The organism is Halorutilus salinus (genome assembly GCF_026242195.1).
Classification (GTDB): domain Archaea; phylum Halobacteriota; class Halobacteria; order Halobacteriales; family Halorutilaceae; genus Halorutilus; species Halorutilus salinus.
The window spans coordinates 55,100-165,826 of the sequence record NZ_RKLV01000005.1; the positions used below are offsets into that span (position 1 = coordinate 55,100).

General features: G+C 60.6%; 122 protein-coding genes, 1 tRNA gene and 1 pseudogene (2 of these 124 only partly in view). 82 read left to right on the forward strand and 42 right to left on the reverse strand.

Features of this window, described 5'->3' with window-relative positions; all coding sequences use genetic code 11:
* The 6 genes and pseudogenes from EGH25_RS06050 to EGH25_RS06075 form a co-directional block, all read left to right on the forward strand.
* Positions 1 to 804: the 3' portion of an NAD(+)/NADH kinase gene (locus tag EGH25_RS06050; RefSeq protein ID WP_266086751.1), read on the forward strand. The gene continues 57 nt to the left of window position 1, outside the view; the window shows 804 of its 861 coding nt (coding positions 58-861); its start codon lies off the left edge, out of view; it ends in the stop codon at positions 802 to 804.
* 45 nt (positions 805 to 849) lie between these two features.
* Positions 850 to 1,245, forward strand: a pseudogene (locus EGH25_RS06055) (VOC family protein); the annotation flags it as partial.
* Positions 1,246 to 1,294: 49 nt separating this feature from the next.
* On the forward strand, positions 1,295 to 1,603 hold the full coding sequence (locus tag EGH25_RS06060) for a hypothetical protein (RefSeq protein WP_266086753.1): 309 nt from the start codon (positions 1,295 to 1,297) through the stop codon (positions 1,601 to 1,603).
* Positions 1,604 to 1,677: 74 nt separating this feature from the next.
* Positions 1,678 to 1,857: a DUF5786 family protein gene (locus tag EGH25_RS06065; protein WP_266086979.1), complete on the forward strand. Its 180-nt coding sequence runs from the start codon at positions 1,678 to 1,680 to the stop codon at positions 1,855 to 1,857.
* Positions 1,858 to 1,924: 67 nt separating this feature from the next.
* A complete protein-coding gene (locus EGH25_RS06070; RefSeq protein WP_266086754.1) occupies positions 1,925 to 2,896 on the forward strand; it encodes an ABC transporter ATP-binding protein in 972 nt (323 codons plus the stop codon).
* 41 nt (positions 2,897 to 2,937) lie between these two features.
* A complete protein-coding gene (locus tag EGH25_RS06075) occupies positions 2,938 to 3,678 on the forward strand; it encodes an ABC transporter permease (RefSeq protein WP_266086981.1) in 741 nt (246 codons plus the stop codon).
* 124 nt (positions 3,679 to 3,802) lie between these two features.
* On the opposite strand, the gene EGH25_RS06080 is transcribed toward EGH25_RS06075, so the two are convergent.
* Positions 3,803 to 4,303 (reverse strand): type IV pilin domain-containing protein, encoded by a 501-nt coding sequence (locus EGH25_RS06080; RefSeq protein WP_266086755.1) that lies wholly within the window; start codon positions 4,301 to 4,303, stop codon positions 3,803 to 3,805.
* 157 nt (positions 4,304 to 4,460) lie between these two features.
* Between EGH25_RS06080 and EGH25_RS06085 the strand changes: the two genes are divergently transcribed.
* From EGH25_RS06085 to EGH25_RS06110, 6 genes are all read left to right on the forward strand, one after another.
* Entirely contained in the window at positions 4,461 to 4,640 is a 180-nt protein-coding gene (locus EGH25_RS06085; protein WP_266086756.1) for a hypothetical protein, read from the forward strand.
* A gap of 50 nt (positions 4,641 to 4,690) precedes the next feature.
* Entirely contained in the window at positions 4,691 to 5,545 is an 855-nt protein-coding gene (locus tag EGH25_RS06090) for a DNA-methyltransferase (protein WP_266086757.1), read from the forward strand.
* Positions 5,545 to 6,669 carry a hypothetical protein gene (locus EGH25_RS06095; RefSeq protein ID WP_266086758.1) on the forward strand — a complete coding sequence of 375 codons (1,125 nt, stop codon included), beginning with the start codon at positions 5,545 to 5,547 and terminating at the stop codon, positions 6,667 to 6,669. Before EGH25_RS06090 ends, EGH25_RS06095 begins: the two co-directional genes overlap by 1 nt.
* A 43-nt stretch (positions 6,670 to 6,712) precedes the next feature.
* A complete protein-coding gene (locus EGH25_RS06100) occupies positions 6,713 to 7,318 on the forward strand; it encodes a zinc metalloprotease (RefSeq protein ID WP_266086759.1) in 606 nt (201 codons plus the stop codon).
* A 45-nt stretch (positions 7,319 to 7,363) separates the two neighbouring features.
* The gene (gene purM / locus EGH25_RS06105; protein ID WP_266086760.1) at positions 7,364 to 8,317 is read left to right on the forward strand and encodes a phosphoribosylformylglycinamidine cyclo-ligase; all 954 of its coding nucleotides are present in this window, start codon (positions 7,364 to 7,366) and stop codon (positions 8,315 to 8,317) included.
* Between the two features lie 87 nt (positions 8,318 to 8,404).
* Positions 8,405 to 9,766, forward strand: coding sequence for a wax ester/triacylglycerol synthase family O-acyltransferase (locus EGH25_RS06110; RefSeq protein ID WP_266086761.1), 1,362 nt, complete (start codon positions 8,405 to 8,407; stop codon positions 9,764 to 9,766).
* On the opposite strand, the gene EGH25_RS06115 is transcribed toward EGH25_RS06110, so the two are convergent.
* Positions 9,756 to 10,586 carry a serine protein kinase RIO gene (locus EGH25_RS06115; protein ID WP_266086762.1) on the reverse strand — a complete coding sequence of 277 codons (831 nt, stop codon included), beginning with the start codon at positions 10,584 to 10,586 and terminating at the stop codon, positions 9,756 to 9,758. The genes EGH25_RS06110 and EGH25_RS06115 overlap by 11 nt on opposite strands.
* Positions 10,587 to 10,667: 81 nt before the next feature.
* Between EGH25_RS06115 and EGH25_RS06120 the strand changes: the two genes are divergently transcribed.
* On the forward strand, positions 10,668 to 11,477 hold the full coding sequence (locus tag EGH25_RS06120; RefSeq protein ID WP_266086763.1) for a hypothetical protein: 810 nt from the start codon (positions 10,668 to 10,670) through the stop codon (positions 11,475 to 11,477).
* A gap of 261 nt (positions 11,478 to 11,738) precedes the next feature.
* Here EGH25_RS06120 and EGH25_RS06125 read toward each other — a convergent pair whose 3' ends face one another.
* Complete coding sequence (locus EGH25_RS06125) at positions 11,739 to 12,155, reverse strand: hypothetical protein (RefSeq protein ID WP_266086764.1); 417 nt, start codon at positions 12,153 to 12,155, stop codon at positions 11,739 to 11,741.
* Positions 12,156 to 12,409: 254 nt separating this feature from the next.
* On the opposite strand from EGH25_RS06125, the gene EGH25_RS06130 reads away from it, so the two are divergent.
* On the forward strand, positions 12,410 to 13,405 hold the full coding sequence (locus EGH25_RS06130; protein ID WP_276591935.1) for a DUF368 domain-containing protein: 996 nt from the start codon (positions 12,410 to 12,412) through the stop codon (positions 13,403 to 13,405).
* 62 nt (positions 13,406 to 13,467) lie between these two features.
* On the opposite strand, the gene EGH25_RS06135 is transcribed toward EGH25_RS06130, so the two are convergent.
* Complete coding sequence (locus EGH25_RS06135) at positions 13,468 to 14,217, reverse strand: helix-turn-helix transcriptional regulator (RefSeq protein ID WP_266086766.1); 750 nt, start codon at positions 14,215 to 14,217, stop codon at positions 13,468 to 13,470.
* A gap of 232 nt (positions 14,218 to 14,449) precedes the next feature.
* Here EGH25_RS06135 and EGH25_RS06140 point away from each other — a divergent pair, with 232 nt between their 5' ends.
* The 8 genes from EGH25_RS06140 (at position 14,450) to EGH25_RS06175 (ending at position 22,596) form a co-directional block, all read left to right on the forward strand.
* On the forward strand, positions 14,450 to 15,721 hold the full coding sequence (locus tag EGH25_RS06140) for a trypsin-like serine protease (protein WP_266086767.1): 1,272 nt from the start codon (positions 14,450 to 14,452) through the stop codon (positions 15,719 to 15,721).
* Positions 15,722 to 15,846: 125 nt separating this feature from the next.
* Complete coding sequence (locus EGH25_RS06145; RefSeq protein ID WP_266086768.1) at positions 15,847 to 17,244, forward strand: hypothetical protein; 1,398 nt, start codon at positions 15,847 to 15,849, stop codon at positions 17,242 to 17,244.
* Between the two features lie 46 nt (positions 17,245 to 17,290).
* Entirely contained in the window at positions 17,291 to 18,088 is a 798-nt protein-coding gene (locus EGH25_RS06150; RefSeq protein ID WP_266086769.1) for a hypothetical protein, read from the forward strand.
* Between the two features lie 3 nt (positions 18,089 to 18,091).
* Positions 18,092 to 18,889 carry a hypothetical protein gene (locus tag EGH25_RS06155; protein ID WP_266086770.1) on the forward strand — a complete coding sequence of 266 codons (798 nt, stop codon included), beginning with the start codon at positions 18,092 to 18,094 and terminating at the stop codon, positions 18,887 to 18,889.
* Entirely contained in the window at positions 18,890 to 19,969 is a 1,080-nt protein-coding gene (locus EGH25_RS06160; protein ID WP_266086771.1) for a hypothetical protein, read from the forward strand.
* Positions 19,959 to 20,747 (forward strand): hypothetical protein, encoded by a 789-nt coding sequence (locus EGH25_RS06165; RefSeq protein WP_266086772.1) that lies wholly within the window; start codon positions 19,959 to 19,961, stop codon positions 20,745 to 20,747. The genes EGH25_RS06160 and EGH25_RS06165 overlap by 11 nt, the downstream gene beginning before the upstream one ends.
* A gap of 265 nt (positions 20,748 to 21,012) precedes the next feature.
* On the forward strand, positions 21,013 to 22,215 hold the full coding sequence (locus tag EGH25_RS06170; protein ID WP_266086773.1) for a methionine adenosyltransferase: 1,203 nt from the start codon (positions 21,013 to 21,015) through the stop codon (positions 22,213 to 22,215).
* 105 nt (positions 22,216 to 22,320) lie between these two features.
* Positions 22,321 to 22,596, forward strand: coding sequence for a DUF7562 family protein (locus EGH25_RS06175; protein WP_266086774.1), 276 nt, complete (start codon positions 22,321 to 22,323; stop codon positions 22,594 to 22,596).
* A 3-nt stretch (positions 22,597 to 22,599) separates the two neighbouring features.
* Here EGH25_RS06175 and EGH25_RS06180 read toward each other — a convergent pair whose 3' ends face one another.
* Both EGH25_RS06180 and EGH25_RS06185 read right to left on the reverse strand, forming a co-directional pair.
* Positions 22,600 to 23,574 (reverse strand): alkaline phosphatase family protein, encoded by a 975-nt coding sequence (locus EGH25_RS06180; protein WP_266086775.1) that lies wholly within the window; start codon positions 23,572 to 23,574, stop codon positions 22,600 to 22,602.
* 39 nt (positions 23,575 to 23,613) lie between these two features.
* Complete coding sequence (locus EGH25_RS06185; protein WP_266086776.1) at positions 23,614 to 24,612, reverse strand: DUF5784 family protein; 999 nt, start codon at positions 24,610 to 24,612, stop codon at positions 23,614 to 23,616.
* A gap of 92 nt (positions 24,613 to 24,704) precedes the next feature.
* On the opposite strand from EGH25_RS06185, the gene aroC reads away from it, so the two are divergent.
* Genes aroC through EGH25_RS06200 form a run of 3 tightly spaced genes read left to right on the forward strand, consistent with a single transcriptional unit; the run spans position 24,705 to position 26,559 of the window.
* A complete protein-coding gene (gene aroC, locus EGH25_RS06190) occupies positions 24,705 to 25,883 on the forward strand; it encodes a chorismate synthase (RefSeq protein WP_266086777.1) in 1,179 nt (392 codons plus the stop codon).
* A 40-nt stretch (positions 25,884 to 25,923) separates the two neighbouring features.
* Positions 25,924 to 26,217: a DUF433 domain-containing protein gene (locus EGH25_RS06195; RefSeq protein WP_266086778.1), complete on the forward strand. Its 294-nt coding sequence runs from the start codon at positions 25,924 to 25,926 to the stop codon at positions 26,215 to 26,217.
* A gap of 9 nt (positions 26,218 to 26,226) precedes the next feature.
* Complete coding sequence (locus EGH25_RS06200; RefSeq protein WP_266086779.1) at positions 26,227 to 26,559, forward strand: DUF5615 family PIN-like protein; 333 nt, start codon at positions 26,227 to 26,229, stop codon at positions 26,557 to 26,559.
* Positions 26,560 to 26,581: 22 nt separating this feature from the next.
* Here EGH25_RS06200 and EGH25_RS06205 read toward each other — a convergent pair whose 3' ends face one another.
* A complete protein-coding gene (locus EGH25_RS06205; protein WP_266086780.1) occupies positions 26,582 to 26,974 on the reverse strand; it encodes a PIN domain-containing protein in 393 nt (130 codons plus the stop codon).
* Positions 26,971 to 27,201: an antitoxin VapB family protein gene (locus EGH25_RS06210; protein ID WP_266086781.1), complete on the reverse strand. Its 231-nt coding sequence runs from the start codon at positions 27,199 to 27,201 to the stop codon at positions 26,971 to 26,973. Before EGH25_RS06210 ends, EGH25_RS06205 begins: the two co-directional genes overlap by 4 nt.
* A gap of 110 nt (positions 27,202 to 27,311) precedes the next feature.
* Between EGH25_RS06210 and EGH25_RS06215 the strand changes: the two genes are divergently transcribed.
* Positions 27,312 to 28,490 (forward strand): alpha-hydroxy-acid oxidizing protein, encoded by a 1,179-nt coding sequence (locus EGH25_RS06215; protein ID WP_266086782.1) that lies wholly within the window; start codon positions 27,312 to 27,314, stop codon positions 28,488 to 28,490.
* Here the strand turns inward: EGH25_RS06215 and EGH25_RS06220 are convergent, their stop codons facing one another.
* Complete coding sequence (locus EGH25_RS06220; RefSeq protein ID WP_266086783.1) at positions 28,491 to 28,748, reverse strand: hypothetical protein; 258 nt, start codon at positions 28,746 to 28,748, stop codon at positions 28,491 to 28,493. It lies immediately after the preceding gene.
* Positions 28,749 to 28,790: 42 nt separating this feature from the next.
* On the reverse strand, positions 28,791 to 28,943 hold the full coding sequence (locus EGH25_RS06225) for a hypothetical protein (protein ID WP_266086784.1): 153 nt from the start codon (positions 28,941 to 28,943) through the stop codon (positions 28,791 to 28,793).
* Between the two features lie 58 nt (positions 28,944 to 29,001).
* Here EGH25_RS06225 and EGH25_RS06230 point away from each other — a divergent pair, with 58 nt between their 5' ends.
* Positions 29,002 to 30,966 carry an AMP-binding protein gene (locus EGH25_RS06230; protein ID WP_266086785.1) on the forward strand — a complete coding sequence of 655 codons (1,965 nt, stop codon included), beginning with the start codon at positions 29,002 to 29,004 and terminating at the stop codon, positions 30,964 to 30,966.
* Here the strand turns inward: EGH25_RS06230 and EGH25_RS06235 are convergent, their stop codons facing one another.
* The 5 genes from EGH25_RS06235 to EGH25_RS06255 all read right to left on the reverse strand — a co-directional run bounded on the left by EGH25_RS06235 (position 30,967) and on the right by EGH25_RS06255 (position 33,089).
* Positions 30,967 to 31,662: a hypothetical protein gene (locus EGH25_RS06235; protein ID WP_266086786.1), complete on the reverse strand. Its 696-nt coding sequence runs from the start codon at positions 31,660 to 31,662 to the stop codon at positions 30,967 to 30,969.
* A complete protein-coding gene (locus EGH25_RS06240; protein WP_266086787.1) occupies positions 31,649 to 31,927 on the reverse strand; it encodes a hypothetical protein in 279 nt (92 codons plus the stop codon). The genes EGH25_RS06235 and EGH25_RS06240 overlap by 14 nt, the downstream gene beginning before the upstream one ends.
* Before the next feature lie 10 nt (positions 31,928 to 31,937).
* Complete coding sequence (locus tag EGH25_RS06245; RefSeq protein WP_266086788.1) at positions 31,938 to 32,138, reverse strand: hypothetical protein; 201 nt, start codon at positions 32,136 to 32,138, stop codon at positions 31,938 to 31,940.
* Positions 32,135 to 32,389, reverse strand: coding sequence for a hypothetical protein (locus tag EGH25_RS06250; protein ID WP_266086789.1), 255 nt, complete (start codon positions 32,387 to 32,389; stop codon positions 32,135 to 32,137). Before EGH25_RS06250 ends, EGH25_RS06245 begins: the two co-directional genes overlap by 4 nt.
* 88 nt (positions 32,390 to 32,477) lie before the next feature.
* Entirely contained in the window at positions 32,478 to 33,089 is a 612-nt protein-coding gene (locus EGH25_RS06255; protein ID WP_266086790.1) for a hypothetical protein, read from the reverse strand.
* An 87-nt stretch (positions 33,090 to 33,176) separates the two neighbouring features.
* Between EGH25_RS06255 and EGH25_RS06260 the strand changes: the two genes are divergently transcribed.
* From EGH25_RS06260 to EGH25_RS06285, 6 genes are all read left to right on the forward strand, one after another.
* On the forward strand, positions 33,177 to 33,899 hold the full coding sequence (locus EGH25_RS06260; RefSeq protein WP_266086791.1) for a tRNA (adenine-N1)-methyltransferase: 723 nt from the start codon (positions 33,177 to 33,179) through the stop codon (positions 33,897 to 33,899).
* 94 nt (positions 33,900 to 33,993) lie between these two features.
* On the forward strand, positions 33,994 to 34,380 hold the full coding sequence (locus tag EGH25_RS06265) for an NADH-quinone oxidoreductase subunit A (protein ID WP_266086792.1): 387 nt from the start codon (positions 33,994 to 33,996) through the stop codon (positions 34,378 to 34,380).
* A gap of 7 nt (positions 34,381 to 34,387) precedes the next feature.
* On the forward strand, positions 34,388 to 35,122 hold the full coding sequence (locus EGH25_RS06270) for an NADH-quinone oxidoreductase subunit B (protein ID WP_266086793.1): 735 nt from the start codon (positions 34,388 to 34,390) through the stop codon (positions 35,120 to 35,122).
* Positions 35,119 to 36,777, forward strand: a complete 1,659-nt coding sequence (locus tag EGH25_RS06275; RefSeq protein WP_338071880.1) for an NADH-quinone oxidoreductase subunit D — start codon at positions 35,119 to 35,121, stop codon at positions 36,775 to 36,777. Before EGH25_RS06270 ends, EGH25_RS06275 begins: the two co-directional genes overlap by 4 nt.
* Positions 36,777 to 37,844: a complex I subunit 1/NuoH family protein gene (locus tag EGH25_RS06280; protein ID WP_266086794.1), complete on the forward strand. Its 1,068-nt coding sequence runs from the start codon at positions 36,777 to 36,779 to the stop codon at positions 37,842 to 37,844. Before EGH25_RS06275 ends, EGH25_RS06280 begins: the two co-directional genes overlap by 1 nt.
* Positions 37,841 to 38,326, forward strand: a complete 486-nt coding sequence (locus EGH25_RS06285; RefSeq protein WP_266086795.1) for a NuoI/complex I 23 kDa subunit family protein — start codon at positions 37,841 to 37,843, stop codon at positions 38,324 to 38,326. The genes EGH25_RS06280 and EGH25_RS06285 overlap by 4 nt, the downstream gene beginning before the upstream one ends.
* Here EGH25_RS06285 and EGH25_RS06290 read toward each other — a convergent pair.
* The gene (locus EGH25_RS06290; protein ID WP_266086796.1) at positions 38,314 to 39,336 is read right to left on the reverse strand and encodes an alcohol dehydrogenase catalytic domain-containing protein; all 1,023 of its coding nucleotides are present in this window, start codon (positions 39,334 to 39,336) and stop codon (positions 38,314 to 38,316) included. The genes EGH25_RS06285 and EGH25_RS06290 overlap by 13 nt on opposite strands.
* Before the next feature lie 109 nt (positions 39,337 to 39,445).
* Here EGH25_RS06290 and EGH25_RS06295 point away from each other — a divergent pair, with 109 nt between their 5' ends.
* The 22 genes from EGH25_RS06295 to EGH25_RS06400 all read left to right on the forward strand — a co-directional run bounded on the left by EGH25_RS06295 (position 39,446) and on the right by EGH25_RS06400 (position 59,687).
* The gene (locus EGH25_RS06295) at positions 39,446 to 40,798 is read left to right on the forward strand and encodes an MmgE/PrpD family protein (protein WP_266086797.1); all 1,353 of its coding nucleotides are present in this window, start codon (positions 39,446 to 39,448) and stop codon (positions 40,796 to 40,798) included.
* 72 nt (positions 40,799 to 40,870) lie between these two features.
* Positions 40,871 to 41,704 carry a phosphosulfolactate synthase gene (locus EGH25_RS06300; protein WP_266086798.1) on the forward strand — a complete coding sequence of 278 codons (834 nt, stop codon included), beginning with the start codon at positions 40,871 to 40,873 and terminating at the stop codon, positions 41,702 to 41,704.
* Positions 41,705 to 41,869: 165 nt separating this feature from the next.
* A complete protein-coding gene (locus EGH25_RS06305; protein WP_266086800.1) occupies positions 41,870 to 42,145 on the forward strand; it encodes an NADH-quinone oxidoreductase subunit J in 276 nt (91 codons plus the stop codon).
* Positions 42,142 to 42,465: an NADH dehydrogenase subunit 6 gene (locus EGH25_RS06310; RefSeq protein ID WP_266086802.1), complete on the forward strand. Its 324-nt coding sequence runs from the start codon at positions 42,142 to 42,144 to the stop codon at positions 42,463 to 42,465. The genes EGH25_RS06305 and EGH25_RS06310 overlap by 4 nt, the downstream gene beginning before the upstream one ends.
* Positions 42,452 to 42,763, forward strand: coding sequence for an NADH-quinone oxidoreductase subunit NuoK (gene nuoK, locus EGH25_RS06315; RefSeq protein ID WP_266086804.1), 312 nt, complete (start codon positions 42,452 to 42,454; stop codon positions 42,761 to 42,763). Before EGH25_RS06310 ends, nuoK begins: the two co-directional genes overlap by 14 nt.
* A 1-nt stretch (position 42,764) precedes the next feature.
* Positions 42,765 to 44,750 (forward strand): NADH-quinone oxidoreductase subunit L, encoded by a 1,986-nt coding sequence (nuoL, locus tag EGH25_RS06320; RefSeq protein WP_266086805.1) that lies wholly within the window; start codon positions 42,765 to 42,767, stop codon positions 44,748 to 44,750.
* A complete protein-coding gene (locus tag EGH25_RS06325; RefSeq protein WP_266086808.1) occupies positions 44,750 to 46,312 on the forward strand; it encodes a complex I subunit 4 family protein in 1,563 nt (520 codons plus the stop codon). Before nuoL ends, EGH25_RS06325 begins: the two co-directional genes overlap by 1 nt.
* Positions 46,312 to 47,790 (forward strand): NADH-quinone oxidoreductase subunit N, encoded by a 1,479-nt coding sequence (locus EGH25_RS06330; RefSeq protein WP_266086810.1) that lies wholly within the window; start codon positions 46,312 to 46,314, stop codon positions 47,788 to 47,790. Before EGH25_RS06325 ends, EGH25_RS06330 begins: the two co-directional genes overlap by 1 nt.
* A complete protein-coding gene (locus tag EGH25_RS06335) occupies positions 47,787 to 48,326 on the forward strand; it encodes an MBL fold metallo-hydrolase (protein ID WP_266086812.1) in 540 nt (179 codons plus the stop codon). Before EGH25_RS06330 ends, EGH25_RS06335 begins: the two co-directional genes overlap by 4 nt.
* Positions 48,323 to 48,754 (forward strand): GIY-YIG nuclease family protein, encoded by a 432-nt coding sequence (locus EGH25_RS06340; RefSeq protein WP_266086814.1) that lies wholly within the window; start codon positions 48,323 to 48,325, stop codon positions 48,752 to 48,754. The genes EGH25_RS06335 and EGH25_RS06340 overlap by 4 nt, the downstream gene beginning before the upstream one ends.
* A 32-nt stretch (positions 48,755 to 48,786) precedes the next feature.
* Positions 48,787 to 49,620, forward strand: coding sequence for a CBS domain-containing protein (locus tag EGH25_RS06345; RefSeq protein WP_266086816.1), 834 nt, complete (start codon positions 48,787 to 48,789; stop codon positions 49,618 to 49,620).
* A gap of 23 nt (positions 49,621 to 49,643) precedes the next feature.
* Positions 49,644 to 50,438: an SDR family oxidoreductase gene (locus EGH25_RS06350; RefSeq protein ID WP_266086818.1), complete on the forward strand. Its 795-nt coding sequence runs from the start codon at positions 49,644 to 49,646 to the stop codon at positions 50,436 to 50,438.
* Between the two features lie 168 nt (positions 50,439 to 50,606).
* Complete coding sequence (sufB, locus tag EGH25_RS06355) at positions 50,607 to 52,019, forward strand: Fe-S cluster assembly protein SufB (protein WP_266086820.1); 1,413 nt, start codon at positions 50,607 to 50,609, stop codon at positions 52,017 to 52,019.
* 37 nt (positions 52,020 to 52,056) lie between these two features.
* Positions 52,057 to 53,262: a Fe-S cluster assembly protein SufD gene (sufD, locus tag EGH25_RS06360; RefSeq protein ID WP_266086822.1), complete on the forward strand. Its 1,206-nt coding sequence runs from the start codon at positions 52,057 to 52,059 to the stop codon at positions 53,260 to 53,262.
* Entirely contained in the window at positions 53,259 to 54,506 is a 1,248-nt protein-coding gene (locus EGH25_RS06365) for an aminotransferase class V-fold PLP-dependent enzyme (protein ID WP_266086824.1), read from the forward strand. The genes sufD and EGH25_RS06365 overlap by 4 nt, the downstream gene beginning before the upstream one ends.
* Before the next feature lie 58 nt (positions 54,507 to 54,564).
* Positions 54,565 to 54,954 carry a Fe-S cluster assembly sulfur transfer protein SufU gene (gene sufU, locus EGH25_RS06370; RefSeq protein ID WP_266086826.1) on the forward strand — a complete coding sequence of 130 codons (390 nt, stop codon included), beginning with the start codon at positions 54,565 to 54,567 and terminating at the stop codon, positions 54,952 to 54,954.
* Positions 54,955 to 54,978: 24 nt separating this feature from the next.
* Positions 54,979 to 55,737, forward strand: coding sequence for a Fe-S cluster assembly ATPase SufC (gene sufC, locus EGH25_RS06375; RefSeq protein ID WP_266086828.1), 759 nt, complete (start codon positions 54,979 to 54,981; stop codon positions 55,735 to 55,737).
* Positions 55,738 to 55,752: 15 nt separating this feature from the next.
* Complete coding sequence (locus EGH25_RS06380) at positions 55,753 to 56,814, forward strand: glutamate--cysteine ligase (RefSeq protein WP_266086830.1); 1,062 nt, start codon at positions 55,753 to 55,755, stop codon at positions 56,812 to 56,814.
* A 44-nt stretch (positions 56,815 to 56,858) separates the two neighbouring features.
* On the forward strand, positions 56,859 to 57,515 hold the full coding sequence (locus tag EGH25_RS06385) for a helix-turn-helix domain-containing protein (RefSeq protein WP_266086832.1): 657 nt from the start codon (positions 56,859 to 56,861) through the stop codon (positions 57,513 to 57,515).
* Positions 57,512 to 57,997 (forward strand): phosphopantetheine adenylyltransferase, encoded by a 486-nt coding sequence (locus EGH25_RS06390; protein ID WP_266086834.1) that lies wholly within the window; start codon positions 57,512 to 57,514, stop codon positions 57,995 to 57,997. The genes EGH25_RS06385 and EGH25_RS06390 overlap by 4 nt, the downstream gene beginning before the upstream one ends.
* A gap of 32 nt (positions 57,998 to 58,029) precedes the next feature.
* Positions 58,030 to 58,524 carry an Lrp/AsnC family transcriptional regulator gene (locus EGH25_RS06395; protein ID WP_266086836.1) on the forward strand — a complete coding sequence of 165 codons (495 nt, stop codon included), beginning with the start codon at positions 58,030 to 58,032 and terminating at the stop codon, positions 58,522 to 58,524.
* Positions 58,521 to 59,687, forward strand: a complete 1,167-nt coding sequence (locus tag EGH25_RS06400; protein WP_266086838.1) for a pyridoxal phosphate-dependent aminotransferase — start codon at positions 58,521 to 58,523, stop codon at positions 59,685 to 59,687. The genes EGH25_RS06395 and EGH25_RS06400 overlap by 4 nt, the downstream gene beginning before the upstream one ends.
* A gap of 46 nt (positions 59,688 to 59,733) precedes the next feature.
* Here EGH25_RS06400 and EGH25_RS06405 read toward each other — a convergent pair whose 3' ends face one another.
* The 6 genes from EGH25_RS06405 to EGH25_RS06430 form a co-directional block, all read right to left on the reverse strand.
* A complete protein-coding gene (locus tag EGH25_RS06405; RefSeq protein ID WP_266086840.1) occupies positions 59,734 to 60,531 on the reverse strand; it encodes an ABC transporter permease in 798 nt (265 codons plus the stop codon).
* Positions 60,497 to 61,786 (reverse strand): ABC transporter substrate-binding protein, encoded by a 1,290-nt coding sequence (locus tag EGH25_RS06410; RefSeq protein ID WP_266086842.1) that lies wholly within the window; start codon positions 61,784 to 61,786, stop codon positions 60,497 to 60,499. Before EGH25_RS06410 ends, EGH25_RS06405 begins: the two co-directional genes overlap by 35 nt.
* Entirely contained in the window at positions 61,779 to 62,555 is a 777-nt protein-coding gene (locus EGH25_RS06415; protein ID WP_266086844.1) for an ABC transporter ATP-binding protein, read from the reverse strand. Before EGH25_RS06415 ends, EGH25_RS06410 begins: the two co-directional genes overlap by 8 nt.
* A gap of 8 nt (positions 62,556 to 62,563) precedes the next feature.
* On the reverse strand, positions 62,564 to 63,478 hold the full coding sequence (locus EGH25_RS06420; protein ID WP_266086846.1) for an ABC transporter substrate-binding protein: 915 nt from the start codon (positions 63,476 to 63,478) through the stop codon (positions 62,564 to 62,566).
* Between the two features lie 86 nt (positions 63,479 to 63,564).
* Positions 63,565 to 64,317 carry an Nmad3 family putative nucleotide modification protein gene (locus tag EGH25_RS06425; protein WP_266086848.1) on the reverse strand — a complete coding sequence of 251 codons (753 nt, stop codon included), beginning with the start codon at positions 64,315 to 64,317 and terminating at the stop codon, positions 63,565 to 63,567.
* Between the two features lie 24 nt (positions 64,318 to 64,341).
* A complete protein-coding gene (locus tag EGH25_RS06430) occupies positions 64,342 to 64,581 on the reverse strand; it encodes an ArsR family transcriptional regulator (RefSeq protein ID WP_266086850.1) in 240 nt (79 codons plus the stop codon).
* Between the two features lie 151 nt (positions 64,582 to 64,732).
* Between EGH25_RS06430 and EGH25_RS06435 the strand changes: the two genes are divergently transcribed.
* The 6 genes from EGH25_RS06435 to EGH25_RS06460 are packed head-to-tail and all read left to right on the forward strand — an operon-like array spanning position 64,733 to position 70,083.
* Entirely contained in the window at positions 64,733 to 66,379 is a 1,647-nt protein-coding gene (locus tag EGH25_RS06435; protein ID WP_266086852.1) for a nitrite/sulfite reductase, read from the forward strand.
* Complete coding sequence (locus EGH25_RS12125; protein WP_266086854.1) at positions 66,376 to 67,152, forward strand: CbiX/SirB N-terminal domain-containing protein; 777 nt, start codon at positions 66,376 to 66,378, stop codon at positions 67,150 to 67,152. Before EGH25_RS06435 ends, EGH25_RS12125 begins: the two co-directional genes overlap by 4 nt.
* Positions 67,149 to 67,943: a DR2241 family protein gene (locus EGH25_RS06445; protein WP_266086856.1), complete on the forward strand. Its 795-nt coding sequence runs from the start codon at positions 67,149 to 67,151 to the stop codon at positions 67,941 to 67,943. Before EGH25_RS12125 ends, EGH25_RS06445 begins: the two co-directional genes overlap by 4 nt.
* Positions 67,933 to 68,772: a uroporphyrinogen-III C-methyltransferase gene (cobA, locus tag EGH25_RS06450; RefSeq protein WP_266086858.1), complete on the forward strand. Its 840-nt coding sequence runs from the start codon at positions 67,933 to 67,935 to the stop codon at positions 68,770 to 68,772. The genes EGH25_RS06445 and cobA overlap by 11 nt, the downstream gene beginning before the upstream one ends.
* Before the next feature lie 28 nt (positions 68,773 to 68,800).
* On the forward strand, positions 68,801 to 69,820 hold the full coding sequence (locus tag EGH25_RS06455) for an anthranilate phosphoribosyltransferase (protein ID WP_266086984.1): 1,020 nt from the start codon (positions 68,801 to 68,803) through the stop codon (positions 69,818 to 69,820).
* Positions 69,817 to 70,083, forward strand: a complete 267-nt coding sequence (locus EGH25_RS06460; RefSeq protein ID WP_266086860.1) for a ferredoxin — start codon at positions 69,817 to 69,819, stop codon at positions 70,081 to 70,083. Before EGH25_RS06455 ends, EGH25_RS06460 begins: the two co-directional genes overlap by 4 nt.
* 56 nt (positions 70,084 to 70,139) lie before the next feature.
* Here EGH25_RS06460 and EGH25_RS06465 read toward each other — a convergent pair whose 3' ends face one another.
* On the reverse strand, positions 70,140 to 70,802 hold the full coding sequence (locus tag EGH25_RS06465; protein ID WP_266086862.1) for a pentapeptide repeat-containing protein: 663 nt from the start codon (positions 70,800 to 70,802) through the stop codon (positions 70,140 to 70,142).
* 180 nt (positions 70,803 to 70,982) lie between these two features.
* Between EGH25_RS06465 and EGH25_RS06470 the strand changes: the two genes are divergently transcribed.
* Positions 70,983 to 73,565 (forward strand): PriCT-2 domain-containing protein, encoded by a 2,583-nt coding sequence (locus tag EGH25_RS06470; RefSeq protein WP_266086864.1) that lies wholly within the window; start codon positions 70,983 to 70,985, stop codon positions 73,563 to 73,565.
* Between the two features lie 41 nt (positions 73,566 to 73,606).
* On the forward strand, positions 73,607 to 73,798 hold the full coding sequence (locus EGH25_RS06475) for a hypothetical protein (protein WP_266086866.1): 192 nt from the start codon (positions 73,607 to 73,609) through the stop codon (positions 73,796 to 73,798).
* A 3-nt stretch (positions 73,799 to 73,801) separates the two neighbouring features.
* On the opposite strand, the gene EGH25_RS06480 is transcribed toward EGH25_RS06475, so the two are convergent.
* Positions 73,802 to 74,911 carry a disk-shape morphogenesis protein volactin gene (locus EGH25_RS06480; protein WP_266086868.1) on the reverse strand — a complete coding sequence of 370 codons (1,110 nt, stop codon included), beginning with the start codon at positions 74,909 to 74,911 and terminating at the stop codon, positions 73,802 to 73,804.
* Positions 74,912 to 74,950: 39 nt separating this feature from the next.
* Positions 74,951 to 75,844, reverse strand: a complete 894-nt coding sequence (locus tag EGH25_RS06485) for a cell division protein CdpA domain-containing protein (RefSeq protein ID WP_266086870.1) — start codon at positions 75,842 to 75,844, stop codon at positions 74,951 to 74,953.
* Between the two features lie 374 nt (positions 75,845 to 76,218).
* Between EGH25_RS06485 and EGH25_RS06490 the strand changes: the two genes are divergently transcribed.
* Together EGH25_RS06490 and EGH25_RS06495 are read left to right on the forward strand one after the other, a co-directional pair.
* The gene (locus EGH25_RS06490) at positions 76,219 to 76,776 is read left to right on the forward strand and encodes a hypothetical protein (RefSeq protein ID WP_266086871.1); all 558 of its coding nucleotides are present in this window, start codon (positions 76,219 to 76,221) and stop codon (positions 76,774 to 76,776) included.
* A gap of 43 nt (positions 76,777 to 76,819) precedes the next feature.
* Positions 76,820 to 79,441: a valine--tRNA ligase gene (locus EGH25_RS06495; RefSeq protein WP_266086873.1), complete on the forward strand. Its 2,622-nt coding sequence runs from the start codon at positions 76,820 to 76,822 to the stop codon at positions 79,439 to 79,441.
* Here EGH25_RS06495 and EGH25_RS06500 read toward each other — a convergent pair.
* Positions 79,434 to 79,763 carry a hypothetical protein gene (locus EGH25_RS06500; RefSeq protein WP_266086875.1) on the reverse strand — a complete coding sequence of 110 codons (330 nt, stop codon included), beginning with the start codon at positions 79,761 to 79,763 and terminating at the stop codon, positions 79,434 to 79,436. The genes EGH25_RS06495 and EGH25_RS06500 overlap by 8 nt on opposite strands.
* Positions 79,764 to 79,844: 81 nt before the next feature.
* Here EGH25_RS06500 and EGH25_RS06505 point away from each other — a divergent pair.
* Positions 79,845 to 79,919: transfer RNA gene (locus EGH25_RS06505), tRNA-Pro, on the forward strand.
* A gap of 45 nt (positions 79,920 to 79,964) precedes the next feature.
* Positions 79,965 to 80,870, forward strand: a complete 906-nt coding sequence (locus tag EGH25_RS06510; RefSeq protein WP_266086877.1) for an ABC transporter substrate-binding protein — start codon at positions 79,965 to 79,967, stop codon at positions 80,868 to 80,870.
* Here EGH25_RS06510 and EGH25_RS06515 read toward each other — a convergent pair.
* Positions 80,867 to 81,238 carry a cupin domain-containing protein gene (locus tag EGH25_RS06515; protein ID WP_266086879.1) on the reverse strand — a complete coding sequence of 124 codons (372 nt, stop codon included), beginning with the start codon at positions 81,236 to 81,238 and terminating at the stop codon, positions 80,867 to 80,869. The two genes, EGH25_RS06510 and EGH25_RS06515, sit on opposite strands and share 4 nt — an antisense overlap.
* Before the next feature lie 81 nt (positions 81,239 to 81,319).
* Between EGH25_RS06515 and mqnE the strand changes: the two genes are divergently transcribed.
* The 4 genes from mqnE to EGH25_RS06535 all read left to right on the forward strand — a co-directional run bounded on the left by mqnE (position 81,320) and on the right by EGH25_RS06535 (position 86,350).
* Positions 81,320 to 82,450 carry an aminofutalosine synthase MqnE gene (mqnE, locus tag EGH25_RS06520; RefSeq protein ID WP_266086881.1) on the forward strand — a complete coding sequence of 377 codons (1,131 nt, stop codon included), beginning with the start codon at positions 81,320 to 81,322 and terminating at the stop codon, positions 82,448 to 82,450.
* A 2-nt stretch (positions 82,451 to 82,452) separates the two neighbouring features.
* A complete protein-coding gene (locus EGH25_RS06525; protein WP_266086883.1) occupies positions 82,453 to 83,793 on the forward strand; it encodes an NAD(P)/FAD-dependent oxidoreductase in 1,341 nt (446 codons plus the stop codon).
* 204 nt (positions 83,794 to 83,997) lie between these two features.
* Entirely contained in the window at positions 83,998 to 85,386 is a 1,389-nt protein-coding gene (gene purD / locus EGH25_RS06530; protein ID WP_266086885.1) for a phosphoribosylamine--glycine ligase, read from the forward strand.
* Position 85,387: 1 nt separating this feature from the next.
* On the forward strand, positions 85,388 to 86,350 hold the full coding sequence (locus tag EGH25_RS06535) for a nucleotidyltransferase family protein (RefSeq protein ID WP_266086888.1): 963 nt from the start codon (positions 85,388 to 85,390) through the stop codon (positions 86,348 to 86,350).
* On the opposite strand, the gene EGH25_RS06540 is transcribed toward EGH25_RS06535, so the two are convergent.
* Positions 86,337 to 86,993 carry a diphthine--ammonia ligase gene (locus EGH25_RS06540; RefSeq protein ID WP_266086890.1) on the reverse strand — a complete coding sequence of 219 codons (657 nt, stop codon included), beginning with the start codon at positions 86,991 to 86,993 and terminating at the stop codon, positions 86,337 to 86,339. The genes EGH25_RS06535 and EGH25_RS06540 overlap by 14 nt on opposite strands.
* On the reverse strand, positions 86,990 to 87,259 hold the full coding sequence (locus EGH25_RS06545) for a DUF357 domain-containing protein (RefSeq protein ID WP_266086892.1): 270 nt from the start codon (positions 87,257 to 87,259) through the stop codon (positions 86,990 to 86,992). Before EGH25_RS06545 ends, EGH25_RS06540 begins: the two co-directional genes overlap by 4 nt.
* Positions 87,260 to 87,356: 97 nt before the next feature.
* Here EGH25_RS06545 and EGH25_RS06550 point away from each other — a divergent pair, with 97 nt between their 5' ends.
* Positions 87,357 to 87,836 (forward strand): Hsp20/alpha crystallin family protein, encoded by a 480-nt coding sequence (locus tag EGH25_RS06550; RefSeq protein ID WP_266086894.1) that lies wholly within the window; start codon positions 87,357 to 87,359, stop codon positions 87,834 to 87,836.
* 121 nt (positions 87,837 to 87,957) lie between these two features.
* On the opposite strand, the gene hmgA is transcribed toward EGH25_RS06550, so the two are convergent.
* The gene (gene hmgA / locus EGH25_RS06555) at positions 87,958 to 89,163 is read right to left on the reverse strand and encodes a hydroxymethylglutaryl-CoA reductase (NADPH) (protein ID WP_266086896.1); all 1,206 of its coding nucleotides are present in this window, start codon (positions 89,161 to 89,163) and stop codon (positions 87,958 to 87,960) included.
* 24 nt (positions 89,164 to 89,187) lie between these two features.
* Complete coding sequence (gpmI, locus tag EGH25_RS06560) at positions 89,188 to 90,675, reverse strand: 2,3-bisphosphoglycerate-independent phosphoglycerate mutase (RefSeq protein ID WP_266086898.1); 1,488 nt, start codon at positions 90,673 to 90,675, stop codon at positions 89,188 to 89,190.
* 114 nt (positions 90,676 to 90,789) lie between these two features.
* On the opposite strand from gpmI, the gene EGH25_RS06565 reads away from it, so the two are divergent.
* From EGH25_RS06565 to EGH25_RS06580, 4 genes are read left to right on the forward strand one after another with little or no spacing between them, the layout of a single operon-like run.
* Positions 90,790 to 93,315, forward strand: coding sequence for a beta-propeller domain-containing protein (locus EGH25_RS06565; protein ID WP_266086900.1), 2,526 nt, complete (start codon positions 90,790 to 90,792; stop codon positions 93,313 to 93,315).
* Positions 93,316 to 93,351: 36 nt separating this feature from the next.
* Entirely contained in the window at positions 93,352 to 93,948 is a 597-nt protein-coding gene (locus EGH25_RS06570) for a hypothetical protein (protein ID WP_266086902.1), read from the forward strand.
* A 57-nt stretch (positions 93,949 to 94,005) separates the two neighbouring features.
* Complete coding sequence (locus EGH25_RS06575; RefSeq protein WP_266086904.1) at positions 94,006 to 94,968, forward strand: MBL fold metallo-hydrolase; 963 nt, start codon at positions 94,006 to 94,008, stop codon at positions 94,966 to 94,968.
* Positions 94,969 to 94,993: 25 nt separating this feature from the next.
* Positions 94,994 to 95,881: an MBL fold metallo-hydrolase gene (locus EGH25_RS06580; RefSeq protein WP_266086906.1), complete on the forward strand. Its 888-nt coding sequence runs from the start codon at positions 94,994 to 94,996 to the stop codon at positions 95,879 to 95,881.
* A gap of 16 nt (positions 95,882 to 95,897) precedes the next feature.
* Here EGH25_RS06580 and EGH25_RS06585 read toward each other — a convergent pair whose 3' ends face one another.
* Positions 95,898 to 96,359 (reverse strand): nucleoside deaminase, encoded by a 462-nt coding sequence (locus EGH25_RS06585; protein WP_266086907.1) that lies wholly within the window; start codon positions 96,357 to 96,359, stop codon positions 95,898 to 95,900.
* Positions 96,360 to 96,463: 104 nt separating this feature from the next.
* Here EGH25_RS06585 and EGH25_RS06590 point away from each other — a divergent pair, with 104 nt between their 5' ends.
* Together EGH25_RS06590 and EGH25_RS06595 are read left to right on the forward strand one after the other, a co-directional pair.
* Positions 96,464 to 96,793 carry a hypothetical protein gene (locus tag EGH25_RS06590; RefSeq protein WP_266086909.1) on the forward strand — a complete coding sequence of 110 codons (330 nt, stop codon included), beginning with the start codon at positions 96,464 to 96,466 and terminating at the stop codon, positions 96,791 to 96,793.
* 49 nt (positions 96,794 to 96,842) lie between these two features.
* On the forward strand, positions 96,843 to 97,469 hold the full coding sequence (locus tag EGH25_RS06595) for a hypothetical protein (RefSeq protein WP_266086911.1): 627 nt from the start codon (positions 96,843 to 96,845) through the stop codon (positions 97,467 to 97,469).
* Between the two features lies 1 nt (position 97,470).
* Here the strand turns inward: EGH25_RS06595 and EGH25_RS06600 are convergent, their stop codons facing one another.
* The 5 genes from EGH25_RS06600 to EGH25_RS06620 all read right to left on the reverse strand — a co-directional run bounded on the left by EGH25_RS06600 (position 97,471) and on the right by EGH25_RS06620 (position 100,052).
* Positions 97,471 to 97,659: a hypothetical protein gene (locus EGH25_RS06600; RefSeq protein WP_266086914.1), complete on the reverse strand. Its 189-nt coding sequence runs from the start codon at positions 97,657 to 97,659 to the stop codon at positions 97,471 to 97,473.
* A 61-nt stretch (positions 97,660 to 97,720) separates the two neighbouring features.
* Positions 97,721 to 98,032, reverse strand: coding sequence for a non-histone chromosomal MC1 family protein (locus EGH25_RS06605; RefSeq protein ID WP_266086916.1), 312 nt, complete (start codon positions 98,030 to 98,032; stop codon positions 97,721 to 97,723).
* Between the two features lie 119 nt (positions 98,033 to 98,151).
* Positions 98,152 to 99,180, reverse strand: a complete 1,029-nt coding sequence (gene asd, locus EGH25_RS06610) for an aspartate-semialdehyde dehydrogenase (protein ID WP_266086918.1) — start codon at positions 99,178 to 99,180, stop codon at positions 98,152 to 98,154.
* A 39-nt stretch (positions 99,181 to 99,219) separates the two neighbouring features.
* The gene (locus EGH25_RS06615) at positions 99,220 to 99,543 is read right to left on the reverse strand and encodes a hypothetical protein (protein ID WP_266086920.1); all 324 of its coding nucleotides are present in this window, start codon (positions 99,541 to 99,543) and stop codon (positions 99,220 to 99,222) included.
* Between the two features lie 11 nt (positions 99,544 to 99,554).
* Positions 99,555 to 100,052 (reverse strand): DUF555 domain-containing protein, encoded by a 498-nt coding sequence (locus EGH25_RS06620; protein WP_266086922.1) that lies wholly within the window; start codon positions 100,050 to 100,052, stop codon positions 99,555 to 99,557.
* Positions 100,053 to 100,137: 85 nt separating this feature from the next.
* Here EGH25_RS06620 and EGH25_RS06625 point away from each other — a divergent pair, with 85 nt between their 5' ends.
* From EGH25_RS06625 to EGH25_RS06635, 3 genes are read left to right on the forward strand one after another with little or no spacing between them, the layout of a single operon-like run.
* Positions 100,138 to 100,662 (forward strand): transcription factor, encoded by a 525-nt coding sequence (locus EGH25_RS06625; RefSeq protein WP_266086923.1) that lies wholly within the window; start codon positions 100,138 to 100,140, stop codon positions 100,660 to 100,662.
* Positions 100,659 to 101,333, forward strand: coding sequence for a DUF2110 family protein (locus tag EGH25_RS06630; RefSeq protein WP_266086924.1), 675 nt, complete (start codon positions 100,659 to 100,661; stop codon positions 101,331 to 101,333). Before EGH25_RS06625 ends, EGH25_RS06630 begins: the two co-directional genes overlap by 4 nt.
* Positions 101,318 to 101,998, forward strand: coding sequence for a DUF5803 family protein (locus tag EGH25_RS06635; protein ID WP_266086926.1), 681 nt, complete (start codon positions 101,318 to 101,320; stop codon positions 101,996 to 101,998). The genes EGH25_RS06630 and EGH25_RS06635 overlap by 16 nt, the downstream gene beginning before the upstream one ends.
* A 2-nt stretch (positions 101,999 to 102,000) precedes the next feature.
* Here EGH25_RS06635 and EGH25_RS06640 read toward each other — a convergent pair whose 3' ends face one another.
* Positions 102,001 to 102,456 (reverse strand): UPF0179 family protein, encoded by a 456-nt coding sequence (locus EGH25_RS06640; protein ID WP_266086928.1) that lies wholly within the window; start codon positions 102,454 to 102,456, stop codon positions 102,001 to 102,003.
* Between the two features lie 91 nt (positions 102,457 to 102,547).
* Here EGH25_RS06640 and EGH25_RS06645 point away from each other — a divergent pair, with 91 nt between their 5' ends.
* Positions 102,548 to 103,606, forward strand: a complete 1,059-nt coding sequence (locus EGH25_RS06645) for an NAD(P)-dependent glycerol-1-phosphate dehydrogenase (RefSeq protein ID WP_266086930.1) — start codon at positions 102,548 to 102,550, stop codon at positions 103,604 to 103,606.
* Positions 103,607 to 103,618: 12 nt separating this feature from the next.
* Here the strand turns inward: EGH25_RS06645 and EGH25_RS06650 are convergent, their stop codons facing one another.
* The 4 genes in view from EGH25_RS06650 to EGH25_RS06665 are tightly spaced (at most 42 nt apart) and all read right to left on the reverse strand, a layout consistent with a single transcriptional unit that may run on beyond the window.
* Entirely contained in the window at positions 103,619 to 108,811 is a 5,193-nt protein-coding gene (locus EGH25_RS06650; protein WP_266086932.1) for an LAGLIDADG family homing endonuclease, read from the reverse strand.
* 35 nt (positions 108,812 to 108,846) lie between these two features.
* Positions 108,847 to 110,043: an SPFH domain-containing protein gene (locus tag EGH25_RS06655; protein ID WP_266086934.1), complete on the reverse strand. Its 1,197-nt coding sequence runs from the start codon at positions 110,041 to 110,043 to the stop codon at positions 108,847 to 108,849.
* Between the two features lie 23 nt (positions 110,044 to 110,066).
* Entirely contained in the window at positions 110,067 to 110,585 is a 519-nt protein-coding gene (locus EGH25_RS06660; RefSeq protein ID WP_266086936.1) for an NfeD family protein, read from the reverse strand.
* A gap of 42 nt (positions 110,586 to 110,627) precedes the next feature.
* Positions 110,628 to 110,727 carry the final stretch of a 50S ribosomal protein L16 gene (locus EGH25_RS06665; protein ID WP_266086938.1) on the reverse strand. Its footprint extends 434 nt past the window's final position, so only the last 100 of its 534 coding nucleotides appear in the window; its start codon lies beyond the right edge, outside the window; its stop codon occupies positions 110,628 to 110,630.

Here is a 110,727-nt window from a genome sequence, read left to right on the forward strand (position 1 = left end):
GACGCACACGCGCGACGCCTCGACGAGTCGCGCGCCGTCGTCGAACGTCTCATAGACTTCCTCGACGACCGTGGCGTGGATGTCGTCGTAAACCTCGAAACCGCGGAGGTTCTCGGCGTAGACGGGGTTCCTGTCACAGAGATGGAGGACACCGCGGACGTCGTTCTCGCCGTCGGTGGCGACGGAACCGTCCTGCGCACCTTCACGCATATGGATGACCCCGTTCCCGTCCTGTGCATAAACACGGGTCGTGTCGGCTTTCTCGCAGGTGCAACGCCACAGAACGCCCTCGACAAGGTCGCCGAGGTGCTCGACGGCTACGACGTCGAACACCGCGCGCGTATCTCCGTCGAGGTCAACGGCGAACCCCTCCCGCCCGCGTTAAACGAGACGGTCGTCGTGACCTCACGTCCCGCCAAGATAATGGGGTTCGACGTCTACCACGACGACGAACTCGTCGAAAGCGTACGCGCCGACGGTCTGGTCGTCGCCACGCCGACGGGTTCGACGGCGTACTCTATGAGCGCGGGCGGACCTCTCGTAGACCCGAACGTCGAGTCACGTCTCGTCGTCCCCCTCGCACCTTTCCGTATGAGCGTCGCGCCCTGGGTACTCGGCTCCGACGCCGAGACGAGGCTCGTACCCACGCTCGTCGAAAAGTCTGCGACTGTGGTCGTCGACGGCGACGAACACGCCGAGGTCGGACGCGGCGACGAGATTAGCTTTAGGCGCGCCGAGAACGACGCGCTGTTCGTCGACACGGGCGACACGTTCTTCGAGAAGATACGTAACAAGCTCTCGTGACCGAACCGACGTGACGTTTTTGTCGCACGCTGACGAAGGACGACCATGGTCGGAAGCTACATAGACCACACGATGATACGTGTTGAGGATCGAGAGGAGTCGATCGACTGGTACCGCGAGAAGCTCGACTGGGTCGTCCACCGCGAGGTCAGTATGGAAACATTCGACCTCATCTTCATAGGTCCGGAGGATTCGGACGACGACGACCATCTCATAGAACTCACGTACAACCACCCCGACGACGAGACGGGCGAGAAACAGACGTACGACTTCGGCGACGCATGGGGTCATTTCGCCATCGCTGTCGACGATGTCTACGATACGTACGACGAACTCATGGAACGCGGCGTCGAAGACTACCGCGACCCCGACTCGTGCGGCGGTTCGTACGCGTTCGTCAAGGATCCCGACGGGCACGAGATCGAACTCGTCGAGCGCGACCTGTAGAGTCGTCGTAACTACTTAATGCATGGCTTTAGAAACAACGGATATGGTACAGCTCTTCGCCTTCCCGTTTGAGGGGTTCGACACCGACTCGCTCCTGATGGTCGGCTCTCTGCTTCTCGTCTCGGTTCTGCTCGTCCAGATCGCCCTTATTTACAGGAGACGTTCCTCGTCGGATCCGCCCCAACCCAACCCCGCCGAGGCAGGCGACGGCGAAGGTATGGTAGTCTGCCCCGAATGCTCACAGCCCACCGAAGCCGAGTACCGTTACTGCCGTTACTGCGCGAGCGACACGGGCAGGAGCTACATCGGCTCACGCGGCGACGATAGCTCGAACGGGAGCGGTATGCTCTGAGAAGCGGGGTTCGACGGTCGTCGTAGCCCTTGGTTTTTTGAGGGGGCGTTCATATATGGATACGGGTGGAAACCATGGGAATGGGTGCATATGACGAGAGCGAGCAGAACAGACGCGAAGAGACGAAGCAGGTAGACGACGAAGAGGCGGAGCAGATAACCACCGACCAGTACGACGGCGACGTTTCCTACGACACACCGGAGACGGCTGACGTTTTGATGGAGAACTTCAGACGCGGAGATGACGGAGCCTGACGGAAGGAGTCAACGACTCCGACGCGGTTTCCAACATGCTTAACGTCGTCCGTGTCCGTTTTTCGACGTGTCAGCCATAGAGACGGAAGACCTGCGTAAACGGTACGGTGACCTGCAGGCGCTCAAGGGCGTGTCGCTCGAAGTCGACGAAGGCGAGTTCTTCGGTCTTCTCGGTCCCAACGGCGCGGGGAAGACGACGTTCATAAATATACTCGTCGGTCTGGTCAAGAAGAGCGGTGGCGAGGCGCGTGTCTTCGGGTACGACGTAGAGGACGACTACCGCGAGGCGCGCGACGCCATCGGTCTTGCGCCTCAAGAGTTCAACGTCGACCGTTTCTTTCCTATACGCGAGGTTCTCGTCCACAAGGCGGGGTACCACGGGGTACCAAAGGATGTCGCGGAGGAGCGCGCCGACGAAGCACTCCGGACGGTCGGAATCTACGACAAACGCGACACGCGTTTCCACTGGCTCTCCGGCGGTATGAAACGGCGTTTCATGCTCGCTCGCGCCATGGTCACCGACCCCGATCTTCTCATACTCGACGAACCGACAGCGGGCGTCGACGTACAGCTACGCCACGACCTCTGGGAGATAATCACGCGTATGAACGAGGAGGGGACGACGGTTCTACTGACGACCCACTACATAGAGGAGGCTGAGAGACTCTGCGACCGAGTCGGTATACTCGACGAGGGCGAGGTCGTCGAGGTTTCGTCGCCCGACGAACTCATGTCGCGCGGCACGGACACCGTACGCGTGACTCTCGCGGGCGAGATCGACGCCGTACCCTCTGCGCTCAACGGGAAGGTGAACGGAGGCGCGGACGCCGATGGGTACGAGGCGCGCGTTGAGGACGGCGAACTCGTCGTTGAGACGCGTAACGCGGGCGCGACGCTCGCAGAGGTCATGCGCGCTCTCGACGACGCGGGGCACGATGTCGTCGACGTAGAGATGTCGCGCACCTCTCTCGAAGAGATCTTCGTCGAGGTGACACGTGACCACGGCGACGTAACCCGCGCGCCGGAGGGTGACGCGTGAGCACGCGGTCGTACGGTCTTCCGACGGGCTTTGTGACCCTGATGCGGCGCGAGGTTCTGCGTTACATACGTCGTCCGCGGAACACGTTCATGCCGCCCCTCATAACGAACGTACTTTACTTCTCCGTCTTCGGCGTCATACTCGGAAACCGCGTCGGCGAGATACAGGGCGTCTCTTACATACTTTTCCTTCTACCCGGTCTCGTCGTACTCGGCGCTATCTCCAACTCGTTCGAGAACTCGTCGTTCTCCATCTTCCACGGACGTTGGAACGAGTATATACAGGCGACGACGACCTCGCCGCTTTCGTACACGCATATGGTTCTCGCGTACGTCCTTTCGAGCGCCCTACGCGGCGTCCTCATCGGTATCCTCATAACGGGCGTCGGCGCTATCTTTACCTCTGTGACCGTACGGAACCCGTTCTACCTCGTCGCCTTCATACTCGTCATCACAGTTCTGTTCTCCGCCCTCGGCGTCGTCGGCGGTCTATGGGCGCGCGACTTTGACTACCTGACGGTAATGAACCAGTTCCTCCTCCGCCCTCTCGTCTTCTTCGGCGGTATCTTCTACTCGCTCGAAGTCCTGCCGACGCTCTGGTTCTACGTCTCGCTCCTCAACCCGATGGTCTACATGGTAAACGGCGTCCGTTACGGCTTCCTCGGCGCGGACGCCGTCGACGTGGGACCCAACGCCGCGCTCGTGGTTCTGACGACCGCGGCGGTTGCCGTCGTAGCCCTCGATATCGTGCTGTTCCGCCGCGGGTACGGGCTTACGGAGTAGGATCTTTCCGGAAGACGACATGACGTACCCCCTGGTTTAACACAGCGATGTACTGTCTCCGAGGAGGATCCCGACCTTGTCCGGTAATGAGTAGTACCGAACCCAACCTCCGTGTTCTACTGACTCACGGTTCGGAGAGCGATCCAAACTCGTACACAACGGATTCGGTATCCCCGTTATCGTAAATTACCACGACCTCTCTTCCTTCGACGCTCGGATTGCTGTTCGGGGGTTCAAACCATGCGGTATCACCCGCACTGAGGCGTTGACTTGGGGGTGGAGTTCCGTAGTTATTCAGCTCCCTCCAAGAAAGACGGTCGGCTGGACCCGGAGAGCCGTCTTCGTGTTGGATCCGGGTACCTTTGAATGCGAGGAACAGTTCGTCGTTCCTAACATTACCAGCGGTAATCACATTAACCTGTACTTCATTAGGTGACTTGTCCCTAACGTCTACAACATCCACGACAGCTCGCTCCGCAGGCTCGTTCTGATCAGAAAGTTCTACCACTGTCGTACCGATAACCGCGGCTAGTATTACCGTGATAGCTACCATGAGAATAACCCCTATTACAGGGGAGACTGCCTTAGCTTTCTTCTGAGTACCTCCAACTCTATGTGATTTCATGCGGTGTTATACTGAGTACATCTTGCTCGGAAATAAGTATATCCCTCAGTACCTTAGAAAGCCAACATATTGGGATGTCGCGGTCGATATCGTGCTGTTCAGGTGTGGATACGGGCTTACGGGGTAGGCTTTTACCCCATCGTGACGTGCGTTTGGTATGCCTCACCGATGCTTCGAACACGCCACAGTTGACGAGAGCGGTTTCGAACTGGTCGACGGATACATACGTGGTACAGCCCAAGCCGTCTGTTCGGTGTGCGGGGCAGATCTGACCTACGAGTACGTTCTCGATAGGACTGTTGACGACTCCGGCGAGGTGGATTACGTCAACTGCTGAACTACGGCGGAGTAGTTATATGTCCGTCCGTTCTTTTTCGCCGTAATCAGATGGAAGAGTACGACCTGACCAACGGCGTTGTCTACCACGGCGACTGTCTCGAAGGTATGCGGAAACTCGAAGACGGTTCGGTGACACTCGGCTTCACCTCGCCGCCGTACTTCAACGCGGTCAACTACGAGGAACACGTCGAGAAGCTTCAGGGCGACAAGGATCGCTGGGAACGCGAGGAGATGTCGTACGACGACTACCGCGACTTTCTCGTCGAACGTTTCGAGGAAGTTCTGCGCGTAACCCGTCCGGGAGGCTATACGGTCGTGAACATCTCCCCTGTCCACTGGGAAGGCGAACGTATCCCTCTACCGTTCCATTTTGTCGGCTGGATGGAGGAAGCAGGCTGGAAGTTCAAGGAGGACATAGTCTGGGAGAAACCCGTTGCGAAGGACAGGCGCTCCGGGGTGCTCCTCCAGAACCCGTATCCGGGATACTACTACCCGTCGGTAGTCTCCGAGTACATCTTCGTGTTCCAGAATGAAGCCGACGACGAGGAGAAGAACAGTATCTACTGGGACAGGAGCGAAGAGGAGAAGGAGGAAAACCGCATCAACCTCGACGACTATCAGGGGGAGAAGTCGAAGAACGTCTGGAAGATACGTCAGGTTGCGCCGGGTGAAAACGAACACCCAGCGCCTTTCCCGCGCGAACTCGCGGAGCGCATAACCGAGTTCTACTCATACAAGGGCGATACTGTCATGGACGTATTCGCGGGTAGCGGACAGACGCTTCTCGCGGCGCAGGAACTCGACCGCGAGTTCGTCGGCTTCGAGACACAGAAGGAGTACGTCGATTACGCCGTTGAGCGTATACAGAACGAGAACTCGCAAAAGACGCTGGGTGACATATAATGCCGCTTGATATCTCCGCGCGTATCGAGAACGTCGAGTACACGCCGCTACTCTGTAAGGAGCTCAACGAGTACGGTATGGAAGATCTCCTTTCGGGCAGTGCTTTCAACGACGGAGCCTTTCGTCTCCGCACCGATGGCGGCGACCTCGGCGTCAGCTGGTGGGTTACGCCGAAACGGACGCGTAGCTACCCGTACACACGCGTCTACGACACGATGGATACGCCCAAGAAGGTCACCGTAATCCCGATAGTCAAGGACGAGGGTGCGGACGGCGACCGTGACTACCTCAAATGGTCGAGCGTCTCGCTGATGAGCCTCCTCGGTGTCTACGTCATACCCGCTTACTACGCGACCGCGGTCAAGAATCCGGAGTACGAGAACAAGATAACCGGTCAGGAGTTCGACTACGAATACGTCGTTAACAAGATAGACGAACTCCTCGGATACCAGAGCGATGCGCTCCACTGGAACATGAAGGAGATGGAGCGTCTTGACGAACTCGCTGAGGTATGTGAGAAGAAGTATTATGAGGAGATATCCGCCGAAACCGGTGTCAGTATGCACAGCAGGAGCTACTTCAAAAAGAAAATGAAGGAGATGACCGAGGGTGTAGAGGAGTTCAAACGCACGTCGAAACAGCAGTCGAAGGAGGCACAGCGGCGTGAGTTCCTGACCGACCAGCCTAAGGAGAAGGCGGTATACGACAAGGGGCGCGTTACCGTCGAGAACTTCCTCGGTGGTCTCTACCACTTCACCGCGGACGAGGCGATGGTAGTAGACGACACCGTCGTGCTCATCGAGAAGAAGCACACGCGGAGGACAATGCCGAGTCTCGGAGACATCAAAGACGGCTTGCTGAAGTCGGTAGTCTTCTCCAACATAGAGGAAGCAGAGACAAAGGAAGGAACGTACGATGTCAGGGCAGGCGTGGGTATGACGGGCGATGACTTCCCCGGTATCTGTACCGAATCTTCGGAGATACCCGACGGTCTCAAGGACATGTACCGCGACCGTCTGTCGAACATCTTTGACGAGTGCGAGAGAAACGGTCTGGTGTGCTACGGTTCACCGAGCGACATCACCCGCGACGAAGAGCGCGCGCTCGTTGCTGACGCCCTCTGACCTGTATGACAAACCCCTTTACCTGCCGTCGCCTCGCGTCCGTATGCGCCTGTCGACGAGCCGTACCGAGACGCGTGACCTCGGACTCGCTTGGCTCGCACTCACGCTCGGTTTTACGCTCCTTCTTACCGACCTCGGTAGCATCGCGCGCGGCTTCAACGCCGACGCCTTCGTCGGTACATTCGTCGCGGCTTTCGGTACCGCGGGCGCGGGTTTTCTTCTCCACGAACTCGCCCACAAGCTCGTCGCTCAGAGGTACGGCTACCCCGCTGAGTTCCGCGCCGACTATGAGATGCTCGCCGTCACGATCGCGTCGGGCGCTCTCGGCTTCCTGTTCGCCGCGCCGGGTGCGGTACACGTCCGCGGGCGTGTCGACGACCGCACCAACGGCGTCGTGGCTCTCGCTGGACCCGCGACCAACCTCGCGCTCTTCGCGCTCTTCGTACCCGTCTCCCTCGTCGCGGGCGACGGCTTCATCGGCTACGCGGCGTCGCTCGGCGTTTTCGTAAACGCGCTCCTCGCCGCGTTCAACCTCGCCCCGTACGGACCCCTTGACGGACGTAAGGTTCTCGCGTGGAACCGCCGTGTCTACGCCGTCGTTCTCGTCGTCGCCGTCGCCGTCGCGGCGTACTCGTTCCTCTCTCTCTGAACCGCCGACCGCAACCGACTTGTCTCTCGCACCCACACCCCGACCATGGACTACGCAGACGCAGGCGTCGATATAGACGAGAGCGACGACGCCGTCGCGGCGCTCGCCGCGAGTATCGCAGGCGGAGGCGGTGAGTACGCGGGTACGTTCGAGTACGGTGACGACACGCTCGCGCTCACGACAGACGGCGTCGGCACCAAGATACTCGTCGCAGAGGCGGTCGGTGACTACTCGACGGTAGGCATCGACTGTGTGGCGATGAACACGAACGACCTCGTGGCTATGAACATCGAACCTCTCGCCTTCGTCGACTACCTCGTCGTTGAGGAACCTGACGACGATATCTCCGCCGAGATAGGCGAGGGACTCGCCGAGGGCGCAGAGCGCGCGGGCGTTTCGGTCGTCGGTGGTGAGACAGCCGTCATGCCTGAGGTCGTCGACGGCGTCGACCTCGCGGGTTCGTGTGTCGGCGCGGCGGACGACGGTATAACCGACGGCTCACGCACCGAACCGGGCGACGCAGTCGTCGGTATACCGTCGAACGGCGTCCACTCGAACGGTCTGACGCTCGCACGTAAGGCGCTCACGGGCGGCGACAAGGATGCGTACGCAGAAACCGTCCCGTACGCCGACGCGACGGTGGGCGACGAACTCCTCGAACCGACGCGTATCTACACATCGCCGCTCGAAGCGGCGCGCGAACACGACGTACGCGGTATGGCGCATATCACGGGCGGCGGCTTCACCAACCTCGAACGTCTCGCAGACGCGCGTTTCGTCGTCGACGACCCCCTGCCCGCACAGCCCGTGTTCGACCTGATCGCCGAACGCGGCGACGTAGACGAGGACGAGATGTACAGAACCTTCAACATGGGCACGGGGTTCGTCCTCGTAGTCCCCGATGACGAGGCGGAGGACGTCGCCGAGACGGTCGACGGACGTGTAATCGGACGTGTTGAGGAAGGCGAGGGCGTCGTCGTCGACGGTGTCGAACTCTGACCCCGATCGCCGGTGGATATATCTCCGTCCGGACAAAACACGGTCTATGTCACGAGAACTACCGCGGAGAACGACGGAGGCGGTTCTATGATGATAGACCCCTTCGACGGCGACGGCTACCTCCCGTCGAACGACAACGCATGGCTACGTATGGACGACCGTACAAACAGGATGATCGTCACGGGCGTCCTAATCTTCGACGACCGGGTTCCGTACGACGACCTCGTCGACCGTTTCGACGACAGGCTCACGAGGTTCGACAGGTTCAGACAGCGTCTCGTAGAGCCTTGGCACGGGATGCGCCCACGGTGGGAGGAGGATCCGCTCTTCGAGGTCGAGAACCATGTCACGCACGTCGCGCTCCCCGAACCTCAGGGGGACGAGGAGTTTCAGGGGTTCGTCGGCGACGTTATGGACGACGATCTTGACCACGGTAGACCGCTCTGGCAGACGTGGCTCGTCGAGGGCGCTGGCGACGGCGACGGTAACGCGCTCGTCGTCCGTATCCACCACGCGCTCGCCGACGGCTTCGCACTCCTATACGTCCTGTTCGGTCTCGCCGACAACCCCGACGAGATAGAGCTACCCATCGGTGAGCTACCTCCGCTTCCCGGAGAGGAGGGAGCCAACGGAACCGACGACACCGACAGCCGTCTACCCGATGCCTCCTCTCCGCTCGAAAGACTGTCCCGCGGAGCCAAAGCCGCGGGTTCGGTTCTCTCCTCCTTCCCTCTCTCGCGCGAACCCGAAACACCGTTGCGCGGACGCCTCACCGCCTCCAAACGCGTCTCGTGGACACGAACCTTCGGTCTTGACGACGTAAAGTCAGCGGCGCACTCACACGACGGCACACTCAACGACCTCCTTATGGCTGTGACGGCGGGTGCCTTCCGGAGGTATACGGAGGAACGGGACACCGAGGTACCCCAAGACCTCGAACTCACGACGGCGATGCCCGTCAACCTCAAGCCTCTCGCAGACCGCGACGAACAGCTTGGTAACTACTTCGGTCTCGGCTTCATCGACCTTCCCGTCGGCGTCCGCGACATACGGCGACGCGTCCGTGCGGTACAGGATCGGACGGGGGTTCTCAAGCAGGGAACCGAAGCGCGTATGACCTACTCCGCCCTCGACGCCGTCGGCGCGATGCCTGATTCCGTACAGGACGTTGCGTCGACGGCGTTTAGGGGGCGCGTAACCGCCGCCATCACCAACGTTCCGGGACCTCTCGAACCTCTTGAAATCGCCGGTACGGAGGTGGACGACATAATCTTCTGGGCACCGACGACGGAGGATATCGGTATAGGTCTGAGCATATTCAGCTACGGCGGGCGTGTACGTATAGGCGTCGCCGTCAATGAGAACGTCGTCCCCGAACCCGACGCGCTCGCAGACGCCTTCGAGGAGGAGATGGAGGAGGTGCTCGCGTCTACCGCGGCTAACCCGTGACGCGTTTCAGAACCTCATCGCGCGACGTACCGACGCCGAGCGACGAGAAGAAACGCGCCACGTTTTTGCAGTCGTTCTCCAGAAGGTCGTCGGCGCGCGGATGTTTGACATCGACCGACTGTCCCATGTCGATGACGACCACCTCGCCGTCGTGTACCAGAAGGTTGTACTCGCTCAGGTCGCCGTGCACAATCCCCGCGTCGTGGAGGCGCGAGGCGTACCCGACGACGACCTCGTAGCACGTTTCGGGGTTCTCGATTTCGACCTCACGTATCTGTGGCGCGCGGACGCCGTCTTCGCCGACGAACTCCGAGACGAGGATGTTGCGCTCGTGTGCGACGGGTTCGGGTACGTTCACACCCGCCTCGGACGCGCGGTGTAGGTTGGAGTACTCGCGCCGGACCCATTCGACGACGAGTTCCTTCTTGCTCCGCGCCCCCTCGAAACGCGGGTCGCCTTCGAGATACTTACGCATATCGTCGAACGACGACGCCGCGACGCGGTAGATCTTTAAAGCCACCTCACCGTCCGCACCGTCCGCCTCAACGACGTTCGCCTCCTTACCCGACGAGACGACACCGCCGACGGCGCGTACGTGACCGTCGCTAACGAGCTTGTACAGGGCGCGTAACGTCGGTTCGTCGAAGACTTCCGCCTCAACGTCGTACGCATCCGAGTCCTTGATACGCTCCTCGAACTCCCTTAGCTCGGCGTCGTCGACGGCGCGCTCACGTTCAACCGTCTCGTCCTCGTCTATCTCACCCGCAAGCTCCTCGTCGTGTGTGCGCTCGGCGTCGGTCGGTTCGTGTTCGTCTTCCACGTTCCGTCTCCGGGATGAGCGCGGAAAAGCGTGGGGTTCGCCGGGCAGAAAGCATTTGTCGCGTGCTTCGTTATCGCCGACATGCCGACGCGCCGTTCGTTTCTCGCCGGCTCCGCTGGTGTTCTCACGGGCTGTCTCGGCGACGACGGCGACAACGAGACGAACGAGAGCGACGACGAAGGCGAAGCCGACTTCGCCGTAACCACCTCCAAGAACACGGTCGAACCCCCGCGTGACACCGTTGAGGTCACTCTGACGAACGAAGGCGACGGTTACGGCGGCTACAACCCCTACTGGAGTATCTACAGACGTATCGGCGACGGGTGGCGTTTTGTAGCACCCGTCAAACGAACCCTCAGAGCACCCTTCCTATCCGCCGGTTCTGAGGAGACACGGACGTTCACGGTCGACAACACCGACCACGAAGCCCGCGGACAGAACGAAGAAGGCGGCTGGACGTTCTGGGGACTCAACCCCGGACGTTACGCCGTCGAACCCGCCAACGGGATGTACGCCGAGTTCGATGTCGAGGGCGAACCGCCTGATTTCTCAGATACCACCGTCTCGTACGGCATCAGGAACGAGGACGCCCAAACCGTAATCTACGCCGAGGAGGAGCTACGCGATCCGGAACCGTCGATCCGCGTTACGCGAACAGACGCCGACGGCGTGAACCTCGTAGAGGAACAGCTAAACCAGCTTGGTGCCGTCCGCGACGCCGTGCTACACGCCAACGGCGAGGCGGTCGTCTACACCGACGACGCGGCGACGGTATACGCCTACCTGCAACGGTACGCGTCCGAGCGCTCGTACGAGACCGAGGACGAAGAACCCGTCGTCTTCAGGTACGAAGGTGAAAGCTACCGTGTCGAGTGGCTTGACACGGATTAACCTACTTTCGGCGTCGCGGGTGACGGTTCGACCGTCTCTTCTCCGAAATCAAGCACACCCGCAGGGCTTATACACTATCATCGCGTACCTTTGATAAGATGAGCACCAGAAAAAAAAGAGCAAGACGAAACCTTCGTCGAAAAGATGCGGAGGGATCGTGAGGAGAACGCCGAGCTGTATCGGGCGCTCGCTACGGAGCCGGGAGACATGGAAGATGTCCCGGACTACGATCTCGGAAAGTAGTTACAGAACGAGTTTGAACTAGTCTCGCCAGACTGCGTACAGGCTGTCTTTCTCGTAGTAGTTTCCCATGTCTACGCTGACGTTTCTCGGTTCTTCTTTCGATCTCCTCAAACCGTCCATGGTTATGTCCTGAACCTCTCCGAACGGTTCGAACGGTTCAATCCTGTTATCGTCCATCATAGCCCTCAGCGTCTTCATGCCGGTTCGGTGATTCACGTCCGGGAAGAAATGTACGCCGACTATCGCATGCATCCACAGCGCGGACTGTTCAACGAGAGGTTCGTCGGTCGGGAAACCGTCGATTATACGCTGGAGGTCGTGTCTGTCGCCCCTGTCGAGCTTCATCTTGCTACGGGTTTCGAGGTGGGTGTATGAGTGCACGTCCTCGTACTCAGTATCGCTGTCTTCATTCCTTGACCTCTTGAACTCGTCCATGTTCGCGGTAATGACACTACCGACGTTAACCGTAACTTTCGTTATACGTGGCTCGCCGCCGTCCGTCTCAGACCCGTCGGGACTGTCGTGGATATACGTTCTTGGCGCTCACCTCTCTTCTTCGTTTCGGCGTGCTCGAACGACAGCGCGCCGCCAACAGAAGACCGCCGACCGTCATCGCGCGCCGTTCCCTGCGTCTACCCGAAACCGAATCCGTCACCTACTTTGCCGGGGCTGACGCGTATACCCTACCCATGACCGACGACACCTCTACACGCGGCTCCTTCCCCGGAATCCGCGACTTCCTCCGTACCTTCGTCATCGGTATCTGCATGGGGAGCGCCGACGCAGTGCCGGGCGTTTCGGGCGGTACCATAGCACTAATCGCCGGAATCTACGGACGCCTCATACGTATGGTCACGGCTATTACGCCCGGACGCCTCTTGGGTCTACTCGGCGCTCTCGTACCGTACAACGGACGCGTCTCTGTACAGGACGCCGTCGGAGTCTGGGACGAACTCGACGGCTGGTTCGGTCTCGCCCTCGCAACCGGCGTCGTGACCGCCGTCGTGGTCGTTACACGTGTTGTCCACGTCGCAAGCCGGAACAGCCCGACGCTCCTGTTCGGCTTCTTCTTCGGTCTCATAGCCGCCTCCGCGGTCATACTCGTGCGTGAACTCACCGTAGCCACGGCGTTTCAGGCGTCGATGGCTGTCACGGGGTTCGCCGTCGCCTTCCTCCTGTCCGGCTCCTCAACGTTCCTCTCCGCGGGCGGTCTCCTCGTCGTCTTCGCCTCCGGCGCTATCGCTGTCAGCGCTATGATACTCCCCGGCGTCTCAGGCTCACTTCTTCTCGTCGTACTCGGTCAGTATACACGGATGTCCACGACCCTAACGCGTTTCGTCGACGCCCTCGCAGGTGTTGTCACGGGGGGAACCGCCGACCGTCTCACCCAACACGCCGCTGTCGTTGGAACGTTCGTCGTCGGCGGTCTCGTCGGTCTTTTTACCGTCTCGCGCGTCGTCCGTTACGCCCTCGACCGTAACCGCCGCGCCACGATGGCGTTCCTCGTCGCACTCGTCGTCGGCGCTCTACGCGCACCCGTCGAACGCGTCGGTACGGAGGTGGGGTTCACGACCGACGTGGCGCTCGCCTTCGCCTCCGCCGCCGTCGTCGGTGCGGTCGCTTTGCTCCTACTCGACTGGTACGCTATCGATCTCGATCTCGAAACAGTGGATACGGAGAGGTGATCGGCTCGTCGGACAGGTCTGACGAACGCAGGAGAGGGCGCGAACGGGTAGGTCGGTGTAGTTCACACAGCCTTGCGCCGAACCTTCGTTGCGCCCCGGCGGTACTTACTGAAGACCTCGTCTCCCTTATCACGTACCGGAACGCGGTCGGATACGACACCGCCCAGTACCCCTCCTTCGCCATCGTAGGATATCACACAGACACCCGTGTCGGAGACGAGAAGACCGTACGGCACCGTACGTTCGGTGACGTAGACGGAAACGCCGTTCTCCAACTGATCCTCAAGCATCTTAGGGTACCGTCTCCGAACGTGCTCAAAGACATCCTTCTCCAAGACGAACTCCGCATCCATACCTTCGACAGCCTTCCGCCGAGCGAAACGGACGTACCTCTCGGTGACGACGGGCGCGAGTCCCCGAACCGTTTCCGACGCGTTAACCATATCCTCCATACGCGACACGGGCTTCTGGGGTGCGTGCGGTTCGGGTAGGACGGTATCGGCGTCCGAAACCATGTCGAGGTCGAAGTCGTCACCGAGTCCTTCGAGAACCGGACGCGCCTTGCACACACGTGACATCTCCTCGTGCTTTTGATACACTTCCTTTCCGTACGCCGTCAGGTCGTAGCCTCCGCCCCCGTTAGTTATCAGACCCACGTCCTCCAGTTCACGTAGTGACTTGTACACCGTCGAGTCAGCCATCTCGGTCTCACGCCGCAGGTCGGACGCGTCGTATTCTCGCTCGTGTATACGTTTGAGAACGTCGGCGCGTTTGGACAGGACATCGTGCAGTTCGGCGGTACCGTGGGACATACGCGCGTATACCGTTCCGTATCTTAAGTCCTTTTTGCCGGGTACCGGACGGCTGACCTGACGTTACATGCTCCGTGTAACTTTCACGGTTCGTGTAATTTCTACGGTTCGTATAAATTTCACAGTCCGTACAAATTCCATGTTTCATGCAAATTTTGCGCCGTGTAATATAAGTTGGCAGAGTGTTGTAGTAGCTGATATGGCACGAGACAAGACGCGCGACCTGCGTAAGATGGGGCGTAGAAACTTCTTGAAGACCCTTGCTGGAATCGGAGTCTCGGCTGGTTCGCTGAGATATCTTTCAAAAGAGGCACTTGCAGAAGTAACTGACAAACCGGAGGACGTGGTGCCAGTCCTACAGTTTATGAAGAAACCGGATAATGAGGAAGAACGAAGGAAAAACAAGGGCATTGAGGATTTCGCTGGTAGAATACCTGTATATGAAGCCGTTCCCCGCGACAGATGGATGAAAATAGAAGCTATACATAACGCCGCTCGTAAATTGAATAACAGACTTTCGTCAATCAGCGAACCATCTCCCGAAGTTGGTGTGACAATGAGGACGAACGGGCATAACAAAGAGAGGATTCTGGAAGTTAAACATGTAACCTACACATGTGACTGCGGCGAGGGGGTTATACAAACTCCTGGGGTTAGCTATGATAGCCTGACCGATAAAATACCGGCGAGCGTCTCAGGTACACACGGGAAAGGGAATTATGAACGAGTAGTAGAGGACATACCTGTAGTGGTGAAGGAAGTTACTGCTGAGTTGCAGAACTATTATACGAATAAATACAGACCTGTTCCCGGCGGTTGCAAAATGATAGGTTCTAAGATGGAAAGCAGTTACTGTGATGCCACCATCGGGTTCCCCGCGGAACAAGGTTATAACCAGCCAGTCTGGGTTACTGCCGCTCATAACGTCTCCGTTGATATGCCAGAGTATACAACCTGTAAAGACGAGCAATTTTATGGTGATGATGTATATCAACCAGATGAATCTAACAGTGGCATTATTGGAGGTGCTCAAGAGGATGATCTATGGTGGTTTGCAACAAACCACGGGCCAGATAAATGGGGAGACGTGGCAGTACTAAGAAATATCATGGGAAATGATGCGGAATTTGATATGGCGAGTGACTCTACCGGACAGGATTACATGGGATGGGAATTAAAAGGTACTTCATCTGTGGATCGTCTCAAAGATAAGATGAGTTCTCTTGATATAACGGTACAAGGAATTACAACCGGTAGACAGACCGGCTCCATTTACGGCCTTGACAATAACGATTATCAAATACAACTATCTGATGTAGATACGGAGGGTGGGGACTCTGGAGGACCGTACTTTGAACTGGAACCAGATGAGCTTGGCAACAACGAAGTACTTGCCGTAGGTATACACTCCGGTAGTAATAGATACTCTCCGGCTGACACTTTCGGCAGTATATTTAAGCGGGTTGAAAATAACTTTGGTATAGCAGTCGGTGCCTCATGGTAGAAAGGTGTAACAGACGGAAGTTTTCGGCACTGGTTCTTTTAGGCTTAACCGGATGTCTCGAAAATACAGGCGAGCACAATGACGGAGAGGGTTTTAACCAAACAGGTACTGATGGAGAAATCAGAGTGAGTTCGTCCGTCGACAGTCTAACCCTTCCACAGGCGGAGTTTGAGCTACGGATATCAAACCGGACGGACAACGAAATCTCGCTTGGCTTCCCGACAGCTTGGAAGGTGATTGACGGCGAATACTTCTATTTACAGCCCATAAGACCGGCACACCTGTTTCCTCATCTCGGTGTCCGCCTCGGACCGAACGGCACGGAGTCATTCAACCTCACCGTTGGTAATGAGTCGGAGACCATGGAACCGTATCTTCCGGGAGCGGGACCGGGAAAATACCTGTTTAGTGTCACCGAGGGTGTTTACGAACCCGATGAGGTAATCGATGAAATGAAGACGACTGAACTCAGGTTCGTGGGTGACGCGCCGGATCACACCCCCGTCTCCGTCGAAGAGACGAGTAACGAGGACGGCATACTACGTCTCAGGATGCAGACTAACCGCGGGTCGGAAGATGACACGGGTCGTGTTTCCATCTCTACCGGTGAAGACGTACGCCGTGAAGCACCCAACGACACACCGGAACTGATACGCGAGCAGGTCTTCCAGTTTGGTGTCGTCCGTAACGCTGTCTACTACCTTGGTGTTCAGGAAGAAACGCATGAACTGATAGCTGAAGGTAGCTTGGTTTCTCAAGAACGCCGCGTTCTCGACGAGGTACGCCGTGAAGACAGGTACCCGTACTTCTCGTCGAACGACGACAGTCTATACTTTGGCTACGACGGTGACATCTATCGTATTGAACTGTATTCGGAGGTTAACGCTACGGAAACCACAGTTTCACGGGGCGAGGTAAACGTCATAAACGAGGAGTTCCACGTTAGTTCGCCCCACGGACAAGGCTCCCCTGACCCCATCAGTATCGTGAACGACGGCGACGAAACGGTACGTTGCACGGTTGAGGTATTGGAGGACGGCGAACCGGTCTACACTCTCCGTATCGAACTGGGACCTTACGGTACCTACACAGACGGTCTGAGGATAGCGCGTGAAGGGGTATACGATGTCCGTGTAGAAACTGAGGGCGGCACGGTTGACGGTAGATGGCATGTAGGGGATGGATATACGGGGTTCGTGGTAGAGCCGGACGAGCCGAGGGTTTCGCAGGTGAAGAGGCGGGGAACCGTAGAGGTACGGACGCCCGACACGGTTCCCAAAGGTGATCCGGTTCCCGCAGAGGATATCTCGGAGTACGGAGCCGTCTACGAGGCTATCGAACAGCACCACGGTTGTGAGACGGGTGACTCGGACGATGGGTGCGAAACCGTCCGTACGGTAGCCGGTGAGGACTGGGTGGTTGCGACACGTGCCTCTGAGGAGTATACGAGCGAAGATGGGTCAGGGGTATACGTCGAATACCGTGGGAATGTTTACGTCTTCACAGTCGAAACAGAGGTGTGAATTTATCATGAACCGCCGAGGTTTTGTTGCTACGGTTGCGGTGGTTATGTCAGGATGTGTTAGTAACGGAAGCAACACCACGCCCGGTGACGACGAAACCGACATCAACCAAACCGATACAGGAAACCGAACCGACACCCCTCTCAACAAGTCGGAGTACGGTGGCGAGGTAGCGGAAGGAACACGTGTTCTTAATGAGGAAATAAACGTCGACACTCCTTACGGAAATGACTACCCCCCAGAGGCAGTTCGAATTATTAGCACGGCAGAAGAGGAGGTGACGGCGACGGTCAGGCTACTGGAGGGAGAAGACGTCATATACTCCGCAACCCTTGTTCAAGAACCCTCTACAGGAGGGTACAGGTATCCGGAGCTTATCGGCAAAACAGGAGGGTTAGTAGCCGAAGTAGAGAGGAACGGCGAGGTACAAGAACTCGAATGTAAGACGGGACCCGGATTTACCATCATCGCTATTGATGTCGACGATGTGGACGGATGCACGGCACCCAGACATGCGAACATAGCCATCTATCACGTCACGGAGAAACCCGACGATGTCGAACTCGTCTCCTCCGAGGAGCTGTCTGAGTATGACACCGTCGATTCATTCGTTGAGTCGTACAGGTACTGCGACGACAACCCCGATGAGAAGGAGGCATGCGTGACCGAGGACGGCGAAGTTGACTTCTTCCGCGGCGGCGTTTCGGGAAGACGGTACGCCGAGTTTGACCGTATAATCGAAAAGTTTCCTAGCTACAGGTCGGATGACGACGAGTACCCAACGGGGGCGTACATTGAACACGAAGGTGAGATTTACGTCTTCCACATGACCATGGAGTTTTGAGATATGCGGACGCGCCGTTCGTTCCTCGCCGTCTCCGCCGCCTCTCTCACGGGCTGTCTCGGCGGCGACGGCGGTAAGGAGACGAACGAGAGCGACGAAGACGAACCCGAGTACGCGGTGACCACATCCAAGAACACGCTTGAACCCCCGCGCGACAGCCTTGAAGTCGTGGTCGAAAACAGGGAGGAGTCGGAAATCACGATCCCTCCATCTATTGAGGTCTACAAAGACACAGACGAGGGGAAGTACCTGGTCACGCCTTACATAGGACGGATCGAAAAGTTCCAAGAAAGACTGGGCGGTCCCGTATTGGAGCCGAACGGCGAACATAGCTGGACATTCGTGGTCGACAACACCGACCCCGACTCGCGGGGTCGAGAGCGGTACAAGCACACCCTTTGGGGTCTAAACCCCGGAACGTACACGGCGAAGGTGGGGTACGGCGTCTCGGAGTTCAAAATCGAAGGCGACCCGGTTGACCGGGACAAGATATCCTACGAGATTAAGCAGGAAGATGGGGTTACGGAGGTCTACTACGAGGAACACAGCCTCGAAGACGAGGTACCGGCTGTACGTCTCACACCGACGGACGAAGAGGGTCGTACGGTGATAGAAGAACAGCTAAACCAGCTTGGTGGGCTACGCGACGCGGTTCTGTACGCCGACGGGGGTGAGGCTGTCGTATACACCGACGAAGAGTCCTTGGTCGGACAGCTCAGGGTTCTTACCGACATATACCCTACCGAGGGGGCTGTGATAGAGTACGAAAACGAAACGTACCGTGCCCGGTATGTCGAATAGATGGATACAAGCTATCCGTTCCTCGCGTCCGTCTCGCGTCTGACCGTAGCCGTTGTCTTCGTCTACCTCGCTACCTTAGGAGTCGTCGCACAGCCCGTGAACGTCTCCGACACGGGCGATCTGCGTAACGTCTCCGACGATCTTGACGGTAGCTACGTTCTCGTGGAAGACATCGACCTCTCAGACGTATCCTTCGAACCTATCGGGGACGCAGACAGGAGCTTCATAGGACGGTTCGACGGAAACGGACACGTCGTGACCAACCTTTCCGTCTCAGAGGAGGGATACGCGGGTCTGTTCGGTGCCGTCGGAGAGAACGGAACCGTCGAGAACGTGGGTGTTGAGAACGCGAACGTCTCCGGCACGGGGGCGGGCGGTCTCGTGGGATTCAACGCCGGGACGGTCGTTCGGTCGTACGTCACGGGGAACGTCACGGGTGACGAACCCGTCGGTGGGCTGGTCGGCGTCCACCGGGGCGTCGTCGCGCGGTCGTACTCGACCGCCGACGTGACCGGAAACCGCACCGTCGGCGGCTTGGTTGGTATGGCGCACGCCGAACCGACGGGTATAGTACCGGGGACGCGTCCCGATATCGAGTACGCCGTCGTTGAGTCGTACGCCGCCGGCTATGTGGATGGCGACAAACGCGTCGGAGGCGTCTTCGGACTCGTGAGCCTCGCGCCCACGGATCCGCGCTCCGTCAACGACTCGGTGTACTGGGATGTCGAAGCCACGGGACACGAAGACGCCGTCGGTGCCTTCGGTACTCGGTCGAACGCGACGCCTGCGACGGGTCTTACCACGTCGGAGATGACGGGCGTTGCCGCACGCGAGAGTATGTCAGGATTCGGTTTCGGCGATACGTGGGTGGTAAACGACGGATACCCCGAACTCGCCCGACGCGACCAACCGTCGTCCGTCACGATAGACCGACCCGAACGCGTACCCCAAGACGCCGAAGAAGACGGTAACGTCTCCGACGACGGAGACGACGAAGCCGAGGAGACGCCCGGCTTTACGTTCGTCGTGACTCTTGTAGCCTTCGCCGCGGTCGCGTGGGGGTGGTCGTATGAGACGTAGGGTATTCCTCGTCTCGTCCGCCGGCGCGCTCACGGGATGTCTCGGCGGTTCAGGCGAAAACGAGACGAACGGGACGAACACGACCGACGAAGACGAACCCCGGTACGCTGTAACCATATCCAAGGAGAGGCTCGAACTGCCGCGTGACAGCCTCGAGGTCACGACGGAGAACACGGGCGACGGTGGCGGCGGCTTCGGACCCCATCTACGTACGTACAAGATAGTCGACGGGGAGAGGTATATCATAGCACCTCGTACCAGTACCCTTGACGCCGTCCTTCTGGAACCCGGCGACGAGTTCTCGCTGAGCTTCACCGTCGACAACACAGACCGCGAACACGGCTACGCGGGACGCGGCGACCAGACCCTCTGGGGACTCAACCCCGGAACGTACGTCACTGAACTCGGTGATACCGCCGAGTTCGAAATCATCGGCGAACCGTTCGACGCAGGTACGGTATCGCACGAAGTGAGGAGAGAAGACGGTGTCCTCAACGTCTACGCGGATATGGAGAGCCTTGACGACAACCAACCCGCCGTCCGTCTAACGCCGACCGACGCCGACGGTCACAGACTCATCGAGGAACAAATAAACCAGTTCGACGCTCTGAGGGATGCTGTTATACACGCAGAAGGGAACGCGGCTAATATCTACACCGACCACCCACCGAGTAGCCGTCTGCGGTTCTACACGGGGAAGGATCTCGACGACGGTCCCGTCATTATCGAGTACGACGACGAAAGCTACCGCGTCGAGATAGCCGACGACACCCCGTAACCGACATACAAACCTCTCCCGTACCGGCGGAGTATGCTCGCCCCCGTTGCCACCCTCGTTTCGTTCGTTCTCTACACCATCGGTGTCGCCTCCCTTGGCTACTACGTCCACCGGGACGCGCGTAGCCGGGGTGCTGTCACACCCGCCGTCTAATCCGTTGCGGTCGCCACATTCCTGTTCCCCGGTTTCGTCTACGCACCCGTCCGGCGCATCTAACGTTGCCGTAACCGCAACCTATTAGAAATCTCCCCCCGCACGCCTACGCATGAACCGTAACATACGTGTCGAGGGATCGAAGGCGACACCCGTCGCCGAACGCCGTATCGAACTCGTCGAGCGCAAGGGGATCGGACATCCCGACACGCTCTGCGACGGTATCGCCGAGTCGGTGATGCGCGAACTATCTCAGGAGTACCTCGACCGTTTCGGCGGTATACTCCACCACAACACCGACGAGTCGCAGTTGGTCGCGGGACGTTCGGATCCTCAGTTCGGCGGCGGAAACGTCGTACAGCCTATCTATATACTCATCGTCGGGCGCGCCACGAAGGAGTTCGACGGCGAGTCGATCCCCGCCGACACGATCGCCGTCGAAACCGCACGCGAGTACGTACGCGAGGCGCTCGAAAACATCGACACCGAGTCGGAAGTCATCGTAGACTGCCGGATGGGCGAAGGCTCCACCGACCTGAAGGACGTATTCGAACCCGAATCGGGTAGCGCACCGAGCGCCAACGACACCTCGTTCGGCATCGGCTACGCGCCCTTCTCGCCCACCGAACGCGTCGTACACGACACCGAGCACGCCATCTACGCCAAACTCCGCGAGGATATACCTGCGGTCGGAGAGGACGTCAAGATCATGGGCAAACGCGACGGCGATACGCTCGACCTGACCGTCGCTGTCGCAACCGTCGCAAAACACGTCGACGACCTCGACGCCTACATCAGCGTAATGGACGACGTAGAGGAGTTCGTCCACGGTGTCGCCTCCGACCGTTTCGACGGCGAGGTCAACGTCGCAGTCAACACGGCGGACGACCGTGACGAAGGCTCCGTCTACCTCACAGAGACGGGAACGAGCGCCGAGATGGGTGACGACGGAAGCGTCGGACGAGGAAACCGCGCGAACGGTCTCATCACCCCGGCGCGCGAGATGAGCCTCGAAGCCGCGAGCGGAAAGAACCCGTTCAACCACATAGGCAAGCTATACAACCTACTCGCGAGCGAGCTATCGAACGACGTCTACGAGGAGGTCGACGGCGTCGAGGAGGCGAGCGTCAAGCTACTTTCGCAGATAGGATCACCCATCGACGAGCCACAGGTTGCGGCGGTCAACGTACACACCGAGGAAGGCGTCACCGCCGACGAAGTCGAGTACGAGGTCGGGTCGGTGATCGACGACGGTCTCGAAGACGTCACCTCCATAACGCAAAGGATTATTAACGGCGAACTCGGCACGTTTTAAGCCTTCGGGCGTTAGAATCGCAAGACGGAAACGGCAAAAGGACTTTATACTTAGGCGTGTTAGAGAGTAACAAGGTGCGTAGGAGAAACGCACATCTACACCAACATGAACCGACTTGAGGTCTGGAAACTAAAGGAACACGTCTGCACAGCCTGCGGCGAAGAACTCGAAGAGGACGCCTTCCGGCTGTACCACAGGAACGGCGACGAGGAGGATGACGACCCGGAGAACGTCGACCTCGTATGCCCCGACTGCTACGACGGTATCGACAAGACGGCGCGCGGAGAGACGGAGGACGTACTCGTGGAGATTGAGGAGGAGATGCCCGACGCGCCACGCGAGAGGAAGACGTTGGAGTACCTCCGCAGGTCGAGCGAATGAGGCTTAGTCCGCGGGCTTAACCTCTACCTCGTACGGCGTCTCTGTCGCGGGTTCGTCGCCGTCCTCCGTGACGCGTTCGATACCCTCGCGGTAGTCGAGTACCGATTCTACACCTTCGAGTGCGCTCTCGTCGGTCGCACCGAAGAAGGCGTCGAACGTATGCTCGCCGTCACGGTTTCCGTGGTCGGAAGCGACGATGACCGTATCCTCGTCGTCCGTCGCGGCGCGTATCTCCTGTGTGACTTCCACAGCGTGCTCGTAGGCGTCCCTCTGCCAGTCGGTGTCGTCGACCGCGGGCGTGGTATGTCCAACGGTGTCGATGTACGCGAACCAGACGAAGGCGATACCGTGGTCGGCGTCGGTGCGGGCGCGTACGATAGCCGTCTTCCTACCGACCTCGGAGACGAGCCAGTCCTCGACAGCTTCGAGGCTCTTCTTGGGGCGGTAGACGACACGTCCCGTGTCCTCGTCGGCGTGTATGTCGAGGTACCGCGACATCTTTCGTCCCCATCCCGCGAGAAGGTCGAGACCCTCGTCCGCCTCCGTACGGTAGTTCGGTAAGCTGATTACGCGTGAGTCGCGTCCGTCGAAGACCGTGCGGACACCCTTGCGGCGGTACCAGTCGGGCGACTTCTGGTTGAGGCTCAGACCCCGGTTGCGTAGAGCGATACCGATACGGAGACGTGTCCGTGTCGGGAGGTAACGGTGCATCGCGCCCGCGGCGACGTTGACCACGGGGTTCTCAGCGCCCGCGCCACCCTCGTCCTCGTCTATGAGACGCACACCGTGCTCGTCGGGCTTCTTCCCCGTGATTATCGAGGGCCAGAGTTCGTACGTACCCGGCTTTCCGAGAACACCGTTGGCGAACGTGTCAGCGCGGGTGTGGTAAGGGACGAACTCATCGGCGAGACCGTACTCGTTGCAAAGCTCGTAATCGAGACCGTCCCATCCGAGTACGTAGGTGGTGCCTTCTGTCATTACGTCGGTGTAGACGGCGCGCGGTTAACCTCTTTGTGCCTACACCCAGTCGACGGCGTCGGTGAGACGTAGACGCGTCTCGCCCTTCAGGAAAGCCTCGACGGTGTCGGGGCGCGTCCTGTAGAAGACGGCGGGTTCGTGTCCCGCGCCCGGCTTCTCGTCGACGATGCGCCGCCACGCTCCGTCGTCGAAGCTCGAACAGTCGACGAAAAGGACGGCGTCGTTCCCGCGTAACTGCGCACCCGCCTCCGTCTTCTTCCCAGCCGTCTCGCGGACGGCGCGTTCGGGCGTATCCGCGTTACGCCGTCCCGTCGGCGTCGGACGCGTTACCTCGACTATGAACGACCCGTCCTCGTCCGACGCGCGGAAGTCGAGGCTATGCCCCGTCTCGACCTCTATCTCAGGCTCGACAGAGTATCCGGCGTCGTGGAGCACCGCCGCGGCGTTGAACTCCGCCATCGTCGCCTCCATACGTACGCGGTCACCCCCCTCGCTCGTACCTAACTTCGACGCCATCGTGTATCTGTAGCCCTCGAAGACGCCTGACGCAACGATACGGTCGTAGAACGAGAGCGCCATGTCGGCGTCGACGCCCGGAAGACCCGCGCCCGTACGTAGAAACTCGCGCGCCGTCTCGCTCCCGTCCTTCGACATCAGAACGGGCAGGAAGAAACGCGCGAGGCTCTCGTACCTACCGAGCCAAGACGCCTCGCTCAGAAGAAGCTCCATGAGACGGCTCTGCGCCCAGTCGGCGAGTTCGCCACCGACCTCCTCGAATGCGCGTTTCTCCGTGCGCCACAAAGCCTTGGGCGTCTCTGTATTACCTGTCCAGTAGGCGTTGCTACCGTTGGGACGCCACGCGAAAAGCGCGACGTCGCCGTTCCGCATACGCAGGACGCGCCCCTCGTAGCCGTCAGGATCGTCTGTACTCTCCGCCGACGCCCCGAACTTGTCGTCAAGCGGACGCAGTATCTCGCGTTCGAAACGCCCCTGTCCCCAGCCCTCGTGCGACACACGGAAACGTAACGGACTCGCCATCCGTTCAGACCGTCGGCTTGCGCCGACCCGTTTTGCTCATGCGTCCGGTAGGGTTCGATGCCCTTTATAGCCCCCGACACGTTTACGCGGTAATGAACGGCAACAGTCTCGGGCGTCTGTTTCAGGTCACGACGTACGGCGAGTCGCACGGCGACGCTATGGGTGTCACAGTGTCGGGCTGTCCGGCGGGTCTCGAACTCGAAGAGGACGAGATACAGGAGGAGCTTGACAGGCGGAAGCCGGGACAGTCGATGATAACCACGTCGCGCGACGAACCCGACTCAGTGACGATAAACAGCGGCGTGCAGGACGGCTACACGACGGGGACGCCCATCGGCATGGTGATACAGAACAAGGACGCGAGGAGCGGCAAGTACGAGCCTTTCATAACCGCGCCGCGTCCGTCACACGGCGACTACACGTACTCGGCGAAGTTCGGTACCAGAAACTGGGGCGGAGGCGGGCGCTCGTCCGCACGTGAGACCGTGAACTGGGTCGCCGCGGGTGCGGTAGCGAAGAAGATTCTGGCGCGCGAGAGCGTCGAAATAAAGGCGCACGTGAGGCAGATAGGCGACATACGCTCGCCCGACGTGGATTTCGACGATATGGATCGCGCGGAGGAGAACGAGGTGCGGTGCGCGCATCCCGAGACTGCGGAGAGGATGAAGGAGCGCATCGACGAGTATCAGGACGAAGGCGACTCAATCGGCGGAACCGTCGAGTTCGAGATGCGCGGGGTTCCCCGTGGACTCGGCGCGCCGCGGTTCGACTCCTTCGCCGCCCGCCTCGGAAAGGCGATGTTCGCAATCCCCGCGACCACCTCGTTCGAGTTCGGCGCGGGGCGCGACGCGCGTACGATGACGGGTTCGGAACGCAACGAGGACTGGGAGTTCGACGACGGTTCGCGTGACGAGGTCAGGAGCGAAGAAGGTGACCCCGTGCCCGTCGGAAACGACCACGGCGGTCTACAGGGCGGTATCACGACGGGCGAACCGGTCTACGGCGAGGCGACGTGGCACGCGCCGACGAGCATCCCTAAGGAACAGACGACCGTCGACTGGGAGACGGACGAGGTGGTGGACGACGCGCAGGTAATCGGGAGGCACGATCCCGTTCTTCCGCCGCGTGCCGTACCCGTCGTCGAGGCGGTTCTGGCTCTCACGACCGTCGACTTTATGCTCTTAGGCGGACGGATAAACCCGGACAGGCTTGACGACGCGCCGGGCGAGTATGACACCGAGTACCATCCGAGCGGTTCGAGGGAGGAGTAGCAACCACAGACTCATTAACGAGGCGACCGTACGTTTACCCATGTCAGGGCAGGAAGAGAAACGGATAGTTCCCGGCGACGATTCCGAAATCCACGACGAGCCTCATATCGCCGGAACGCGCGTGACCGTCCGGAATATTCACGAACGCGTCGAGGAGGGCGGTCTGAGACCAGAGACGGTCGCAGACAGACTGGGTCTGAGCCGCGCTCAGGTCTACAACGCTCTCGCATACTACCACGAGAACCCCGAGGAGATGCGGGAGGTAGAAGAGAGGAGAGAGAAACGAATCGAGGAGAGTAGAGAAGATTCTATGACACCGGAAGACGTGAAGTAACCGGATAGAATGCGGGTACTCGCCGACGAGGAGATGGAGAGTCTGGTGGTTCACCGTCTGAAGAACTACAGTCACGACGTGGTTCACGTTGCACGCCATGACGACCTACGAGGTTCCTCCGACGCTCGTATCTACGAGATAGCGGCTGAGGGGGACAGAGTCGTTCTGACCCACGACGACGATTTTCTGAAAATGCCGGAGGCAGAACACGACGGCGTGCTCTTCGTTCCGAACAGCAACATGAGTTCGGATAGGATAGCCGACGCTGTGAACGAGATTTCGAAGCATGTCCCGCAGGAGGGGTTAAATACCGTCGTCCAAGTCACGGAAGACTGGCTGTAGTTCGTGCTACAGATAAAAGATATCAGTACCCTCTCACGTCCAGAACCTCGCACAGACCGTCTGTCTTCATATCCGAGTCGCGTGTCACGAGCGTCGCGCCGAGTTCGCTCGCCGTTCCTGCGACCATCGCGTCGACGGGCTTCATCTGCGCTCCGTGTTCGGCGAGTTCCTTCTGCAACCGTCCGGCTTCGACCGCTGTCGTGCGTCCGAATGGCGCGATCTTCGCCCAGCCGAGCCGAGCGACGAACTCGTGTATATCGGCGGAACCCGAACCCTTGACCGTGCCTTCGATACCTTCGTGTAGAACGACTGCGGGAACGTGGAACTCCTCGTCGGAGTGTTCTTCGAGATACTCAACCGTCGCTCTGTCGCCCGACAGATAGTCGATTACGAACGTCGTGTCGAAGCAGTTCATCGATATTTCTCGAACTTCTCGACCTCTTCCCTCATCTCTTCGTTCATCCTCTCGTGCGTCTCCTCCATCTCCTCGGCGGCGTCCTCCCACGCACCGAATCCCGCGTATATGTCGCGTTCCTGTTCGACGAGCCTGTCAAGGGGGTCGGTGAAGCTCTCGTCGTCGCGTTTGCGCGGCTTCAGCCTGTCGTAGACTTTCTCCGAGACACGTATAGTCTTCGTCGGCATGTGTGGACGTATACGTTTACGTCAGTCTTTCGTGCACCCCCGGTACCCCGTCGCTCACCGGTCGTACCTGACCCGCAGGGACTATGAGCACCCGACGCATCGATGTAGACATGAGATACGGTGACGAGGTTCTGAACAGCATCTACCGCGAGGGTACGCTCGAAGGCGAGACCCCCGACTACCCGGCGAGCTACGAGGAGCTACGCGAGGAGGCACACGAGGCGATGAGCGACGAGGCGCGCGCATACGTACACGGCGGCGCGGGAGCGGAGGTGACTTTCCGGCGCGAGCAGGACTTCTCCGAATGGCGCGTAGTACCACGTATGCTCCAAGGCGTCGAGAGCCGCGACCTTTCGGTTGGGTTTCTCGGCGACGAACTGTCGTTCCCGGTCATGCTCACCCCTCTTGGCGTCCAGGAACTCGTACACGACCAAGCCGAACTCGCCACCGCACGCGCCGCGAACGAACTCGACGTTCCGTTCATACTTTCGTCGCTATCGTCTACACCGATGGAGGAGGTCGCCGACGCTCTCGGTGACACGCCCAAGTACTTCCAGTTCTACTGGTCGTCGGACGAGGATATCGCGCGGTCGTTCCTCAACCGCGCGGAGGACGCGGGCTACGACGGTATCGTCCTCACCGTCGACGCGCCTATACTCGGATGGCGCGAACGTCTCGTCGACCGCGGATACTACCCGTTCCTCGAAGGGAAAGGCGTCGCCAACTACTTCTCCGACCCCGCTTTCCGCGACCGTCTCGACGCGCCGCCTGAGGACGATCCGGAGGCGGCGGTCGAGGAGTTCCTCGAAGTCTTCGGCGACCCTTCGTTGACATGGGACGACCTTTCGTTCGTCTTCGAGAACACCGACCTTCCGGTTCATTTCAAAGGCGTCCTGCACCCCGACGACGCGCGCCGCGCCGTCGAAGCGGGTGCCGACGGCGTCGGTGTCTCGACACACGGCGGTAGACAGGTCGACGGCTCCGTGACGGCGCTCGAAGCACTCCCCGGCGTCGTCGAAGCGGTCAACGAGACGGACGCCGACACTACAGTGACCTTCGACTCAGGGATACGTCGCGGCTCCGATGTCTTCCGCGCGCTCGCGCTCGGTGCCGACGCCTGCCTCCTCGGACGCCCGTTCGTCTACGGTCTCGCGCTCGGAGGACAGGACGGCGTCGAACACGTCGTCCGGTCGGTACTCGCAGACTTCGACCTCACGATGGGTCTTGCGGGGCACGACGAGGCGACGGCGATAGACCGTGACGCGGTCGTCCATGCCGACGACCTGTAATCATACGTCTCCGAGCTTCGAGGGGAGTCCGAGAGCGTAGTAGAGGCGCGCGAACGCGACGGAGACGGTGACGACGACCGACGCGAAGACGGCGACCGAAACCGCCAAGACGACGAAGACGGGCAGATCGAAAGGCAGTGAAGCCATACCGCTGAAGGCGAGATACGCCACGTATCCACCCAAGAAGCCGCCGACGAGAATCCCCGGTACGACGGCGGCTATACCCATGACATAGTCCCGTCTTCTTTGGCTGTTCATGCGCGCCTTTCGTCTTCTCGGAAGAAAAACCCGGCGCTCGGTTCAGAACCACGGCTCCCCCATACGGCGCCTCTTCCGCTCGACGGGTTCCCTGCTTTCGAGCATATCCAGCTTCCTGCTGACGTGCGACTTCGACAGGTCGGTTTCCTCGACGATCGTACTCCCTTCGACGGCGGGTAGGGCTTCGCCGTTCACACCGTCTCTTAGGGAAGGAACTATTATGGACGCGTAAGTTACTCGTTTTGGTGATAAGATGGAGAGTCTCGAAGAGGTGGATGAGATAGTACACGAACCCTCTCAGGAGTTCGTCGAGTCGACGAACGTCCGGGAGTTTATGGAGGAGTACGGTATCGAGGATCACGACGAGCTTATCGAACGCACCTGCGGCGACGTAGACTGGTTCTGGGACGAGATAGTCGACTACCTCGGCTTGGAGTTCTACGAGGGGTACGACGAGGTGCGCGACGACAGTGACGGTCCGCAGTTTACGGACTGGTACCCCGGCGGCGAGGTCAACATCGCTCACAACACCGTCGACAGGCACGCCGAGCGCGACAACGAGCGCAGAAACAAGGTCGCCCTCATCTGGGAGGGCGAACCCGGTGACGTGCGCGAGATTACGTACCATGAGCTACAGCGGGGGACCAACAAGGTGGCGAACGCCCTGGAGGAGCGCGGGATCGGCGAGGGCGACACCGTCGGTCTGTACATGCCGATGGTGCCGGAGGTCGTCTCCATACTGTACGGATGTTTCAAGGTCGGCGCTATCGCCGTACCCATCTTCTCCGGCTTCGGCGTAGAGGCGACGGCGAAACGTATCGAGGACTCCGAGTGCTCCGTCCTTTTCACGGGTGACGGATTCTACCGTCGCGGGAACGAGATTACGCTCAAGGGGACGGCGGACGAGGCGATCGAAGAGGCGGGTCACGTCGAACACACGATCGTCTACGAACGTCTCGGTGATGACATTCCATGGGACGATGAACGCGACGAACGGTGGGACGACGCCGTTGAGGCACAGGACGACGAGTACGAGACGAAGCAACTCGGCTCGTCGGCGGGTTCGATGCTCCTCTACTCGTCGGGTACGACGGGCAAGCCCAAAGGTATCGTCCACACCCATGCGGGCGGTCTTGTACAGCCCGCGAAGGAGATGCATTTCGGCTTCGATCAGAAGCCGTCGGATCGTTTCTTCTGGGTCTCCGACATAGGCTGGATGATGGGACCGTGGACGCTCATAGGCAACCACGCCTTCGGGGGCACCGTCTTCATGTACGAGGGCGCGCCCGACCATCCCGAACCCGACAGGTTCTGGGAGATGATAGACCGCCATTCGCTCACACAGTTCGGTATCTCCCCTACAGCGATACGTGCGCTCCGTAAGGAGGGCGACGGCTGGGTCGAAGGGCACGACCTGTCCTCGCTCCGTATACTCGGCTCGACGGGCGAGCCTTGGGATCCCGAGTCGTGGAAATGGTTCCACGAGAACGTCGGCGGCGGAGACGCACCTATCATCAACATATCGGGCGGTACAGAGGTCTTCGGCTGTTTCCTGATGCCTATGCCGACACAGTCGCTCAAGCCGACAACCCTTGGCGGTCCCGGACTCGGCATGGATATCGATATAGTCGACGAATCGGGTGAGAGCATAAAGGAGACACACGAACGCGGCTACCTCGTCGCGCGCGACTCGTGCCCCTCGATGACCAAGTCGCTCTGGTCGGGCGACGAACGTTATCTTGAGGAGTACTGGTCGACGTGGGACGACGTCTGGGATCACGGCGACTGGGCGCTGATGGACGACGACGGCTTCTGGTTCCTACTCGGACGCGCCGACGACGCGCTCAACGTCGCGGGACGTAAGGTCGGACCCGCCGAGATAGAGAGCGTGCTTATGGATCACGACGCCGTCAACCAGTCCGCCGCGGTCGGTGTCCCAGACGAGACGACGGGAACGGCGGTCGTATGTTACGTCATACCGGAGGACGACGCCAGCACGGGCGACAAGCTACGCGGTCAGCTACGTACTCTCGTCGGCGAGGAGCACGGCAAGCCGTTCCGTCCCAAGGAGGTACTTTTCGTCGACGACCTTCCCCGAACCCAGTCGGGCAAGATAATACGCCGCGCCGTCTCGTCAGCCCATCAAGGCGAGGATCCCGGCGACCTTTCGTCGATGGAGAACCCCGAGGTTCTCGACGAGATACGTGACGCCGAGTAGCTACAGACTTAGCCTGCACGCGCCGCTGTCATCGACGACGGGTTCGGAGACGACGACGCGGTAGACGAGTTCGACGTAGCCGTCCTCTTCGTCGCCGAAGTAGACGTCTACGTCCATTTCGTCGCTTATTTCGTCGTACGCTTCGACACGGCTGAAGTCCGGCGGGTCGGTGTCTCCGCCCTTCTTCTGTACAACGCCGACGCGTTCCGAAGCCACGACAAAAGCCGAACCGCCGTCATGTCTACGGAGCCAGTACCCTTCGTCGTCGCCGTCGAGGTACTCGTCTTCCCCTATGCTCCGAAGCCTGCCTTCGTCCTCCCACTCAGAAACCTTCGCGTCGCCTCCCTCGTCCCTCGGTAACAGAACCGTATCGCCTTCCTCGACGGCGTCGCGCCCTTCCTCTACGCCCTCAGCTTCGACGGTTGGAAACCCCCCGTCGTCGGCGACTGCGTCGAGACGGTCGGCGACAAACGTCTTCTCACCCTCACAGACTGCGTCGACGACGCCGTCCGAGACGTACCTGTAACGTCCTTCTTCGACGAGACCCGTCGGGACGGTAACGCGTCTACCTATCTGGAAGAAGTCGCGGTTCTCACCGTCGTAGTAGCCGTGGGAGCATAGACGTTTCAGCTCCGTCTTCGTCCCGTACGTACGGTTGAGGTCGGCTACGAAGCCGCGTGCGTCAGCCTTCTCCATCGAACGGCTCCCTCTTGGGAAGCTCAGCCTCCTCAGGCACCCTGTCCGGCTCCACCGCGAGGAGTCTTTTCTCTTTCTCCGCCTTCTCCGCGGTCCTCCTTTCGGCGCGACGCGACAGGTACAGCCCCGTGAGCAACATGACAGCACCGACCGACGCCACCGCCATGTCCGCCAGCCTCTGTGGCTCCGTGAGTACGAGCGAGACGAGGAGTAGCACCGCACCCACGATCATCAGTGTTCTGCGCACGGCTCTTTCGTTTAGCATCGACGAATCCTCACTCGCTCATCATGTCCTCGGCGGCTATAAGAAAGCCGGTCATAGCCGTTATAAGCGATATGCTACCGACGGCTACGACAGCGACCGGGAAGACACCGCCGTCCGTGCCGAACCTCTGTGCGGTCGTCAGGAGAAAGACCGCGCTTACGAACGCTATAAGACCCAGCGTGCGTCCGAACCTTCCCCTGTCTAAGCTCATATCTTCTCCAGTAGATGCTTGAGAATCCCTTTGTAGTCGTCGTCGGTGTACGAGTTCCCAAGCGAATGTACCGACTGAGATACCCACAAGCCGGCTGTGAAGTTCAGGAACGCAACGAACGATATATCGCCCACGGTTCCGGGGATGAAAAGCGCCGAAAGCACCCCAGCCGATCCGGTTACTACCATCATGGCGTGGGTTACGAACGATCTGGTACCGAAGTCTTCGAGTGCGCTAAAGGACAAAGCCATGGTAGTAAAAGACTCCCCTTGGTATTAATACTTTGTACGTGCAGACACCGCTCCCCTCCGCTCTTGTGCGCGCACGGAGGTGATGTACTCAGTCCGACACCGCAGGAGCACCAAAAACGACAGTCGCACGCGCGACGAGCGCCGTGATGATCTCGACACCGTCGTCTTCGAGGGAACCTACACGCACCTCGTCGCCGTTCCAGAGGTTGCGCTCCTCAACCACCTCCCGCGCCTCGTCGACGGCTTCGGACGATCTTTTCCCGTCGAGGACGACCGGATCGTCGCCCCCCAGATCGCGCGGAAAGACGGGGTTCTCGCCCCATATCTCACGGTCGAACCCCGTCGCATCGGCGGGGACACCGTCGCCGTGTGCGAGTGTACGGCACGAAGCGGGTACGTCGTAGCCGTCGAGGCTCGCGGTGTCGCAGACGAGAACGTCGGCGTTCAGACCGCCGGAGCCGACGAACCGCGTCTCCGCGCCTACGAGACACGCGCCGAGGAAGCCGAAGACGTTCTCGGCGACGGGCTTGGGCGAGACACCGACGACACCGTCCGGATGCGCGCCGAGATGGTTGAGAAGGTTGGCTGTCTTGTGGCACGTTGTGTAGAAGACCTCCTCGCTGTACTCCTTTCCGTCGGCGACGAGTGCGACGCCGTCTCCGGGCGTGCGCCGAAGCAGTTCTCCCACCGTCTCTTGCATACGGTTCGTATGCGGCGGCGACGGTAAAACGCGTCGAAGGCGGACGCGAACCACCAGCGGTTTGTGGTGGCGACGCGACGACAAACCATGGAACACGTCCTTCTCGTCGGCGACCAGAACACGTACCTGCGCCGCCGGGGCGACCGCGTCGAGCTACAGGAAGGCGTCCTTGACGCCGACGACCTCGAAGCCGACTACGGAGCGACGGTTGAGACGCATATAGGCGAGGAGTTCGTGGTTGCACAGCCCGACCTAAACGATATCTTCGACCGTCTGCTCGAACAGCGTACGCAGACGATCTCGCACAAGGACGCCGGGTATATCGTCTCACGTACGGGTATCGGAGCCGACTCGGCGGTTGCGGAGGCGGGAACAGGCTCCGGATTCCTGACGCTCACCCTCGCCCGTTCGGCGCGCGAGGTTCGTAGCTACGAGGTACGTGACGATCATATCGCCTCCGCGCGCAGGAACATCGAGAAGGTCGGTGCCGGCAACGTGACGGTCACACAGCGCGACGTCAAGGAGGAGGGCTTCGAAGCCGACGACAACCATCTCGTCGTCCTCGATATGAAACATCCCGAGGACGCCGTCCCCGAAGCCGCCGCGTCTACACGTAACGGCGGCTACGTCGTCTGCTACTGCCCCGTCTTCGAGCAGGTACGTGACTGCGCCGATGTCTTCGAGGACACGAGCCTGCGACACGCCGAAACCGTCGAGGTATCCCGGCGCGAGTGGCGCGTCTTCCCCGCGCGTCCGGAGCCACAGACTGTGCCGCATACGGCGTTTCTGACGTTCGCGCGCAAGCTTTAGATAAGCACCCGCCGTCCGTCTTCCGACGTATACCGTTCCTCCGATAAACAAGTTTAAGTCCCGTACGCCGCTATCATAACATGATTAGGTTCCTATGAGTGACTGGACCGCATTCGCGGCTATGCTTGTCGTAGCCGGCGGGATACCCGTCTCGTTGGTCGCCCTGAGTAGACTCCTCCGTCCGTCCGTTCCGGAGACTCAGAAAAGCAAGACGTACGAGAGCGGCGAACAGCCCACGGGCGACACCGATCTGCGTTTCAATATACAGTACTACCTTCTCGCTCTGATGTTCCTCGTCTTTGATGTTGAAACCGTTCTGATCATACCGTGGACGGTGACGCTTGCGGACAGACCTGAGACGTTCCTTCCCGCCTTCGTCTTCATACTCCTACTGCTCATCGGCGTCGGATGGGCGTGGAGAAACGGGGGTATCGAATGGATAAAGCCGCACCGCGTCACCGAAGCCAGAGCCACCGAGTGAGGAAACTATGTTAGACAAGAGCAAGACACCGATAAGCGAAAGACGTGAGGGCGATGTTGACCCGCGTATGAACTCGAAGCTGAGGGAGATGTTCGGCTCGATACCTATCGTCACCACGACGTTCGACAAGGTGATGAACTGGGCGCGTGCTTCGAGCATGTTCCCTTTCCAGTTCGGTATCGCGTGCTGTTCGATAGAGATGATGCACGCCGTCGCTATCAAGCACGACATGGATCGTTTCGGCGCGGGTGTCTACCGTAACTCGCCGCGTCAGGCGGATCTGATGATAGTTCCGGGTACGATAAACGCCAAGTTAGCGCCGCGCGTCAAGAGGCTGTACGATCAGATCCCGGAGCCGAAGTTCGTCGTATCCATGGGTTCGTGTACGATCTCAGGCGGTCCGTTTCAGGAGGGCTACAACGTAGTCAAGGGTCTTGAGACGTTCGCGCCTGTCGACATACACGTACCCGGATGCCCGCCGCGCCCCGAAGCGCTTCTGTACGGCGTCATGAAGATGCAGGAGAAGGTCAAACGCGGCGAGTCGTCGCCCGTTACGGTCAAGCCGTACGAGATACGTGAGCTACAGGACTGGAGCCGCGATGAGGTTGCGGAGTTCTTCGAGGACGAACTCGAACCCGACACACTCGTTATGAACTACACGCATTCGCCTGAGCTGAGCGGATCGGCGGATGTGGAGGACGGCGTCAACGAGACGACGCCTGCGACGGAGGGAGAGGGGTGAGCGTCGTTACGCGCCGGCACGAGGAACTCCACGAGACGATAGAGGACGAGCTTCCCGACGCTATCCTTGACTTCGACGAGCATCACAACGCCCCCGCTGTGGTGGCTAACCCGTCGCGTGTCGACGACGTCGTACGTATACTGAAGCAGAACGGCTACAACCATCTGTCGTCGGTTTCCGCCGTCGAGTACGACAACCGTTACGAGTCGGTCTACCACCTCCGGCGTATCACAGACGACCGTGAGGACTTCGACGAAATAAACGTCGTCGCGCCCGCCGACCCCGACGAACCCGCTGTCGAAACCGTGTCGGATGTATTCAAAGGCGCGAACTGGCACGAACGAGAGGCGTACGACCTGATGGGTATACGGTACGACAACCACCCCGACATGCGCCGTATACTCCTGCCTGAGACATGGAAGGGTCATCCGTTACGTGACGAGTACGACGTCGATCAGCCCCAGTACACGACGCTTGAGGCGCACGCCAACCCCATAGAGGAACGTTACGAGGTCGAGAACGACGCCGCGTTGGACACTATGTTCCTCAACATCGGTCCTCACCATCCCGCGACACACGGCGTCCTGCATCTCAAGACCGTTCTTGACGGCGAGGTGGTCGTCGACGTAGACCCCGACATAGGATACCTCCACAGATGCGAGGAGTACCTGTGCGAACGCCTCGACTACAAGTACCAGATAATGCCGTATCCCGACCGGTGGGACTACGTCAGCGCGGGTATGCTCAACGAGATGGCGTACGCGCGTTGTATCGAAGACCTCGCCGAGATCGACGTGCCTGAGTACGCTCAGGTGATACGCGTTCTGGCACAAGAGCTTTCACGTATCGCGGCGCATATGCTCGCCGTCGGTACATTCGCCCTCGACATTTACGGCGAGCTGAACGTCATCTTCATGTACGCGTTCAAGGACCGCGAGATCGTACAGGAGATGCTTGAGGATCTGAGCGGTCAGCGTCTCATGTTCAACTACCTCCGTCTCGGTGGCGTCGCCTACGACCTGCCCGAACCCCGTGACGAATGGTTCGGTAAGATACGCGGTTTCCTTGACGACCTGCCGGGGAAGATGGATGAGTACAGGTCGCTCCTCGAAGGAAACGAACTCCTGCGCAAACGCGCCGAAGGCACCGGTATACTCGAACCCGAGACGGCGAAGGAGTACGGCTGTACGGGTCCGGTTCTGCGCGGAAGCGGCGTCGGCTACGACGTACGCGAGGTCGATCCGTACGGCTACTACGACGAACTCGACTGGGACGTCGTAACGTACGACGGATGTGACAACCTGTCGCGCGTACTCGTCCGTCTCGGAGAGGTCGAGGAAAGCGCACGTCTCGTGGAGCAGTGCGTCGATATTCTGGAGAGCTGGGACGGCGATAGGGAGATACAGAGCCGTGTACCGCGTTCTATCACACCGCCCGCCGAGACCGAGAACTACACCGCCGTCGAGGGGGCTAAGGGCGAACTCGGTATACATATCGTGAGCGACGGCACGGAGAAGCCGCACCGGTTCAAGATACGTTCGCCGTGCTTCTCCAACCTCGCGGTCTTCTCCGAACTCGCCGAGGGCGAGTACCTCGCCGACATGATAGCCACGCTCGGTAGCCTCGACCTCGTCTTCGGGGAGGTGGATCGGTGATGGTGACGTTCAACGACGCGGTCGCCGACCTGCTCGGCGTCGACGGATTCTCACCGCTTGTCGAGTTTATCGTGGGCATCGTCGGTGCGTCTATCGTCGTCAGCGTCATGCTAACCATCATAGGTATCTCCGCCGTCTGGCTCAAACGCAAATGGAACGCGCGCCTCGGCGACCGTATAGCCGTCAACCGTATCGGTCCCGCGGGTCTGATGGTGATGCCCGCCGACGCGCTCAAGCTTTTCTCGAAGGAGGTCGTCGTCCCCGAGGACGTCGATCGTATAGGATACAAGCTCGCACCGATGCTCGCCGCCGCGACGGTTCTCGCCGCCTTCGCGTTCATACCTTTCGGGAGCGGTCTACAGATCGCAGACCCTGAGACTGGTCTTATCTTCGCTCTCGCGTTCGCCTCACTCAGCGCCGTACCCGTGGTTATGGCGGGGTATTCGAGCAAGAACAAGTACTCTTTCCTTGGATTCGAACGCGAGGTGGCGCAGGCGATAGCGTACGAGATACCGCTTGTCGTCTCCGCTCTCGCCGTCGTCCCCCTCGTCGCAGTCTTCGCCGACACGTCCGCGCCGCTCCGTATGTCGAACGTCGTCACGGCGCAACAGGGACCGCTTTTGGGCGTCACGGGTCTACCGATACCCAACTGGTTCATCTTCGCACAGCCCGTCGCGGCTGTTCTGTTCTTCGTCTCCATACTCGCCGAGTTCTCGCGCAACCCGTTCGACCTGCCCGAAGCGGGTAGCGAACTCGTCGCGGGCTACCTGACCGAGTACGGCGGGGTCAACTTCGTACTCCTGTTCCTCGCCGAGTTCGCCGCGATCTACTTCGGCGGCGCTCTGTTCACGGCGCTGTTCCTCGGCGGGGGTTCGGGACCCGTCCTACCCGCCGTCGTCTGGTTCCTCGGTAAGACGTTTGTCTTCTACCTCGTCGTCCAGTGGTTCCGCGCCACTATACCACGTGTACGTATCGATCAGCTTCTAGAGTTCGGATGGAAGTACCTTCTCGAACTCACGTTCCTGAACCTGCTCCTAACAGCAGGTATACTCTGGGTGGTACTATGATGGGTGTACTAAGATCCCTCGGCGTTACGGCAAAGCACGCGTTGAAAGGCGATACGTTCACGGTCGAGTACCCCGACGAGTCGCCGGGTATATCGCCGCGTTTCCGCGGGACACACAAGTTCAGCCTGTCGCGGTGTATCTGGTGCAGGATGTGTGAGGAGGTCTGCCCCAACGGCACCATCGATATAAAGACGAACGAGAAACGCGAGGGCGAGGAGTACAACCTCAACCTCGGTCAGTGCATCTACTGCCGTCTCTGTGAGGAGGTCTGTCCCGTCGACGCGATCATTCTGACACAGCACTTTGAGCTAAACGCGGGAACGAAGGCGGAACTCGAATACAACATGGACGACCTGATGGACGTTCCGTGGTACAAGGGTATGGATCCGCTGGAGGCGCGCGAACCCGACCGCGGCGCGTGGATAGGTACGGACGAGGAGGACGACGTCTGGGAGACTGCTGAGTCCACCTACGCCGACTGAGGCTCCACGACGAGCTTACCGAAGGCGTCTCTGTCGTCCATGTCGGCGAAAGCCTGACGCGTCTCTTCGAGCGTGTACGTCGCGCCGACGACGGGTTCGAGCTTCCCGTCGGCGACGAGACGGACGAGGTTTTCGAGTTCGGGCTGTGTACCCATCGTACTCCCGACTATCTCCTGCTGGTGTAGGAAGAACTTGGGTGCGAATATCTCGCTCGTCGCACCCGCGGTGCGCCCGCATATAGCCTGCGTACCGCCGCGTTTGGTGACCTCGAGACCGAGCTGTGTAAACTCACCCGCGAGATGGTTTACGGTGGCGTCGACGCGCCCGACCGACGAACGTACCTCTTTCTTTATCTCGTCCACGTCGCCCGACTCAACAGTGTGGTCGCATCCGACGTCGCGCAGACGCGAAAGCTTCTCCTCGGAGGTTGAGGTTCCGACCGTCCGTGCGCCGACGACGTCACATAGCTGGATCGTCGCAACGCCTACGCCGCCTGTCGCGCCGGGTACGAAGACGGTATCGCCCGCGGTCACGTCCGTCTTCCGTAACATATGCCACGCGGTCAGGTAGGCGGTCGGTAGCGTCGAAGCCTCGGTGAAGCCAACGTCGTCGGGTAACGCGATGAGACGCGACGCGTCGACCGCGGCGCTCTCCGCGAACCCGCCGTGGTAAAGCATGAACGACTGACACATGTTTTCGGGACCTTCGCGGCAGAACTCGCATTCGCCGCAGGTCTGGTTAGGGCAGAGAAGAACGCGGTCGCCCTTGTCGACCGACGCGCCGTCGCCCGTCTCTGCTACCACCCCTGCAACGTCGAGACCCGACACGAACGGTAACGTGCTCTCGTTTACGAGCGGTGACTCGCCTTCGAGTATCCACAGGTCGTGCCTGTTGACCGAACACGCGCGGACATCGACGATAGCCTCGTCATCGCCCGGTTCCGGTTCCTGACGTTCCACGGTTTCGACGCCGTCGGGATCGCCAAGCTCTGTGAATGCGGCTGTGCGCATGCACCGTGTTGGTATCCGGCGGAAATAAGCCTTTCCGCGTGCCCCCTCCGCTCTTGTGACGGTACGGTCGGGGGAAGATGTTTGCCTCGTGAGTCCGAACGTATGGGTCATGGCAACGACACAGGAGCTGGCGGAGTTCGTCCAAGCCGTTGAGGCAGAAAACTTTAGCAACGATACACGCGAGGAGCTCAAGAAACGTGTGCTTGACTCCGTGGGGATAGGGATCGACGCACTTGGTTACGACGCCGTCGAATCCGTCCACGGTACGGTCAGGCACGCGAATCCGGGAGGTGACTGTACCCTATGGGGGCGCGACGAAACCGCGTCGCCCGTCGGTGCGGCGATGCACAACACGGCGCTCACGCGTTATCTGGACTTCATGGACTCGTTCCTCGCGCCCGGCGAGACGCCCCATCCCAGCGACAACATCGGTGCTATCGTCGCTGTGGGGGAGACCGCCGACGTTTCCGGCGAAGAGCTTTTAGAGGCTATCGGCGTCGCCTACGAGGTACAGGGCGAACTCGCGTGGAACGCACCGGTTCGTGACAAGGGCTTCGACCACGTTACCCATACGGTTATCTCCGCCGCGTGTGGCGTGGCAAAGCTCCTCGACCTCGACGTCGAACAGACACGTAACGCCGTCGGCATCGCCGGAACCGCGCATAACGCCCTCCGTGTGACCCGAACCGGCGGTATCAACGAATGGAAAGGTATCGCCTCCGCGAACGCCGCGCGTAACGCCGTGTACGCGTGTCTTCTCGCACGTGACGGCATGGAAGGATCCAAGAACCTCTTCGAGGGTCAGAAGGGCTGGAAACAGATCATCAGCGGCGACTTCGACATCGATCCCGACCCCGCCTGCAGACGTGTTCACGACGTGATGACCAAACGGTATGTCGCGGAGACGTACGCCCAGTCAGCCGTCGAGGGTATCATCGAACTCGCCGACGAGCACGGTATCGACCACGAGGCTGTCGGATCCATACATCTGGACACCTTCCACGGAGCCGCGCTCATCATCGGCGGCGGTGAAGGCGACCGGCACGAGGTCGAAACCAAGGCTCAGGCGGACCACTCACTCCCGTACATGCTCGCTGTCGCGCTCATCGACCGTGAGATGGGTAACGAACAGTACGAAGCCGAACGTATACGTTCCGACGACGTTCAGGCTCTTCTGCGCACCGTCGATGTCGAGGAGGACGAGACGTATACACAACGGTTCGAGGAGGGCGAGATGCCCGCACGCGTCGAGGTTACGATGGACGACGGGACGGAGTATGTCGTTGAGAAGGACGCCTTCAAGGGACATCCGACACAGACGATGGACTGGGATCGGGTTGAGGAGAAGTTCCACGGTACCGCAGGCGGTCGGTTCGACGAAGATCGACGCGCGGAGATAATCGACGTGGTCAGAGGGTTAGAGTCGCACGACGTCGGTGACCTTGTGGAGCTACTTGCCTAACTACCACATATAACCACTATCTGCAACATCTTCGCCGGTACTCATAAACGTTTCTCGAACGAATGGAACAGTATGGCAGAGAAAGCATTTGAGTTCTTACACCATAACGACCGTGAGGAAAAGCCCCGTGAGACAGGCATTACCGAGATACGAGGTCCGTACTACGACCCCATGGGGCCGCGTGAACTCAGGGACATACTCGAAACGATGGGGGAGTACGTCGACATCTACAAGTTCTCAGGCGGGTCGTTCGCCCTGATGTCCGAGGACTCCGTCACCGAACTCATCGGTATCTGTCACGAGCACGACGTGGAGGTATCGACCGGCGGGTATATAGAGAACGTCCTTATCCGTGACAACGACAAGGTACGTGATTACTTCGAAGAGGCGGAACGGCTGGGCTTCGATATAGTCGAAATCTCCAGCGGCTTCCTGGCGATGGGTACCGATGCCCTCGTCAGGCTCACCGAGGTCGCCGCCGAGGAGTACGGTATCGAGCCCAAGCCGGAGATAAACGTTCAGTTCGGTGCCGGTGGCGCTTCCGACCCGGAACAGCTCGAACGTCAGCGTCAGCAGGATCCCGAACAGGCGGTTCGTGAGGGCAGACGCCATCTCGAAGCCGGCGCGGATCTGCTCATGGTCGAAGCCGAGGGTATCACGGAGGAGGTTGAGGACTGGCGTACCGACGTCGCGTACACGATTGCGAACGAACTCGGAACCGAAAACCTCGTCTTCGAGGCTCCGGGTCCTGAGATGTTCGAATGGTACGTCAAGAACTTCGGTTCTGAGATCAACCTCTTCGTCGATAACAGCCAGATCGTCGAGCTAGAGGCTATGCGTTCGGGGCTGTGGGGGAAGGCGACGACGTGGGGACGTACCGTTACGTGGAAGGACGATCAGGCGTAGTAACCGGACGGCACCGGCTACGGTTCGCGGGATGGGCCGAACCCCGAGGAAGTACGTCGCGCCGACACGTTTTCCCTCACACGCCGACCCTCTTAGACCGACGACCTTCTTCTACGCCCAAACCGAAACTAAAAACAATACGTCCGACAATTCTCTGTTGATAGAATGACCGCCGAATTAGTCGCGTTTGTCCTGTTCGCGCTCGTTACGGCTGGTGCGAGCCTCGGTGTTGTCGTCGTGAAGGACGTCTTCTACGACGCGCTACTCCTAGGGCTTGCGCTCATCAGCGTCGCGGCGCACTTCGTCATGCTCAACGCCGAATTCGTCGCCGCCGTACAGATACTCGTCTACGTCGGCGGCGTGATGATACTCATCGTCTTCGCAGTCATGTTCATGCGTAGCACCGTCGAGGGAGACGACGAGAAGGAGGTGGCGGGATGAGGGCGGCGCGCGTCCGTCTCCTTCCGGCGTTACTCGTTGCGCTCCTGTTCGTCGGTATAGGCTCCGTCGTTCTCGAAACCCCCGCGATCGCAGAGACGGCGACGGGGATCGAGGGGACGACGACAGATGCCATCGGAAACGCGATCTTCGATGACTTCCTCGGTGTGTTTGAGATAGTCGCCGTCCTTCTCGTATCAGCTCTCGTCGCGGGCGTATACCTCGCAAAACCCGACGAACCGCGCGGCGAGGCGGTGCGTGAGGCGGTGCGCGCCAAGCCGCGTGTTGAGACGGAGAAGGAGGTGGACGATGCTACCGAGTAGCTACTACGTTTTCCTCAGCGCCTTCGTCTTCTCTGTAGGTCTGTACGGCGTTCTGACACGGACAAACGCCGTCGTCATACTCATGTGTGTCGAGCTGATGCTAAACGCCGGCAATCTTAACCTCATAGCCTTCGCGACGCACCACGGAGGCGTCGCGGGTATTGCGGGACAGACGTTTACGCTGTTCGTGCTCGCAGTCGCCGCCGCGGAGGTCGCCGTCGGTCTTGGGATCTTCATACTCGTGTACCGAAGGTACGGAACCGTAGATGTACGTAAGCCGCGTCTCATGAGGTGGTAGAATGGCGGAGCAAGCACTCGCAACAGCGGCGTTGCTTATACCCGTCGTACCGTTCGTCGCGTTCGCCGTGATACTGCTCGGCGGTCTGCTACCCAAGGAACGCGGATTCGGCGGTGCGACGAGCACCGTTCTGTCGACGGCTTCCGCGGGCGTCTCTTTCGCGCTTTCCGTCTACGTCCTACTGCGTGTACAAGCAACCGATGCGTCGTTCGTCGCTGTACGTACGGCGTGGGTCGAAGCAACGGGAGCGCCCGATCTCCATTTCGGCGTTCTCGTAGATCCGCTGAGCGCACTCATGGCGGTTATCGTCTCACTCGTCGCCTTCCTCGTACACGTCTTCTCCAAGTACTACATGAACGACGAGGGCGAAAACGGACTGCCGCGTTACTACGGTGCCATGGCACTGTTCACGGGGAGCATGCTCGCCTTCGTGTTCTCCTCCAACCTTCTGATGTCGTTCATATTCTTCGAACTCGTCGGTCTATGCTCTTACCTGCTCATCGGCTTCTGGTACGAGACACCGAGCGCCGCGAGCGCCGCCAAGAAGGCGTTCCTCGTAACGCGTTTCGGCGACTACTTCTTCCTCGTGGGCGTCGCGGGCGTCTTCGCGGCTTTCGGCACCTTCGCGTACCACGGTGACGGTTCGTTGTTCGATACAGCCGCCTCCGCTATCGAGGGTAACGTCTCCGTCCTCGGTGTCGGCGCTGAGATGGCGGTTACGGCGCTCGCTCTTCTCGTACTCGGCGGCGTGATCGGAAAGAGCGCACAGTTCCCCCTGCATACGTGGCTACCCGACGCGATGGAGGGTCCGACACCCGTCTCGGCGCTGATACACGCCGCTACCATGGTCGCCGCGGGCGTCTACCTCGTCGCGCGCCTCTTCGAGTTCTACGCTCTCTCACCCACCGCGTTACTCGTCGTTGCGTACGTCGGCGGATTCACGGCGCTGTTCGCCGCGACGATGGCTCTCGTTATGGACGACATCAAACAGGTGCTCGCCTACTCGACGATATCGCAGTACGGCTACATGATGCTCGCTCTCGGCGCGGGCGGCTACACCGCGGCGGTCTTCCATCTCACCAACCACGCCTTCTTCAAGGCTCTACTTTTCCTCGGCGCGGGTAGCGTCATAATAGCGACACACCACAAGCAGGACATGTGGGAACTCGGCGGTCTGCGCCGACGTATGCCCGTCACGTACTGGACGTTTCTCGCGGGGGCGCTCGCACTCGCCGGTATCGCGCCCTTCTCGGGCTTCTGGTCGAAGGACGAGGCGTTGCTCGCTGTACTCCGTAACGCTGTGAACGAACCCCTTCTGTGGGTACCGTTCGGTCTGGGTCTCGTTGCGGTCGTCGTCACGGGGTTCTACACGTTCCGTATGGTCGCGTTGACGTTCCACGGCGAACCACGGAGCGAAGAGGCGCGTGAGGCAGAGGAAGGTGGCTTCGCCGTCTACACGCCGCTCGTCGCCCTCGGCGCGCTTGCCGTCTTCGCCGGCTTCATAAACGCCGTACCGCTCGGTATCCACGCTCTCAAGACCTTCCTCGGCGGCGAGACGTTCGCAGAGTACGCCGCGGAGACGGTCGGATACGTCGGTGAGTTCGAGCCGAGTACGGCGTTATCGGTTACGGCTCTCGCACTTGCAGTCGCGGGTTCGGTCGCGGCGTTCCGTCTTTACGCGGGTGCCGACGAACCGCTCAGACACCGCGACGGCGCGACGGCGCGTGTCCTCGAAAAGAAGTACTACGTAGACGCGTTTCAGGTCTGGCTCGCCGAGGACGTGACGTACGGTCTGTCGAAACGTCTCAGCCTCTTCGATATCGATATACTCGACGGCGTTGTCAACGGTACGTCGCGCGTCTCGCTGGGTAGCGGGGAAGCGGTCAGACGTATACAGACGGGTGTTGTTTCCCATTATGCCGCCGTGATCGCTCTCGGCGTGGTCGGTCTCGTAGCCCTCGTGGGTCTCGTAGGGGGGTGGTTCTGATGTGGATCTCCCTCCTCATCGCTGTACCGGTCGTCGCGGCGCTCGCCGCGCTCGTCTCGTCGCGCGCCGACGACGCGTATCCGCGTTACGTCGCCCTCGGCGGTTCGGTCGCCTCACTCGCCCTCGCAGTTTACGTCTGGCTCGTTCCGTACGACGGTTCAGGGAACGCGTTACTCAACCCCGAAGCAGCGGCGCTCGTCGAACGCGTACCGTGGTTCGAGATAGGCGGTTACGAGGTTGAGTACCTCGTCGGTCTTGACGGCGTCTCGATGCCACTCGTCCTCCTGACAACCCTCCTCGTGACCGCGGCGATAACGACCGCATCGAACGCGATACACGACCGCCAAGCCGGCTTCTATGCCCTTGTTCTCCTACTCGAATCGGCTCTCATAGGCGTCTTTACGGCGCTCGACTTCTTCGCATTCTACGTCTTCTGGGAGGCGGTTCTCATACCCATGTACTTCCTTATCGCCGTCTGGGGAGGACCGCGGCGTAAGTACGCCGGCATGAAGTTCTTCGTCTACACCAACCTCGCGTCTCTCGTGATGTTCATAGGCGTCATCGCGCTGTACCTGACGGCGAACGTTGCGGACACGAGCATGATGTCGCTCACAACGGCGTTGCACGAGGGGGCGCTCACCGGGGCGTACGGTCTGAGCGCCGAGACGCTCCGCCTTACAGCCTTCATCGCCCTGTTCATCGGCTTCGCCGTCAAGGTACCCGTCGTACCTTTCCATACATGGCTACCCGACGCACACGTTGAGGCTCCGACTCCCGTCTCCGTCATACTCGCGGGCGTCCTACTAAAGATGGGTACGTATGCCCTCTTCCGTTTCAACTTTACGATGCTACCCGAAACCGCGGCGTCGCTTGCGCTCCCTCTCGCGGTCATCGGCGTCGTAAGCGTGATCTACGGCGCTCTTCTCGCCATGGCGCAGACCGATCTCAAACGTATCGTCGCGTACTCGTCGATATCGAGCATGGGGTACGTCGTCATCGGTCTCGCGGCGTACACGACGTACTCGGTCGGCGGCGCTGTCTTCCAGATGGTGTCGCACGGTCTTATCAGCGCGCTCATGTTCACCGTCGTCGGCGTCGTCTACCACGAGACGGGTACACGTGACGTCGGTAAGCTTTCGGGACTCGCGGGTCGCGCACCCCTCGTCGCGGGTGTCTTCGTCGCCTCAGCCTTCGCGTACATGGGTCTACCCGGTATGTCGGGCTTCCCCGCCGAACTGTTCGTCTTCCTCGGCGGCGTTTCGTCGACGACTATACCTTACGCGCCCGTCGTCGTCGGCGTCGGTATGTTCGGAATCGTACTCGTCGCGGGATACCTGCTGTTCGCCATGCAACGCGTCCTTTTCGGCGAGTTTCGTGTCGGAGAGGAAGCCGCGGTTACTGACGGCGGCGTATCCGTGACGGATGCCTCACCATCGGAAGCCGTACCGATGCTCGTCCTTCTCGCCGTCATCGTGGCTTTAGGTATACAGCCCGGTATCGTCTACGAGGCTGTTCAGACATCGACGGACGCCGTCGCTGACCTCATGGGAGGTGGTCTGTGATGGTTACGACAGCCGAACTCGTCGCTTTCGCACCTGAGCTATCCGTCGCGGGGACGGCGTTCCTCGTACTTCTGTTGGACACGTTCTCGCGCGAGAAACGCGGTGGCGTTTCGCTCGCCGTCGCCTTCGCGGGCGTCGCTGTCGCCTTCGTGGCGACGGTGTTTCATATGAGCATCGGAACCGACACGACGGCTTTCGCGGGTACTCTCGCTGTCGATCCGTTCGCACTCTTCTTCGGTCTCGCGGTTCTCATAACGACTGCGCTCGTACTCCTGTCGTCGACAGAGTACATGGGGCGCGTCTACCCCGAACGCAGTGAAAGCCTGACGGAGTACGTCGCCCTCATCTTGTTTGCGGCGACGGGTATGCTCCTCATGGCGTCGGCGCGGTCGCTCGTGACGGCGTTTATAGCACTCGAACTCGCCGCTCTGCCGTCGTACGCACTCGTCGCCTTCGCAAAGGACGACAGGGCTGGCGTCGAAGGGGGTATGAAGTACTTCATGCTCGGAGCGGTTTCGAGCGCCTTCCTCCTGTACGGTATCTCGCTCGTCTACGGAGCGACGGGAACCTTCGACTTCGCGGGTATAGCCGCGTCTGTCTCCGCCGGCGACGCGACCGGCTTGGCGGGTCTGGGCGCACTGTTCGTCCTCGTCGGACTCGGCTTCAAGATCGCGGCGTTTCCGTTCCACGTCTGGGCACCCGACGCGTACACGGGAGCGCCCACACCCGTCTCGGCGTTCCTTTCGAGCGCGTCGAAGATAGCGGGTTTCGTTCTCCTTTTCCGCGTCTTCACGGTCGCCTTACCGACTTCCCTGAACTGGCTCCTCGCCGTGCAGGTTCTCGCCGTTCTGACGATGACTTACGGCAACTTCGCCGCCGCCGTGCAGTCGAGCGTAAAGAGGATGCTCGCCTACTCGTCGATAGGACACGCGGGCTACGTACTTATCGCTCTCGCCGTCTTCTCGTCGGGTGGTGACGATGCCGCCCTCGCCCTCGGTGCGGGGATGTCACACCTGTTCGTCTACGCGTTCATGAACACGGGTGCGTTCCTCGTCGTCGCCCTGATCGACGACTACTGGGGCGTCGGCTACGAGTTTGAGGACTACGCGGGTATAGCCAGAAAGGTTCCCTTAATCGGCGTCGCTATGGCTGTCTTCATGTTCTCGCTCGCGGGTCTGCCGACCGGCGGCGGTTTCCTGTCAAAACTCGCCGTCTTCGCCGGTGCGGTTCGTAGCGGCTTCTGGTGGCTCGCACTCATCGGTGTCGTCAACTCCGCGCTGTCGCTCTACTACTACTCGCGCGTCCTCAGATGGATGTGGATCGAGGAACCGGGGGACGGAGCACCCGCGCTCGACGGCAGACCCGTCGGCATCTACACGGCGATACTCGTCGCCGCCGTCGTGACGTTCGGGCTTCTGTTCGCATTCGAACCCGTCCTGTCGACCGCCGAAGAAGCCGCGTCGGCACTACTGTCATGAACGTCGAGACGATCCGCGACGACGGCTTCGCGTCCAACGTCTACCGTGTCGGTGACTCTCTCGTCGACGCGGGCAACGACGCGTCGCGTCTTCCGCCGGCGGAGTATACCGACGCGGTGTATCTGACGCATGCGCACGCCGACCACGCGGACGCTCTACGCGACTACGACGTTCCCGTCTACGTCCATCCGTGCGAGGCGGACGCCGAACCGCTCTCCGGGAGCGACATCCATGAGGTGAACGAGGGCGACGAGGTCGTTCTCGGTGGGACGGGGTTCCATGTTCTGCATACACCGGGTCACTCGCCCGGTAGCGTCTGCTACTGGTCGCCCGACGAACGCATACTCTTCTCAGGCGACCTCGTCTTCGACAACGGCGCGCCGGGACGCGCCGACACACCCGACGGTGACGCGGAAGCGTTGCGCGTGTCACTCGAACGTCTCGGGTCGCTCAGAGCCGAACGCGCGTATCCGGGGCACCGTGAACCGTTCGGCGAGGTCAGAGAGAAGGTACGCGTGGCGGTGAACCTCGCGTGAGCGACGGGGGCTTTCCTGACAAGGGTACGTACACTCTCGTGATACGTGTCGAGGAACCGACGACGGTCACCGTCGGTGCTCTCGGCGACATCGGTTTCGACGACGGGGTATACGCTTACACGGGAAGCGCCTTCGGTACGGGCGGTCTGTCACGTGTCGACAGACACAAACGCGTCGCGTCGGGCGAGAACGATGCGCGTCACTGGCATATCGACTACCTTCTCGGAGACGACGCCACGGCGCTCGTATCAGCCATCGTGACCGACGAGAACGCCGAGTGCGAGATAGCGCGCAGTATCGACGGCGAACCCGTCCTTGACTTCGGCTGTTCGGACTGCTCATGTCGGTCTCACCTCAAGCTGACGACCCAAGACTCGGCTGAGACCGTCTACGGGGGACGCGACACGTGGACGCGTCGGTTCAGGTAAAGTTATTGTGTCGGGGGCGCTTCTCCGAAACGATGGAGTCGTCGTCGAAGCCCAAGGTTGAGGAGTACATGACCGAGGACGTCGTCACCGTGTCACCGCCCGACACCGTCGGTGATGTCATAGACGAGATGCTTAACGACGAGGGGCACTCCGGCTTTCCCGTCGTCGACGACACCGACAGGGGTAACGGTAAGCTACAGGGGTTTGTTACCGCCAGACGTCTCCTCGGACGTGACGAACTCGAACGTATCGACGATATGATGGCGACCAACCTCGTCGTCGCGGAGCCTGAGATGAAGGTCGACGACGCGGCGCGCGTCATACTACGGTCAGGGATACAGAAGCTTCCCGTCGTCGACGACGACGGTGTTCTCGTCGGTATAATATCCAACTCCGACGTCATACGGTCACAGATAGAGCGCGCGACGCCGAGCAAGGTCTGGAAGCTGATGCGGACGCTCGAATCGATACACGAAACCGAACTGCGCGAGGAGCGCCGCGAGGTTCCCATAGACGTACTCGTACCGACTCAGGAGAGGATATACGCCGACGAACTCGACGGACGGTCGTACGAACTCAAACACGGACTCGCCGAACCTATCATCGTCGTCGAGCGCGGCGATGAACTCGTGCTCGTCGACGGTCACCACCGCGCGATCGCCGCAAACAGGCTCGGTATAGACGAGATGGACGCCTACGTGATCGTCGTAGGCGACGATGTCGAAGAACTCGGTCTCGAAAAGACTGCGCGGAAGTCGGGTCTCCGGACGCTCGAAGATGTCGAGGTCGTCGACTACGCCCGTCATCCTCTCATAGAGGCGACACGTTACGACACCGACGCGGATACGGACTCCGAAGACGTTTAGACGCCGTGCGACGACGGTCGGACATGGAACTCGGAATAGACGGTAACGTCGGTCTCGTCACCGCGTCTTCGAGCGGTCTCGGCAAGGCATCGGCGAAGGCGCTTGCACGGAACGGCGTTAACGTCGTCGTAAACGGACGCGACGAGGAACGTCTCGCGGAGGGTGTCGAAGATGTCCGCGACGCCGCGACGGAGGGCGCGCGCGTCGTCGGTGTAAGCGCCGATATATCCGAGGAAGGCGAACCCGCGCGTCTCGTCGAAGCCGCAGTCGACGAGTTCGGACGGCTTGACCATCTCGTAACGAGCGCCGGAGGACCGCCGAGCGGAGCCTTCCTCGAAACCGACGATGAGGACTGGTACGACGCGTACGACCTACTCGTTATGAGCGTCGTACGTACCGTACGTGAAGCCGAACCCCATCTACGCGACGGCGGAGGGACGATCGTCAACATCACGTCACGTAGCGTCAAGGAAGCACTCGACTCTCTCGTACTGTCGAACTCCGTCCGTATGTCGGTCGTCGGTCTCGAAAAGACGCTGTCGGAGGAGTTCGCGCCTGAGGTACGCGTAAACGCCGTCCTTCCCGGACCCCACGAGACATCGCGCATACGCGAACTCGTCGAACAGGGCGTCGAGCGCGGCGAGTACGACAGCTACGACGACGGTATGGAGGACTGGAGCAGTGGTATACCCCTCGAATGCGTCGGCGACCCGCGCGAACTCGGCGATACGGTCGCCTTCCTCTCATCGAACCGCGCGAGCTACATCAACGGCGTTGCGGTTCCCGTCGACGGTGGGGCGGGCGCTTCGAACCTCTAACTTCGTCTTAGACCGTTCTCTGTTGTCCTTCGCCCAATCATAGTTTCGGATACGAAAACCAATATATCCTGTACCGGTGCACAGCTTGTTGGTTCGGTAAACGCTAAGGGGTAAGGCAAAAGTTAAGGAGCCTCGAACCGTCTCTACGTATGCATCTCAGGTGAAATTATGAGTACAGAAACAAAGGAGTGGAAAGAGGCACAGAAGGAACGTTTCGACCACCGCAACCCGGAGCGTTCCGTCCACAAGAGTCCCGAAGGACTCTCCGAGGAAGTCATACGTGAAATCTCAGAAGAGAAGGACGAACCGGACTGGATGCTCGAACGACGGCTTAAGTCGTTCCGTCATTTCAAAGACAAGCCGATGCCCGACTGGGGACCGAGCCTCCACGAACTCGATATAGGCTCCATCGTCCCTTATCTCAAGGCGGACGAGACGACGGGCGAGGACGACTGGGATGACGTTCCCGACGACATAAAGGACACCTTCGACAAGCTCGGCATACCCGAGGCTGAGCAGGAGGCGCTCGGCGGTGTCGGGGCGCAGTACGAGTCGGAGGTCGTCTACCAGAACATGAAGGATCAGTGGGAGGAGAAAGGTGTCGTCTTCTCCGACATCGACACCGCGATCGAGGAGCACGAGGAACTCGTCAAGGAGCACTTCATGACGAACTGCGTGCCGCCGTCGGACAACAAGTTCGCGGCTCTACACGGCGCGATACACTCCGGGGGTTCGTTCGTATACATCCCCGAAGGCGTCACGGTAGAGATGCCCATACAGGCGTACTTCCGTATGAACTCCGAGGGCATGGGGCAGTTCGAGCATACGCTTATCATCGCCGAGGACGGCGCTGACGTACATTACATCGAGGGGTGTTCCGCGCCGATGTACTCGCGCCACAACGTCCACGCGGGATGCGTCGAGGTCTTCGTCGGCGAGGACGCGAGCGTCCAGTACTCGACCGTCCAGAACTGGTCGAAGAACACGTTCAATCTCAACACGAAGCGAGCAAAGGTCAAGAGCGGCGGTACGATGGACTGGATTTCGGGGAGCATGGGTTCCAAGACGACGATGCTCTACCCCTCCACCCATCTTGAGGGTGAGGGTGCGTCCGACCGTCATATCACAATCGGCTTCGCGGGCGAGGGTCAGAACATAGACACGGGCGCGAAGGTCTCGCACCTCGCACCCAACACGTCCTCCACCATAGAGTCGAAGTCGATCTCGATGGACGGCGGACGTACAAACTACCGCGGTCTGGTGCGTGTCTCGCCGGGAGCGAAAGGCGTCAAGTCGTCGGTCGACTGCGACGCGCTGATGCTCGATGAGGACTCGATAAGCGACACGATGCCGTACGAGGAGATAAAGGAGAGCGACGTCGACATGGCGCACGAGGCGACGGTCGGTTCCATAGGTGACGAGGACATCTTCTACCTCCAGTCGCGTGGTATAGAGGAGGACGAAGCGATGCAGATGGTCGTTAGCGGGTTCATAGAGCCGCTGACGGAGGAGCTACCTCTTGAGTACGCCGTTGAACTCAACCGTCTCGTCGAGCTTGAGATGGAAGGCTCCCTCGGATAGCGGCACGCATATAACTTTCGGGAACTTATCATAACCAATGAGTGTACAAGAGATAGACGCTGACTTCATACAGGATCTTTCGGACGAACGCGACGAGCCGGACTGGCTACGTCAGAGGCGTCTGAAGGCGTGGGGGTCGTACGAAGACCTGCCTGCGCCCAACGTGATACAGACACCGGGAAAACGCTGGACAGACCTTGAAGAACTCGACGTACGTTCACGAGGACGCCGTACGGATCAACGTAAGACGCGTACGGGGATAGAGGCTGACGTACCCGACGGCGTGATCGTCGCGGATCTTGAAGACGCGGTACGTGACCACGAGGAACTCGTCCGTGAGAGCCTCGACTCCGTCGTACGTTGGGACGAGAACAGCCTACTCGCCGTACACGCGGCGGCTTGGCGTAGCGGTCTGTTCGTATACGTACCCGAAGGCGTCGAGGTAGACGAACCGATACGGACGACGACAGAGGTCGAAGAGGAGGCGCGGTTCTCGACAACCCTTGTCGTAGCAGAGGAAAACGCAACCGTCACCGTCGCCGAGAGCGTCGAGGGCGGAGACGAGACTTACTTCTCGAACGTCGTCGAGGTCGTCGCGGGAGACGGTGCGGAGATCAACTACGGCGCGCTCCAGAACCTCAGCGACGACTCGTACCAGTTCACGTCGAAACGCGGGTCGACGGGGCGCGACGCCTCCGTAAACTGGATAGACGGCTGTTTCGGCACGGCGCTTACGAAGTCGACAGTCTCGACGGTTATCGAGGGCGAAGGCTCCGACACACGTAACTACGGTCTGTTCTTCGGAACGGGAAGCCAGCACTTCGACCTCGAAACGTGGACGCGCCACGATGCGCCCAATACGACGTGTGACATGTTCACGCGCGGTGTGCTCGACGACCGCGCCGTGAGCGCGTACGAGGGCACCATCAACGTGACAAAGCCCGCGTACGAGGTCGACGCCTACCAGACGGAGAACGTCCTTCTGGTTAGCGAGAAGGCGGAGGCGGACGCCTCGCCGCGGCTTGAGATCGATAACCACAACGTCAAATGTTCCCACGCCGCAACGATGGGACGTATAGATGACGAGGAGATGTTCTACATGGGTAGCAGGGGCGTCGACGAAGAGGAGGCGCGTAGCCTCATCATAGAGGGCTACTTCGAACCTGTGTTCGGCGAGCTACCTTTCCCCGAACTCGAAGAAGAGTTCAGAGAGCTGATACACGAGAAGATGGAAACAAGATGAGCATAGAGAAGGCTTCTCCCTACAACGTCGAGGCTGTACGCGACGACTTCCCTGTCCTCGGAAGAACCGTCGACGGGGAGAAGCTCGTATACCTCGACAACGCCGCAACTTCACAGAAGCCTCAGGCGGTCATAGATGCGGTAAGCGAGTTCTACGAGGGGTACAACGCCAACGTACACCGGGGTCTGCATAAGTTAAGTCAGGAGGCGAGCGAGGCGTACGAGGGCGCGCACGACAAGGTCGCCGAGTTCATAGGAGCCGACGGTCGGGAGAACATCATCTTCACCTCGAACACGACCGAAGGCGTCAACACCGTAGCCTTCGGCTGGGGTATGCACCACGTTGAGGAGGGTGACAACATCGTCCTGACACAGATGGAGCACCACTCGTCTCTCGTGCCTTGGCAACAGGTCGCTAAACGCAACGACGCCGAGCTACGTTTCCTTGAGGTGGAGGAAGGACTCGTCAAGGACGGCGAGGTTGAGGAGAAGATAGACGAGGATACGACAGCGGTCAGCGTCATCCACATGTCAAACGTCTTCGGCACCTTCGCGCCCGTCGACGAGATCATCGACCGCGCACACGAACACGGGGCGCGTGTACTCGTCGACGGCGCGCAGAGCGTTCCTCACGCCTCGGTTAATGTGAACGAGATGGACGCTGACTTTCTCGTCACGAGCGGTCACAAGATGTGCGGACCGACGGGCACGGGCGTTCTGTACGGCAAGACGGACGCCCTACACGAAACCGAGCCGTACAGGTACGGCGGTGAGATGATAAAGATCGTCGAGTACGACGACGCGACCTGGGCTGACCTGCCTTGGAAGTTTGAGGGCGGTACGCCCAACATCGCAGGTGCTGTCGGTCTTTCGGCGGCTGTCGACTACCTCGAAGAACTCGGTGTGGAGAACGTCCATGAGCACGAGAGTGCCGTGACACGGTACGCACTCGAACTACTCGAAGACGACGACGAGGTCACCGTCTACGGACCGCACGCCGACTACGACAAAGAGCGCGCCGGTGTCATCTCTTTCAACGTCTCTGACGCACACCCGCACGACTCGTCACAGCTTCTGAGCGACCAAGGGATAGCGACGCGCTCGGGACACCACTGCGCACAGCCGCTGATGCGCGAGATGGGCGTCCCTGCGACGACACGCGCCTCGTTCTACCTCTACAACACGTACGAGGAGGTCGACGCGCTCGTGGAAGGCATCGAAACCGTCAAGGAGGTCTTCGCGTGATGGTAGGTATGAGAATGACAGAGAGTCGTGTCCCGGACGGGGTAGGAGGTGTCGCCATATGAGCCGCGACATGTATCGACAGCGTATACTCGACCACTACCGCGACCCTCAGAACTACGGCACTATCAAGGATCCCGACGTAACCTACGAGGACGTTAACCCGTCGTGCGGAGACGAGATACAGATGTACGCCGTCGTCGACGACGAGGACGAGATAGTCGATGTCAAGTTCGACGGTCAGGGATGCGCGATCAGTCAAGCGAGCGCGTCGCTCCTGACGGAGAAGGTGAAAGGTATGACCGTCGAAGAGGTGCGCGATCTCGAAACCGACGATATAAGGGAGATGCTAGGTATCGAGCTCTCACCTGTACGCGTCAAGTGCGCCGTTCTGGGTCTGAAGGTTCTTGAAGGCGGTATCGTCGAGTACGAGAAAGGAAAGGGGACTTAACCTTACAGGAGATAATACACACAGATGTCAGAAAACACAGTCGAAATAGAGAATCTACACGTGGAGGTAGAGGACGAGAAGATACTCAACGGCGTTGATCTTGAGATATCAAGGGGCGAGATAGTCGCCCTCATGGGTCCGAACGGTAGCGGGAAGTCGACGCTCGCGAAGGTACTGATGGGACACCCTGCGTACGAGGTCACCGAGGGCGAGGCGTACTACAACGGCGAGAACGTCTTCGAACTCGAACCCGACGAGCGCGCGGAACTCGGCTTCTTCCTCGCCTTCCAGTACCCCAAGGAGATTACGGGCGTGACAGTCTCCAACTTCCTACGTACGGCGATAAACGCAGGACTTGACGAGGACGACGAGATCGACCCCGTCGAGTTTCAGGAGGTGCTTGAGGAGAAGATGGAGCTTCTCGACATCGAAGCCGACTTCGCCAATCGGTACGTCAACGAAGGGTTCTCAGGCGGCGAAAAGAAACGTATGGAGGTTCTCCAGATGGCTGTCCTCCAGCCCGAAATCGCGCTCATCGACGAGGTCGACTCCGGACTCGATATAGACGCTCTCAAGGTCGTCGCGCGCGGGATAAACGAACTCACCGACGACGACATGGGGACGCTCCTCATCACCCACTACCAGCGTATACTCGACTACGTCGAACCCGACCGTGTCGTGGTCATGCTCGACGGCGAGATAGCAGAGAAGGGCGGACCCGAACTCGCCGAGAGGCTTGAGGACGAGGGCTACGACTGGGTACGCGAGGAAGCCGCGGCGTAGAGACGAGGTACGAGATTGCCGGGACGAGAAGCGTTTGACGAGCGCGGTACAGTAGGCGTAGAGGAGGAGTACTTCGTCGTAGACGCGGAGGCGCTTGAACCCGTCCCGGCGGTGGACGTTCTTTTTGAGGACGTGCCCAACGAACTCGAAGGTCACGTAGGCACCGAGCTTTTCAAGTTTGTATTCGAGACGACGACGGAGAAGACGGAGACGCTCGAAGGCGCGCGCGAGGAGATACGACGCAAACGCGCGGCGCTCGTCGAACACGCCCGCGACCACGGCTACGAGGTTCTCGTAGCGGGTCTGCACCCGACGGCGCTGTGGGACGAGCACCAACACGCCGAGGGCGAGAGATACGAGCAACAGCTCGCGCGTATCGGCTATCCGCAGCACCGAAACATAACCGCGGGTCTGCACGTCCATATAGGACTCGACGACGCAGACGAGGCGGTGCGCGTCGCAGACGAGGCGCGGCGTTACCTGCCCCTCCTACTCGCTCTGAGCGCCAACTCGCCGTTCTGGTACGGACGCGATACGGGCTTGGCGAGCGCGCGCGCCCTCGTATTCGAGAACCTACCTAACACCGGGGTACCGTCGCGGTTCGGCGACTGGGAGACGTTCCGCCGTTTCGAACGCCGCATGGTCGAGGACGGAAGCGTCGCCGACCGCGGCGAAATCTGGTGGGACGTACGTCCGCATACCGAGTACGGTACTGTCGAGATACGTTCCCCCGACGCGCAGACATCGCTCGGACGGTCGTTCGCGTTCGTCTCCCTCTGCCGCGCACTCGTCCTCGAACTCGCACGCCGCGACGACCGCACGGATCCGCGCCGTGAACTCCTCAACGAGAACAAGTGGCGCGCCCTACGGTACGGTCAAGACGCGTCGTTTATGAGCCTCGACGGCGGTACGATGGCACTTGACGAACGTTTTGCAGAGGTTCTCGACGCGGTTGAGACGCCGTACAAGGACGAGATACGCGCTCTCGGCGGTGTTTCGGGAGCTGAGCGCCAACGCGAAGCGTACCGGTCGGGCGGAGCGGAAGCGGTGAAGGAAGCTGTACGTATAGACTCGTAGAGCCATAAAAAGAAATATAAGCCTAACCCGGTTAGTCTAAGCAGATGACCGAAGACGAAAGGGGAGACGGTGGGGAGCCGGACGACGAGGACGAGAACAACCGGCGTGTACGTATAGTCAAGAATGAGGACGCCGTCGACAAGAAGGAAGAAACAGTCGGGGAAGCGACGGATCAGGCGACGCGTGCCGTCGACAAGCTACGTAAGGGAAGCCGTGACCGCGTCGAGGATACGGCGGAGGATGCGAGGGAGACGGTCGAGGACACGTTACAGAAGAGCGTCGACTCTGTCGATTCGAGCCTCGTCGATCTTCTCTCATCGTTCCTCGATACGGAGACGCGCGCCAAGGTGTACCTCTACCTCCGGAAACGTGGAGAGGCGACGAGCGAGGAGATCGCGGAGGACACGGGTCTGTACCCGAGTACGGTGCGCGAGTGCCTCTCCGACATGTATCAGGAAGGTATCGTCGAGCGCCGTAAGAAGCAGACGCAGGGCGCGGGAAACAACCCGTACGTCTACCAAGCCGTACAGCCGAGCGAACTCGCGCGTAGGTTCTCCGAACGCGTCGAGGACAGACTCAACCGTCTTTTCAACCTTGACGACTACCTCGGCGAGTCGCGTAGGCGCGAACTCAAGGCGGACTGGTCGCCGTACAAGATAGTCATAGACTCGGAGGACGACGAGGACTCCGAGACGAGATGAAGGTCGCTATCGGGGGTACCTTCGACCCGATACACGACGGACACCGCGCGCTTCTGCGTAAGGCTCTCGAACTCGGCGACGACGGTGTTGTCGTCGGTCTTACGAGCGACGAACTCGCGCCCAAGACACGTCCAAAGCCGCGTGAGATACGTCCTTTTGAGGAGCGTCGTAACGCCCTTCTCGAAGAACTCGGCTCTCTCGACGAGGACGGACGCGACTTTACCGTCGAACGCCTCGACGACCCGTACGGCGTCGCGAGCGAAGACCCTGAGTTCGACGCCCTTGTGGTTTCGCCGGAGACCCAAGAGGGCGGCGAGAGGATCAACCAGCTCCGGCGCGAACGCGGCTACGAACCGCTTGAGGTCGTCGTCGTCCCGCATGTCATGGCGGACGACGGTGAACCCATCTCTTCGACACGTGTCGTCGAGGGCGTAATCGACACCGAAGGCAACGTGTTACAGGACGCCGGCGCTGATACCTGAACGTTTTTTACCGTCGTAGCCGACGTATCCGTATGAACGAGGAAAAGAGACGCGAACTCGTAGAGGTGCTCGCCGACGACGCCCGACGTTCGACCGACGACCTTGCGCGTATGCTTGACGCCTCCGCCGACGATGTGGAGAAGGAGATAGAGGCGCTTGAGGACGAAGGTGTGTTACGCGGCTATACCGCTGTCGTCGACTGGGAGGAGTTCGACGACGACCGTGCAGAGGCTTACGTCGAGGTCAACGTCTCACTCGACCGCGAGACAGACTACGTCGACATCGCCGACCGTATCGCGCGGTTTCCGGAGGTTACGTCGCTTACGCTCGTCAGCGGAAACTACGACTTCGGTCTCACCGTAGAGGCGGACTCCATGAACGACGTATCGGCGTTCGTTAGCGAGAAGGTCGCGCCTGTCCCTGAGATTACACAGACGGTTACGCATTTCGTGATGGACAAGTACAAGGAACGAGGCTTCGGTATGGGCGACGGCGACGACGATGAACGTCTCTCCGTATCGCCATGAAAGACGGCAACTGGAGCGGTGAGATAGCCGAGCGCGTACGGACGGTGCCACCGTCGGGTATACGACGTTTCTTCGAACTCGCCGAGGAGCAGGAGGACGTGATCTCCCTCGGTGTCGGCGAACCCGACTTCTCCGCGCCGTGGGGCGCGCGCGAGGCGGGTATATCGTCGCTCGAAACGGGGCGTACGTCGTACACGGCGAACCGTGGTAAACGCGAGCTACGCGAGGAGATAGCCCGCGACGTCCGCCGGTACGGTCTCGACTACTCGCCAGAGGACGAGATAATCGTCACCACGGGTGTGAGCGAAGGCGTCGACCTCGCATTCCGTGCGCTGTTCGACCCCGGCGATACGGTCGCCGTCGCACAGCCCGCCTACGTCTCGTACGAACCCGGTGTTACGTTCGCGGGCGCGGAGCCGCTTCCCGTACCGACGCGCGCCGAGGACGAGTTTAAGCTGACGTACGACGCTCTGAGGGACGCGGGCGCGGGAGACGCCGACGGTCTGATCTACTGCTACCCCAACAACCCCACGGGTGCGGTCATGACGCGTGACGAACTCGGTGAGGTCGCTGAGTTCTGCCGTCAAAACGACCTCGTCGTTCTCGCCGACGAAGTCTACGCCGACCTGACGTACGAGAGTAAACACGCCTCGATAGCGACCCTCGACGGTATGCGTGAACGTACGGTGGTATTCAACGGCTTTTCGAAGGCGTACGCTATGACCGGAACGCGTCTCGGATACGCCCTCGGTCCGTCCGACGCCGTAGGCGCGATGAACCGGATACATCAGTACACGATGCTCTCCGCGCCCACGACGGCGCAGTACATGGCTATCGAGGCTCTCCGGCGTTGCGCCGACGAAGTTGAGGAGATGCGACAGGAGTACAACCGCCGGCGTAACCTCGTGCTTTCGCGCCTCGGCGAGATGGGTATCGACCCCTTCGAGGCGAAGGGCGCTTTCTACGTCTTCCCGCGCGTACCCGACGGCGACGACGAGACGTTCGCGGAGGAGCTTCTGAAACAGGAGGAGGTCGCCGTCGTTCCCGGACGCGTCTTCGGCGAAGGCGGCGAGGGACATCTGCGTATGTCGTACGCGACGGGTATGGACGAACTCAAGAAGGCGATGGATCGTATCGAGGGCTTCGTCGAGCGGAACTACTGATTGAGCTACACACGGCTAAAGCCGTGTGGTCTCTCCTGTGTTTTCTCTAACGCCAGCTCCACCGCCCCCGTAGCTTACGGACGGTGAGATCGAGCGTAAAGCCGATTAAACCGATGACTATCATGACAGCCGGAATCTCGGCGTAGCTAAACTGCTGGCGTGCGTTGAGTATGAAGTACCCCATGCCCGAGTTGACACCGAGGTACTCGGCGGGTACGAGGAGTATCCATAGCCATCCTATGGAGAGACGTAGACCCGTGATCATGTCGGGGATAACGCCGGGTATGACCACCTTACGTATCTTCGTCCGCGTCGTACCGCCGAGCGAGTCGGCGACCTTGAGCCAGTCGTCGTCCAACGTCTTGATGCCGTGCGCCGTGTTGAAGACGAGGGGCCAGACGCCGCCCATGAACATGATGAAGATCGGTGCGGCGTGTCCCCCGCTCTCGAATGTTAGGAGCGCGACGGGGAACCACGCGACGGGCGATATCATACGTAGGAACTGGAACGAAACCGACGACAGACGTTCGGCAACGTCGAAGTAGCCTACGAGGATACCGAGAGGAAGACCGACGACGAGCGAGAGGGCGAGCGCACCGGCGAAACGCGTCATGCTCGCACGGACGTGCTGTGTGTAGAACTCACCGTTCGTCAGAAGGTCGACGAGGGCGACGAACGCCTCCTGGGGCGCGAAGTTGGCGAGAACCCCCGTCGAGAAGTAGGTGAGTACGTACCAGACGCCGAGCGTCAGCGCTATCCCTACGAACGGTAGGAGACCGCGCGCCTCGGGTTCGGCGTCTATCCAGCCGTCAGAACTCGACTGTTTCTTCCCTTTCGTAGCCATTCTCATCCCTCCCGAACTCAGACGGTCCGCCCGCGGCTTCGAGCGAGGAACGGACGGGCTCGTAGCTTACGAGGTCGTCAGCCGCGAAGCCGGGTTCGACATCGTCGAGGAACGCCGCTTCGCCTTCGACCTCCGTCTCCTTGATACGTCGCACGAGTTCCTCCGTGTACGACCTGTACGGGTACGGGTAGAAGCCTATACGTTCGCTGTCCCATTCGGGGTGTTGTATAGCCCCGTTTCCCTGTTCGGCTCCGTACTCTTCAAGCTCGTAATGGTTCATCGCGCGGTTTATCTGGTTCCGCGGGTAGTCGAGAAGACCCGACCCCTCGGCGGAGAGAAGCGTCGCCGCCTCCTCGCGGTTCGACCGTATCCACGACTGCGCGCCGACGATCGAGTCCATCACCGAACGCGACCACTCCGGGTTGTTTTCGAGCGTCTCCTCACGCATCACGACGACACAGCACGCGTGCTGTCTCCAGACATCGCCCGTGAAACGGAGTATGTTCCCTCCGGATTCGAGTTCGCCTATGGCGTTGAAAGGCTCCGCGACTATGTAGCCGTCGGTGTTTCCGTTTGCGAGCGAAGCGGGCATGTCCGGCGGCGGCTGTACGACGAGAGAAACCTCGTCTTCCGCGGGTTCGGTACTGTCGAGGACGGGTGTAAGACCCTCGCGTCTTAGACCCATCTGGAGGACGACGTTGTGTATAGAGTACCAGAAAGGTACAGCGACCGTACCGCCGCCAAGGTCACCCCAGTCGTCGATGCCTTCACGTACGGTGAGCGCGGAGCCGTCGGTGTGATCCCATGCGACGACCTGTACGTCTTCCTGTAGGTTGTAACGCATCCAGACCGTCATCGGCATAAGGAAATGGGCGATGTTGACGCTACCGCCGAAGAACGCCTCGGCGAGTTCGCTCCATCCCCGGAAAAGGTCAGGCTCCTCGGCTTCGACGCCGTTGTCGGCGAAGTGGTCGTTGGCGTACGCCGTCAGGAGGGGCGACGCATCGGTTATAGGTATGTAGCCGACCTGCGCCGTCGGTGCGTCGCCGCCGCTACCCCCGTCTGCGGTGTCGTTTCCGCCGCCTCCAAGACAGCCTGAGACCGCACCCGCGCCACCGGTTGCGGCGAGCGAAGCCAGTCCGCTTTCCTTCATAAACTCCCGTCTCGATACGCCTTCGCTACGTGCCTTCTCCGACGGATCCGTCCAGCCTCCGCCCGCAACAAGCCTTCTTGCGTCGTCTATGTCGTCAGTCACCGTTCTCCTCCTCGAACATCGTTAGTATCTCGCCTTTCTTCCGTGCGAAGCCGTCGCTGTCGCGGTTCTCGTTCCCGGCTGTCTGTATGAACCGACGTATACCCGCACCCTCTTCTCCCATGACAGCGACTCGGTCGCCGAGGTAGACAGCCTCCTCTATGTCGTGGGTTACGAAGACAGCCGTCATGCCTAACTTACCCATGAGACCGATAAGCTCGTCCTGTAGCTCCATCTTCGTCAGCGCGTCGAGGGCGCTGAAAGGCTCGTCCATGAGCAGAATCTCGGGGTCGTTGGCGAGCGTCCGTGCGAGCGATACGCGTTGCGCCATACCGCCCGAAAGCTCAGCCGGCTTTGCGTCCGAGAACCCCTCCAAACCCACCATACGTAGAAGGTTGTCGACGCGGTCGCTATCGGCGGCTTCCCCACGTACCTCCGGACCGAAGCCAACGTTCCCTCTGACGGTACGCCACGGGTAGAGATGGGGGTCTTGGAAGACGACACCCCTTCTGTAGTCGGGTTCCTCGACGCGTTCACCGTCGAAGTAGACGCCGCCCTCCGTAGGCTCCTCCAAGCCGGCGAGTAGATGGAGGAGCGTCGTCTTCCCACAGCCGGAGGGACCGAGAAGACAGAGGAGTTCGCCGTCACGGACGTCTACGTCGAGATCCTCGAAGACGACCCTATCGCCGTACCTCTTGGTGAGGTCACGCGCCTCGACTGCTGTTTCTCCACCGTTGTCCTCGGAAACCGTCTTCTCTCTCGCCCTCGACATACTGTAACTCAGTCGTCCGAAGGCTCCACCTTCTCGCCCTCGCCTTCAAGCGTGGGCACCTCGTCCTCTTCGCCGACGAAGCCCTTCTCTTCCATCCATTCGGTGGTGCTTTCGATACGTTCCTCGTCGGGCGAACGCACCGGTAGGAAGTTACGGAGTTCGAAGTCGTCACGTAGCTCGTCGAAGTTAACGTCCCCGAACGCGTCGGGGTCGCTCTCCGCCTCCTCTTCGAGAAGGTCGACGTACCTACCGCGGTACTTGTCAAGGTTACCGTTTATCTCCTCAACGGCGCGGTTGAAGGCGCTCCTGAACGCCTCGACGCGTTCGGGATCGGGATCCTCGCGCGTGACGAGAGCCGCCCTGCACGGTCCTTCGTAGACCTCGTTGAGTTCCTCGTCGTACCTCCCAAGTGTTACGTAAGGTTCGAGTACGCCTATGGAGTCAACATCGCCCTGCTTGACGGCGTCGAAACGCTCCTCTGCGCTTCCTATATGCTCCAGAACTATCTCTTCCTCCTCGAAGCCCTCGTTTTCGAGCATCTCAGGGATCGAGTAGAACGAGGTCGCGTACTTGTTGATACCTATCGAACGACCCTTGAGGTCGTCGAGCGTCTCTATCTCAGAGCCTTCGTGTGAGAAAAGGACGCGATCCCATTCGCTGTAAGAGCCGATTATCTCGCGTCCCGTCTCCGACGCTTCCTGTATCGCGTTCCATTCACAGACACCGTGTGTCTCTCCGTCGTCGTCGAGATCCTCCCACCAGTCCGTCTCGTACGCGTTCTCGCCGTCGAAGTCCTGCGTACCCGGCGCGAAGTAGTCGATGTCGGCGTCGTCGACGCCTTCTTCCTCAAAGTATCCGTTCTCCTCTGCTACTTCTTGTACGAGCTTCCATGTGAAGTACTCGTGCGCTATGTCAAGCGACATCTCGGCTTACCGTTGCACGGATAGGTGGTTAAGTACGGCGTTAGGGGCAATAATCGGGTTAGCGGCAAGTGTTGTGCGTACCCGCGTCACGTTCGCGCGCCCGAACGGCGCAGGAAGCCGTCGATCCCCACACGTAGCACATGCGCCTGCTTGACACCGCCGAGGTATGCGTTCCTGTCGTCGCGTCCCGACGGTTCGGGATCGAGCGCGTCCTGAAGCCCGTCGCGCAGGTAGTACTGTCCCGACGCCGTGCGTTCGCTCAGACGGTAAGCGCGGTTGAACAGTCCGCCGTCGTATCCGTCGACTATCACGAGGTTTCCGTCGACGGTCCCCGTCGACTCGAAACGTTTTGCGTGTGCGTTCTCCGTATGGTCGCGTATACGTCGCCTCGCCTCATCACCGTCGAGAGGCTTGAAGTAGACTGTATCCTCGACGACGATGTAGCCGATAGCGTACCTGTGCAGACCGTCGGCGCCGTCCGAACGTAGCCCCGTGTAGAAGACGACCGCGTCGCCCTCTTCGAGTCTCGTGAGACGGTTTACGTACGCAGGACGGCGCTCGCCGTAAGTCAAGGCGTCGAAGTTGGGGTCGTGGTGTAGAGGAAAAGAGCCGATACCGTCGCCCGTCACGGCTTCGTCACCGCCGCCGGGGTGGACGGCGTCGAGGTACCCGGCGGCGGTGCCTTCGCGCGTCGGTATGTCGGCGTACGTCCGTGTCTCCGTCGTCGCGTCGCGCGCCTCCTCAGGTATAGGAACGTAGTCAAAGCCACCGTCGTCGTAGATACGTGGAACCGGTGAAACGTTCGTCGTATCCGCCGCGACCCCTGACAGGACTATCATGCTTCATCTACCCCGTCACGTATATCAAGGGTTACGGCTTCCGTTCATGCTATAGACGAAGCTTCCGCCTTCATCCGCCATCCGTACGTCGACAACGTCCACCTCAGCGAGACGTTTGAGCGCGTCCCTCGTCGTGCTCGGATGGAGACGCGCCGCCTCGCTCACCTCCTTCGCGCTCATCGCGCCCTCGTGCTCTATAACCTTGGCGACGAGCTTGGCGCTCGGCGGTAGATCGGCGAGTCCGTCGTCGGTGTCGTCCGGCATCCATCCCTACTTGTGTCGCTCAGGTAGTAAGCCTGTTTCAAGCGGCAAATATCGTGGCATGGGCAAGCATCTCCGGTAAAGCGTGCCTTGCCGGTTGGGCGAGCGTTGCCGGTCTCGTCCGTATTAAGATTCCCGCCTCCGTCTAAGACGTATGGCTAGCACCGTCGAGGAATGGAAGAACGAGGAAGATCCGGTTGAGATCAAGGACAGAATACTCAACGAGTACTCCGAGGAGGGTTTCGATGCCATCGAAGGTACCGAGGAGGATGACTCCGACGAGTTCGAACGTCTCAAATGGTACGGTCTTTACCAGCATAACGACAACTCGCCCGAGTACTTCATGCACCGTGTCAAGATACCCAACGGTATACTGACCGCGGAGCAAGCGAAACGCGTCGGGAACGTCATCAAGGAGTACGCCGTCGCCGAGGAGGAAAACCCGCATTTCGGGCGCACCTTCTGCGACTTCACGACACGCCAGTGCATACAGATACACTGGGTCGATATACGCGACATAGAGGACATATGGGAAGAGTGGGACGACGTCGGACTTCCGACCGGAGCGACCGGCGCGTGCGGCGATGTCTTCCGTAACATAGTCGGATGTCCCGTCGCGGGCGTCGACGGCGATGAGGTCGTGGACGCGTCGGGACTCGTGGATGAGGTCGCCGAGTACTTCATGGAGTCCGATGACTTCACAAACCTTCCGCGTAAGTTCAAGGTCTCCATCGCAGGATGTAAGGAGGGATGCGGACAGGGCGAGATAAACGACCTCGGATTCCATCCCGCGACGAGGCAGATCGACGGCGAGACCGTCGAAGGGTTCAACCTCAAGGCTGGAGGCGGTCTCGGACGCGGCGGCATCATGGCTAAGGACGTCGACGTATTCGTGACTCCCGACGAACTCCCCGAGTTTACGCGCGCCGCCGCCGCCGTCTTCCGGGACGAGGGGAACCGCGAACAGCGTGCTCGCGCTCGTCTCCGGTACCTCATCGAGGAGAAAGGTATTGACTGGTTCGTCGGGGAGGTGAACGAAGAGACTGAGATCGAAGTACGTGGGGCGGGCGACGGCTTCCGCGACGAGGCGGAGTACAACACGGGCGCACATTACTGCGACCACGTCGGTATTCACGAACAGAACGACGGACGTTACTACGCGGGCCTGCAGGTTATAACGGGACGGCTAAAGGCGGACTGGCTCGTCGAACTCGGGCGTCTCGCGGAGGAGTACGGCGACGGTACGCTCAGACTGACGCAGAGACAGAACGTCGTACTTACAGGAATCTACGAGGAAGACCTCGAGAGTTTCAAGAACGAACCCCTTCTTGACGATATACCCGCTGACCCGTCGCCGTTCCGGCGCGGCGCTATCTCGTGCACGGGAACCGAGTTCTGTAACCTTGCCCTCATAGAGACGAAGAACCGTATGGTCGACTGGGTAAACAGGCTCGAAGACTCCGTCGAACTCGACTCGCCTCTACGCGTCCATCTATCCGGATGTAACGCCTCATGCGCTCAGCCACAGATAGCCGACATAGGGTTTCAGGGGAGTAAGACGCGTAAGGACGGCGAGATAGTCGAGGCTGTCGATGTCGGTATAGGCGGTGGACTCGGCTCCGACCCTGAGTTCATAGACTGGGTGGTTGAGGGTGTCGCGTGCGAGGACGCCGTTGAACTTGTCAGCAACATGATCGACGAGTACAGACGGGGAAGCGACGCCGACGAGACGTTCCGCGACTACGTCCGGCGCGTCGGAACCGACGAGGTGGCGGAGCGCGCACAGGAGGGCGTACCGTGACCGCCGAATGCGAGGACTCCGTCATCATACTCGGTCACGGCTCCCACCTCAGTCCGCGTTCGAGTCAGCCCGTCCGTCGACACGCCGAGCGGTTGCGTGACCGCGCGGGTTTCGACGAGGTCAGGACGGCGTTCTGGAAGGAAGAACCGTCGTTCCGCGATGTCCTCCGCACCGTCGACGGCGACAAGGTCTACGCAGTACCCTTTTTTATGGCTGAAGGGTACTTCGTCGACGAGGTGATACCGCGGGAGCTGTGCCTTCCGCAAGACCGTGTCGTCTACACAGAACCCGTCGGGACGCACCCTTCGATGACCGAAGTCATCAAGGACAGGGCACACTCGGTCTATGAAGGCGGGAGTGACGAGGACGTTGCGCTCGCTGTCGTCGGACACGGAACCGACCGCAATCCTAAAAGCGCCGAGTCGGCGCTCAAACACGTCGAAAGGATACACGAGAACGGCGGGTTCGCCGAGGCGAAGGCGCTTTTCATGGATGAAGCGCCCTACATCGACGACGTAGCCGAACAGTTTGGGTCGGAAGAGGTCGTCGTCGTGCCTTTCTTCTCATCGGACGGATACCACACACAGGAAGACATACCTGACGACATGGGCATCGTCGACCGGGACGAGGACGACGGCTACGACGTCCCTGCCACGACGGAAGGAAAACGTGTCTGGTACACCGGCGCTGTCGGGACGGAGCCGGGTGTCGCAGACGTGATAGCCGAACGCGCCGAGGACGCGCGGGGACAGGTAGAAGGGGTGGTGGTGTGACCGATACCGCAACCGTCTGCCCTGACGCCGGCATAAGATCTGACGCCACAGGCTGGTTCGTCGACTGGCTTGAAGACGGCGAGTGCACCGAAGAAACGCCCGCAGGAAAGAGACGGTCGTGGGGCGAACTCTCCCTGACGGCTCACAACTCGGGCTACGACGTGAGACACACCGAAGACACCGGGGTACCGGCGGAGGAGCTCGAAGACAACGAAGACCCGATGGAGGCACGCGAGATAGCCAAGTTCGATGACGAGGGCGGATACCGACCGATGAACGGCGAGACAACTCTTCCCACAGGGTGGGTCTTTCCTTCGCTTGACCCCGACGCCCTCACCGAGGTGGTCGGTCAGGTCTACCCCGCGAGCCTCGAAAACAGGTACCTCGAACTAAACGACGCGCTTGATGTGATACACTGGGACGAGACGTCGGAAAGACAGACGGGTATATACGCCGATGTCGACGAACTGACCGGCGAACCTCTCAGGTGTGCGACAGAGGCGTTCTGTGCGAGTCGGTGCGTAAAGAGGCGCGAGTGGGAGGCATCGGAAGACGAAAGGATCGACTCGGAAAGCGAGGGAGAGTTCCCGTGCCGGGAGGCGTGTTCGCTCTTCGTCGTCGGTGCCCGCGAGTTCGTGAACCAGGAAAGGGGAGAGACTGAAGGACAAGAAGCCGCACTCGGGACTCCCCCGGAGGAAGAACCGCGCCGCGGCGAGCTCGGCGACCCGGCTAACGAGTACAGAAAGCGGTACACGGCTTCGAGACAGAAGGAAGGCGAAGATGTACGCTGACGAGGGGAGAGTCTACATCGTGGGTGCGGGACCCGGGGATCCCGAACTCATGACGCTCAAGGCGCGTCGAGTCATCGACTCCGCAGACGTCGTAATGCACGACTCACTCGTCGGTTCAGGAATACTGGAGACGCTCCCGGAAGACTCGGAAGTCGTGGGAATCGGAAAGAACCCCAGGGGTGAAAGGACGACACAGGAAGAGATAAACGAGATGATGGCAGAAGAAGCGCAGGAGGGCAACGACGTAGCGCGCCTCAAATGCGGCGACCCCAACGTATTCGGACGCGGAGGCGAGGAGACACAGCACCTCGCATCCGAAGGTGTCGAGTTCGAGGTTGTTCCTGGGGTCACGAGTGCGATAGGCGTACCGTGTGTCGAGGGAGTACCGACGACACACCGCGAACACTCTTCTAGCCTGACCGTCGTCACGGGACATGAGGATCCGACGAAGGAGGAAAGCGCACTCGACTGGGGCGCGCTCGCGGCGAACGTCGAGGCGGGCGGCACACTCGTCGTCCTGATGGGGGTGGGGCGTCTGCCCGACAACGTCACAGCCTTACGCCAAAACGGCGTCTCCGAGGACACACCCGTCGCGATGGTCGAACGAGGAACACTCGACGACTCACGCACCGTCGTATCTACTCTCGACGGTATCGTCGAGGCGGCACGCACAGCAGAGATAGAACCGCCCGCGGTGACGGTCGTCGGCGAGGTGGTTTCGGTGCGCGAAGATGTCTCCGAGTATCTCGTCGAGTCGGGCGCTTCCTCGATAGTACGCGACGAGGATACCCGGTCTGAACCAAAGGTCGAGGTGATCCGAGGTGGCTGAAAAAGACACGGACGTGCTACACGACCTGATGGGAAACGTAGGCACGGGACCCAAGTCGGCGGGCGACATGACCTACGACGAGGCAGAAGGAGCGGCGCGCGCTATACTCGACGGCGAACCCGACGAGACGACACTCGGTGCTTTCCTGCTCGCGAACCGCTGGAAGACGAACACGCCGGAAGAACTCGCAGGCTTCACAGACGAGATAGCCGCGCGCTCCAAGGAAGGCGTTCCGAATGCTGACCCCGTCGACTGCGGAGCCAACTACGACGGAAAGACAGAAACCGCCCTCCTGAGCGTCGCCGCAGGCGTCACGGCAGCGGCGGCAGGAACTCCCGTGGCGACACACTCGGGCGACCGCGTTCCGATGAGTATGGGGTGTGCGTACAGACACGTCCTCGGCGAACTCGGGGTGCGTACGGATCTCTCGCCGGAGGAAAGCGCAGAACTCCTCGACGAGACGGGCTTCGGCTTCTACTACCAGCCGCGCTTTTCACCGGAAGTCGCCGCTCTGAACGACAGACGGTACGAGATGGGTGTACGCACCTTCGTCAACACCGTCGAGACTCTGGTCAACCCCGCCGATGCCGACGTACACATGGGTTCGTTCTACCACCTCGCATTTGCGAAACGCGTCTGTGATACGCTCGATAGGTCGGAACACCACGACGTGAACCGTGCCGTCATGTTTCAGGGACTCGAAGGCTACGACGAGATACGCCCTGGGTACACGAAGGTCGCTGAGTGGAACGACGGTGAGTTCGACGACTACGAGATAGAGACGGCGGAGTACGGAATGGGCTTCGAACGCGAAGACCTACGCGTCGACGACGTACCGGGTGACTCGGCGCGCATCACAGAAGAGGTTCTCAACGGTGAGCGCGACGACCACTTCGCCGATGCAGTCGCGCTCAACGCCGCCATCCGCGTCTACGCCCGCCGTGACGCGGAAACACTCGACGAGGCGCTCTCGGAGGTGCGCGAAGTCCTGCTCGACGGCAAACCGCGTGAGGTTCTCGAATCCGTCCGTGAGGTGACTACGCGGTGACAGCACCCGACATCGAAGAGAAGCCGTACAAGATCATCTTCGAGGGCAAAGGCTGTATAGGTTCGGGCAAATGCGCCGAAGTCTCTCAAAACTGGGGGATGAATCTTGAAACCGGGTTAGCGCAGGCGGGTTCGCACTACATAGACGAAAGCGAACTGGAGCACAACATAGAGGCGGCACGCGTCTGTCCTGCGAGGAACGGCGACGGCGTTATAACAGTCGTCGACAGGAGGACGGGCGAGGAACTCGACACCGAACCATGAGGCTTTGAAAAGTCCATCCTCGAACATATCTCGCTGTAACGACGCCGAACCGGACTCTATACACCGGTACGCGGGTCGTTCTCCTCAGGTATCTCCGCGCCCGCAAGGCTTTCGGCGCTTGCTAAGTTCTCCTTCTCCGTCTCGACGCCCGAAAGATCCGCGCCGTCCAAGGTAGCACCCCTGAGGTTTGCTACGAGGACGGCGTCGGTCAGGTCGACGTCGGAGAGATCCGCGCCGGACAGGTCTGCGGCGTACAGGTTCGCTCCCGAAACGTCGGCGCGCCGTAGATCCGCCTCCGAGAGGTTCGCGCCGTACAGAACGGCGTCGTTGAGCGACGCGTTCCTGAGGTCAGCCCCCGAAACGTCGGCGTATCTTAACGTTGCCTCCGACAGATCGGCGTCTGTGAGACACGCACCGGACATGTCTGCGACATACCCTTCGTCCTCGGCTGTCATATCCGCGCCCGAAAGGTTCGCGCCGGTCAGGTCTGCGTCGGCGAACCTCGCAGACGCCTCCGAACCGGACAGGTCGGCGTTGTAAAGCTCCGCCTCTGTGAACTCAGCGCCTCTAAGATCTGCGTGGCTAAGATCGGCGCGCCGGAGGTTAGCCCTCTTCAGGTTAGCCTCGGACAGGTCAGCGCCGCTCAGGCTCTCGCCCGCGAGGTCGGCGTCGACCATCACCTCACCGTTCAGATTCCTGTCGTTTTTTTCTTCATCCATGCCTAAGCTACGTCACCGACGGTCTTATTCGCGACGGTACCGCTCCTGTTTCTGAGTCCGACGTACGTCATACGAACGCTTTTGCTACGAGGGGAACTCGTACCCTTAGAGAACGATGGGACGCATCCGTACTGTGTAGAGCTACATACCCGCGGTTCTCATAGACATGAGCTTATACATATGACTCCTGAACCCGTACCCGAAGAAGACGACGAGATAGATCCCGTTGAAGCCGTCCGAAACGCCGTCGGTGCGGTCGATAGGGACGAGTTCGACGACGGACACGAGCTAAAACAGCTTATCAAGAACCGGAACGGTGTGACGCTACCCGACGCGGGCAGGTTTCTGCTCCAAGCCCTCCGTGCCGACGACCCGCCGTTGCGCAGGGACGGCGAAACGTTTGTGACGACCGGGGGAGCCGGGTCGGACACCGGTGACGAAGACGGCGGTGAAGAGGACGAGGGCACGGACGAGGATCCGGTCGAAGGAAGCGTGAGCACCGGTGGAGGGGATGAGAACACGGTCAACGAGGACGAGGACACCGTCGAAGAGACACCCGAACCCCCTCACGAGCTAACCCAACGCGACGTCTGGGCTGTCCGTTACACGGACGGCACCGTCGAGCGCGGTCTAAGCTACGACGAAGCCGTCAACGAGGCGAACGCCTCCGAAGCCGAGGTCGGTTACGGTTACGTTCTAACCGTCGATATCAAGGCTGACACAGACTCCGCGTTCAAGAACTCGGTTCCCAAGACCCCTTTCGACGGCGCTTATGTCGAGTACCTCCCGACCAAGGACGGCTGGCGTATACCTGTCGCCGACTACGACGAACCCGGCTGGTGGTTCGATACCGACGGCGAAGTTACCGTCAAACTCTCCGACACGGGGTTCCGGAAGAAGGGCGAACTAGCCGACGTACCACAAGACGCGTCCGTCTTCCGCGGCGGACGCGCCCTTGACGAGTGGCTCGCCGATGTCGCACGCGAAGCCGACGTGACCGTGTTCGACGAAGCCCCCGACGACGTACCCGACGTTGACGGTGCGATTCTGACCGACGACCGTGTTGAGGAGGCGCTCGAACATATCGACCCCGACCTACCGTACACCGACTGGAGAAGGATAGGCTCGGCGCTCGTCGACAACTACGCCGACGGTGAAGGAGCCGATAAGGCGCAGGAGGTCTTCGACGGCTGGAGCCGCAAAGGCTCCAAGTACACCGACCGTGACGAGCGTTTCGTACGTGATCCTGAGGACGCGGTTCCCGACAACGGCGTCGGCTATCTCGTGCATAAGGCGTGTCTCGAAGGCTGGGTCTGGGAAGCCGACGACGATTCCGGGAAGACCGCCGACGAGGACGACCGTACGGTGCCGGAGCCGGCGCGTGCGGAGGCTGTAAGCCAAGACGGGACGGAAAACGGAACCCGCGCCGTCGAAGATCCATCCGCCGATGCCACGGACATCGAAACCACCTTCGTAGAGCGCGAGGGGGGATACGGATACGAGAGCGAGGACGGATTCGACCGCGTTACGAACTTTACACTCGAAACGAATCGACGTATAGTCTGCGACGACGTGCGTCTCATCGAACTCACCGTCCGTCCCTGTAACGAGGAGCCGTACGAGGTAACCGTTGAGACGGGCGCTCTAAACACCGTCGACGGCTTCGAGAGCGAGGTAGTGACGGGCTTCTCGACGTGGTTCGACGGCGACGAGGACGCGCTCAGCCGTATACGTAGCCGCGTCGGCACCGAGGGGACGCGTGTACATGGAACCGGTGCCGTCGGTCTCTTCGGCGACGAGTTCGTGACGCCCGCCGGAAGCCTGACCGACGAGGGCTGGACGGACGAAGCCGATACCGTCTTTGTCGACCGTCTCGCGGGGGCGGGTGTAAACGACACATGGACGGTTACGGGCGGTTACGACGAGGAAGAAGTCGCCGAGATACTTGAACACCTCCCCGGTATACACCTATCGGGTGAGTTCCTCACCGTCTTAGGCTGGTTCTACGCCGCTCCGCTCAAGACTTTCGTCGTCGAGCGCGCCGAATACTTCCCTTCGCTCCGTCTCACGGGCGACGTAGAAGCCGCGAAGCCCAAGCTCCGCGTCTTAGGGTGTGCGTTCGGAACCGACGGCGAACCTTTTCGCCCCTCCGAAACGTCCGATGTCTTCGACGTTCTCCGCGGCTCGCGCTCCGTCCCCGTCTGGTACGACGGCTACCGCCGCGGCAGGATCGACGACGGTACGGTCGACAGTTTCGACGACTACTGCCTCAAGACCACACGGTGCGTGGACGCGCGATGCGACGGCACCGTCGATGGTCTCACAGCCCCCGTCGTCGTAACCGGCGACGCCCCACGTAACCCTTCTCTTGACGACCGTTCGGTGGACGTCGACTTTGTGGGTGCAGGCGGCGACGTGACCGCTTCCTACGCCCAACTCGCGGGAAGGAGCTACCGCGAGGACGGTGAGGTACGCCACCCCGACGGCGTCGATCTCGGCGCACACGCAATGGCGTACTACTCGTGGATAGCCGGTGTCGGTACAGAGACGCTCGAAGAACTCTGGGACGACTGTCTACATAGCTCTGCCGACGTTATGGGTTCACGCGACACCGACGACCTCGGCGGTTTACACGACGTTCGCGTGACGCTGTTCGGTCTACGTCTCTACCAACGGTTCGCCGAGGAGAACGGTGTGGAACCCGAGATAAACCGAAAACGTCGGCAGAACGAGGGTATAGCCGCGTCCACCGACGCCGGGTAGAACCCCAAGCTCTCTTTGCTCACCCCTACCTTAGCTAACCTATGCCGGAGTACGACTGTCCGAGGTGCGGTGCGGTTCTCGACGAGTACGCGACCGACGACAAGCAGGAGTACGTCTGTTCCGACTGCGGATACGTCGGCGTACCCGTCGAACACACGAGCGATTCGGACGAGACGGAGTCTTGGGACGAGGCTTTCGAGAGGTTCGACGAAAGGAAAGGCGACGACGGGTAGACGTCAGTCCTCGCTCGAACGTCTGGCACGTCGCCGTCGACCTTCGTTTCTCTCTACCTCTGCGTCGCGTCCGTTCGTCGCCTCCTCGGTCTCCTCTGTCGATGACGAACCGCTCTCCGACGAACCGCCCGACTCTTCCTCGTCCGAACGCGCCGCAACGAGAGCGCCGCGCGAGACGCTGTACATCGGCTCCTCGGCGTGCGTAACGCCGCTGATCGAGAACGGTATCTCGGCGTCTTCGAGATGGTCGCGGAAAAGCTCCTCGAAGCCTTCGGGCGACGACGTACCTCCCGTGACGACGACGGGTACGTCGAGACCTTCCTCGATATCCTCCTCGTCGACCTCCTCGGCGAGCTTCTCTATGACGTAGTCGAGCAGGTTTTCGTAGTAGATCGAGAGCGCGCCTTCGACGCCGCCCACATCCGTCTCGAAGTCGAGGTCGAAGTCGTCCTCCTTTACCGACGTGACCTTGTCGACGGGCGTACCCGTCGCTTGCGCCGCCTGCTGGTCTATCCAGTCGCCCCCGCGCGCGACCGAGAACTTTGTGACGGGTACGGCGTAGTACGAAAGGCAGACGTTCGTCATCCCCGCACCGAACGAGATACCGAGACCCGTGAAGCTGTTGTCGGCGAGTTCGGAGTAGACGACCGCCATACCTTCGTTGACGGGTTCGGCGTCGTAGCCCTGATCGTCAAGGAACGACTCCAGCGTCTTCTGGTGGTACAACGTCGACAGGTCGCTGTCGATGGGGTCGGCGGGCGTCGAGAAGTAGAGCTTCTCGCCCTCGTGATCGGGTTCGTCGACGACCTGCTCTATGATCAGCTTCATCATCGGTATCGCCGACTGCTCGTCGCTCGAAAGTATACCGTTCTGCATCGGTCGGCGTGTCTCCTTGTTGAAGACGTTGGCGAAGTTGAGCGCGTCGTCGCCGACGACGTAGACCTTGTCGTCCTTCCGTATATGGAGTACCTCGCTCTGCGACAGCATCCTCTCCGCCATCTCCGAGTACTCTATCTCCACGAAGGAGTTACGTTGTTGTGCGAAAACTGTGCTGTTCCCATCCTGTTCCGAACACAGGATGTTCATCGTTCCGACGTCGAGTCCTTTTGCCATTGTTGTGTTTCTGTGGTTACCGTTCTGTCTGTACGCGCTCTACCTCATACCTACCTTGCCGAGTAGCCACGACACGACCGTCCGGCTCTCGGCTGTTTCGACGGAGCCTTCGTCCGTGTTACCGCTCTTGATATCGCTAAGCGCCGCGGCTTGGTTGTCGACGGTTGTTGAGGAGGTTTGCTTCTTCGACTCCCCCGTCTTCATGCTCCGAAGACCCTGCACCTGTGTGTCGACGCCCGCGCTAACCGTCTTCTCCGGCTCCTTCGCTGTGCCGCCTCTCATCTCGTCGGTGGAGACATCGGTGCTAAACGTCAGGTTCCTGCCCTCCGACCGTTTGACGCCGCCAAGGTTGAGGTCAACGTCCTCCATCGCCTCATCTATGTCGCTCTCAACGTCTTCCATCGTAACCTCGTCGCCGTCCTCCGACGACCCGTCGTCCTCCTGTACGACCGTTCCGTTCGCACGCTCAAGCTGGTGAGCGATAAGCGCGGCGGCTGTGGCGGCGACGACGACCGAGACGCCGACGGCGTACGTCCCCATGACTGCGAGCATACGTCCGACACCCGCCTCCGCCCAGTGATTAGGGTACGAGACGACGAAGCCGACCGTGGCGACGCCCGTCAGGACGCTACCTCCCACAGCGCCGTAGACCGCACGGCGTTCGACGGGAAGGAGAACGACGATAGACAGCATCGTGACGGGCGCGGCGAGGAGCGCAAACGTATACGGTATCTGAGCCGTGGCGAAGTAGCCACCCTCCCTGTATCCGTACATCGCCACGACGACGACGAAGCCGATAAGGGCGACAGCCGCGAACGCTACGCCGACGAAGAACAGACCGAAGCCGAGGTAGACATCCGTCTCTGTCTCAGGCTCCCCTATGTAACGCTCGTACAGGTCGAACAGTATGTTGTCCGGCGTGCTCTCGGTCATACGGTCACCTCCTCTCTACCGCCCGCATCCTCTCCGAGCGCACCCGCCGGGGTAGCTCCACCGTAGGGTAAAATCTTCGTTTTAGTCATTTCTATCATACAGCGCGGCTCTCGCGTAAGCCGCTCTTTCTGCTACTCCGTCTCGGTCGGTACTCGCGTGGTGTTTGTCGTGCATGGGGCGGTTCTTGTCGGTATCTATCTGGCTACGTATAATGTTAGAGAAGGGGTTGCACAAAAACCTCAGTCAGACCGGAGTCAGACGGACGTATGACAGAACGCCGTGCGCCGGTACCCGACGTTTATGCGTACGTGGTAACGGTGCGTCAGAACGGCACTGCACCTAAGGCTTATTACCTGCGAGTGATACCTCTATACATGCCTATCGACGGTCGTACGGTGACCGCGACGCTCGGCGGCTCTTTACTCGCCTTTGTTCTCGTCTCGTACGCGGTCACCGCCGCGGGCGCACCCCTGTCGGTGGCGACGGAGTCTGTCGACGGCGTACACCTCGAAGCCGAGTACATCGAAGGCTCGTCCGTCGATATGGTTCCCAAGTTTAACGCCGTAGACGGCTGTAACAAGACGATCGCGGTTTCGTTTCACGACGCGAAGGTGTCGGGCGTCAGGATGTACGCCGAACTACCGAAGCCGATCGAGGGAGGCGTAGCCGAGGTAGGGTTCGAACTCGCCGACGACTACCACGTCGGCTCCTTACAGCTGATGGTTAGCAGGCTGGGCGTCGACGGTGAACAGGGGTTCGGCGGTACGCTGTCGGCTGGTGAAGACGGGTTCATCTTCGAAGGTGACGAAGAGTTCCGTCTCGAAAACGTGACGACGCACGTCTACGGCTTCGGAAGCGGATGGCTAAACGCGCCTTTCGTACGTACAGGGTACGAACCCGACGCTGAGACGGTCGAGAGCTACAGATGCTAACGTTTTTCGAGAAGGTTTAACTACTGGATACCGTTTTCGTACCATGGACATACCCAAGTCGTACGACGCCTCCTCCGCCGAGGAAAGGTGGTGCGAGGAGTGGGACGACGACCTGTACGCGTTCGATGAGGACGACGACGCTCCGGAGTACGTTATCGACACGCCGCCGCCGTACCCGACAGGCAACCTGCACATCGGAAACGCTCTCGGCTGGTGCTACATGGACTTCGCGGCGCGGTACAGGCGTCTTCAGGGTTACAACGTACTTTTCCCACAGGGATGGGACTGCCACGGTCTTCCGACCGAGGTCAAGGTCGAGGAGAACAAAGGTGTCAAGAAGTCCGAGGTACCCCGCGACGAGTTCCGCGGGATGTGTGTCGATCACACGTACGAGATGATAGACGAGATGAAGGAGACTATGGAGACGCTCGGCTTCTCTCAGGACTGGGGTCACGAGTACGTTACTATGGAACCCGAGTACTGGGGTGAGACACAGCGGTCTTTCGTCGAGATGGCGGACGAAGGGTACGCCTACCGTGACCACCATCCGGTAAACTGGTGTCCGCGGTGTGAAACCGCGATCGCCGACGCCGAGGTTGAGCGCGAGGAACGTGACGGTACCCTCGTCTACCTTACGTTCCCCGGTGTCGACGAGGGGGGCGAAGGTATAGAGATAGCGACTACACGTCCCGAACTCCTGTCGGCGTGCGGTGCCGTCGCCGTCGAACCCGGCGGTGAGTGGAGCGACCACGTCGGCGATACGGTTGAGGTTCCGTTGTTCGGACAGGAGGTCGACGTAATAGAGGACGAGGAGGTCGACTCCGAGTTCGGTACGGGTGCTGTCATGATATGCACCTTCGGTGACAAGCAGGACGTCGAGTGGTGGCTTGAGTACGACCTCGAACTCCGTGAGGCTTTCACGCGCGAAGGGACGCTGACGGGACTCGCCGACGCGTACGAAGGTATGACCGTCGACGAGGCGAAGGAGGCGATAACCGACGACCTACGCGACGAGGGCTACGTCTACGACTCCGAAGCCGTCGATCAGAGCGTCGGCGTCTGCTGGCGCTGTGACACGCCTATCGAGATACTCGCCGAGGAGCAGTGGTTCATAGAGGTTCGCCAAGAGGAGATACTCGAAAAGGCGCGCGAGGTCGACTGGATACCCGATCACGCCTACACGCGTTTCGAGGACTGGACCGAGGGCATGGAGTGGGACTGGGTTATCTCGCGCCAGCGCGTCTTTGCAACCCCGTTCCCCGTCTGGTACTGCGACGACTGCGGAGCGCCCTACGTAGCCGACGAGGAAGAGCTACCCGTCGACCCGACCGAGGAAGAACCCGCCGGTGACTGCGCCGACTGCGGCGGCGACGCTTTCACGCCGGAGGAAGACGTCATGGATACGTGGATGGACTCGTCGATCACGGCGATGTACGTCGGCGGATGGGCCGATGGCTTCCGTGAGGACGCCGACTTCTCCCCGACACAGCTACGTGAGCAGGGACACGACATAATACGGACATGGGCTTTCTACACAGTCCTGCGAACCACAGCGCTCGAAGACGAGATACCGTGGGAGGACGCGCTCGTAAACGGCATGGTCTTCGGTGACGACGGAAACAAGATGTCAAAGTCGCGCGGAAACTTCGTACAGCCTGAGGAGGTCGTCGACGAGTACGGTGCGGACGCGTTCAGACAGGCGATGGCGTCGGCGGGGCGTCCGGGAAGCGACATACAGTTCCAGTGGAAGGAGGTCGAACGCGCATCCAAGTTCCTTACCAAGACGTGGAACATACACCGTTTCGCCGTCCCGCACGTCGCAAAGGATGTCTACGACTACGACCCCGACGATCCGCCCGAACTACGTCTCGCCGACAGATGGATACTGTCACGTCTCACACGCGTCCTCGACGGCGTCGAGGAGGACATGGACGCGTACAGGTACGACTCGGCTCTACAGGCGATCCGTGAGTTCACGTGGAACGAACTCGCCGACGACTACCTCGAACTCGTCAAGGGACGTCTGTACGAGGAGGACGGCGAAGGCAACCAAGCCGTCCGTTGGACTCTCCGTACCGTCCTCGAAGCTGTCGCGGTCTCCGTCTCACCTTTCGCGCCGTTCTTCGCCGAGGAACTCTACGACGCCTTCTACGACGGGAGCGTCCACACCGCCGACTGGCGCGACGTCGACATGCTAGACGAGTCCGCGGAGGAGAAAGGCGATGTTCTCGCCGGTGTCGTCGCCTCCGTACGGCGTTGGAAGAGCGACGAGGGTATGGCGCTCAACGCCGAGATCGGACGTGTCGAAGTGTACACCGACGGTGGCTTCGACGGTTCGGACGCCTCGAACGCACTCAACGCCGACGTCGTCGTCAAGGACGGCGAACCCGAACTCGAAGAGGTTCCCGTCGAACTCGACCCCGATATGAGCATTCTGGGTCCCCGGTTCCGCGACTCGGCGGGCGAGGTCGTCGGTGCGCTCAAGAAACGCGACCCCGCCGAGGTTGCGCGCGAGAAGGAAGACGGCACCGTCGGCGTGGAGGTCGACGGCGAGACGGTCGGGATAGACGCCGACGCCGTCGAGGTCGTAAACGAACTCCGTAGCGGCGGCGAGGAGGTTGAGGCTGTCGAGACGGAGGGAGCGACCGTACTCGTCTTCAGGTAGAGTCGTCCGACCGCGTCGCGGACGCGCGCAGAACGAGGTAGTAGACGCCTACGACAGCGCCTACGACGGGCAACGTACACGCCGCGATCAGGCGGAACGAAGGTCCCCAGAGGTAGTTCTTCGCCGTAAGAACTTCCGCCTGTCTGTAGACACCGTACGGTACGAGGAACTGACCCACCGCACCCGTTACGAGCGCGACGTAGAAGGGCGTCCCTCCACCCCATGTGACGATGACGGTAGGGAGCGCGACGGCGATCAGGAGAACGCCGGCGGCGACGGAGGTAAGCGACGCGTACTCGTCCCTTCCGACGGGATACGCCATGATCGAAACCGTGCGTGTCGCGTATTAAGGCTTCCGTCGTTCCGTAACAGATATACGGGACGTTGGCATAGCACGGGTACAGGGATCGTGGGGTAGCCTGGCCCATCCTCGGCCGCTGGGGGCGGTCGGACTCGAGTTCAAGTCTCGACGATCCCATGCTTTCTGCACAAGACGTAATAGCTCTCATCCCCGATTTTAACCATGAACGTTGTTTCGCTCCTACCCTCGGCAACAGAGATGGTGTACACCGTCGGTGCTGAACCCGTCGGTGTCTCACACGAATGCGACCATCCGCCCGACGCGCGCCGGAAGCCTTCGGTAACCTCGACGCGCGTCGACACCGAGGGAACGAGCGCCGAAATAAACGAGGGTGTCGCGGAAGAGAGTGACGGCGACGGCATCTACTCCGTGGACACCGGTACGCTCGATGAACTCGACCCCGACGTGGTTCTGACGCAGGAGGTCTGCGATGTCTGCGCAGTCGGAAACAGGACGGTCAGTGAAGCCGTCGAAGACATCGACGCGTCGCCGCGTGTCGTCTCCTTGCATTCACACACCGTCGACGGTGTTCTCGACGACATCCGCACCGTCGGTGAGGCTGTTGGACGGGAGGAGGAAGCCCAAGAAGCCGTCGCAAACCTCCGTGAGAGGCTCGACCGTCTACGCGAAAGAGCCGAACCGCTCCCCGACGAACGCACCGTCGTACTCGACTGGCTCGAACCACCGATGGTCGCGGGACACTGGGTACCCGAACTCGTCGAGACAGCGGGCGGTGACTACCCGCTCGCATCGCCCGGAGATGTCTCTACAGTCCGCGACTGGGACGAGATAATCGACACCGCACCCGAGACGCTCGTCGCCGCCCCGTGTGGTTTCGATCTGGCTCAGACGGTCGAGAACTTCGATGAGATAGCCGAACGCGACGGCTGGAGGGAGATACCCGCAGTCGAACGCGGGCGCGGTTACGCCGCCGACGGTAACGCCTACTTCAATCGTCCGGGACCGCGTCTCGTCGACACAGCCGAGGTTCTCGCGTGCTGTCTCCATCCCGACGAGTTCGGTAGCCCGCCCGCGGACACGGCGGCGGCACCTGTGCGTATACGTTAGGCGTCTTCGAGTATCACGCCGTCGTCCTTCACGGGCGGAGCACCGACGATGAAGACGCGCGAAGCCTCACGTGCGACGAGTCGGCGCGGTTCGTCGGGCGAGACGGAGACGAAGCCGCCTTCATCGACGACGAACGTATCCGCCTCATCCGCTTCACCGACCTCGAACCCGACTCTCCCTTCTACGACGTGGTAGATCTCCTCCTGTTCGCCCTGTCTGTGTCTGAATACGGCGTCGCCTTCGTCGAGAACCCAGAGGTTCGACCTCGTCTCTTCGGTTTGGAGATGGTAGCCTACGGGAAGAACCTCGGCGTCGGTGGCTTCGAGACCTGCAGGCTCTACCTCGTCGGCGTTGACCTTTCGGTACATACATGCTCTACGTCGACGGGCGGTGAATTACTTTCGGTCGTCTTCAGGAAGGTATTTGGGGAAAGAGAACGTATACAGAGTATGAAAGCCGTCCGCGACCCCCGTCTCGAACAGGTCGCCGAGAAGGTCGAGAACGGTGACCGTCTGACACGCGAAGACGGTGTCGCTCTGTACGAAACAGACGACCTGCTCGGTCTTGGACGTATCGCGGACGAAGCGAGACGTGAACGCGTCGGCGAAGAGGTCTACTTCTCTGTCAACAAGAAGCTATACCACACCAACGTATGCGCCCTTGACTGCGACTTCTGCGCATTCTACGAGAACCCCGGCGACGAAGACGCTGAGGAACGTACCCCCGAAGCGATGGCGGAGGAGGTCGCGGAGTACGCCGACGTAATCTCGTCGGTTCATATCGTAGGCGGTCAGCATCCGGCGTGGCAGATAGGCTACTTCGAGGATCTGTTTAGCGCAATAAAACGCGAGGCACCCGACGTACATATCAAGGCTCTGACCGCCTCCGAGATAGCGTGGATAGCCAAGCTAAGCGAACTCACCGTCGAGGAGGTACTCCGTAGACTCAACGACGCCGGACTCGACTCGATGCCCGGCGGAGGCGCTGAGATATTCGCCGAGGAGGTACGTGAGGAGATCTGCCCCAAGAAGGACTCCGCGGATCGCTGGCTCGACGTTCACAGAACGGCGCACTCGCTCGGCTTGAACACGAACGCCACTATGCTGTACGGACACGTCGAGGAAGCCGAACACCGCGTCGACCACCTACTACGCCTGCGCGACCTACAGGACGAGACGGGCGGCTTCCGGTGTTTCATACCCCTGTCGTACCAGATGGACAACAACGAACTCGGTGACCGTGTCGAGCACGGCGCGACGGGTAGGCTTGACCTCAAGACCATCGCGGTGGCGCGTCTACTCCTCGACAACTTCCGCGGTGTACGCGCCTACAGGATGGTGATTGGCGAGAAGCTATGTCAGGTGGGTCTCGACTACGGCGCGAACGACGTTGGCGGGTCGCTGATGGAGGAACGTATACAGAAGAAGGCGGGTAGCGGGACACGTCAGGACGTAGGACGATCCGAGATGGTTCATATGGTACGTGACGCAGGACGCGTTCCCGTAGAGCGCGATGAGATGTACGGTGTCGTCGAACGTTTCGACAGAAACGAAAACGAGACCGCCACCGCCGACGACTGACGATGGAGGGGTTCGATGTAGCGGTTGTCGGGGGCGGACCCGCCGGTTCATCGGCGGCGCGTGAGGCGGCGAAGACCGAGAACGTCGTCGTCTTTGAGAAGGGCGTACGCCGCGAAGACCGCGACGGTATAGGCGCGGACTCGACCGACGCCGCGGGCTTCCTCGACTACTGGTTCGAGGTCGCTGACTTCGACCCTGAGTTTCTCGAAGAGATGCCCGTCCTGCGCGAGATAGACCGCGCCGAGTTCATCGGTCCGACGGTCAGAACGAGTATGCGTGACACAGGTATCGACTCGTGGTACGACGGCTTCGGTGTAACCTTCGATCGCGTCGCCACCGACGATCTTCTGCGCGAACGCGCCGAGGAACGCGGTGCCGAGTACAGGATCGGCGGGACGGTACGCGGCGTGGAGACGCGGCGCACGACGGACGGTTTCGTTCACGAACTCACGGTTGCGGGAGGTGAGAACGTCCGCGCCGACTACCTCGTTCTCGCTGACGGACCGTCGAGGCGCGTTACGCTACCGACGCTCGCGCAGTTCGGTGATACAGGCGTCAAGGACGCTCTTAACCCCGCGGAGGCGAACCATATCGCGTATCAAGAGCACAGGCGTTTCCCCGACGAACTGTTCGAGGACGACGTACTGCGTTTCTGGTGGGGTGCCATACCCGGCGAGACGGCGTACCCGTGGTACTTCCCCAACGACGGTAACGTCGCACGCGTCGGCGTCACTGTGCCACGCGACGTGGCGGTTGACGACGGCGACGCGTACGCCCTCCTCAACGACGACGAAACAGCCAAGCCGAGCGAGTACGTCCACCGTCTCTTGGAGAACGAGTACCCGGAGTACGGATTAGACGACTTCCCTTTAGTCGAGAACCGCGGTAAGGACGGTGGTGTCGAAAGCTACCCTATATCCTCGGCGTCCCCTATCGAGTCACCGACACGCGCCGGCGTCCTCGTCACGGGCGGCGCGATGGGTACGACGAGCGCCTTCCACGAGGGCGGATACCATCTCGCCGTACGGACGGGAAAGATAGCCGGACGCGTAATCGCCGAGGACCGCGTCACGGAGTACAACGACGACTGGCGCGAAGCCGTCGGCGACGAGGTGTCACGTAACGTCGGCTTGTCACGTCTCGTGAGCGGGTACACCCCCGACGACTGGGACACGATCATCGGACACGCGAAGGCGGCGCTTGAAGGCGGCTGGCTGAAACGCCTCCGACACGTCCCCGCTATACTCCTTCTCCAGCGCAGGTATTCGCGTCTGCGTTCCGACTACGTCGCCGTACATGAGGAGGAGTACGAACCGGGTTCGGTTCCAATGGCGACGAAGTAGACGACGCCTATACCGCCCACGGTGGGTCGAGGTGAAAGCCGCTGTCGGTGAGACGGCGTACCGACGAGGAATGCCGTAGGACGGAACACTCAACCCTACGGCGGTCAGGTCACCGACGGAAGCGGGGAGGTGACGGAGAGAGCTACGCCCCGCGTTCCTAACTTCTTACGGGAGGTTTTTATCCCCTGCAACGTAGTTACGCGTATGAAGGTACTCGTGATCGGCTCAGGAGGTAGGGAGCACGCGATAACACGTGCGCTCGCCGCGTCCGATGTCGTCGAAGAGGTACACGCCGCAGTCTCTAACCGAAATCCGGGAATCGTCGAACTCGCCGACTCCGTACGAGAACTCGATACCAACTCGCCGGACGAGGTCGTGGGGTATGCAAACGAGGCGGATGTTAGCTACGCCGTCGTCGGTCCCGAAGCCCCTCTCGAAGCGGGCGTCGTCGACGCTCTCGAAGAAGCGGGCGTCTACGGCTTCGGTCCGCGCGCCGCCGACGCACGTATAGAGACCGACAAGGCGTGGGCGCGGCGTTTCATGGGCGAGAACGGCGTAGACGGCACGCCCGACTTCGAGGTCTTTGACGACGCCGACGAGACGGCGGAGTACGTCGTCGCACAGGACGACGACGTCGCTGTCAAGCCCCACGGTCTGACGGGCGGAAAGGGCGTACGCGTCACGGGCGACCAGATGACACACGACGAAGCCGCCGAGTACGTCCGCGACAGCGACTGGGACGACTGGGTTGTTGAAGAACGTCTCGTGGGCGAGGAGTTCACGTTACAGGCGTTCGTGGCGAACGGTGAGATACGTCCCTCGCCCGCCGTACAGGATCACAAACGCGCCTACGAGGGCGACGAGGGTCCGAACACGGGCGGTATGGGTAGCTACAACGACGCCGGACGCCTGCTTCCGTTCATGGACGAGGAAGAGTACGACGACGCCCTCGGTATCATGGAACAGGTCGTCGAAGGTCTCGACGACTACCGCGGCGTCCTTTACGGACAGTTCATGCTGACCGACGAGGGTCCAAAGGTCGTCGAGTTCAACGCGCGTTTCGGCGACCCCGAAGCTATGAACGTCCTGCCCTTGCTCGAAACCGACTTCGGCGAACTCGTACGCGGCGCGAGCGAAGGCGAGATGCCGCCGGTTACGTTCGCCGAACGTGCGACCGTCTGTAAGTATATCGTTCCCGACGGCTATCCGACCGACCCGGAGGCGGGAGCTGAGATAGATATCGACGTAGAGGGCGACGACGGTACGCTCGTCTTCTACGCGAGCGTTGATGGGCGAAGCCCATCCGCAGGTCAGAACACAGGAGGTTCTGACGACGTTGATGAGCGAAGCCCATCCGCAGGTCAGAACACAGGAGGTTCTGACGACGTTGACGCGCGTGACGGGAAGCTGTACACCACCACGTCGCGCGCCGTCGCCGTCGTCGGACTGGGCGACACCATCTCGGAGGCTGAGGAGCGCGCAGAGACGGCGCTCGACGACGTTGGCGAAGGTCTCCGAGTCAGGCACGACATAGGGAAGCCCGACGTCGTACAGAAACGCGTCGACCATATCCGGGAACTGCGGGGTGAGTGAGATGGAAGCCGTCGTCCTCGCCGGAGGCTACGCGACACGTCTCTGGCCCATAACACGACACCGCGCGAAGCCCCTCCTTCCGCTCGCGGGCGAACCGATCATAGACCGTATACTCCGCCCGCTCGACGAAGAGCCGCGGATTGAGACGGTCTACGTCAGCACCAACCAACGTTTCGCCGACGACTTCCGCGAGCATCTCGACGACCGTGGCTACGAAAAGACGCGTCTCGTTGTCGAACCGACGCGCGACGAGGACGAGAAGCTTGGCACGGTCGGTGCGCTCGCAGAACTCATCGACTCCGAGGAAGTCAACGAGGATCTTCTCGTCGTCGCGGGCGACAACCTGTTCTCGTTCGACCTCTCGGAGTTCGTCGACTACTTCGACGAACGCGGAACACCGTGCCTCGCGGCGTACGACGTCGGTTCGCGCGACGAGGCTACGGAGTACGGTATCGTGGATATCGACGGCGACCGAGTCGTCGGCTTTGAGGAAAAGCCCGACGACCCGCCGAGTTCCCTCGTCTCCATCGCGTGCTACGCCTTCCCCGCGGACTCACTCGGTGCTCTCGACGACTACCTCGCGGGCGACGGAAACCCCGACGCCCCCGGATACTTCGTAGAGTGGCTTCACGACCGCGAGAACGTCGGCGCGTTCACGTTCGACGGCGGTTGGTTCGACGTGGGCACGCCGGGGTCGTACATCGATGCGAACGCACACGCGATGGACGGAAGCCGTATCGAGGACGGCGCGACCGTCGAGGACACCGATGTGGGCGAAGACGTCTACGTGATGGAGGGGGCGACTGTCGCCGACTCGTCCCTCGAAAGTACGGTCGTCTTCAACGACGCCACCGTACGTGACTGCACACTCCGGGGTTCCGTCGTCGACTCCGACGCATACGTCGAGGATCTCGACCTAAGCGGCGCTCTCGTCGGCTCTCATACGCATATCAACGGACGGTAGCCTCGACGACGCGCAGAGAGCCGCGGACGCCGTCCCAGTCCTTCTCCCAGTCGAGTTCGAGGCTTCCCTCCATATGCGGTCCGGCGACCGCGAGCGTCTCGAACTCGCCGCCCTCCCCCATCGGATGCACACCCTTCTCATCGCGTAACGCGAGAAGCTCGTCGACAGCCGACTCGTCGACCGTACGTCCGAGCCACGATGCATCGAGACCGTCGGCGGCTACGGCGGTTATTACTACCTCGAACTCGTCGACGACACGCCGCAGACCCTCCTCAGGATCGACGCCCCAGAGCGGGGCGTAGACCTCGACACCGAACTCCTCGGCGACGGTTTCGACGCGCGAACGCTGGTACTCGCTCGCAACCGCGCCGACTGAGACAACGTCGGGTTCGAGATCCGCGAATGCTTCAGCCAACGGCTCCATCTCGTCGTCGTCCTCGGTATAGACGGCGTGCTCCTTACACCCAGCCTCGGCTATGAGCGAGGTTAGCTCTACGGCGGGGACGTGGTACATCTTCGAGGCTTCGCGCGCCTCAACGGTCACGACCGTCTCTACGCCGAACTCCTCGTCCGCACGCGCGAGGGCGTACGACGAGTCTTTCCCTCCCGAAAACAGCGCGATGGCTTCCTTAGCCTCGCTCATGCGGCGAAAAGCTCCTCGTGCTCTGCGTCGGTCTCGTAGAATCCCATACGCATCCCGGCGTCGAGCCACGCGTGCCCGTACGAGAAAGCCGCGAGCGCGTTCACCTCGTCACCTTCGTCGAGAAACCGGCGTCCGTCTTCGAGATACGACTCCGCCTGCCGTAGGAAGCCGTCCGCCTCGTCGGAGTCGTCGACGACCTCAACCGCACCGACGGCGTCGGCGAGCATACGTCCGTATCTCGAAGCCTTCTCGGATAGCTCTGCCATACCGTAAAACGGTCGCCGGGTTACTTTACGGTTCTGAGAACGTCGCGCATCCACGAAAGACAGGGTTATATGTCTGTATCCCTAACTTACAGTTAGCATGACACGAAGAGACGATTCTTTCGACGACGACAACTTCGACGATATCTTCGAAGAGATGTTCGAACAGATGAACGAGATGATGAAGAACATGGGTGCGCAGGGTGGCTTCGGAGGCTTCCGTATGACGCGCGGACCCGGCGAGGAGCCGAACTTCGAGAGCTTCGGCGACGCAAACCCGTTCGGCGAGGGTGGTTTCGAGGACACGGGTACGCACGTCGACGTTCTCGACGAGGGAGACGAGGTGCGCGTTGTCGCCGACCTCCCCGGTGTGGAGAAGGACGAGATACACGTCGCTGTGTCGGGCGACAAGCTCAAGATACGCGCGTCCGGGGACGAGCGTGGGTACGACGAACGCGTCAGTCTTCCCGCGGAAGTTGACGACGAGACGGGCGAAGCGACGTACAACAACGGTGTCCTTGAGATACTGTTCAAAAAGATCGACGACACGGAAAACGATAAGGAGATTGAGATAGAGTGACGGGCATGGAAGAGCTACCCGACCCGCGCGGCACGCTGACGCAGGAAGAGCAGGAACGGCTACGCGAAGCGTTCGACGAATGGCTCATAGAGACGGAAGGCGTCACGCCCCACGTGGCGAGTTAGGCGTCTCTTCCTAAACGCGTATGCGCCTCTTCGAGATGCCGGGACGCGAGCGCCGCGTGTAAGCTTAGCTCCCCCGCGAGTACGCCGCCCGCGACGACCTCGGCGAGTTCGCGCGCGTTCGCACCCGCCGGTTCGCCTCCACCCGCGACGCCGAGTAGTTCGAGAGCCTCGTTCTGCGTCGGTAGACGCGTTCCGCCGCCGACGGTTCCGACTTCGACCGCCGGGACGGTCGTCGATACGTAAAGGTCGCCGTCGCGCACCGAAGCCGTGGTGTACGCCGACGAGCCTTCGACGACCTGTGCGGGATCCTGTCCGGTGGCGACGTAGACGGCTGAGAGGACGTTGGCGGCGTGTGCGTTTGCACCGAGCGTTCCCGCACGTGCGCTACCGACGAGTGTCTTACGTTCGTTGACTTCTGCGACGGCTTCGGGCGTCGTCTTCAGCTTCTCACGGACGACCTCACGCGGTAGGAGTACGTCAGCGGCTACCGTACGTCCCCGCCCTTCGACGGCGTTTATAGCCGCCGGCTTCTTGTCGGCACAGACGTTTCCCGAAAGGGCGACGAGTTCGGCGTCGGTTTCGTCTTCGACCACCTCGGAAGCCGCGCGCGTCGCCACCGTAGCCATGTTCATCCCCATAGCGTCGCCCGTCGAGTACGTGAAACGTACGTAGACGTTGTCGCCCGCGACGTACGGCTCGGCGTCTGTGAGTTCTCCGTGTCCCGTGGTCTCCGACGCTGAGTCACGGAGCGCGTCGAAGTTTTCGGCGAGCCAGTCAGTGAGTTCCGCGGCGGCGTCGACACCGGAGACACGGAAGACGGGTGCGCGCGTCATACCGTCTTTCAGGACGCGCGCCGTTGCTCCGCCCGCCTCGGTTATCGCCGAACATCCCCGGTTCGTCGATGCGACGAGAGCGCCTTCCGTCGTCGCCATAGGCAGACGGTACTCACCCGACGCGTACCCCCCTTTGACGCCGAGAGGACCCGCGACGCCCAACGGTATACGTGTCGCGCCGACTGCGTTCTCGACGTTCGTCGCCGCCTCCTGTGCATCGTGTACCTCTCCCATCTCGTCGAGCGTCACGCCTTCTAAATCGGCGACGTACCGTCGGCGCGCGTCGGCGGCTTCGTCAGGAGGGAGTTCGTCCTCAAGCTCATGCAGTGCGAGTTCTCCGTCGCGTAGACGTTCGACGGCGTCTTCCATGCCGTAAGTCGTACCGCCGTGTAATTACGCCTTCCGGTGAACGAGGGGTTCACCCGTCATCTCGTCGGGCTTCTCTATACCCAACAGAGACAGAACCGTCGGCGCTATATCGCGTAGCTCGCCGTCCTCCGCTTCGCCCTCTCCGTCGACATGTATGAACGGCGCGGAGCTGAACGTATGCGCCGTATGCGGCTCCTCCGGCGTCCCCATCTCTTCGGCGTTCCCGTGATCCGCCGTCACGATGACCTCCGCGCCCTCGTCGCGTAGTGCTTCGACGAGCCTTCCTGCACAGTCGTCGACCACCTCGCAAGCCTCCACCGCCGCGTCGTAGTCGCCCGTATGACCTACCATGTCAGGGTTTGCGTAGTTGATAACGATAACGTCGTGTTCGCCGACCGCCCCGACGGCGCGTTGGGTGACCTCGTACGCCGACATCTCAGGCTTTTCGTCGTACGTCGGCACGTCGGGCGAGGGTACGATCCGGCGCGTCTCGCCCTCGAACTCGTCCTCGCGCCCCCCGTTGAGGAAGTAGGTGACGTGTGCGTACTTCTCCGTCTCTGCGATACGGAGCTGTGTCAGACCCGCGTCGGAGACAACACGTCCGAGTACGTTCGCGGGCTTTTCGGCGGGATACGCCACGGGAAGGTCGTACCCTTCGTCGTAGGATGTCATCGTAGCAAACTCTACGTCGAGTTCCTTGTCGCCCTCCCACTCCGGCTCTATACCGTTCACCATACGTGTCATCTGGCGCGCACGGTCGCCGCGGAAGTTGAAGAAGAAGACGGAGTCACCGTCTTCGAGCGCCGGAGCCTCGTCGATAACCGTCGGCTCCACGAACTCGTCCGTCTCACCGCGTTCGTAGGCGGTCTCAACAGCCTCGACGGGATCGGATGCGCCCCGACCCTCACGGTTCACGATCGCGTCGTACGCGGTGCGCGTGCGCTCCCAGTTCTCGTCGCGGTCCATCGCATAGTACCGTCCCGAAACGGTGGCGACGGTTGCGCCCGTCTCATCCACCTTCCCCACGAGGTCACGTACGTAGCCGACGGCGCTCTTAGGCGGTGTGTCACGTCCGTCAAGGAATGCGTGGACGACGGTTTCGTCGCCGCGTCCCCTCTCGTCGGCGAGTTCGAGAAGCGCGTGCAGATGGCGTTGCGCCGAATGTACACCGCCGTCGCTCACCAGCCCCATGAGATGGAGACGGTCGCCCGACGCGACGGCGTTGACGAGTACGTCTTTTTCGAAGAAGGAGCCGTCGTCGATACCGTCGTCTATACGCGCGAGCGGCTGTTTGACTATACGTCCCGCACCGATGTTGAGATGTCCGACCTCGCTGTTACCCATCTGTCCCTCGACGAGACCGACCGAGCGCCCGTGGGTACGGAGCGAAGACGTCGCGCCCTGTTCACGCCACCGGTCGTAGTTAGGCGTGTCAGCGTCCGCGACGGAGTTCCCTTTTCCTCCGTCACGTTCGCCCCATCCGTCGAGTATAACTAACGCGGCTTTGGTCACGCACCGCGGTACGTACGTTGCCGGATTAAGGCTGTCGTTCGGTTCCCGGCGGTAACTGAAACGCGGGTTTTAGTCTACGTAAGGCATAATACGATAGCTTTTCTATCCGTACATATGCAAAAAACGTCGGTAGTCCTCGTCCTCCTCGTCGCAGTCGTCACCGTAACGGCTGTCGGTGTCATACTGACCGACAGCGGGGAAGCCGAACCCCGAACGTCCGTTTCGACGTTCTCGTCCGCAGAGGAGTTCAGAACGCACCTCGCGTCCGCGCAGACGGATGATGGCGTAAACCTCCGCCAGCCGGTGCGTGACACGGGACGCGACCCGAACGTGGAACGTATACAACAGCTTACGCGTGAGCTTCGGACGGTCACCGAACGGATAGAGGAGACGGAGCGGGGTATAGGGGAAGGTGAATTAAACAGGTCTGAGGCTGAGGATGAACTCGCGACGCTTGAACAGAGAAGATCACAGATCCGAGACGCACTCGAAGAGCAGAGGGAACAGGTTAACGAAACGGTGGATGCGGGCGAGCGGGCGAGCGCATCCGTGGCGACCGACGCTGAGGGCGGTGGGGGCGGCGCTGTGTCGGTCAGCCGCGAGTCGGACACCAACGTACAGGTCGCGGGGATAGACGAACCCGATATACTCAAGACGGGCGGTGGACGACTGTTCTACTCAGGCGGGGGCGAGACGAAGGTTATCGACGCACTACCGCCGTCGGATATGTCGGTGTCCGCGAACCTGTCGGGCGCGGGTGAGATGCTCCATGAGGACGGAAGGCTCGTCTCCCTAAGAGAGGACGAGATAGTCGGGTACGGTGTCGACGGAACGCCCGAACGCGACTGGACGGCTTCGCTAAACTCGTCCGTCTTCGAGGCACGTCTCCACAACGGCACCGTCTACGCCGTCCTTTCGGACGGTGTCGACCGCGACGAACCGTGCCCTATACGCCCCATGTCAGCCCCGAACCGTGATGTCGTCGTTCCGTGCGAGGATATACACAGACCCGACGAACCGACGAACGTCGACACGACATACACCGTCGTCGCACTCGACGCGTCCGACGGTGATGTCGTTGACCGCACGTCCTTCGTAGGCTCCGCGGCGGAGTCGGTCGTCTACGTCTCGCGCGACGCCGTCTACGTCACGTACACGCGTTCGGACAGCGAGGCGGACGTTCTACTTGACTTCGCCCTATCCGACGGACGCGATATCTTCAACGACGCAACGCTCGAACGTTTCGAACGTCTCGACGGGTACGAACTCTCCGACCGTGCGAAACGCGTCGAACTCGAATCTATAATCGAAGACTGGCGCGGGTCGCTCGACGGCGACGAACGCATAGAGGCGCGTAACGAACTCGAAAACCGGATGCGCGAGTACGTCGATCGGAACCTGCGCGACTTCGAGACGACACAGATCGTCCGCGTGAACACCGACACGTTCGGGATCGACGCGACGGGTTCGGTTCCGGGCGTTCCGCTCAACCAGTTCGCGCTCGACGAACACGACGGTGAACTACGTGTCGCCACGACGGTCGGCGAGTCGGTTTCGCTCTCGTCCGTAGGGTCGGAGAACGACGTCTACGTCCTCAACGAGAACCTCGAACGGACGGTGTCGGCGCAGGGCATGGGTGAAGGTCAACGCGTCTACTCCGTCCGTTTCACCGGCGACACGGGGTACGTCGTAACTTACAGACAGATCGATCCGTTCTACGTCCTCGACCTTTCGGACCCGTCGAACCCGACGATCGAGGGCGAACTCAAGCTTCCCGGTTATTCGTCCTACCTCCATCCGCTCGGAAACGACCGCGTTCTGGGTATCGGCGAGGAGAACGGACGCGTCAAGGCTGTCGTCTTCGGTGTCTCCGACCCTACCGATCCGACTGTACACGACGACTACATCCTCGACGAGTACTCGTCCGCGGCGGTCGAAAACCACCGCGCCTTCCTACACGATGAGCGCCACGGCGTCTTCTTCCTGCCGGGTTCGCGCGGCGGTTACGTCTTCTCGTACGACGACGGTCTCGAACTCGAAAAGGCGGTCAACGTCACGGATGCGAAACGCGCCGCCTACATCAACGACTACATGTACGTCGTCTCTGACCACGAGGTCGTCGCCCTCGACGAGAACGACTGGACGCGTACCGGACGTGTCGAGATAGGTGACCGTGTCCCACAGCCGTACCCGCGGCGTCCCGTCGAGCCTATGCCGCAACCGACGCCGACGCCTGACGTTGAGAGGGAAAGCGGTGCGAGCGGTGACGGTGTTTCCGCACCGACGGTCGGTCAGGACGGTGAGGCGACCAGCCTCACAGGACGGGAAGATGTGACCGTCGAAGTTGGTGCGGGCGCACAGGGCTTCAGGTTCGAACCCGCCGACATCGTTGTAGACGAGGGCACGACCGTACGGTGGGTCTGGAACGGACGCGGCGGACAGCACAACGTCGTCGAGTCCGACGGCGAGCAACCTCTCGGAAAGCCGTCCTTTGGGAGCGAACTCGCCGACGGCGAGAACGAGTTCACGCATACCTTCGGCGAACCGGGTAGCTACGACTACGTCTGTGCGCCTCACATCGCTCAGGGAATGGTCGGTACCGTCGAGGTCGTCGAGAACGGCGGTAACTCGTCGGCGTAACGTAGCGCATTTGATACGCGGCGACGCCTGTTCCCCATGCGAATAGACGCCGACTTTGTTGAAAAGTACCTCGAACTCTACGACGAGACACAGGGCGTCCTGCCCGAACGTCTCGAAGGCTTCGGCGAGACGTACCGCGAACAAGGGCATCTGACACAGGACGACCTGTACGAGATAGCGTACGAGTCGTCGACACGTAGCGCGCACCACGTACGGCGCAACCCGCCCGAGTTATGCGTCGAGGTTACCGAGAACGTCCTCGCTCTCGAAGACGAGGGCGACGACTTCTCACAGATCGCCCTCGTTTCGGCGCTCCACGGCTTCAAAGCCGCGACGGCGTCGTGTGTCACCGCGGCGCTCGCACCCGAAAGGCATGCCGTCGTCGATACGCGCGTCCGGGCTTCGCTCGAACGCGCGGGACGCCTCAACGGTGGGAAGGAGACGTCCGACGTTCGTGAATCGGGAGATTCACGAGCCAGCGAGGACTCAAAGAGTCCTCGTGACGCCTTCGACTACTGTAAGATGGTGGACGAGATACGTCGTATCGCGGATAAGACGGGGTACGCGCCCGTCGACGTTGGATACGCCCTTTTCGCCTATGACTACGACGTGCGCGAAGGAACACTACATTAAGCCGATCCGAGCCGCGAACCACAACCGGTTTGTCAACCACCCGCATACGCCGAACCGATGGAAGCCGACGACGTCCACCGTCTCGATCTCAGCATGGAGTGGAAACCCGGTCAGGTCGCCGTCTACCTCGTCGAAGGAACCGACGGAGCCGTTCTGATCGACGCCGGGGTTGCGACCGACGAAGGCGTCGACGAACTCCGTTCTGAGGTCGAGGCGGTGGGCTACGGATTCGCTGATATAGAAGCCGTTCTGGTCACCCATCCCCATCTCGACCACGACGGCGGTGTCCGTGCGCTCGCCGACGGGTCGGACGCGACCGTCTACGCGTACGAGACGGTCCAACGTTCCCTGAGAGCCGACGACGACCCCGAACGTATACGTTCTAACGTACACGAGGCGGGCATGCGCGGCGACGCCGTCGACGAGGCGCTCGAACGTTGGCTCGACAGCGTCCGCGAAAACCGCGAGTACCTACAGCCCGACTCCATCGACGTACTCGTCTCCGACGGCGAAACATTCGAAGCCGGCGGCGAAACATTCGAGGCTGTCCACACGCCGGGACACCAGCGCGACCACGTCTGCTACGTCTCAGAAGGCTTCGTCTTCGCTGGCGACGCCGTCGCCGAGTCGTTCCGTCCTGTCATCTACCACTCCGGATTCGACGACGGGATGTGGGAGGCTGTCGAGGCGTCCCACCGAACACTCGACCGTCTCGGTTCGCGCGCCCCTGAGGTCGACCGTGTCTTTCCGGGACACGGTGCCGTATTCACCGACCTCGCCGACGCCGTCGAAGGCGCGCGTACGAGCCTCGATGCGCTCGTTGAGGATGTCCACGCACAGGTCGAGGCGCTCGAATCACCGACAGTCCTCGACGTCACCCTCGCGCGGAAGAAGCCCGGACACGAGGTCGGCTACGTGATCTTCGACAACCTCGGAGCACTCGGCTACCTCGACGCCGCGGGGCGCGTAGAGTCGCGCCTCGACGACGGACGCCGGCGTTTCGAGGTAACGGAAGCCTGATACGCGGTCACCCCCTGTTTACAGTATGCCGGAACACGTCGAAGGCTCCGACGGCGTCTACGTCGTCGACACACTCATGTTCGGTATCGAGGAACAGACGGCGGCTTTCGTAATCGACGCCGACCGTCCCGTCGTCGTCGACACGGGACTCGAATCCGACGCCGGACGCGTCGTCGAGGCTGTCGACGAGATAGGTATCGACCGCGAGGATATTGAGTACGTCATCGTTACACATGTCCATCTCGACCACGCGGGAGGCGTCGGTACCGTCGCAGAAGCGTTCCCGAACGCCACAGTCGTCGTCCACGACCGTGGAGTCAAGTACCTCACCGACGAACGGAGCGCCGACCGTCTCGTAGAGAAGGTACACGAGGCGGTCGGCTCCCTTGCCGACGCGTACGGCGGTATCGAGACGGTCGACCCCGGACGCGTCGTCGGCGTCTCACCGCCCGACTCGCTCGATCTCGGCGACCGTACAGTCGAACTCGTAAAGGCGGAGGGTCACGCTCCCCATCATTTCGCACTCTACGAAGACGCGTCGCGCTCTCTCTTCGTGGTCGACGAGGGCTGTGCGTACATCGACGGGCGCGAGCTACCCACGACACCTCCGCCCGACTTCGATCTCGAAACGACGCTCGAAAGCTTCGAACGTTTCGAGGGCTACGACGTCGACGCGCTCCTGTACGGACATTACGGCGTCAACCACGACGGTGGCGACGCGGTAAGCCGTCACCGCGAGGCGCTCACCGACTGGGTCGAAGAGATACGCACAGCCGACGAGGAACACGACGGTACCGACGACATCATCAGCGCCGTCGTCGGTAACCATCCCGAAGCCGCCTCCGACGGGGTAACGCGTCAAGTGATGGAGCGCGATGTCCGTGGCGTTCTCGGCTACCTCGACGCCACGTGACGCGTCGGTTAGATCCTCACCAGCCGTACTCCTGATGGAGCCGAAGACCCTCCTCGTTCAAAACCCCGCCGACGACCTCGCTGGTTCCTTCCAGAACCTCCGCGGATCGAACCGACGGCTCACCGCCTGTAAAGGACGTGAGTTCGTCAGCTCCGACGCTGTAGACAACGCGTCCGAAGCCGGCTGTCGCCATACCGCCCGCACACATCGGGCACGGCTCCGTGCTCGTATACATCACCATCTCAGCACGATCGTCGGCGTCGTACTCCAGGCACGCACGGTACGCGAGATGAAGCTCGGGATGGCGCCGTATGTCGTCCTCCGTAACCTCGCGGTTCGAACCCTTCATTACGACCTCATCATCACGTACAAGCACGGATCCGAACGGTTCGTCACCACGATCGACAGCCTCACGCGCGAGTTTGAACGTTTCGCGCATATGTGCCTCATCGCCGAACCCGTCGAAGCTGGGTGCCATATCCACGATACCGTCTGTGAAGGCATACCTGTTTGGAACGTCATCTCTTTCAGACAGGATGCGCCCGACGCACCCCTTATTACCCCAAGGGTCGTAGACCGGACATGGGAGTAGCAGATGTCGCAAAGAGGCAGGCTACTATACTCGGATTCGTCGCCGTAGTCATAGCCCTACTGTTCGTAGCTGTCGCACTCGTCCCTTTCAGCCTCCTCCCTTTCTACATCGGCGGCTGGCTACTCGCCCTCCTCAGCATAAGCATGAAGGAGACACGTATCGCCGAAGGGCGCGCGGGCGCTGTGCCGTTCGTGCTTAACGGCGTCGCGCTGTTCGCGTTCGTCGCCGTCTCGTTCAGAAGCCTCGACTTCGGTAACCTCTCGGCGACAACCGCGGGACTCGTCGGCGTCACAGCGGTTGTCTACAGCATGAGCCTCTGAACCGCATCGCAGAGGTTTTTACGGTGGGTGTGCTACGACGCCTGAACGGATGACAGAGAAGGCAGTAAAGAAAGAGTTCGATGGCTACGTGAAGTCCGTCTCTCTGAAGGCGCTCGACGAACTCGACCCGACACAGGTCGTCGATGTCAACCTCCCGCCCGACAGGATAAAGTCGCTTCTTAGGGACGAGATAAGACAGGAGATGGCGCGCGTCAAGACGGGTTTTCAGGAGCAGTCCGACTTCATCGTTGAGACGGCGGCGAACGGCGAGGTCACCGAAGACGCAAGGTCGAAGTTCCTCGAACTTGACCTGTACTACTCGAACTACTTCGGCGACGAGGAGCGGAAGGCGAAGTTCGGCGACGAACTCGGCGACTACTTCGAGAAGACGGTTACGGACGTAGCCCCTCTCGCTGAGTCGGACGAGGAAGACTTCTGGGACTCGGTTGAGGAGACGTACGACAAGGAAGAGGCTGTAGAGGTTCTACAGGGCTACTTCAGCCGGTCGGAGATACTCGAAAGGTACACCGACGAGATGGTTCTGACGATGGCTCTCGACACGGGTCTGCCGATAGAGGAGGTCGAGTACACGGAGGAGAGCGTCCGCGTCTTCGCCGAGGGCGAGGCTGAGATGCGCGACAGGGTCGAGGAGCAGGCGGATCTCGTCTACGACTGAGCTACAGATCTACGTTCGAAAGGCTCGACTCTATCTGTTCGAGTTCGTCGTCGTGGATTTCGACGCGTGACCTCATGCTTTCGAGTTCCTTCTGCAGTTCCCTCATACGGACGTACATCAGGTAGGTAAAGCCGAGCGCCACGACCAGAAGAAGCGCCAGCGCCGCGACCACCGCTGTGGTTAAAGCCATACGCCACACAGACACCGCTCACGTATAACTTCGTCGCAAAACGGGGGTGAGATTTACCAGCCTACTCTTCGAGATGCAGGATACCCTTCTTGGAGACGTTAGCCTCCGTGATCTCGTCGGGCATCCAGTCGGGCGAGTCCTCAGGAGCCTCGTCCTCCCACGACCACGCGTCGTACTTGTGCACCTTGTCGGTACCTTTCTCGCGCAGACGTACCTCTTCGGAGTTCTCCTTCGCTTCCTCCTCGCTCGACTCCGCGTTGAGGCGTCTCGCCGCCTTCAACGCCGCCTGTCTCGGTGTGTTACCCGAAAACACGCTCGTCTCTTCTCCGTTCTCTCTTAGCGCAAAGTTCCTCTTTCCGTCTTCTCTTACCATGGTTTCTTGCCTCCGTTGGTGGGTTTCTCAGCGTCCGTAATTAAGTTAACGGCGGTCGAGGGGAAAAGTTTATATGTAGGGTTTTCCGGTCGGGCTATTTTCGCGCCCAAGACGGGTGTTTACAGGTACCGTTCGGCGACGAGTTCGGCGTTGAGTACGCTCGCGCCCGCGGCTCCGCGAACCGTGTTATGCGACAGGCACGAGTACTTTAGGCGCGCGTCTCCGTCGTCACGTATGCGTCCGGCTACGACCGACATACCACCGCCGGTGTTCCTGTCGAGGCGGGGTTGCGGTCGATCGTTCTCCTCGCGTACCACGATCGTCTGGTCGGGCGCTGTCGGTAGGTCGAGCGTCGTAAAGCCGCGCATCGCCTCCTTCGCGTCGTCCTCGCCTACATCTTCGTCGAACCTACACCAGAGGTTTTCGAGATGTCCGTCGACCGTTGGGACGCGGTTGCACGAGGCGGAGATCGAGACGTCGGCTTCGTCGACGCGCGCGCCGTCGAACTCGCCGAGTATCTTACGCGGTTCGTTCTCCATCTTCCACTCCTCGCTACCGATGTACGGCACGACGTTGTCGAGTATCTCCATGCTCGTGACACCCATGTAGCCCGCGCCGCTGACGGCTTGGAGCGTGGCGACGGTGACCTCGTTCAGACCGAGGGGATGGAGGGCGGCGAGCGTCGGCGTCATCGTGATCGCGGAGCAGTTGGGGTTCTTGATGATACCGCCGTCCCAGCCGCGTTCGTCACGCTGTACCTCAAGCAGACCGAGGTGGTCAGGGTTGATTTCGGGGACGACGAGAGGCATATCGTCTTCGAGACGCGCCCATCCCGCGTTCGAGGCGACGATGTAGCCGTCGCGCGCGAACTCAGGCTCCACCTCCTTTGCGGCGCTCGACGGGAGTGCGCTAAAGACGATCTCAACCTCGTCGCTCACCTCGTCGGCGCTCGTCTCACGTACGGTGACTTCGCGGACGGCGTCGGGCATCTCGTTCGGGAGCGCCCAAGCCGCGGCGTCGGCGTACGTCTTACCCGCGCTCGTCTCGCTCGCCGTGAGCGCGTCTATCTCGAACCAAGGATGGTCTTCGAGTAGCTGTACGAACCTCTGTCCTACGTTTCCTGTCGCGCCGAGTACGCCTACCTTCATACTCTCAGGTCGGCGGCGGCGGGTAAAAACAGTTTTCTTTCAGAAGACGCGGGCGAGCGACAGAACCCTGTGTACGAAGATGGTTCCGAGTGCGACGAGGAGGGCGGGTACGACCGCGGGTTCGATGCCTCCGCCGTTCATGAGCGCGACGAAGACGCCGAGCGAGACGGTGAAACCCGTGGCTACGAAAAGACGCCCTTTCTCGGCTCTCGCGGCGTCGCGCCAGTCGCGTGCGTCGGAACGGTCACATACCTTCTGACCGCGTCTCGCCACGAGAAACCAGTAGAAACGGTAGACGAAGCCCGCGACGGGGACGTAGTCCACGAGGTTCGCGCGCCCCCAGTCGCGGTTTTCGACCTCCATCCGGGGATAAGCTACAGTATGTCGTCCAGCTCCGGCAGATCCTCGTCGTCTTCGAGATCCTCGACCTCCGCGCCTATCTCTTCGAGTTCATCATCCTCAAGATCGCCGAGATCCTCGTCGAACTCGTCGCCGTACTCGTCCTCGAAGCTCTCGCCCTCCGAACCTTCCATCTCCTCCTCGATCTCCTCGACATCTATGACCGAAAGCGGTATGTCGGAGAGGCGCTGTCCTATCTCCTTACGCGCGACACGTGACGCGTGTTCCTTGCTCTCTATGTTGAAGACCTTCATCTCAAGTTCGAGAGCGACGAGACCCTCGTCGGCGGCGATAAACGCCGGCTCTAGCTCCTCACCGTTCGGAGACGTACGAGTCCCCGTGTTTATCTCCACGTAGTTCAGGTCGGGGTTGAGCATCTCCCCTATCTTGCTTATGCCGATCCTGATAGCCTCGTCCTCTGTCTCAACGTCGTAGACCGGTACCGCGGCTTCGACTACTACTCTACAGTTCATCTCACGAAGAAGGTCGTTCTGTCGGTGTAAAAAGTTTGCGTTCAGGTCGAAGATTTTATGCGGTTCATCCCCGTAAGCCGACGTGATGAGTGATTTTGACGAGCTTCTGAGCGACGATGTCGTACAGGCGTACCTCGCCGAGGTCGTCGGTGCGGAGGGGATGCCGGTTGCGATGAACCCTGTCGAGGACGAGATCGTGGACGAGGATCTTGCGGAGAAGCTCGACCTCGACCCTAAGGTCGTGCGGCGCACACTGTTCATACTGTACGAGAACGACCTCGCCTCGTACCGCCGTGACCGCGACGAGGAGAGCGGATGGTACACCTACCTCTGGAGCTTCGAGTACGGTAACATACCCGACAAGCTCAACGACGAGATGCGTAAGCTCCGTGACGCGCTGGAGGAGCGCCTCGAATACGAAAGAAGCCACGAGTTCTACATATGCGAGGTCGACGGTATACGTTTCGAGTTCGAGGAGGCTATGGATCTCTCGTTCAACTGTCCCGAATGCGGGGCGGATCTCGAACCGATGGACAACGAAGACCTCGTCGGCGGTATGGACGAACGCCACGCCGAACTCGTCGAGGAGCTTGGAAAGGTAGAGGGATGAGACGCGTTCTTAACGCCAAGATATACGTCGCGGGTGACGCACGCGAACGCGCTCTCGACTCCGCACGCGGGGTTATAGGGAACCGTGTCGCCGAACTCGAGTTCGAACACGAGGTACAGCTACGTGACGACGACCGTATAGAGGTAAGCGGAGTGGGCGAGGACGCCGAGGCGGCGTTCGCGCTCCTCGTCGAAGAGTTCGGCGAGTACACGACGGATCCGGAGGACGGCGAGACGTACCTCGGAACGCTCGAATCGTGGGACAACGACGGATTCACCGTCGATATCGGCGTCGACGTACGCGTTCCGCGCGAGCAACTCGAAGACCTCGGACGTGGCTCGCCCGCGGATATACGCGAACGTTACGGTCTCGTGCAACATACGCCTCTCGAAGTCGTCGCGGGCGAACCCGCGCGTCTTTCGGACGTTCAGGTCGACGAACTCTGGTCGTGGCAGAAGGGCGAGACGGGACGCCTCAACGTAAACTCGTGTACGCGCGCGGAGGTACGTGCGACCGTAAACCGCGCTGGACACGCGAACGACATCGTGACGGTCGAACGTCTCGGTCTTCTCGAACAGAGCGTCGTATGTGCGCCCGGTACCGACCCGCCCGGTCTGCTCGCAAGCGTCGGTAAGTATCTGGAGGGCGAGATGAAATGCGTCGTGGTGTAGCCGTCGCTCTCGCCCTCGTCGCCGTCGCTCTCCTCACGGGCTGTCTGTCGCCTCTACCCGAGGAAGGTGAGGTCGACTACACCGACAGATGGAACACGTCGGCGGAGACGACGTACTACATAGACGACGACACCTTCACCGCCGTCGTCGATGTCGGCGGTCTAAACGGCTCCGAGTTCGAGATATGGGAACGCGACCCGTTCGGCGGCGATAGCTCCGTACAGGTCGCGGGCGTCCGTTTCAGGGACGACGGAAACGTCACCAACGTCTCTAACGTCGACACGTCGGGTGACCGTACGGTCATCGAACTTCCCGCAGAGGGAGGGCGTCTCGCATACACGGCGACCAAGAGCGGTACGTCGTTCACGCATCCCTCACCCGTCTCAGGGAGCGTCGAGGCGCACCTCCCCCCCGGCACCGACGCACGCGACTTCTTCCTCGGACGTATATCTCCCGGCGGTTACAACGTGACCTCGGAGGAACCTCTCGTCGTACGCTGGGGGGGTCTCGAACGCGGCAGGTACGTCACCGTTGAGTACTACCAACGCGGGTACCCGTACGTCCTGATCGGGGTTCTCGTCCTCCTACTCGTCTCAGCGGTCGTCGTCTTCCTCTACTACAGGAGACGTCTGTCGGAGATGGAGGAGAAGCAGGTCGATCCTTAGCGTCACCCCTTTTCGAGTTCGACGAGGTTCAACGACCTGTCGTAGTGGCAGTCCGCCGGGTTGTCGCCGACGACCTCGTTGATAGTGTACGACTCACCGAAGTCGAAGCCGTCGGGAACGCAGAACTTGTACGCCGGGCAGTCGGTGCGGTCGCAGGCGTCCTCCTCGATCGTGACATCGGAGCCTTCGAAAGCCTTCTTCGACGGTACCTGACCCAGAACCGGTGATTCGGCAACATCGACTGCGCGTACGCCACCGTCGTGCACGGCGCAGTCGAGTTCCTGACCGCCGTCACGTACGTTCATTACACGGTAACGCACACCCTCGTCGAGGTTGAGGCAGTTGTCGCTGTGCGGGCAGTCTTCGCACGCCTCAGTGCCTCCACGGAAGACAAACTCCTGACCCACCTCGGCGAGTGATGTCCCGATGAGCGTGATGGATGTGGATGAGTCTGACATTCTGTTTCTGGCTAAGGGACGGACGGGGATATGCCTTTCGTGGCGCGAGGAGGCGGTAGTCTTAAAACCGAAACCCCCGTTTGTCAACGAGATGACAGACCGGTTCGGTAAGTCGAAATGGATCAACCTGCCGCGGAACGTCGTCGTAGGGCACGACGTTCTCGAAGAGGTACCTGACGTCTTGGAGACGCGGCTTGGCTTTGAGCGCGCGCTCGTCGTCACGTCGCCGACCACACGTAACGTCGCGGGTGACGAGGTTACGGCGCACGTTGAGGACGCCGGACTCGTCGTAGAGACCGTCGTGGTCGAGAAGGCGGGGTTCGAAGCAGTCGAAAGAACGACCTCGGTCGCGCGGGAGTTCGAAGCAGACGTTCTTCTCGGTGTCGGCGGCGGCGTTCCTATCGATACGGCAAAGGTCTCCGCCGACGAGGTCGGCGCGCCTTACGTCAGCGTACCCACCGCGGCGTCACACGACGGTATCACCTCGTCGCGCGCCTCGATCCCGGATGGGAACAGACGCCACTCCGTCGAGGCGAGCGCGCCCCTCGGCGTCGTCGCCGACACAGCGGTACTCGCCGACGCCCCCTTCCGTCTCACGGCGAGCGGATGCGCCGACATCATCTCCAACTACACCGCCGTCCTCGACTGGCGTCTTGCTCGCCGTCTACAGAACGCCTACTACAGCAGGTACGGTGGTGCGTTGAGCGAGATGACAGCCGAGATTCTGGTCGAAAACGCCGACTCGATACGTCCGGGGTTCGAGGAAAGCACGTGGGTAGTCGTCAAGGCGCTCGTCTCGTCGGGCGTCGCCATGTCGATCGCGGGTTCGTCACGTCCCGCGAGCGGGGGTGAGCACAAGTTCTCGCACGCACTCGACCGTATAGACGGCGACCGCGCCTTACACGGAGAGCAGTGCGGTGTGGGTTCCGTCGTCACCATGTACCTCCACGGCGGCGACTGGCGCTCTATACGCGACGCACTCGAAACCATCGGCGCTCCGACGACCGCGGACGAACTCGGCTTTTCGCGCGACGAGGTCGTCGACGCACTCGTCCGCACCGAGGAGATACGTCCTGAGCGTTACACCGTCCTGACGGGAATAACGCGCGACGCCGCCGAGAACGCCGTCGAGGAGACGGGCGTGGTCTAACCTAACTGACCATCAGACGAGACGGAAGTGATCCTTCTCAGGCTCTATAAGCTCGCCGCGTCTCCGTAACGAGTCGATCTCGTCACGCGTCTTCTCCGGACTCATGTCGTGCTCCTCCGCGAAGGCTACTATCTCGTCCATCGGGGCTTTGTCGCCGTCGTTCTTATCGCAGACGGTGCTGATTATCTCCTTGATACCCTTGATACGGTCGCGCTGTGTCTGCGACGTACCCGACTCGATAACGTCGATATCGAACTCACCCGTCTCGGGGTCGCGCCCGACCTGATCGAGCGACGCCGTCGTAACGTCGATAGCGCGTTCGGCGTCCTCCATCTCGACCTTGTCGCTTATACGGACGCGCGCGCTCGACTCGGCGAGACGTACGAGGGCTTCGAGCTTACGCGCTGTCACGGGCACGGCGTCGCCGTCGCTTCCCTGAGCGCGGAGGTCGACGTAGAACTCCTTTATGCGCTCGCGCGCCTCGTCGGTCATCCTCGGGTTACATTCGCGCCGTGCGTACGCCACGTACTTACGTAACGTCTCAGGCTCTATCTCGGGATCTATGCTCTCCTGCTCCTCCTCGGCGTCCTCACCCGAAGCCGCGACCTCGCCCGCGTAGTTGCTCTGTAGTATATGGCTCGCTATGTCGGCGTCCTCCTCCTCATCGATGCTGTCCGTCACGGTGAAGATCAGGTCGAAACGCGAGATAAGCGCGGGTTCGAGATCTATCTGCTCCGCTATGCCCTCGTACTGGTCGAACCTGCCGTACTTCGGATTCGCGGCACCGAGGAGCGAGCACCGTGACTTGAGCGTCGCGTTTATGCCCGCCTTGGCGATAGAGACCTGCTGTTGCTCCAACGCCTCGTGGAGGGCGCTACGGTCATTCTGATCCATCTTGTCGACCTCATCGACGCACGCTATACCCTTGTCGGCGAGGACGAGAGCGCCGGCTTCGAGCGTCCATTTTCCGTCGCCGAAGTCGTCCTGCACAGCCGCGGCGGTGTTGTGGGTCACGACGCCGTTCGCCACGAAGTTATGTGTCTCCGGAACCGTTAGGTCGAACACCTCCTTACGTCCCGACGGTTCGGAACGTACGACGCGGCTCCACCGTATCGGCGCTTCAACGGCTTCCGCAACCGAAGGTTCGGTGTCGCCGAGTTCGATGTCCTTCGGTATCTTCTCTGCGCGTCCGCGTCCGGGGTTGCTCCCACGTGAGACGTACCTATGGTGCGCGCTTGAAGACGGTTCTGTCGACGCGAGCAGTCCGCCGACAGGAACTGTCTCGCCCTTTCTCGCGGAACCGGCTATCCCTTCCAACGCCTCTGACTTCTCCGCGACCGCGAACCCCACGCGCTCGGCGAACTCGTCGATGTCGCGTCCGTACATCTCGATATGGTGCTGGATGCTCGTCGTCTCCACCGTCCGTCCGTCCTCTGTCTCGTACTCTCCCCGTCTGTCCCGTTCGCGTCTCTTGGCGTGTACCCCATAGGTTTCCAGCATCGCCTGTACCTGCCGGGCGAGTTCTTCGCTTACCGTACAGAGATGGATACAAGAACCGCCGTCGTCGCGCGCCGAGACGGAGCCGTCGGCGTCGTATAGACCGCGTAGGAAACCGTTGGCATGCTCGGCGATAGTGAGACGGTCGTCGAGGGCAAGTTCGTTCTTGGGCGTCCGCATACCGACGCCGTGGAACAGCTTGGCGACGGTGTACGAACCGAGACGGACGCACGGAACCCTCCCTTCCTGACGTTCTATCTCGACCTCCTTACCGAACTTCTCCTCGGTTATCCGGACAGCTTCGCGTAGAACAGACTCATCGCCGTTGGAGATACGGATGTCGCCCCGGTTCTCGCCTCTGCGCGAAACCGAGATGTTGCCGTCCCCGAAGACGAGACCGATGAGGTACATCAGATCTTCATCAAATTCGTCAGGGATTTGGAACTCATGCCCGTGCCGCAGTGTGACCGACTCGGTTTCGAGTTCAGTTAGGGATACGTCGACGGCGTCAAGCACGCGCCGTAGCTTCGGATACGGTACATGCCTGTTCCTGAGGGTACCGTAGACAAACGCCTCGGTCAGGTCAAGCGCCTCGGCGGCGTCGCGTAACGTTCCGTACTCGTCCTTGAGCGCCGCAACGAGACGGTCGACGGATCCGTCGCCGAGCTTGAGGCGCTCGTTCTCGAAGTCGACGAACCCCACGGGCGACGGTGCCGTACGTTCCACCGAGATGTACTTGGGGGAACCGACGTGGTCGCCCTCCTCCACGTCGGCTATCTCCTTCCATTCGAGACCGTCGGTTCCGCAGGTCAGAACCGGCGTGTTCGTCGACGCTTCGACCGTCTTACCGCGCTCCGTCTCTATCTCGTGACAGTCGCGTTCGGGCATACGCCAGACCTTCGACGCGTCTTTGAGCGTAGTCCGACGGTTCCGATGGTCGTACGTGTAGGCTTCCAAGTCAGCGTCTGTCGCCGTCTCCGTTTCGACGGCTTCGGGTATCTTCGGCTCCACAATATCGCGTATCCTTCTGAACCCATCGCGCGTGTGTACGAGTGTGTCGCCCGCGACACAGAGACCCGCGGATGTCGCGCCCTTGCCGCTCGTGTAGATGCCACGCGGCGCTATCTTCTGGGCGTACTGAAGAAGCTGGGAGTTATGAGAGAATATCCCCTCGCTCACGTAGCTGTGAGTGCCTTCGACTTCAAGATCGTAGACGTGGTCGTAGTCGGGTTCGACGGTTTCGATCGACTCGATTTTCTCCCAACGTACGTCTTCGTCGACAAGCCTCCGGAGACCGCGTACGTCCTCCGCGACGGACATCCCCTCGTCGAGATTACCGAGCACGTTCTCCTTTGCGTCTCCGACAACACCGCCGTCAGGCAGTACGTCATTTCGTTCGTAGTAGCTAACCGCTGTCTGTGTGACATCGGTAGAAGAGGCGAGTGCCCGTTGCGACATACCGAGTTCTTCGCGCGCTTCTTGTAGCTCTTTCCAGCCGCCTTCCTCAACCTTCTCACGCGTCGCACGTAGTTCGTCCAGTCTGTCCTCGAAGGCATCCACCACTCTGCGTAGGGAGTCTCTGCTTGGGTTACGGTCGCCCCTCTCGTAATGTTGGTACGTTGCTCTGGGTAAGCCACATTCGGACTGGGTGAGAACGAGCGAGCTTCTTACACGTCTGAGTTCGTCGCCTACACCGGGTACTATGTCCGTGTTCGTGTTTTCTGTGATCCCCTCGAAACCCTCCGCACGTTCTGACTTACGTTCCGTAACAAAGCCTATATCTTCAGTATATCTGACGAAGTCCTTACCGCTCACCCTGAGCCTGTAGCTACCGTTGTCCCTGCTGTTGAGGCTCGAATCAACCCTGAATGAGAGCAGGAGCGAGCGCACGTCTTCAAGAAGCTCTCGGCTCATAGATGCGACGCCTATCTCGCGCTCTTTGCGCGACACGGTAGCCTCGCCCTCGAAGTAAGCCCGCAGAAAGCCCTTTCTTATCCCTGAACCGGCTCTCTGTATAGCCTCCGGAACCGACTGTTCCGCGGACTGCCGTAGTATGTCAGGCTCAAGCTCACTCAGGAACGTGACGAACTCGCTTGAACAGCATACCACCTCACGCGCACCCTTTCTATCGTGCGGCTCTCTTTCGAAGTAGTTCAGACCGAGACCGTCGAACGCCGACCTAACGTCTTCAATTACCTCACGGTCGTTGTTCGTCAGCGAGACGTAACCCGTGTTGTTGTCTCTGAGTTCGACGTAGCCTTCACCTACCACGTAGCCTACGAGACGCGCGAGGTGTGGCGTCCACTCGTCGGGAAGTTCGAGCCTGACAGCGTTGTTAGCCTCGGAGTTACGGTAGCCTACATCAATCCGGTCGCTACCGTCAACGGGTACCATCTCCGGGGTCGCTACGAACTCTCCTTCGTGTAACCGCTCGGCTTCTTTAGCCTCAAAACCCGTACCCGAACGGACGAAGAGAGGATGCGACGGAGTTACTTCGAGTTCCCGTCCTCTCGACGTACGGATACGGTACATACGGTCAGGTGCGTCGCGTTTCCAGACCTTGCCAGCCCTTGCTGTTCCCACCGAACCGTCGTCGTTGAGTGACGGAACTTCGAAGTCGGCCTCGTCGTAAACACCGTCGTCTACGGGCTTCGGTTCGTCAAGGTTCCGTTCGACGAGGCGGCGTATGGGTACGCGTCTTCCATCGGCGAGCGTGACCCGTGTGTCCCCGGAGACACATTTACCCGTACCCGGATCCCCGACGAGGAGTATATGCATGTCGCCGCGTATACGCGTCCCGTCGGGGAGGTTCTTCGTAACCCCCGCGAAAAGCTGGAGTATCATGGCGAGCTTCTCCTTCTCGTAGCCGTATATAGAGGGCGCGAAAGACTCGCGTATGTTCTCGTACAGGTTCGGCGAGTTGGCTATCTCGCGTATAGCCTCAACGTCCTCCTCCGTAATCTCGAAGTCCTCGAAGTCCTGATCCTCTATCTCTACATTGTTGCCCTCTATGAAAACCTCGAACGTCGTGGAGCCATCGTCGGGTGTCGCGCGTAGTACACCCGTCGCTGTCACGCGGTCGCCCGGCGATACCTCACCCGTTACATCGCCCTCGATGTTGACATCTATCTTCTGGGGCGTCTGACCGCCGCGTAGACCTTCGGGCGACTCCTGAACCCTGAGCTTCTGTGCGTCGACGAAGTCGCTCTGGTCTTCGAGAAGTCGGAAGGGTCCTTGGCGTTCACAGCCTCTGCACTCGTGCGGATCCGAGAACTCCTGCCCCGTCTGTTCTACGGTCGTGAGCGTCCCGCAACGTTGGCACTCGAAGGCGGCTTCGAGAACCTTGGGACGTACCTCGGTCGCCTTACGTACGATACCTTCGACGGCGATTATCTTGTTTACGTCGTCCGAACGTATCGAACGTATGCCCGTCTTGGGGTAGAAGCCTGAGAAACGGACGCGCGCGGATTCGAGCGAGACGTCGGCGGCGATATCGAAGTCACCGAGGGCGTTCTCGGCGGCGCGTACGGTCTCGTCGGGATGTAGCACGAGGTCGTCGGCGAGGTCAGGGTCGTACGTCTCAACGTCGGCGTAGTCGACGGAGAGCGACGTCTTCTCGCCCTGCGCGATCTTTCCTATATCGTTCTTGTAGTAACGCCGGTAGAACTCCTCCCACCTTTCCTTTGCTTCGACGTTTTCCGTAGCCATCGGGTACGCGGGCTACGGACGACGGCTGTAAAAACTTAGCTATCGTCCTCGTTGGTATCCGCTTCGAAGCCGCCCTTCGTCTCTTCGGGGTTGAAGTTCTCCTTCGTCTCCTCCGGATTGAAGTCGTCGTCCATCTCCTCCACGACCTCGTCGGGGTCGCGTATGTCGGTCGGATCCGCGCCCTCCTTGACCGCCTGCGCGCGCTCCTCCATCTTCTCGACATCCATCTCCGCCTCCTCGTCTATCTGCCCGATAATCTCCTCTATGTCGTCGAGACCGATTAGCTCGCGCGTCTCGTCGTCGAAGTCGAGCGAGTCGAGCGTCATCTCGCCGTCGTCGATCGACGCGTCTCCGCCGGTCAGATGCTTCCCGTACCGTGAGACGAGCGAGGTTAGCTCCTGCGGCAGTACGAAGGTGTTCGACTCGCCCTCGCCCACCTTTTCGAGCGTCTCCATGCCTTTCTCGATGACGGCGCGTTCGCCCATCGACTCCGCCGACTTCGCACGCAGGACGGTCGAGATTGCGTCACCCTGCGCTTCGAGAATCTGGCTCTGCTTCTCACCCTGCGCGCGTATGATGTTCGCCTGCTTGTCACCCTCCGCTTGTTCGACCGCGGAGCGGCGTTCTCCCTGCGCTTCAAGGATCATCGCACGGCGCCGGCGCTCGGCGCTCGTCTGCTGTTCCATCGCGTCCTGAACGTCGGCGCTCGGCTTTACCTCACGTACCTCGACCGACTCGACACGTATACCCCACGCGTCGGTCGCCTCGTCGAGTTCCTGACGTATCTGTGCGTTTATCTGCTGTCTCTTGTTGAGCGTGTCGTCTAGCTCCATGTCGCCTATAACCGAACGGAGCGTCGTCTGAGCGAGGTTGGAGACGGCGTTACGGTAGTTGTCGACCTCAAGAAACGCCTTCTTGGCGTCCATCACCTTCATGTAGACGACGGCGTCGCACGTAACGGGCGAGTTGTCGCGCGTAATCGCCTCCTGACGCGGTACGTCGACCGTCTGCGTACGCATGTCGAACGTGTACGTGTTGTTGACGAACGGCGGCACGAAGTTTATACCGGGGTTGAGGAGACGCCGGTACTCGCCGAAGACCGTGAGTGCGCGTTTCTCATACGCCTGTACGATCTCGACCGACTGCCACAGCCCTATCAGTACCAGAGCAAGACCGATTAGAACGACGCTGTTCGGTACCAGCGGCACCACCTGTAAGCTGTATGCTAACATGTACCGACGTTAGGACGCACGCGTTATCTATCTGCCGGTGACTTCTCGTCGCCGCCTTCGTCGTCCGAAACGGATTCGACCTGCACGACGTTTCCTCCGCCGGGGTCGACGACACGGACGCGTTCGCCCTCGGGTATCTCGTCCCCCGTCGCCGAACGTGCCATGAAGAAAGGGTCGAAGCCGCCTGAGTCGAGCTTTACCTCGCCCTCCTGCGACGTTACCGTCTGTTCGACGACACCCGTTTCGCCACGGAGCGACTCCGCGCCGCTCGTCTGTTCGCCGCGGTCGCCGTAGAAGTCGAACCTCTTGAACCCCGCGAACGCGATCGTTCCGTAGACGCCCGTGAGCACGGTAAGCGGCAGGAGTCCGTCGAAGCCGAACACCTGTCCGGTTACGCCCGCTACCATGACGCCGACACCGAGAACCATCAGGGTTCCTCCGGGTACGAGAGCCTCGCCCATCAGGAGGAACAGACCGACGAACGCGAAGATGAGCGATAGCTCGGTTCCGGACAGGAACGTCTCGAAGAGTCCTTCGACCATTAACGGAGGTTGTCGGGCGACGGTAAAAAACCTGCTACGTCCTCAGTCCACAAGACCCGCGTCGTCCTTGACCACCACGTCGGCGGGGCACGGTAGCTTGGTGTAGGCGCGTCGGAGGGAGTCCTTCGCTGTCTCGAACTCC

Coding starts and splice junctions, on each gene's coding strand:
- aroC (WP_266086777.1), top strand. CDS start 24,705: ATGAACGGCAACAGTCTCGGGCGTCTGTTTCAGGTCACGACGTACGGC.
- EGH25_RS06260 (WP_266086791.1), top strand. CDS start 33,177: ATGGAACACGTCCTTCTCGTCGGCGACCAGAACACGTACCTGCGCCGC.
- EGH25_RS06330 (WP_266086810.1), top strand. CDS start 46,312: ATGGTTACGACAGCCGAACTCGTCGCTTTCGCACCTGAGCTATCCGTC.
- EGH25_RS06165 (WP_266086772.1), top strand. CDS start 19,959: ATGAGACGTAGGGTATTCCTCGTCTCGTCCGCCGGCGCGCTCACGGGA.
- EGH25_RS06490 (WP_266086871.1), top strand. CDS start 76,219: ATGCCTATCGACGGTCGTACGGTGACCGCGACGCTCGGCGGCTCTTTA.
- EGH25_RS06215 (WP_266086782.1), top strand. CDS start 27,312: ATGAGATACGGTGACGAGGTTCTGAACAGCATCTACCGCGAGGGTACG.
- EGH25_RS06635 (WP_266086926.1), top strand. CDS start 101,318: ATGCGTCGTGGTGTAGCCGTCGCTCTCGCCCTCGTCGCCGTCGCTCTC.
- EGH25_RS06515 (WP_266086879.1), bottom strand. CDS start 81,238: ATGTACCGAAAGGTCAACGCCGACGAGGTAGAGCCTGCAGGTCTCGAA.
- EGH25_RS06350 (WP_266086818.1), top strand. CDS start 49,644: ATGGAACTCGGAATAGACGGTAACGTCGGTCTCGTCACCGCGTCTTCG.
- EGH25_RS06135 (WP_266086766.1), bottom strand. CDS start 14,217: ATGTCCCACGGTACCGCCGAACTGCACGATGTCCTGTCCAAACGCGCC.
- EGH25_RS06540 (WP_266086890.1), bottom strand. CDS start 86,993: ATGAGCGAGGCTAAGGAAGCCATCGCGCTGTTTTCGGGAGGGAAAGAC.
- EGH25_RS06075 (WP_266086981.1), top strand. CDS start 2,938: ATGCGGCGCGAGGTTCTGCGTTACATACGTCGTCCGCGGAACACGTTC.
- EGH25_RS06580 (WP_266086906.1), top strand. CDS start 94,994: ATGCCGGAACACGTCGAAGGCTCCGACGGCGTCTACGTCGTCGACACA.
- EGH25_RS06285 (WP_266086795.1), top strand. CDS start 37,841: ATGATGGGTGTACTAAGATCCCTCGGCGTTACGGCAAAGCACGCGTTG.
- EGH25_RS06150 (WP_266086769.1), top strand. CDS start 17,291: ATGTCAGGATGTGTTAGTAACGGAAGCAACACCACGCCCGGTGACGAC.
- EGH25_RS06180 (WP_266086775.1), bottom strand. CDS start 23,574: ATGACAGAAGGCACCACCTACGTACTCGGATGGGACGGTCTCGATTAC.
- EGH25_RS06510 (WP_266086877.1), top strand. CDS start 79,965: ATGAACGTTGTTTCGCTCCTACCCTCGGCAACAGAGATGGTGTACACC.
- EGH25_RS06065 (WP_266086979.1), top strand. CDS start 1,678: ATGGGAATGGGTGCATATGACGAGAGCGAGCAGAACAGACGCGAAGAG.
- EGH25_RS06645 (WP_266086930.1), top strand. CDS start 102,548: ATGACAGACCGGTTCGGTAAGTCGAAATGGATCAACCTGCCGCGGAAC.
- EGH25_RS06125 (WP_266086764.1), bottom strand. CDS start 12,155: ATGGACGAGTTCAAGAGGTCAAGGAATGAAGACAGCGATACTGAGTAC.
- EGH25_RS06400 (WP_266086838.1), top strand. CDS start 58,521: ATGAAAGACGGCAACTGGAGCGGTGAGATAGCCGAGCGCGTACGGACG.
- mqnE (WP_266086881.1), top strand. CDS start 81,320: ATGAAAGCCGTCCGCGACCCCCGTCTCGAACAGGTCGCCGAGAAGGTC.
- EGH25_RS06660 (WP_266086936.1), bottom strand. CDS start 110,585: ATGGTCGAAGGACTCTTCGAGACGTTCCTGTCCGGAACCGAGCTATCG.
- hmgA (WP_266086896.1), bottom strand. CDS start 89,163: ATGGAAGACGCCGTCGAACGTCTACGCGACGGAGAACTCGCACTGCAT.
- EGH25_RS06615 (WP_266086920.1), bottom strand. CDS start 99,543: ATGGAGGTCGAAAACCGCGACTGGGGGCGCGCGAACCTCGTGGACTAC.
- EGH25_RS06575 (WP_266086904.1), top strand. CDS start 94,006: ATGGAAGCCGACGACGTCCACCGTCTCGATCTCAGCATGGAGTGGAAA.
- EGH25_RS06060 (WP_266086753.1), top strand. CDS start 1,295: ATGGTACAGCTCTTCGCCTTCCCGTTTGAGGGGTTCGACACCGACTCG.
- EGH25_RS06090 (WP_266086757.1), top strand. CDS start 4,691: ATGGAAGAGTACGACCTGACCAACGGCGTTGTCTACCACGGCGACTGT.
- EGH25_RS06230 (WP_266086785.1), top strand. CDS start 29,002: ATGGAGAGTCTCGAAGAGGTGGATGAGATAGTACACGAACCCTCTCAG.
- EGH25_RS06405 (WP_266086840.1), bottom strand. CDS start 60,531: ATGGCTACGAAAGGGAAGAAACAGTCGAGTTCTGACGGCTGGATAGAC.
- EGH25_RS06080 (WP_266086755.1), bottom strand. CDS start 4,303: ATGAAATCACATAGAGTTGGAGGTACTCAGAAGAAAGCTAAGGCAGTC.
- cobA (WP_266086858.1), top strand. CDS start 67,933: ATGTACGCTGACGAGGGGAGAGTCTACATCGTGGGTGCGGGACCCGGG.
- EGH25_RS06435 (WP_266086852.1), top strand. CDS start 64,733: ATGGCTAGCACCGTCGAGGAATGGAAGAACGAGGAAGATCCGGTTGAG.
- EGH25_RS06220 (WP_266086783.1), bottom strand. CDS start 28,748: ATGAACAGCCAAAGAAGACGGGACTATGTCATGGGTATAGCCGCCGTC.
- EGH25_RS06570 (WP_266086902.1), top strand. CDS start 93,352: ATGCGAATAGACGCCGACTTTGTTGAAAAGTACCTCGAACTCTACGAC.
- EGH25_RS06240 (WP_266086787.1), bottom strand. CDS start 31,927: ATGCTAAACGAAAGAGCCGTGCGCAGAACACTGATGATCGTGGGTGCG.
- EGH25_RS06605 (WP_266086916.1), bottom strand. CDS start 98,032: ATGGTAAGAGAAGACGGAAAGAGGAACTTTGCGCTAAGAGAGAACGGA.
- EGH25_RS06650 (WP_266086932.1), bottom strand. CDS start 108,811: ATGGCTACGGAAAACGTCGAAGCAAAGGAAAGGTGGGAGGAGTTCTAC.
- EGH25_RS06600 (WP_266086914.1), bottom strand. CDS start 97,659: ATGGCTTTAACCACAGCGGTGGTCGCGGCGCTGGCGCTTCTTCTGGTC.
- EGH25_RS06415 (WP_266086844.1), bottom strand. CDS start 62,555: ATGTCGAGGGCGAGAGAGAAGACGGTTTCCGAGGACAACGGTGGAGAA.
- EGH25_RS06430 (WP_266086850.1), bottom strand. CDS start 64,581: ATGCCGGACGACACCGACGACGGACTCGCCGATCTACCGCCGAGCGCC.
- EGH25_RS06085 (WP_266086756.1), top strand. CDS start 4,461: ATGCCTCACCGATGCTTCGAACACGCCACAGTTGACGAGAGCGGTTTC.
- EGH25_RS06385 (WP_266086832.1), top strand. CDS start 56,859: ATGACCGAAGACGAAAGGGGAGACGGTGGGGAGCCGGACGACGAGGAC.
- EGH25_RS06245 (WP_266086788.1), bottom strand. CDS start 32,138: ATGAGCTTAGACAGGGGAAGGTTCGGACGCACGCTGGGTCTTATAGCG.
- EGH25_RS06160 (WP_266086771.1), top strand. CDS start 18,890: ATGGATACAAGCTATCCGTTCCTCGCGTCCGTCTCGCGTCTGACCGTA.
- EGH25_RS06280 (WP_266086794.1), top strand. CDS start 36,777: ATGGTGACGTTCAACGACGCGGTCGCCGACCTGCTCGGCGTCGACGGA.
- EGH25_RS06200 (WP_266086779.1), top strand. CDS start 26,227: ATGCGGGTACTCGCCGACGAGGAGATGGAGAGTCTGGTGGTTCACCGT.
- EGH25_RS06620 (WP_266086922.1), bottom strand. CDS start 100,052: ATGAACTGTAGAGTAGTAGTCGAAGCCGCGGTACCGGTCTACGACGTT.
- EGH25_RS06640 (WP_266086928.1), bottom strand. CDS start 102,456: ATGTCAGACTCATCCACATCCATCACGCTCATCGGGACATCACTCGCC.
- EGH25_RS06465 (WP_266086862.1), bottom strand. CDS start 70,802: ATGGATGAAGAAAAAAACGACAGGAATCTGAACGGTGAGGTGATGGTC.
- EGH25_RS06525 (WP_266086883.1), top strand. CDS start 82,453: ATGGAGGGGTTCGATGTAGCGGTTGTCGGGGGCGGACCCGCCGGTTCA.
- EGH25_RS06630 (WP_266086924.1), top strand. CDS start 100,659: ATGAGACGCGTTCTTAACGCCAAGATATACGTCGCGGGTGACGCACGC.
- purD (WP_266086885.1), top strand. CDS start 83,998: ATGAAGGTACTCGTGATCGGCTCAGGAGGTAGGGAGCACGCGATAACA.
- nuoL (WP_266086805.1), top strand. CDS start 42,765: ATGGCGGAGCAAGCACTCGCAACAGCGGCGTTGCTTATACCCGTCGTA.
- EGH25_RS06545 (WP_266086892.1), bottom strand. CDS start 87,259: ATGGCAGAGCTATCCGAGAAGGCTTCGAGATACGGACGTATGCTCGCC.
- EGH25_RS06500 (WP_266086875.1), bottom strand. CDS start 79,763: ATGGCGTATCCCGTCGGAAGGGACGAGTACGCGTCGCTTACCTCCGTC.
- EGH25_RS06310 (WP_266086802.1), top strand. CDS start 42,142: ATGAGGGCGGCGCGCGTCCGTCTCCTTCCGGCGTTACTCGTTGCGCTC.
- EGH25_RS06535 (WP_266086888.1), top strand. CDS start 85,388: ATGGAAGCCGTCGTCCTCGCCGGAGGCTACGCGACACGTCTCTGGCCC.
- EGH25_RS06270 (WP_266086793.1), top strand. CDS start 34,388: ATGTTAGACAAGAGCAAGACACCGATAAGCGAAAGACGTGAGGGCGAT.
- EGH25_RS06590 (WP_266086909.1), top strand. CDS start 96,464: ATGGGAGTAGCAGATGTCGCAAAGAGGCAGGCTACTATACTCGGATTC.
- EGH25_RS06325 (WP_266086808.1), top strand. CDS start 44,750: ATGTGGATCTCCCTCCTCATCGCTGTACCGGTCGTCGCGGCGCTCGCC.
- EGH25_RS06455 (WP_266086984.1), top strand. CDS start 68,801: ATGGGAAACGTAGGCACGGGACCCAAGTCGGCGGGCGACATGACCTAC.
- EGH25_RS06110 (WP_266086761.1), top strand. CDS start 8,405: ATGATGATAGACCCCTTCGACGGCGACGGCTACCTCCCGTCGAACGAC.
- purM (WP_266086760.1), top strand. CDS start 7,364: ATGGACTACGCAGACGCAGGCGTCGATATAGACGAGAGCGACGACGCC.
- EGH25_RS06300 (WP_266086798.1), top strand. CDS start 40,871: ATGGCAGAGAAAGCATTTGAGTTCTTACACCATAACGACCGTGAGGAA.
- EGH25_RS06170 (WP_266086773.1), top strand. CDS start 21,013: ATGAACCGTAACATACGTGTCGAGGGATCGAAGGCGACACCCGTCGCC.
- EGH25_RS06655 (WP_266086934.1), bottom strand. CDS start 110,043: ATGTTAGCATACAGCTTACAGGTGGTGCCGCTGGTACCGAACAGCGTC.
- EGH25_RS06265 (WP_266086792.1), top strand. CDS start 33,994: ATGAGTGACTGGACCGCATTCGCGGCTATGCTTGTCGTAGCCGGCGGG.
- EGH25_RS06295 (WP_266086797.1), top strand. CDS start 39,446: ATGGCAACGACACAGGAGCTGGCGGAGTTCGTCCAAGCCGTTGAGGCA.
- EGH25_RS06130 (WP_276591935.1), top strand. CDS start 12,410: ATGACCGACGACACCTCTACACGCGGCTCCTTCCCCGGAATCCGCGAC.
- EGH25_RS06290 (WP_266086796.1), bottom strand. CDS start 39,336: ATGCGCACAGCCGCATTCACAGAGCTTGGCGATCCCGACGGCGTCGAA.
- EGH25_RS06235 (WP_266086786.1), bottom strand. CDS start 31,662: ATGGAGAAGGCTGACGCACGCGGCTTCGTAGCCGACCTCAACCGTACG.
- EGH25_RS06255 (WP_266086790.1), bottom strand. CDS start 33,089: ATGCAAGAGACGGTGGGAGAACTGCTTCGGCGCACGCCCGGAGACGGC.
- asd (WP_266086918.1), bottom strand. CDS start 99,180: ATGAAGGTAGGCGTACTCGGCGCGACAGGAAACGTAGGACAGAGGTTC.
- EGH25_RS06475 (WP_266086866.1), top strand. CDS start 73,607: ATGCCGGAGTACGACTGTCCGAGGTGCGGTGCGGTTCTCGACGAGTAC.
- EGH25_RS06625 (WP_266086923.1), top strand. CDS start 100,138: ATGAGTGATTTTGACGAGCTTCTGAGCGACGATGTCGTACAGGCGTAC.
- EGH25_RS06305 (WP_266086800.1), top strand. CDS start 41,870: ATGACCGCCGAATTAGTCGCGTTTGTCCTGTTCGCGCTCGTTACGGCT.
- EGH25_RS06595 (WP_266086911.1), top strand. CDS start 96,843: ATGACAGAGAAGGCAGTAAAGAAAGAGTTCGATGGCTACGTGAAGTCC.
- EGH25_RS06120 (WP_266086763.1), top strand. CDS start 10,668: ATGCCGACGCGCCGTTCGTTTCTCGCCGGCTCCGCTGGTGTTCTCACG.
- EGH25_RS06210 (WP_266086781.1), bottom strand. CDS start 27,201: ATGCCGACGAAGACTATACGTGTCTCGGAGAAAGTCTACGACAGGCTG.
- EGH25_RS06425 (WP_266086848.1), bottom strand. CDS start 64,317: ATGATAGTCCTGTCAGGGGTCGCGGCGGATACGACGAACGTTTCACCG.
- EGH25_RS06585 (WP_266086907.1), bottom strand. CDS start 96,359: ATGGCACCCAGCTTCGACGGGTTCGGCGATGAGGCACATATGCGCGAA.
- EGH25_RS06250 (WP_266086789.1), bottom strand. CDS start 32,389: ATGGCTTTGTCCTTTAGCGCACTCGAAGACTTCGGTACCAGATCGTTC.
- EGH25_RS06390 (WP_266086834.1), top strand. CDS start 57,512: ATGAAGGTCGCTATCGGGGGTACCTTCGACCCGATACACGACGGACAC.
- EGH25_RS06485 (WP_266086870.1), bottom strand. CDS start 75,844: ATGACCGAGAGCACGCCGGACAACATACTGTTCGACCTGTACGAGCGT.
- sufC (WP_266086828.1), top strand. CDS start 54,979: ATGTCAGAAAACACAGTCGAAATAGAGAATCTACACGTGGAGGTAGAG.
- EGH25_RS06095 (WP_266086758.1), top strand. CDS start 5,545: ATGCCGCTTGATATCTCCGCGCGTATCGAGAACGTCGAGTACACGCCG.
- EGH25_RS06420 (WP_266086846.1), bottom strand. CDS start 63,478: ATGTCGCTTGACATAGCGCACGAGTACTTCACATGGAAGCTCGTACAA.
- EGH25_RS06495 (WP_266086873.1), top strand. CDS start 76,820: ATGGACATACCCAAGTCGTACGACGCCTCCTCCGCCGAGGAAAGGTGG.
- EGH25_RS06480 (WP_266086868.1), bottom strand. CDS start 74,911: ATGGCAAAAGGACTCGACGTCGGAACGATGAACATCCTGTGTTCGGAA.
- EGH25_RS06365 (WP_266086824.1), top strand. CDS start 53,259: ATGAGCATAGAGAAGGCTTCTCCCTACAACGTCGAGGCTGTACGCGAC.
- sufB (WP_266086820.1), top strand. CDS start 50,607: ATGAGTACAGAAACAAAGGAGTGGAAAGAGGCACAGAAGGAACGTTTC.
- nuoK (WP_266086804.1), top strand. CDS start 42,452: ATGCTACCGAGTAGCTACTACGTTTTCCTCAGCGCCTTCGTCTTCTCT.
- sufU (WP_266086826.1), top strand. CDS start 54,565: ATGAGCCGCGACATGTATCGACAGCGTATACTCGACCACTACCGCGAC.
- EGH25_RS06470 (WP_266086864.1), top strand. CDS start 70,983: ATGACTCCTGAACCCGTACCCGAAGAAGACGACGAGATAGATCCCGTT.
- EGH25_RS06550 (WP_266086894.1), top strand. CDS start 87,357: ATGACACGAAGAGACGATTCTTTCGACGACGACAACTTCGACGATATC.
- EGH25_RS06175 (WP_266086774.1), top strand. CDS start 22,321: ATGAACCGACTTGAGGTCTGGAAACTAAAGGAACACGTCTGCACAGCC.
- sufD (WP_266086822.1), top strand. CDS start 52,057: ATGAGTGTACAAGAGATAGACGCTGACTTCATACAGGATCTTTCGGAC.
- EGH25_RS06185 (WP_266086776.1), bottom strand. CDS start 24,612: ATGGCGAGTCCGTTACGTTTCCGTGTGTCGCACGAGGGCTGGGGACAG.
- EGH25_RS06395 (WP_266086836.1), top strand. CDS start 58,030: ATGAACGAGGAAAAGAGACGCGAACTCGTAGAGGTGCTCGCCGACGAC.
- EGH25_RS06335 (WP_266086812.1), top strand. CDS start 47,787: ATGAACGTCGAGACGATCCGCGACGACGGCTTCGCGTCCAACGTCTAC.
- EGH25_RS06155 (WP_266086770.1), top strand. CDS start 18,092: ATGCGGACGCGCCGTTCGTTCCTCGCCGTCTCCGCCGCCTCTCTCACG.
- EGH25_RS06565 (WP_266086900.1), top strand. CDS start 90,790: ATGCAAAAAACGTCGGTAGTCCTCGTCCTCCTCGTCGCAGTCGTCACC.
- EGH25_RS06345 (WP_266086816.1), top strand. CDS start 48,787: ATGGAGTCGTCGTCGAAGCCCAAGGTTGAGGAGTACATGACCGAGGAC.
- EGH25_RS06195 (WP_266086778.1), top strand. CDS start 25,924: ATGTCAGGGCAGGAAGAGAAACGGATAGTTCCCGGCGACGATTCCGAA.
- EGH25_RS06100 (WP_266086759.1), top strand. CDS start 6,713: ATGCGCCTGTCGACGAGCCGTACCGAGACGCGTGACCTCGGACTCGCT.
- EGH25_RS06205 (WP_266086780.1), bottom strand. CDS start 26,974: ATGAACTGCTTCGACACGACGTTCGTAATCGACTATCTGTCGGGCGAC.
- EGH25_RS06140 (WP_266086767.1), top strand. CDS start 14,450: ATGGGGCGTAGAAACTTCTTGAAGACCCTTGCTGGAATCGGAGTCTCG.